The 94704-nt window shown below is 30.7% G+C and carries 67 protein-coding genes, 1 pseudogene and 1 CRISPR repeat array; of the genes and pseudogenes, 13 read left to right on the top strand and 55 right to left on the bottom strand.

All coding sequences use genetic code 11. The features are described 5' to 3' along the window. Positions 1–17 precede the first annotated feature (17 nt). Positions 18–2314: direct repeats of the CRISPR family, unit length 37 nt; unit sequence GTTTCAATCTCCAATGGAGCTTAATGTCTTTAGAAAT. A gap of 165 nt (positions 2315–2479) precedes the next feature. The 13 genes from cas2 to Ctaglu_RS01815 form a co-directional block, all read right to left on the bottom strand. Next, positions 2480–2752 carry a CRISPR-associated endonuclease Cas2 gene (gene cas2 / locus Ctaglu_RS01875; protein ID WP_124997500.1) on the bottom strand — a complete coding sequence of 91 codons (273 nt, stop codon included), beginning with the start codon at positions 2750–2752 and terminating at the stop codon, positions 2480–2482. A 17-nt stretch (positions 2753–2769) separates the two neighbouring features. Next, on the bottom strand, positions 2770–3801 hold the full coding sequence (gene cas1, locus Ctaglu_RS01870) for a CRISPR-associated endonuclease Cas1 (RefSeq protein ID WP_124997498.1): 1032 nt from the start codon (positions 3799–3801) through the stop codon (positions 2770–2772). A gap of 5 nt (positions 3802–3806) precedes the next feature. After that, a complete protein-coding gene (gene cas4, locus Ctaglu_RS01865; protein WP_124997495.1) occupies positions 3807–4427 on the bottom strand; it encodes a CRISPR-associated protein Cas4 in 621 nt (206 codons plus the stop codon). Beyond that, a complete protein-coding gene (gene cas6, locus Ctaglu_RS01860; protein WP_124997493.1) occupies positions 4406–5167 on the bottom strand; it encodes a CRISPR-associated endoribonuclease Cas6 in 762 nt (253 codons plus the stop codon). Before cas6 ends, cas4 begins: the two co-directional genes overlap by 22 nt. Positions 5168–5271: 104 nt before the next feature. Then, complete coding sequence (gene cas3, locus Ctaglu_RS01855; protein ID WP_124997491.1) at positions 5272–7623, bottom strand: type I-D CRISPR-associated helicase Cas3'; 2352 nt, start codon at positions 7621–7623, stop codon at positions 5272–5274. Then, the gene (cas5d, locus tag Ctaglu_RS01850; RefSeq protein ID WP_124997489.1) at positions 7620–8279 is read right to left on the bottom strand and encodes a type I-D CRISPR-associated protein Cas5/Csc1; all 660 of its coding nucleotides are present in this window, start codon (positions 8277–8279) and stop codon (positions 7620–7622) included. The genes cas3 and cas5d overlap by 4 nt, the downstream gene beginning before the upstream one ends. A gap of 2 nt (positions 8280–8281) precedes the next feature. Beyond that, positions 8282–9256 carry a type I-D CRISPR-associated protein Cas7/Csc2 gene (cas7d, locus tag Ctaglu_RS01845; RefSeq protein WP_207669437.1) on the bottom strand — a complete coding sequence of 325 codons (975 nt, stop codon included), beginning with the start codon at positions 9254–9256 and terminating at the stop codon, positions 8282–8284. Between the two features lie 2 nt (positions 9257–9258). Continuing rightward, positions 9259–12306 (bottom strand): type I-D CRISPR-associated protein Cas10d/Csc3, encoded by a 3048-nt coding sequence (gene cas10d / locus Ctaglu_RS01840; RefSeq protein WP_124997487.1) that lies wholly within the window; start codon positions 12304–12306, stop codon positions 9259–9261. A gap of 140 nt (positions 12307–12446) precedes the next feature. Continuing rightward, complete coding sequence (locus Ctaglu_RS01835) at positions 12447–13436, bottom strand: helix-turn-helix transcriptional regulator (protein WP_185732565.1); 990 nt, start codon at positions 13434–13436, stop codon at positions 12447–12449. A gap of 337 nt (positions 13437–13773) precedes the next feature. Next, entirely contained in the window at positions 13774–14607 is an 834-nt protein-coding gene (locus tag Ctaglu_RS01830; protein WP_124997483.1) for an Rpn family recombination-promoting nuclease/putative transposase, read from the bottom strand. Positions 14608–15673: 1066 nt separating this feature from the next. Further along, positions 15674–16513: an Rpn family recombination-promoting nuclease/putative transposase gene (locus Ctaglu_RS01825; protein WP_124997481.1), complete on the bottom strand. Its 840-nt coding sequence runs from the start codon at positions 16511–16513 to the stop codon at positions 15674–15676. 173 nt (positions 16514–16686) lie between these two features. After that, entirely contained in the window at positions 16687–18396 is a 1710-nt protein-coding gene (locus Ctaglu_RS01820; RefSeq protein WP_124997479.1) for a helicase-associated domain-containing protein, read from the bottom strand. 73 nt (positions 18397–18469) lie between these two features. Then, positions 18470–20137, bottom strand: coding sequence for a DNA repair helicase XPB (locus Ctaglu_RS01815; protein ID WP_124997477.1), 1668 nt, complete (start codon positions 20135–20137; stop codon positions 18470–18472). A gap of 701 nt (positions 20138–20838) precedes the next feature. On the opposite strand from Ctaglu_RS01815, the gene Ctaglu_RS01810 reads away from it, so the two are divergent. Next, on the top strand, positions 20839–23340 hold the full coding sequence (locus tag Ctaglu_RS01810) for a M4 family metallopeptidase (protein WP_124997475.1): 2502 nt from the start codon (positions 20839–20841) through the stop codon (positions 23338–23340). Between the two features lie 124 nt (positions 23341–23464). Here Ctaglu_RS01810 and Ctaglu_RS01805 read toward each other — a convergent pair whose 3' ends face one another. The 7 genes and pseudogenes from Ctaglu_RS01805 to Ctaglu_RS01780 all read right to left on the bottom strand — a co-directional run bounded on the left by Ctaglu_RS01805 (position 23465) and on the right by Ctaglu_RS01780 (position 35552). Further along, on the bottom strand, positions 23465–23737 hold the full coding sequence (locus Ctaglu_RS01805; RefSeq protein ID WP_124997473.1) for a hypothetical protein: 273 nt from the start codon (positions 23735–23737) through the stop codon (positions 23465–23467). A 73-nt stretch (positions 23738–23810) separates the two neighbouring features. After that, positions 23811–23879 (bottom strand): annotated as a pseudogene (locus tag Ctaglu_RS26130) (hypothetical protein); the annotation flags it as partial. A 46-nt stretch (positions 23880–23925) separates the two neighbouring features. Continuing rightward, on the bottom strand, positions 23926–24876 hold the full coding sequence (locus Ctaglu_RS01800; RefSeq protein ID WP_267901250.1) for a DEAD/DEAH box helicase: 951 nt from the start codon (positions 24874–24876) through the stop codon (positions 23926–23928). 304 nt (positions 24877–25180) lie between these two features. After that, positions 25181–25633 (bottom strand): DUF1670 domain-containing protein, encoded by a 453-nt coding sequence (locus tag Ctaglu_RS01795; protein WP_124997471.1) that lies wholly within the window; start codon positions 25631–25633, stop codon positions 25181–25183. Positions 25634–25923: 290 nt separating this feature from the next. Next, a complete protein-coding gene (locus Ctaglu_RS01790) occupies positions 25924–26829 on the bottom strand; it encodes a hypothetical protein (protein ID WP_124997469.1) in 906 nt (301 codons plus the stop codon). Positions 26830–26844: 15 nt separating this feature from the next. Next, on the bottom strand, positions 26845–27333 hold the full coding sequence (locus tag Ctaglu_RS01785; RefSeq protein WP_124997467.1) for an SPOCS domain-containing protein: 489 nt from the start codon (positions 27331–27333) through the stop codon (positions 26845–26847). A gap of 140 nt (positions 27334–27473) precedes the next feature. Beyond that, positions 27474–35552: a DUF11 domain-containing protein gene (locus Ctaglu_RS01780; protein ID WP_124997465.1), complete on the bottom strand. Its 8079-nt coding sequence runs from the start codon at positions 35550–35552 to the stop codon at positions 27474–27476. Positions 35553–35744: 192 nt separating this feature from the next. On the opposite strand from Ctaglu_RS01780, the gene Ctaglu_RS01775 reads away from it, so the two are divergent. Next, entirely contained in the window at positions 35745–39155 is a 3411-nt protein-coding gene (locus tag Ctaglu_RS01775) for an isopeptide-forming domain-containing fimbrial protein (protein ID WP_124997462.1), read from the top strand. 205 nt (positions 39156–39360) lie between these two features. Here the strand turns inward: Ctaglu_RS01775 and Ctaglu_RS01770 are convergent, their stop codons facing one another. The 8 genes from Ctaglu_RS01770 to Ctaglu_RS01735 form a co-directional block, all read right to left on the bottom strand. After that, on the bottom strand, positions 39361–39858 hold the full coding sequence (locus Ctaglu_RS01770) for an MFS transporter (RefSeq protein WP_207669436.1): 498 nt from the start codon (positions 39856–39858) through the stop codon (positions 39361–39363). A gap of 224 nt (positions 39859–40082) precedes the next feature. After that, on the bottom strand, positions 40083–41288 hold the full coding sequence (locus Ctaglu_RS01765; RefSeq protein ID WP_124997458.1) for an IS701 family transposase: 1206 nt from the start codon (positions 41286–41288) through the stop codon (positions 40083–40085). A 217-nt stretch (positions 41289–41505) separates the two neighbouring features. Beyond that, the gene (locus tag Ctaglu_RS01760; RefSeq protein ID WP_124997456.1) at positions 41506–42969 is read right to left on the bottom strand and encodes an extracellular solute-binding protein; all 1464 of its coding nucleotides are present in this window, start codon (positions 42967–42969) and stop codon (positions 41506–41508) included. Positions 42970–43017: 48 nt separating this feature from the next. Next, positions 43018–43899 carry a carbohydrate ABC transporter permease gene (locus Ctaglu_RS01755; protein ID WP_124997454.1) on the bottom strand — a complete coding sequence of 294 codons (882 nt, stop codon included), beginning with the start codon at positions 43897–43899 and terminating at the stop codon, positions 43018–43020. Positions 43900–43909: 10 nt separating this feature from the next. Then, complete coding sequence (locus tag Ctaglu_RS01750; RefSeq protein ID WP_226100503.1) at positions 43910–44839, bottom strand: ABC transporter permease; 930 nt, start codon at positions 44837–44839, stop codon at positions 43910–43912. A 188-nt stretch (positions 44840–45027) separates the two neighbouring features. After that, positions 45028–45471 carry a tellurite resistance TerB family protein gene (locus Ctaglu_RS01745; RefSeq protein WP_124997453.1) on the bottom strand — a complete coding sequence of 148 codons (444 nt, stop codon included), beginning with the start codon at positions 45469–45471 and terminating at the stop codon, positions 45028–45030. Between the two features lie 171 nt (positions 45472–45642). After that, positions 45643–47085, bottom strand: coding sequence for a flavocytochrome c (locus Ctaglu_RS01740; RefSeq protein ID WP_124997451.1), 1443 nt, complete (start codon positions 47083–47085; stop codon positions 45643–45645). A 106-nt stretch (positions 47086–47191) separates the two neighbouring features. Further along, complete coding sequence (locus Ctaglu_RS01735) at positions 47192–47791, bottom strand: sugar O-acetyltransferase (protein WP_124997449.1); 600 nt, start codon at positions 47789–47791, stop codon at positions 47192–47194. Between the two features lie 255 nt (positions 47792–48046). Between Ctaglu_RS01735 and Ctaglu_RS01730 the strand changes: the two genes are divergently transcribed. From Ctaglu_RS01730 to Ctaglu_RS01710, 5 genes are all read left to right on the top strand, one after another. After that, entirely contained in the window at positions 48047–49243 is a 1197-nt protein-coding gene (locus tag Ctaglu_RS01730; protein WP_124997447.1) for a DNRLRE domain-containing protein, read from the top strand. Positions 49244–49455: 212 nt separating this feature from the next. Then, positions 49456–50283, top strand: coding sequence for a DNRLRE domain-containing protein (locus Ctaglu_RS01725; protein WP_124997445.1), 828 nt, complete (start codon positions 49456–49458; stop codon positions 50281–50283). A gap of 329 nt (positions 50284–50612) precedes the next feature. After that, positions 50613–52001 (top strand): NDP-hexose 2,3-dehydratase family protein, encoded by a 1389-nt coding sequence (locus Ctaglu_RS01720; RefSeq protein ID WP_124997443.1) that lies wholly within the window; start codon positions 50613–50615, stop codon positions 51999–52001. A 1-nt stretch (position 52002) separates the two neighbouring features. Continuing rightward, entirely contained in the window at positions 52003–53043 is a 1041-nt protein-coding gene (locus Ctaglu_RS01715) for a Gfo/Idh/MocA family protein (RefSeq protein WP_233439654.1), read from the top strand. Further along, the gene (locus Ctaglu_RS01710; RefSeq protein WP_124997441.1) at positions 53040–54146 is read left to right on the top strand and encodes a DegT/DnrJ/EryC1/StrS family aminotransferase; all 1107 of its coding nucleotides are present in this window, start codon (positions 53040–53042) and stop codon (positions 54144–54146) included. The genes Ctaglu_RS01715 and Ctaglu_RS01710 overlap by 4 nt, the downstream gene beginning before the upstream one ends. Positions 54147–54349: 203 nt before the next feature. Here the strand turns inward: Ctaglu_RS01710 and Ctaglu_RS01705 are convergent, their stop codons facing one another. From Ctaglu_RS01705 to Ctaglu_RS01680, 6 genes are all read right to left on the bottom strand, one after another. After that, positions 54350–55963: a glycosyltransferase gene (locus tag Ctaglu_RS01705; RefSeq protein WP_124997439.1), complete on the bottom strand. Its 1614-nt coding sequence runs from the start codon at positions 55961–55963 to the stop codon at positions 54350–54352. A 234-nt stretch (positions 55964–56197) separates the two neighbouring features. After that, positions 56198–56893 carry an acetyltransferase gene (locus Ctaglu_RS01700; RefSeq protein WP_124997437.1) on the bottom strand — a complete coding sequence of 232 codons (696 nt, stop codon included), beginning with the start codon at positions 56891–56893 and terminating at the stop codon, positions 56198–56200. Between the two features lie 76 nt (positions 56894–56969). After that, entirely contained in the window at positions 56970–59687 is a 2718-nt protein-coding gene (locus Ctaglu_RS01695) for a glycosyltransferase (RefSeq protein ID WP_124997435.1), read from the bottom strand. A gap of 142 nt (positions 59688–59829) precedes the next feature. After that, positions 59830–60936, bottom strand: coding sequence for a glycosyltransferase (locus tag Ctaglu_RS01690; RefSeq protein WP_124997433.1), 1107 nt, complete (start codon positions 60934–60936; stop codon positions 59830–59832). 251 nt (positions 60937–61187) lie between these two features. Then, positions 61188–61943 carry a sugar phosphate nucleotidyltransferase gene (locus Ctaglu_RS01685; protein WP_124997431.1) on the bottom strand — a complete coding sequence of 252 codons (756 nt, stop codon included), beginning with the start codon at positions 61941–61943 and terminating at the stop codon, positions 61188–61190. Between the two features lie 213 nt (positions 61944–62156). Then, the gene (locus Ctaglu_RS01680) at positions 62157–63749 is read right to left on the bottom strand and encodes a hypothetical protein (protein ID WP_124997429.1); all 1593 of its coding nucleotides are present in this window, start codon (positions 63747–63749) and stop codon (positions 62157–62159) included. Positions 63750–63922: 173 nt separating this feature from the next. On the opposite strand from Ctaglu_RS01680, the gene Ctaglu_RS01675 reads away from it, so the two are divergent. Continuing rightward, entirely contained in the window at positions 63923–64708 is a 786-nt protein-coding gene (locus Ctaglu_RS01675) for a hypothetical protein (protein WP_124997427.1), read from the top strand. Between the two features lie 112 nt (positions 64709–64820). Here the strand turns inward: Ctaglu_RS01675 and Ctaglu_RS01670 are convergent, their stop codons facing one another. Next, positions 64821–65756 carry a glycosyltransferase family 2 protein gene (locus Ctaglu_RS01670; protein ID WP_185732564.1) on the bottom strand — a complete coding sequence of 312 codons (936 nt, stop codon included), beginning with the start codon at positions 65754–65756 and terminating at the stop codon, positions 64821–64823. A gap of 176 nt (positions 65757–65932) precedes the next feature. Between Ctaglu_RS01670 and Ctaglu_RS01665 the strand changes: the two genes are divergently transcribed. Next, entirely contained in the window at positions 65933–66691 is a 759-nt protein-coding gene (locus Ctaglu_RS01665) for a glycosyltransferase family 2 protein (RefSeq protein WP_124997423.1), read from the top strand. An 87-nt stretch (positions 66692–66778) separates the two neighbouring features. Here the strand turns inward: Ctaglu_RS01665 and Ctaglu_RS01660 are convergent, their stop codons facing one another. From Ctaglu_RS01660 to Ctaglu_RS24975, 3 genes are all read right to left on the bottom strand, one after another. Beyond that, on the bottom strand, positions 66779–67036 hold the full coding sequence (locus Ctaglu_RS01660; RefSeq protein WP_124997421.1) for a putative Se/S carrier protein: 258 nt from the start codon (positions 67034–67036) through the stop codon (positions 66779–66781). A gap of 213 nt (positions 67037–67249) precedes the next feature. Continuing rightward, positions 67250–68395 carry an aminotransferase class V-fold PLP-dependent enzyme gene (locus tag Ctaglu_RS01655; protein WP_124997419.1) on the bottom strand — a complete coding sequence of 382 codons (1146 nt, stop codon included), beginning with the start codon at positions 68393–68395 and terminating at the stop codon, positions 67250–67252. Between the two features lie 193 nt (positions 68396–68588). After that, entirely contained in the window at positions 68589–68741 is a 153-nt protein-coding gene (locus tag Ctaglu_RS24975) for a hypothetical protein (RefSeq protein ID WP_207669435.1), read from the bottom strand. Between the two features lie 285 nt (positions 68742–69026). On the opposite strand from Ctaglu_RS24975, the gene Ctaglu_RS01650 reads away from it, so the two are divergent. Beyond that, positions 69027–69266 carry a hypothetical protein gene (locus tag Ctaglu_RS01650; RefSeq protein ID WP_124997417.1) on the top strand — a complete coding sequence of 80 codons (240 nt, stop codon included), beginning with the start codon at positions 69027–69029 and terminating at the stop codon, positions 69264–69266. A 31-nt stretch (positions 69267–69297) separates the two neighbouring features. Here Ctaglu_RS01650 and Ctaglu_RS01645 read toward each other — a convergent pair whose 3' ends face one another. The 7 genes from Ctaglu_RS01645 to Ctaglu_RS01615 all read right to left on the bottom strand — a co-directional run bounded on the left by Ctaglu_RS01645 (position 69298) and on the right by Ctaglu_RS01615 (position 78902). Next, positions 69298–69711 carry a hypothetical protein gene (locus Ctaglu_RS01645; RefSeq protein ID WP_124997415.1) on the bottom strand — a complete coding sequence of 138 codons (414 nt, stop codon included), beginning with the start codon at positions 69709–69711 and terminating at the stop codon, positions 69298–69300. Positions 69712–69906: 195 nt separating this feature from the next. Beyond that, positions 69907–72897 carry a DEAD/DEAH box helicase gene (locus Ctaglu_RS01640; protein WP_124997413.1) on the bottom strand — a complete coding sequence of 997 codons (2991 nt, stop codon included), beginning with the start codon at positions 72895–72897 and terminating at the stop codon, positions 69907–69909. Positions 72898–73121: 224 nt separating this feature from the next. Further along, positions 73122–74396 carry a nickel-dependent lactate racemase gene (gene larA / locus Ctaglu_RS01635; RefSeq protein ID WP_124997411.1) on the bottom strand — a complete coding sequence of 425 codons (1275 nt, stop codon included), beginning with the start codon at positions 74394–74396 and terminating at the stop codon, positions 73122–73124. Between the two features lie 81 nt (positions 74397–74477). Next, complete coding sequence (locus Ctaglu_RS01630) at positions 74478–75875, bottom strand: FAD-binding oxidoreductase (RefSeq protein ID WP_124997409.1); 1398 nt, start codon at positions 75873–75875, stop codon at positions 74478–74480. A 94-nt stretch (positions 75876–75969) separates the two neighbouring features. Continuing rightward, positions 75970–77178: an electron transfer flavoprotein subunit alpha gene (locus tag Ctaglu_RS01625; RefSeq protein WP_124997407.1), complete on the bottom strand. Its 1209-nt coding sequence runs from the start codon at positions 77176–77178 to the stop codon at positions 75970–75972. Between the two features lie 17 nt (positions 77179–77195). Continuing rightward, the gene (locus Ctaglu_RS01620) at positions 77196–77984 is read right to left on the bottom strand and encodes an electron transfer flavoprotein subunit beta/FixA family protein (RefSeq protein ID WP_124997405.1); all 789 of its coding nucleotides are present in this window, start codon (positions 77982–77984) and stop codon (positions 77196–77198) included. A gap of 219 nt (positions 77985–78203) precedes the next feature. Beyond that, complete coding sequence (locus Ctaglu_RS01615) at positions 78204–78902, bottom strand: FadR/GntR family transcriptional regulator (RefSeq protein WP_124997403.1); 699 nt, start codon at positions 78900–78902, stop codon at positions 78204–78206. A 447-nt stretch (positions 78903–79349) separates the two neighbouring features. On the opposite strand from Ctaglu_RS01615, the gene Ctaglu_RS01610 reads away from it, so the two are divergent. Beyond that, on the top strand, positions 79350–80288 hold the full coding sequence (locus Ctaglu_RS01610; RefSeq protein WP_124997401.1) for a resuscitation-promoting factor: 939 nt from the start codon (positions 79350–79352) through the stop codon (positions 80286–80288). Positions 80289–80371: 83 nt separating this feature from the next. On the opposite strand, the gene Ctaglu_RS01605 is transcribed toward Ctaglu_RS01610, so the two are convergent. Next, positions 80372–81403, bottom strand: a complete 1032-nt coding sequence (locus tag Ctaglu_RS01605; protein WP_124997399.1) for a hypothetical protein — start codon at positions 81401–81403, stop codon at positions 80372–80374. 170 nt (positions 81404–81573) lie between these two features. Beyond that, on the bottom strand, positions 81574–83061 hold the full coding sequence (locus Ctaglu_RS01600; protein ID WP_124997397.1) for an MBOAT family O-acyltransferase: 1488 nt from the start codon (positions 83059–83061) through the stop codon (positions 81574–81576). 584 nt (positions 83062–83645) lie between these two features. On the opposite strand from Ctaglu_RS01600, the gene Ctaglu_RS01595 reads away from it, so the two are divergent. Together Ctaglu_RS01595 and Ctaglu_RS01590 are read left to right on the top strand one after the other, a co-directional pair. Further along, positions 83646–84656, top strand: a complete 1011-nt coding sequence (locus Ctaglu_RS01595) for a 2-hydroxyacyl-CoA dehydratase family protein (protein ID WP_124997395.1) — start codon at positions 83646–83648, stop codon at positions 84654–84656. Further along, positions 84644–85402, top strand: a complete 759-nt coding sequence (locus Ctaglu_RS01590; RefSeq protein ID WP_124997393.1) for an acyl-CoA dehydratase activase — start codon at positions 84644–84646, stop codon at positions 85400–85402. The genes Ctaglu_RS01595 and Ctaglu_RS01590 overlap by 13 nt, the downstream gene beginning before the upstream one ends. A 96-nt stretch (positions 85403–85498) precedes the next feature. On the opposite strand, the gene Ctaglu_RS01585 is transcribed toward Ctaglu_RS01590, so the two are convergent. The 8 genes from Ctaglu_RS01585 to Ctaglu_RS01550 form a co-directional block, all read right to left on the bottom strand. Then, positions 85499–86530 (bottom strand): PTS sugar transporter subunit IIC, encoded by a 1032-nt coding sequence (locus Ctaglu_RS01585; protein WP_124997391.1) that lies wholly within the window; start codon positions 86528–86530, stop codon positions 85499–85501. 132 nt (positions 86531–86662) lie between these two features. Continuing rightward, positions 86663–87379, bottom strand: a complete 717-nt coding sequence (locus Ctaglu_RS01580; RefSeq protein WP_267901249.1) for a response regulator — start codon at positions 87377–87379, stop codon at positions 86663–86665. Between the two features lie 119 nt (positions 87380–87498). Next, entirely contained in the window at positions 87499–88788 is a 1290-nt protein-coding gene (locus Ctaglu_RS01575; protein ID WP_207669434.1) for an ATP-binding protein, read from the bottom strand. Between the two features lie 201 nt (positions 88789–88989). Beyond that, positions 88990–89772 carry a MerR family transcriptional regulator gene (locus Ctaglu_RS01570; protein ID WP_124997389.1) on the bottom strand — a complete coding sequence of 261 codons (783 nt, stop codon included), beginning with the start codon at positions 89770–89772 and terminating at the stop codon, positions 88990–88992. 165 nt (positions 89773–89937) lie between these two features. Next, the gene (locus tag Ctaglu_RS01565) at positions 89938–91845 is read right to left on the bottom strand and encodes an FtsX-like permease family protein (RefSeq protein WP_124997387.1); all 1908 of its coding nucleotides are present in this window, start codon (positions 91843–91845) and stop codon (positions 89938–89940) included. Beyond that, complete coding sequence (locus Ctaglu_RS01560; protein ID WP_124997385.1) at positions 91832–92590, bottom strand: ABC transporter ATP-binding protein; 759 nt, start codon at positions 92588–92590, stop codon at positions 91832–91834. The genes Ctaglu_RS01565 and Ctaglu_RS01560 overlap by 14 nt, the downstream gene beginning before the upstream one ends. Before the next feature lie 190 nt (positions 92591–92780). Continuing rightward, complete coding sequence (locus Ctaglu_RS01555; protein ID WP_124997383.1) at positions 92781–93755, bottom strand: sensor histidine kinase; 975 nt, start codon at positions 93753–93755, stop codon at positions 92781–92783. 1 nt (position 93756) lies between these two features. Continuing rightward, positions 93757–94443, bottom strand: a complete 687-nt coding sequence (locus Ctaglu_RS01550) for a response regulator transcription factor (protein ID WP_124997381.1) — start codon at positions 94441–94443, stop codon at positions 93757–93759. Positions 94444–94704 lie beyond the last annotated feature (261 nt).

Genomic DNA, 94704 nt, shown 5'->3' with positions numbered 1-94704 from the left:
TCCCATGCTAATAATAAGTTTCAATCTCCAATGGAGCTTAATGTCTTTAGAAATATAATAAGTTAAAGCTCCAAAACATATAATTTCAGCTGTTTCAATCTCCAATGGAGCTTAATGTCTTTAGAAATCCATCTTGGAGTAATTGCATAGCCATTCTCTCAGCCTGGTTTCAATCTCCAATGGAGCTTAATGTCTTTAGAAATCCATACTTTTTCGGCCTCCCATCTAATCCACCTATGTTTCAATCTCCAATGGAGCTTAATGTCTTTAGAAATGGATCCTGTATAATTAAATCGTAGTGCTTAGTTTCTGTTTCAATCTCCAATGGAGCTTAATGTCTTTAGAAATTTTAGTTCTTCTAAATTATCTGGGATACCTGTATAAGTTTCAATCTCCAATGGAGCTTAATGTCTTTAGAAATAAATCTAACTGAAATTTAACCGCATATTTCAGTTGTGTTTCAATCTCCAATGGAGCTTAATGTCTTTAGAAATTATACTCAACTGCTGGCAAGCCATCATATGCCGGATGTTTCAATCTCCAATGGAGCTTAATGTCTTTAGAAATCAATGATAATCAAGGGAGCTTCAATAATCCAAGACAGAAGTTTCAATCTCCAATGGAGCTTAATGTCTTTAGAAATTAAAACCTGCTAACTTTTTGATTGAAGGTGCCAAGTTTCAATCTCCAATGGAGCTTAATGTCTTTAGAAATAGATTAATTACAGAATATGAGAATACCAGGTCTTGTTTCAATCTCCAATGGAGCTTAATGTCTTTAGAAATCTTTTCTTCGTCTAAATCTAAAGCGTATTCATTTGTTTCAATCTCCAATGGAGCTTAATGTCTTTAGAAATTTAGGTACACCAAATGGGCTTTCTACTCCTAATGGTGTTTCAATCTCCAATGGAGCTTAATGTCTTTAGAAATGCTTCACTATAATCATTTGTAGTTAAACTTATATTCCGTTTCAATCTCCAATGGAGCTTAATGTCTTTAGAAATTTTTGTCATGGATAGGTTTCCAAAAGAACCACGGTAGGTTTCAATCTCCAATGGAGCTTAATGTCTTTAGAAATACACTCAATACCTTGTTTGTATTGTCTACACTTATGTTTCAATCTCCAATGGAGCTTAATGTCTTTAGAAATAGCATCACAAGTATCAATAACCTTTAACATAAAAGTTTCAATCTCCAATGGAGCTTAATGTCTTTAGAAATTAAAGTTATGTTAAGTAAATAAAAATGGAAATTAAGTTTCAATCTCCAATGGAGCTTAATGTCTTTAGAAATAGGAAATATGTCCTTATAAACTATCTCAGTAGAAGGTTTCAATCTCCAATGGAGCTTAATGTCTTTAGAAATATTGACTTAGCCTTAGCACGTACTATGGCGTTCTATAGTTTCAATCTCCAATGGAGCTTAATGTCTTTAGAAATATTCGCAAGAATGCTTAGAATGCCTCTGGCAACAGTGTTTCAATCTCCAATGGAGCTTAATGTCTTTAGAAATAATTGCTCTGTCTTATTTATTATCCGCATGATACTTTGTTTCAATCTCCAATGGAGCTTAATGTCTTTAGAAATAAAATTTTATAAGTGTAAGAAATGTAAAATTGTATCGTTTCAATCTCCAATGGAGCTTAATGTCTTTAGAAATATGCAAAAAGATATTAAAACGCGTGGGCGTTCTTATAAGTTTCAATCTCCAATGGAGCTTAATGTCTTTAGAAATCTACAATGCAGTTAAAGTGGTGTATGCAAAACCCATGTTTCAATCTCCAATGGAGCTTAATGTCTTTAGAAATTATGTAGATTTAAAAGATAGCTCCGAAATAGACGGGTTTCAATCTCCAATGGAGCTTAATGTCTTTAGAAATACTCTGTATTTACTTTATATAGTTTAAATTCTAATGTTTCAATCTCCAATGGAGCTTAATGTCTTTAGAAATATAAGAAAAAAGAGTAGCGAATAGCTGCTCTTTTAAGTTTCAATCTCCAATGGAGCTTAATGTCTTTAGAAATATTTCTTTAAAAGTAATAATAAATAATAATATGTTTTGTTTCAATCTCCAATGGAGCTTAATGTCTTTAGAAATAGAGATTTAGCAGCTGAAACTGATATTCCTTACGAGTTTCAATCTCCAATGGAGCTTAATGTCTTTAGAAATCATACAAAAATATAAGGTTGGAATTGTATTTTCAGGTTTCAATCTCCAATGGAGCTTAATGTCTTTAGAAATCAGTTATTTCTACTTCCTAAAATCACTAAGTTCCACGTTTCAATCTCCAATGGAGCTTAATGTCTTTAGAAATCGCTCGCGTTTTACCCCTTGAAACCACTGGTTTCAGACCCCATTATTCGCAAAGTATCATTTTTTCATAAAAACATAGAACAAATATTATAGTAAATCCCGCCAAAATGTCTATTTACAAGCATCGCCAGGGTCCCGTGTTTTTCGTTACACATAAGCTTGCGATTTAATAAATCATGTTTTTAACATCAATTGGTGCAAATATGCCTTTTCTTATAATTTTAGATTCACAAGATGAGCATATAGGGTACACCATAATACTGTCACCTAGCTCTATCTTAATTTTTTTAATTTTATATTCAAGTTCAACATATTTTTTACCATCTAAATCACATTCAAAAACGCTATATTGGTTTCTAGCACCATAATTTTTCAACATTTTATGAAGTCTAGTTCTTTTTTTATCATTAACTATATCATAACTAACTAAATATATCATACCACATTCCCTTCCTTTTATCTAATTAAAAATGGTACATATTCAATCTCTTCCATCAACGCCTTACTGAATAATCTTGCTTGCATATGAAAGCATTGCTGATATGTAGTTTTATATTTAAATAAAGGATGATATATTTCATCATATTTTTTTCCTTCATATGCTTCAAGAAATTTTTTAATAGCTTTTTTACTCATTTTCACTTCGCCCAAAACCGTTTCGAAATCATCCTCTTTAAGTATTTTATTATTAACTATGCTAAGCACTAACCTATCCACGAACAAAGATCTAAATTCCTCCATTAGATCAAGCGCTAGTGACGGTCTTCCATATCTCAATCTATGGAGATATCCTATATTTGGGTCAAGACCTACACTTGATACTGCTGAAGAAATTTCATTTGCAAGCAATACATATCCAAAACTTAACATAGCATTTATAGGATCTTTAGGTGGTCTTTTATTACGGGTTTCAAAAGTGAAATCGCCCTTTATCATTTCCGAAAAAACAGAAAAATATACTGCTGCTGCTCTGCCTTCTATCCCCCTTATAGAATCTACATTATCTTGGTCTTCAAGACGTTTTTCAAGTCTATTCAGTTCATCTATAGCTCCCCTAAAAGCTTCACTTTTTTCTTCACCACGATTACTTTTCATAAGTGTAGTTCTACTATTTTTAATTTTCCCAGATACAAATACTCTAGCGAACTTCACAGAACCATTGTCTATATCTATATGATTTTCATACTGCTTTAATCTCACGATAACATTTTTTGATACATCACCTTCCATTCGTGCTATAAATTTCCCCCACTCTGTTAAATAGCATAAGGTTATTTTATTTTCAGCAAATAGCCTTATAGTTGAAGCTGTAACCGTTACTTGTCCAAATATAACAACTTGCTTTATTTTAAATATAGGTACATCAATTAAAAGCTCTTTGGCCTTATATAGCTTTAATCTTTCATCCTCTTTTCTCAATGTAGTGTATTGCTGAGTTACATAAAGAGTACTCAATTCATCATCTCCTACTAATGTATTATCTATCAAATATTTTACTCCTCTCGTGAATTTTTCATAGCCTTAAGTATATTTCGCTCCTTTGGCAAACATATATTATTTATGCTACAATATTTACATCTATTGTCATCCACGCCCTCAGGTATCTTCATTGAATTATATAATCTTCTTATATCCTCAATGGTGTTAATAATTTCTTCTTTAAGTTTATCAGTTATCTTAAATTCCACTCTTTCCTTTGAACCAACATAATAAATATAGCCTTTAGTTACAGGTCTCTTAAGCTTTTCTTCTAATAGCATAGCTTGTAGTGCCATTTGATACTTATCGTTTTTCCACAGGACCTTTTTACCCTTCTTATATTCAACTGGATAGATTTCATCACCATTCTCTTCTACTGTATCAACCTTAAGCACCACACCATACATATCCGAAATAAGCTTAGCACTTTTATATATAACCTTGCCGCGTCTTTCTTCTTCACCAAATTCATCCACATTTTCATGAACTTGATCACCAAGTATGGTATGCACATTACTTTCAAATTCATTTTGAATATATTCATAATAACAACGCCTCGGACAATAAAGATACGTATTAACAGCACTAGCTTCTATATAAAAAGAATCTTTATCTATTTCTTCGACACTATACATTGCCCCATCCCCATTCCTGTTTTATAACCTATACCTACATATGATGCCAAAGCAAACAGTTTTTCTAGACTTTTCTGAACTTCTTCATCTGGAAATTTCAAATTTAAATTAACCTTTCCTTTAAAGCCTGTTATATCAAATTTCTTATATTTTGCTACTTCAGTATTAATGTTAAGCCCTTCTACTACAACGTATTTTTCAAGTTGCTCAATAATCTCATCATTCAAAAGTTCCCCATTAAAAATCTCATTATAGCTCTTATTTAAGCTTTTAAATATCCGCTTAGGGCTTGGAAGTGGTGAGTTTACTGGATTTATTCTAAAAGCTGTTGGACTTATAAAGTTCATTGTTCCTCTCTTAACTCTACCTTGTTCTAAAACTTCTTCATCTATAATCTTAAAGTGTACTTCCTCTATTAAAAGCTCTGCCTCTCCATAATTAACACTTTTATTTTTCCTAATAAATTCAAACAATCCCTTATGAATTTCATCAGTAAATAAAGCTATATTGACTTTTAATAAAGAATTTTTACTAAAATATTTATCATTAGAATTTCCCACGCAAAATACAGGTGATATAGAAAAGGATTGCTTGCTTGGCTGCTCATGATATTGTGTTGAAATTTCCTCATTATATTCCTTTAATATCTTGAAAAATATACCGTGCCATATTCTAGCTGTATCAATTGTATTTTCTATTTTTTCCGTATTTCTAAAACATATAGTATAATAATTTAACATTTTACCCTCCAATTAGGCACATGAAAATAAATAACAAGTCAAATATACTATCCTAGCTACTTATTTATTTTAATGTGCTTTATATTAATCATACTGAACTACCATTACCATATAAAAGAATCTTCTTTTACAGCATTATTCCTAATTTTTACAACCTCACTATCCACAATGATACTATTAGTCCCTGTTATTACTAAATATTCCTTCTCACTTTCCGAAAACTGAACATTTAATTTCTGAAGAAATATAGGCTGATTTTTTATTATTTTTCTGATTTTGTACTCTTCCTTTGACTCCTGTGATATCGTGTATATTGGTATATAACTTTCTTTGAATGCTTTGGTTATTTTTTCTGGAAAAACTACTCTTTCTCTTCCTATCGTTGTATATTCATATCCAATTAAAATGAGACTATTTATAGCTTCAACTTTACTTGTATATTTTTCCTCAAAATCACTTTGTTCACCATAAAATCCATATTCCCAAGTGATTTCTATGGCATTTTCTCTAATTCCATTAACTATTATAAAAACGTCTATATTATCTACTCCATTTATTTCTTGTTCATAATCACTAAGTTTTATTTTGGCTGCTTTCTCAAAGGTTCCCTTACTTTCATACCATTCAATATCATAATATCGCATCAAATGAAATATATCATATACAAATATTCGATGTTCCTGCCCAAATTTATAATACTTATCAAAAACTAGAGCAGGCTTACAGATATCAGACCCTCTAAAATTAAGTAAAGACTTTGTTTTAGTTATTTCTGAATTTATATAATGAATCATATCTTTTTCCGCACCTAATTTTAAAACTTTTATATCTTCTTCTGAAAAATCATCAAGCATTGAGTCATCTATAAATTCTTCATCTTCTTCATCTGGACAATAATTTTTATAAAAATCAATAAATAGCTTATTATCGATGTTTTCTACTACTTCTTTTTTTTCACTTGACTTTTCATATTCATTTATAAATATACATTGCTTTTGATACTTGTTTATTTTTGCTGACAAGCTTTTAAAACTTGCCTTGCTCTTTGGTGCAAATACTGATATCACCATATTAAATATATTTTCTACAATATGTTTGCTCTGCTGTGCCATCTTTCTATATATTTCCTTCATTGGAAAACACAATTCCAATATACCATTACTCTCTATGTATTTTTTCATTATATTTCGCTCTGGCATAGCTTCTTTTATAAGTTTTTTAAGTTCTAATCTTGATATCTCTCCATTTCCTTCTTTAAAAGCTTCATATATAGCATCAGTAACACATAATACAACCTTACTTCTCTCATTTTGATTTTTTTTACCAAGTATTCTTCCTGCTCTACCTAGTCTCTGTAGTGCTTGATCACAGGTACTCGCCTCTGTTATTACTTCATCGATATTTTGTCCTTCCTTATTTTCTTTTTTAAAATTGTACCCTATATCAACTGTTGGTGTTGCCAATATAAGATGTTTTTCTACAGCTTTTTTCCTCTCTTTTGACTTTATAGCCCCCGTAATAACCCCTATATTATCCTTGTTAATCCCACTGTTAATAAGCTGTTCCTTTATCTTATTAACTATATATATTGACTGACTTATAACCACAACATCATCCTTAAATGTATTGTCTTTATATAGTTCACTAACAATTTCCTCTAAACTCTGGTTCGTAACATATAAATCTAGTTCTGAAAGAGTTTTTAATTTTTCATAATCTTCACTTTCTAAATTTTCATTTTCATTAGATATTATTTTATATTCGATACCTCCACGTTTTAAATATTGCTCTACCAACTCATCTGGAGTAGCCGTTAATATGCACATTTTCCTTCCATATTTAAAATAATTAAATTCCTTAGATAAAAGCATAAAAAATAAGAAATTAGCTAACTGCTTAGAATTGTAATAATGAAACTCATCAATAATTATATAATTAAATTTTCTAATTATAATATCCATTAAGTTACCCTTATCTGATTTCCCATAGAGTGAATAAAAACAATAATAAAAAATATCCGGATTGACCACTACTATTATAGGTCTTTTACCATCATACTCTATATCTTCTATATAAAGCTCCTCTCTAAATTGTAGTGGATTACTAAGTACTTCATATAGGGTGGCTCCCTTTCTATGGCCCTCACGCAACTTTTCTATGACAGCCGCATCAATCTTTACAACTATATGTGGTAAATTGTTTTTTGTAACAAATTCTTTTATATCCTCTGAATGTTGTCTTAAAAGTTCATTGGTAGGTGCTATGAACAATGTATCTACATCTGGATTTTCCTTTATATATAACAAAGATGCTATAGTTTTTCCAGCACCTGTTGGATAAGTATTGAATACAACTGAATTACTCATGAGCTCATCAAGTGTTCTTTTTTGATGGTATAAATAAGGAGATGAGGGAGCTTTTTTCAAAGACTCCCCTTTTACAGTATAATGCTTCATATATTACCTCCAAGTTTTACATTACAAGGGTAAAATATTTCACCCGCATTTGTTTTTATCTGATACATTTTACCTTCCCCCCTCAAATTTTTGAGGAGAGAAACAGGATGCATGTTTATAAGGTCAAACCCTTTAACGTTAAAATCTTCACTTAAATCCACCGAATTAACCAATCCATAGCACTGTTTATCACTGCTATCAATAGCAAATTCGCATTTTTCATAACTAACCTTAACTTTACCAAGAAATTTTCCAAGGCGAATATAACTAATTTTTTTAAGCGCGTCATTAGAAAATATCAAACCCTCAGCCTTATTACCTACAGATAAAGCTTTTATTTTCCCAACTTGAGGATAATTAGACAAAGCTCTTTCCATCTTGTGATAATATTGATCCGATAAAGCATTAAATGTAAATATACTGTATTTAGGTTCTTTTATATAAGCTGGTGTAATATACAATCCGCTATTATTGACTAATTTGAAGTCTTCTTCATAACTGATATAGTTTTGATTATATTTAGACCTACACCACCCCATAGCATAAGTAAGCGCATAGTTACCAATAAAGGGCTTAGTTGAGAATAACGTATCTATTTCCTGACTTGAAAAAAACACTTCTTCCATAAATTCTAGGGTGTATTTATAAATTTCCATTACTATTCACCATACTGCTTTGATTGTTCTTTAAATAAATCTGCTGCTTTTTCCTCTCCATCCTCTTGGTAAACACTTTTTATGTATTCTAGTAAAGTGCTTAGTTCTACCTCATTAAGCTCTGTAACATTACCAAATACACCTTTTTTCAAGTCTTCAAATGATTGTTTTGCATATTCCTTAACTTTGCTTGTTTCAAGAGGAAACTCTATTTCCGAAGCTACAGCTAACTTATCATACACACTTTGAGTTAATTCAAGGTTTGAAAAAAGCTCACAATCTGAAAAAGCTACCTTTAATATTGTATTATTCATCTTACCTATTCTACTAGAAATAGCACCATATCTCTTACTTCTAAGTACATTAGATAAACCATATATAAATTCAATAAAAGTTACATCTTTAAAAGTTATCATATCCATAAATACTGTTCCTGGCTTAATATATTCATCCTCATTTATTGATGATGAAGCATTACCTTTTTCATCCCTCATAGTTCCATTATCATAAAGAGCATTAAAAGTTTTAACACCAGTTACCATATTGAAAGGTAGTATAGAATAAGCATTATCATATATCATTCTTGATTTTTGTGCACCACCATCTCCTACTGCATATCCATTAGTTTTGCAATCTAAACATTTTCCACAAGGAGTATTCTTATTTAACGCACATAAACTCTTATCCTTAGTAGTAAATAACAAATCATTAAGCCTTAAATACTCTCTACCTGTCCTTCTTTCCACTGCACATTGCTTTCTTTTACTTATAATTGCTCTAAAATCCTTTACCTTATTTTCCATTCCCAGTGAAACTCTTTCCTTATTTAAGCCTTCTCCAGAACCTTCTGTCCTAAAAATACACTCCGATTGAGCTTCTCTTAATACAGCTATTGTAATATATTTTCCCTCTGGAAAATGTGTATATTTCTCCATGAAATTATTTTCTTTGCCCTTAATTATATCTTCTCTTTTCATAATTATTCTTCACTCCCATTTTTATTTGATTTAGTCATTGCTAGTCTATAGTAATAGCTATAGGTAGATAATATTCTTTTCTTTTCATTTTCAAGGTTATATATCTTACCACCTAGTTCCTCACCTAGAATTTTATTCATAAATAAATCTACATACTTTTCTATTTCTTCATTCCTTTTATTTTTATATTTCTTATAAGAAGAGTCAATTCTTTCAAAATATTTTTGGATTTCTCTTTTACAAAAGGCTGTTATATCTTCTTCACTTGCATCTGTATCTATGTTCTTGTTCGATCTACATAATATATCAATAATTATATTAAGAGGTTTGTTTATAGAATTATCCTTTATATCCCCTCCAGTTGTATTTCCCCTTATATGATTTTCATTAGCAAATAGGGCTAAATCTTTAATATTTGACACTAATTTTTCACCATCCTCCACATAACTTAAAATTCCATCTACAAATTTATCAATATCTTTTATCTTAGAATTAAGATTATATTTTTTTTGACTTTTCTTTTGTAAACTCTGTAGCTTTTTATATATACAATATATAAAGCTTATTCGCCCCTTCGCCACAGCTTTTAATGAATCATAAACTATATCCGATTTCTCTCCCAAGGTCTTAGCCATTGTGAATAAATTTATAAATAATTTTATTGTACCTAGGCACTCATACTTAGTCCAACTTTTTTCAAATATATTCTTAAAAGGTACTGGAACATCTCCCACATATATTTCTTCCATTTCACTTTGATTTAATATGGGTACTGGAAATTCACTTATAACTATTTTGGAATCAAAATATATATTGAAAGTTAATGCATAAAGCAAGGTTGAAATCCATTTTGAGGTTTCATTATCGCTTTTAACTAAATGTATAGGCAAAATGAAATAATTTGTTAACGTTTCTGTATAATTTGGTATAGCTATTCCATTTACCTTTGCTTCTGTAAAAAGTGGTTCTATTTCATCTGCATTTTCAGTAGCTCCTGCTAGAAATGTACTATATTCATTAAAATAAATTGAACCTATATCCTTGCTTCTAAATTCATTAATACTCTCTCTAAATGCCTTAATATATGCCTTAGTATTAAATCCCCTAGGAAATATGCTTAAATACCTTCGACTTACTTCCATATTTGATTTATAAGTAACTTTATGAAGTAGGTACTCTATGTTGCATATAGAGCAGATATTCCTTTTAGGCTCTCTAGCACCCGCATTTATTTTATTAGAAAAGTTCTGTATTTTTAGCTTGTATGGCACATTAACTGCCATCCAATTGCTTGTTTGATACTCACTGCTACATAAACAGCATTTGCTACTTTTTTTCTCCGCATAGCTCTTTAATGCATTTTCTTTTTTAAATACAATATTATTATCAAAAGACATTATTATATTTTTACCAATATAATCTTTTAAATCAGTCCACATAACATCTTCTTCTTTATTTTCTTGATTTAAAAGCTTATCTTCCAGATATTTTATTATCCTGTTTGTTAATTCTTCGTCACGCCCTTTATATTCAGCATATATCACCTGACCTAAAACATAAGGTCTTATATATAAGCCTTCAAACACATCTAGATAATCTCTATCTGCTTCTGAAATATTAAAAAACTCGTATAACTCAGCCCAACTTAGTAAGGGGCTACTGCAAACATGTTCCTTTAAAAAATTATAAAATGATCTTATAAATTCTGAGAATCTGAGCTTGTCCTCATTGGTTTCTATAAAATACTCTTCCGTAACCTTTCTATCTAAAATATCTTTCCCTATTTTTTGTTCCTTTAGGTCGCACTCCTTTTCTTTTAAAGCCTTATTGAATTTACTTAAAATCTTCTTATCCGTTGTAGCCTCAATATCTACTTTTAGTTTTGCAACAAGATCCTCAAGCTCTTCTAATTTTTCACCTGAATATAGCTCTGTATAATTCTCAACGAGCGCCTTAATAATCTTATTTTTCTTATCAACATCTGGAAGCTTTGATTTCTCACACCTATTTTTAATTTCATAAATTATATCTTCTATCGATGCAATTCCTAAACATTTTTCATCAACCTTTATACCTGATTGAGCATTTTTTATATATACTTTAAAATCACTGAAAATTTTACTTTTAATAGACTTAACACAGTTAAAAGCTAGAATATCTTTGTCTTTTTCACCGAAAACGATTTCTTTATCCGGAGCTAAATAAAGAACTCCCTCTTTATAATAAGCAACATCAACAAATCCTTTTTCTTGCAAAAATTTAACCACAGTATTGTGACATATATTGGTAAGTATTCCTCTGTCTTCACTTATAATATGAGTGATTAGTTTATATTGTTTACCCTTGTATTTTGTTGCATTATTAACATTGTTTAAAAATTGTCTTTTTTTCTCTTTTTCCTCCATAGTCTTAGATAAATCTAATACATCCAAAGCTCTAATTATAGATTTTAAAATTTTAATTTTTTCATCTCCAAGTTTGTATCTTTCTGGATTACAAATTAGATTTTCAGCAAAAGAACTAAGATGTGCTGAATGCTCACCTATTATAGCTCGAATGTCCTCGATATATTCCATATATTGGGGTAAGAAATCTTCAATATTTAATGCCTCACATTCTTTTAATATATTGGCATACTCTCCCTTATTATTTTGCTCTGAAATAATTCTTAAATATGACTTTTCACTGTGCTCTTCTAATTTATTAAGATCATGTATTGTTACAGCAACAATTAATACTCTTAATTCTAATTCATTTATTGGCAAAATACTTTTAATACTATCTAGAATCCCTATCATATCAAGAACATGACTGTACAATGTTTGATTTTTTTTCATTCCATATTGAACTATTTTTTTATACTTGCTTAATTTCTTGTTTACTATTTTTTCATAATATTCATTAAAGATACCTGTCTCTTTCAATGAAGCTAATCTTAATTTAAAGAACTCTTTCAATTTACTACTAATACTCTCACCCTCTTTCTTTAATTTGTCACAAAGCTTTATATATATACTAGAATATTTTACACACTTTTCATTTTTAACCATATTAACATTTATTTTCTATATTTGCTTCGTTAATTACATTATACTCCTACTTAATTATAAATTGCAATATAAAAAATAAAAGTTATAAAGAACCATCACGACAGTATGTCTGTCGCTATGCTTTTTATAACTTTTAAATTTCAATCATATAACCTCATTGCCTTATTTAATTCATCTTTTATTTCATCCTTTAACCACATTGGTTTAATAACCTTAGCTTCACTTCCAAAGCTTAAAATCCACTTTTTAAATTCTATTTGTGAGGATGTTGTCCCTTTAAATATAATAGTACCTTCCTTATACTCAACTATCTCTTGATTCTCGCAGCATTTTCTTTCCCTAACATTATGAACTGCCCTACCAGAAAATAAAATCTCAAAATCAAAGGGTTCTTTCGAATTTTCAACTTCCCAAGTATATTTATAATATTCTTTTAAATCAAATTCATCTGGAATACTATAATATCCATCCTCTAGTGAACATTCTGTCATCCTATCTATTCTAAGCATTAAAACTTTATCTACTTTATGACAATAAGCATTAATGTAATAGGTTTCCTTTGCTAAACAAAAACCATAAACATCTATTACCCTATAATCATGATTCTTCTTAGCCTTATACTTAATTCTAATACTACGTCTTTTAGTAAACGCTTCAAGTAATAACATAAATATTTCATAGCTACTATAACTATAATCACTTATAATTTCGTATCTTCTTTTAACCACAAGATTTTCCTTTATACTATCTAATAAATCCTTATCTCTTGGTGATACTAACTGTTCTATCTTTTCAAGCACCTCATTTATAAGCTTTAAATCTCTACCAAATGCACTAAAAGATATTAGAGAAATATAAATCATATTTATTTTTTCCTTTGGTAAATAAAAAGGTAAATATCCATCATCTGTATTTAAATAATATTTCGCTCCATCTCTCCTTATAGGCAAATCACTTTCTTCTATGTCTTTTACATATCTTTCACAAGTTCTTTGATTTTTTCCAACTAGCTCTGCCATTTCTTTTGTTGAGATCTTTGTTCCTTTTAATAATTCGTATATAATATAAGTCATTGCATTTCTTTTTTCTGTTTTACTAGATATATTTTTATTGTTCATCTTTACTAACATATTCCCCCCAGTACAGTTTTTAAATCTGCATCGTTTTCTCATATATATTTTTTTTCTTCTCGTGTTTTTATATATTTAACTGTCACACAAATTATAATTTAGAAATCAAACTTTAATATCCATGATACTCGTTCCATCACTTTATAACAACCCACCGCATGTTCTCTACTAACCATTACTTCATCATAAATTCTATTGCCAATCTCCTGTAAACTTTTTTGCTTCTTCTAAAGTAATTTTTCCTTTTACATTGTGAATCTCTACTATAATCATACAAAATACATTTTCTAAATCACAAGAAAAAAAACCCCCAATAGGGGCTTATACTAATATTTTTTTAAATTTTCTCTACTTCTTCTATTGATAATCCAGTACTTTCTACGATTATATCAATAGGTATCCCGTTTTGCAAAAGATTTTTAGCTATTCCTATTTTTGCTTTTATTTCTCCCTTTTCTTCTGCAGTTCGTATTTCTTCTATTCTGTTCATTCTAACTTTTTTTTCACTTTCATAAACTTCTTTTTCTTCTTTGCTCATATACATTATATCTAATTGTTCTACCGCTTTTTTTACTGCATCATCTACAGCTAATTCTTGTGGGATATTATCCTTATCAATTTGATAAGCTCTATTTAGAAACGCCGTCCATCTATCAATAGCTGTTTTTATTTCTTTGTAGTCCTTTTTAAATTTATTAAGTTCTATAAAGTGTAACTCAAATAAATCTGAAAACTGCTTTTTACTATTTTGAATATATGGTTTTACAGTATTATGATAGTCTGCTTCGCCTTCTAATTGCCCAAGGTTGAAATCAAGGATATGAATTCCTATAGTTTTCTTTAATTCTGCATACTCTTCTCCACTCTCAATTTGATCTGAAAATACTTTTGCCCAGTAATAAAAAGCTCTTTTATCATAAGATCCTTGTTCTGCTATTTGCATCTCTATATCATACCATTTACCATTTTCATCTACTGCTTTTATATCTAGTATAGACATTTTTCCTTTTAAATAATTTGCTATATTATAAGGATTTTTAAATTTTACATTAACTATTTGTTGGTCTTCAGATAATACTGAATTAATGAAAGCTATTAGTATATCTTTATTTTCTTCTGAGCCAAATAACTTCTTAAAAACAAGATCTATTTTCGGATTCAATCTACACATGCAATCACTCCCTTTAACTAATATAATTATACCACAACTATATTATAAGCTTCATCATGCATTTGTTTTTTAAGTGGAATTCACACCCTAGAATTCATCGCCTTGCCACAATCTTCGTTTCAATCTCCAATGGAGCTTAATGTCTTTAGGAATGATTGATATGTCACATCTTCATAATAATGGGTGCGACAAAAAGTCAAACAGCTCAAAGTATCATCAGAGCTGAAGCATGATTTTTCCTTTATAGATGACGATTTCATTTATGATTTATTTCCTGAATACAATTGTTATAATAAATATAAATTTGGAATCATATACACTACATCCATATTACCCTTTTGCTTGTACTCATTTAACACACAAATCTCTTCTAACATTTTTATCACTTCTTGTGGCAGTAAATTCTGCAATAACGAGTTTTCAGTGCCTATTTATATGAAAAAGTCAGAAAGCTACTATTTCTTTAGGGTAGTAGCTGAACGGCTTAATGCTTATCCTTGATTCTGAATATATTTCTCTATTGTTTCTTTTGACCTTCCTTGTTATATTTTTAGCCAATTAGTCAAATCATTATTAAATTCGTTTGATAGCATATCTAAAACATATTCTTGACTCTCTGACCATAATTTAGATGAATCCATTCTCAATAAATCATACGTATGTGCAGTCATAAATTTAACTAAAGCTTCTTCTAAATAAGGCCAGATTATACCCCTTTAAGATTAGTATTGTTTTTTAGGCAATAAAAAAGAACCGATTAAATTACACCGGTTCTTTTAAGTGTTTATATTAAATCTATACTTAATTAAAGGGGGACTCTAATTAAAGTTTAATTACTTGCTATGTACTTATAATAACTATTCTCTGTGTCATTATAATGGCAAAAACAAAAATTAATTGTAAATTACATTATTTATGATTCAATTATTTTATATCTAAATGAACTAGCTACTTTAAAATCCCAGGAATGCTAAATCATCTTCCACAATATATATTTTGTATTTCATATTTGTTTCTCCCTAATTTAGATTTTTAATGATTAAGAGCATGCTTTTCAATTACTACCTTAGCAAAAAAATGGCACCAACTTATCAATGAATATTTTTTCCAAATAAGTATAAAGTAAGCTAGATATTATTTCATCGCTTAATACATCTAATAGATTTCTAGCTATTTCTACCTTTTGATTTTCTAATACAGTCCTAATTTCTTCCTTATAATTCATTCTAGCTTTTCTCTCATATTCATAAACTTCTCGTTCTTCTTTGCTCATATACATTATATCTAATTGTTCTACTGCCTTTTTTACAGCCTTGTCTTCTGCTAGTTCTTTTGGTATATGTTCTTTATCAAATTGATGAGCTTTGCTTAAAAAAGCCGTCCATCTATCCATAGCTGTCTTTATCTCATTATAATCTTTTTTGAACTTATTAAGTTCTATAAAGTGCAATTCAAATAAGTCGGAAAACTGATTTTTACTTTTTTCAATATACGGTTTTATAGTACTATGATAGTCTTCTTCGCATTCTAACTGCTCAAGGTTGAAATCAAGAATATGAATTCCTATAGTTTTCTTTGGTTCTGCATATTGTTCTCCACTCTCAATTTGTTCTGAAAATGCTTTCGACCAATCATAAAAAGCTCTCTTATCGTAAGCGCCCTGTTCTGCTATCTGCATCTCTATATCGTACCATTTGCCATCTTCATCTACTGCTTTTATATCTAGTATAGACATTTTTCCTTTAAAGTAACTTGATATATTATAAGGATTTCTTAACTCAACATTAACTATCTGTTGGTCTTCAGATAATACTGAATTAATAAAAGCTATTAGTATATCTTTATTTTCTTCTGAGCCAAATAGCTTTTTAAAAACAAGATCTATTTTCTGATTCAACCTACACATATAATCACTCCTCTTTATATTTAAAATACTATAAATACCATCTATTTAGTTAAACTAGATTACTTATTAATTATACCCCAACCATATAAAATCTTATTTATATGTTTATTAACATATTACCAAAATATTGTTATATTTCTTCTTTCATATCCACTTTCTCTATTACAAAATATTTATTCAGATAATATACAAAAATGTGCTTTTTTCTCTATTTCTCTTTTAACCTTATTTGCATGTCGTTCATCAATTTCAAATGCATGTGGAAGCTGATTTTCTATGTACTTATTTACTCCCTTATAACTCCTTAACTCTTCAAGAAGATATTTATCCTCAGTTTCTACTATAGTTACTGTTCTAATCTTTATCTTACTGCTATCTTGTTTCCACTTTTCCAGGGTAATTAATACATTACCTGGTATATTGTTTTTTGAATTTTCCAAAAGGTACTCAATTATCCACTCAATGGAAATATAACTATCAAGCGCTCTTATCATGGATTTAAAATTCAATTCATATATATTCATTAGATCTTCGCATTTTTTCTCTGCAAATCTATCCAGCTTAAGACAATAGCTTTCTTTTTTACTACCCTGTGGAACCATTATTTCAAAATTAGGCTGAATAATCATTCCTGCATCTTGAAGGACTATATTATTTTTGTATTCACTATTTACGCCTAGTACATGCGCTCCAAGTGCTGTTAGTTTAAAATTTTTTACCGCAATATATGAAACATCATAATCGTTATTTCTTGTTTTAACTATTAAATCTACTATTCCAATAGTAGATAGATATTCAATGAGAACAACGTCTAAGAATCTTTCAGATACTTCCCAGCTATCAATATCATAATAATATCTATGATATTCATCATATTTTGTTATTGCTCCTACTGCTTTTACTAAAAAATTTCTATTTGTTTTTTTAATTAGCCCAGCAAGTTGCTTCATGTCAATCCACTCATCTATAGGGGCTTTCTTAATATAATTTAAAATTGTTTTTCTGCATCGTTCCAGATTCTCTGTTTCTTCACTCATTAGCTTCATTTCATTTATTCTTGCTAATTCATCTACCTCACAATTTAAATATATATCTAATAAATATTTGCATTTCCCCAGCATATTTAACTCTAGAAAATCTTCTGTATCTTCAGTTAGTATAAGGCTTTTATTCTCAACTTGTACTATTTCTCCAATCATTAGCAAATAAAATATACCATACAGTCTAGTGGATTTTTCTATTGACTTTATTTCATCCATTCTAGAAATTTCTTTGTTTTTTAAAGCTTCATTCATTTTTACCAAAGCTGTTTTATTAGGTAATCCTAATGAGTCTGTTACTTTTAAGTTACTAGAATTAATAAGCTTTATTATAGACAAAAAATCTTTTTCAAAATCCTCTCTTATTGAAATATATTTAATATTTTCATCATCTACATAATTTTCTATATTTATTGGGGCAGCTTCAAACTTTATTTCTATTTCTTTTAACTGAGCTTTTAATAGCTTAAATACATTAATGGGAATACTACCATTAATAAAAAATAGATTTGCTTTTGAATTCTCTGATAATATATGTCTTCTATAATTTCTATTCCTAGAACCTTCCTGTGAGTTCGCATGGTGCTTTTCATATATACTATCTATTTCATCTGTGTCCAGTAAACCTTCTCCTCTGATAAATGCTTCCATTAGTTCTTTGTCTAAGTCACTTAGATTTTTCCATATTTTTAATATTTGAATTTCATCAGTGATTATTTTCTCTATAGCATTTACCATATCAGCTTTTCTTTTAGGTAGTGGTCTTATATCTGAAACTTTTAAATAAGCAGTTAAGTCGTATATGGTTAACTGCTCTATTTGATTTCTAATTATTATATTCATGATTTACCGCCTTTCCTTACGCATCACCTTAGGTGCTGGAATATTGTTAATTTACTTTTAATCACTAAAAAAATTATCTATTTTCAATAATATATCTATATCCTTGCTCTGTTAAAAAAAGCTGCCTTTTACTTGCAAATTCTTGTTCGCGACTATCCGCTGTAACTACAGAATAGAAATATGCCTTGTTATCTCCACCTTTAGGCCTTAATATCCTTCCCAGTCTTTGAGCTTCTTCCTGCCTTGAGCCAAAGGTACCAGATACTTGAACAGCCACATTAGCATCAGGTAAATCAATAGCATAATTTGCAACCTTTGAAACTACAAGAATTTTAACCTCTCCATTTTTAAATTTATGGTACAACTCTTCCCTATCCACGTTCTTTGTTTTTCCGGTTATAAGAGGAAGATTAAACTCCTTCGCTATTATGTTAAGCTGCTGTACATACTGACCAATTATAAGTATGCTATCATTTTTATGCACATTTATAAGATCCTTTAATACATCTATTTTACTATAGTTTTCTGAAGCTATCCTAAATTTCTTTGCACTTTCCCCTACAGCATATTCCATTTTAAGATTTTCTGGCATCGCCACTCTGATTTCTCTACATTCAGCTGTTGCTATCCACCCTTGCTTTTCTAGCACTTTCCAAGGCACATCATACTTTTTAGGTCCTATTAACGTAAATACATCATCTTCTTTTTTATCTTCCCGAACAAGAGTCGCAGTTAATCCCAGTCTTCTAGTTGCTTGAATATCTGCTACTGCTCTAAAAATTGGCGCTGGCAATGTATGGACTTCGTCATATATAATAAATCCCCATTTTTTATCATTAAACAATTTCATATGGGCAAACTCTGATACGGAACTTTTTCTATAGGTAAGTATTTGATAGGTAGTTATAGTTATAGGCTTTATTTCCTTTATTTCACCGCTATATTCTCCTATATCTTTCTCTTTTATATTCATTTTATCAATTATTTCAGACTTCCATTGTCTTAATGCTGTTATATTTGTAGTTAAAATTAAAGTTTCTGTATTAATTTTATCCATTGTGGCCATGGCTGTTATTGTTTTACCAGCACCACAAGGAAGAACAATTACTCCACTTCCACCCTTAGCCGTTCCATTAGCATAAAATATATCTGCTGCTTCTTTCTGATAATCTCTTATTGTAAGCGAGCCCCCCTGTAGCGTCTTTTTTCTAAGTGTGGTTTCGAACTTTGCACCTTCAATGTAACCTGCTAAATCTTCTACTGGGTAACCAAGTTTAATTAAAAACTGCTTTATTGAACCTCTCATTAGAGAATTTATAATCACTTTGCTCTCATCTATTTTTTCCAATATATATTTATCCATAGACTTATAATTTAAAATTTCAGTCATTATGTACTTATCATCACATATTAATATTAGCCTATTATCTTCTTTTATTAACTTTATTTTTCCATATTTCTCTATATTATGTTCTATATCCTTTATTACATTCTGCGGCACTTCATATTTACTGTAGTTTTCTAAGATTTCTAATATTTTTTGTGAAGACATACCACTAGAAGCTGCATTCCATAAGGAAAGTGGTGAGATTTTATATGTATGTATATATTCTGGACTTTTTTCAAGTTCTGCAAATCTTGATATTTGATCTCTTACTTCCTCATATAAATCATTATTTACTTCTAAAAGTAAAGTTTTATCACTCTGAATTATTATTGGATTATTAATATTATAACTCATAAATTCCCTCCTTAGGATTGCTAACAGGTGGCTAGTGCCTTCCATTAGGTGGCAAGTTGCATCTTATTATATTATACTATTTTATTGAGAGAAATCAATTTTGCTTAAGTCCAAGCCTTTCATTCATATATTTCATAGTAAAAACTATTAATATAATCATAGCCATTCCAAGTACCATATATGATTACCCATAGTAGAAAAATTGACTAATTACTTTATGGAGTTGCCCTACTAGGATTTATAAAACATTGCTTAAAAAAAAGTAACAAATATTTAACAAAAGTGTTGAATTGTATTTCTATATATGTTAATATTTAACATATATAGAAGATTTATTATAAACAACCTTCGATAAAGATCCATAAAAAAACAGCACCTTGCTGAGCTTTTTGTAACCTCACATAAGCAGTGTTATTTACTTCAACTCAATTCATAATCCAAAACACACCAGGTAAATCAGAATCCCTAATTATCCTACTTAATTTATTATAATTGTTTTGAGAATCAATTAAGAGCTTGCTTTTAGTCTGCATAGATTTTATTTGTGCAACTAAATTTGTATAACTATAGTTTCAAATATACGGCCATCCATATGTTCAAAAAAAAATGAAAGGGAGTATGCCTATGGTAATATAGTACATTAGTTCTTACATCAATGACAGAATCAAAACCTAAATTAAAATTAAAAGGAGGATTATTAATTGAAAAAGACAGTTGCTTTTTTATTGGTATTTGTGTTTACATTTGGCATAACGGCTCAAGGAGCTACTTATCCTGGCGTGAAAAAGGATGATAGAATTGATAAAAAGAATAAGCAGATAAGCATTTTAGATACATTCACAAAAAATTCGGGAAAATCAAAAAAAGAATTAAAAATCATCTGGAACGAAAAGAAGGGAATTCCTACATTTGTTACTGGTAATTTGTCAGAAAAGCCCGTTCAGAATGAAACTGATGCATTAAATTTCTTAAATGATAATAAGGCTCTATTTAATTTAGAGTATGGCAACTTTGAAATTGAAAGGGTTGATTCAGATAAATTAGGAACAAAACATTACAGATATAAATTATTTGTAGACGGTATCCCTGTATATGGAACAGAATTAATAGTTCATACAGATAATAACGGCAATGTGTATTCAATTAATGGGCAGGCTGATCAAAGTATCCCAACTGATATATGGAATAACAAAATAAAGATTTCAGCTAGCAAAGCTATTAAAGTTGCAGAAGCTTATTTACACTTAGAATCAGATAAACTTGATTATACAACTAATAAAGTTGATGCTACAACTAATGAAGTTGTAAAAGATAATTTAGCCGTGAAGTCAAATAAGGTCATCTACAACTCTGAACCAATATCAGTACCTTATTTATATAATTATAAAGGACAGTGGCAAGCAGTACAATTAGTTACTTTACAATTTATGGGATCTAAGCCAGGCAACTGGAAAATATTTGTTAATGCAGAAACCGGAAATGTAATTGATTCCTTTAATGCTATTGATAATTCCGCTGCAACCGGAACCGGTGTGGGTGTAAATGGGCAGACAAGAAATTTAAACCTAGATTATACTAACAACAAATATAGTTTAACTGATTTAACAAAGGGCGCAAGTATATATACTTATAGCATGAATAATAGCACTAATGATGCAAATCTTCCTGGAACACTTGCTACAGATACAGATAACAATTTTGACTCAGCTGTTCAGGGTGCTGCAGTAGATGCTCACTATAATATTGGTTTAGTTTATGATTTCTATAAAAATAACTTCAATAGAAATAGCTTTGATAATGCGGGTGCAACAATAAAGTCTTCAGTACATTATGGTTCAAATTACAATAATGCTTATTGGAATGGTGTTCAAATGGTATATGGAGATGGGGATGGTAGTAGATTTAAGGCTTTATCAGCAGCTCTTGATGTTGTAGGGCATGAATTTACTCATGCAGTAACTGAAAAGACAGCTAATTTAGAATATAGAAGCCAATCTGGCGCATTAAATGAATCTGTGTCTGATGTATTTGGGTATTTAATTGAAGGAGATGTATCGGATTGGCAAATGGGCGAAGATTGCTTTACTCCAAATACACCTGGAGATGCATTAAGAGATTTAAAGACCCCTACATTATACGGCCAACCAGATAATATGAGTGCTTATGTTACTAAGCCTGAAACACAAGCTGGTGATTGGGGTGGAGTTCATACAAATAGTGGTATTCCTAATAAAGCATTTTATCTTTTAGCTAGTACAATAAATGACAATTCCAAAACATCAAAAATCTATTATCGTGCATTATCAACCTATTTAACTGCTACATCACAGTTTGACGATGCTAGAACCGCATTATTACAAGCAGCAACAGATTTATATGGAGCAAACGGGGCTGAATATACTGCAATTGCAAATGCTTTTACACAGGTTGGAATTGGTGGAACAGTTGTTGGCAATGACACATATGAACCAAATAATTCTACTGCTACTGCATACGGCCCAATAACAAGTGACACAGTTTACAATTCTTATATTTATTCATCAACAGATACTGATTATTACTATTTTAATACAACAGCACCAGGAGCAATAGCAGTTAGTTTAACTAACATACCAAAGGATTATGACGTTTATCTACTTGATTCAAGTGGAACAACTGTTGCTAAATCAGAAACTGGAGGCACCTCTAATGAGAGTATCGCATATTCATCACCCGCTGCTGGTAAATACTATGTTAAAGTAATTGGTTACAGTGGCGCTTACAGTACATCTGCCCCATATACTCTTAAGGCTAACTATCCAACTGGCACTAGTGCTAACCAATGGTACTATGAAACAAAGACAGTTGAGTCACCTCACAACTATGCAAACAAGTATAACAATACCTACACCTATACAAAGGCAGGAGCGCAAAAGGTTTCTGTACATTTCTCAAGACTTGAAACCGAAGCTGGATATGACTTTGTAAATATCAAAGATAAAAACAATAATGTTATATCAAAATATGATGGAACAAAGAGTGGATTCTGGGCACAAGTTGATGGTGATACAATTAATGTTAATTTAGTAACTGATGCCAGTGTCACTGCCTATGGTTATACAATAGATCAAGTTGGATATTATTCAGATAAGCAATTATCCCTTGATAAACCAGCTAATATAATGAAGGAACTTTTAGAACCAATGAGTATTACTAATAAATAAATAGATTTAAAGCCGCTATCTGAATTTATGATAGCGGCTTTTAAAATAACAGAGAATGATTAATTCATCTCTGCTCTTTTTCACCTAGTATATATGTTTGTATATCTTGTTTATTTGAAATGATTTACAATAAGCTTTTCTTAATCTCCAATAAATAGTTTTTTCTTATAACAACTGCACCCTCTCCTCTGATAAAGGCTTCCATTAGTTCTTTGTCTAAATCACTTAGATTTTTCCATATTTTTAATATTTGAATTTCATCAGTGATTATTTTCTCTATAGCATCTACCATATCAGCTTTTCTTTTAGGTAGTGGTCTTATATCCGAAACTTTTAAATAATCAGTTAAGTTGTATATGGTTAACTGCTCTATTTGATTTCTAATTATTATATTCATGATTTACCGCCTTTTCTTACTCATCACCTTAGGTGCTGGAATATTGTTAAATTACTTTTAATCACTAAAAAAATTATCTATTTTCAATAATATATCTATATCCTTGCTCTGTTAAAAAAAGCTGCCTTTTACTTGCAAATTCTTGTTCGCGACTATCCGCTGTAACTACAGAATAGAAATATGCCTTGTTATCCCCACCTTTTAGGCCTTAATATTCTTCCCAGTCTTTGAGCTTCTTCCTGCCTTGAACCAAAGGTACCAGATACTTGAACCGCCACATTAGCATCTGGTAAATCAATAGCATAATTTGCAACCTTTGAAACTACAAGAATTTTAACCTCTCCATTTTTAAATTTATGGTACAACTCTTCCCTATCCACGTTCTTTGTTTTTCCGGTTATAAGAGGAAGATTAAGCTCTTTCGCTATTATGTTAAGCTGCTTTACATACTGACCAATTATAAGTATGCTATCATTTTTATGCATATTTATAAGATCCTTTAATACATCTATTTTACTATAATTTTCTGAAGCTATCCTAAATTTCTTTGCACTTTCCCCTACAGCATATTCCATTTTAAGATTTTCTGGCATCGCCACTCTGATTTCAGCTGTTGCTATCCACCCTTGCTTTTCTAACACCTTCCAAGGCACATCATACTTTTTAGGTCCTATTAATGTAAATACATCATCTTCTTTTTTATCTTCCCGAACAAGGGTCGCAGTTAAGCCTAGTCTTCTAGTTGCCTGAATATCTGCTACTGCTCTAAAAATTGGCGCTGGCAATGTATGGACTTCATCATATATAATAAAACCCCATTTTTTATCATTAAACAATTTCATATGGGCAAACTCTGATACGGAACTTTTCCTATAGGTAAGTATTTGATAGGTAGTTATGGTTATAGGCTTTATTTCCTTTATTTCACCGCTATATTCTCCTATATCTTCCTCTTTTATATTCATTTTATCAATTATTTCAGACTTCCATTGTCTTAACGCTGTTATATTGGTAGTTAAAATTAAAGTTTCTGTATTAATTTTATCCATTGTGGCCATGGCTGTTATTGTTTTACCAGCACCACAAGGAAGAACAATTACTCCACTTCCACCCTTAGCCGTTCCATTAGCATAAAATATATCTGCTACTTCTTTCTGATAATCTCTTATTGTAAGATCCTGACCCTGCAGCGTCTTTTCTCTAAGCGTGGTATCAAACTTCGCACCCTCAATGTACCCAGCTAAATCTTCTACTGGGTAACCAAGTTTAATTAAAAACTGCTTTATTGAACCTCACATTAAAGAATTTATAATTATTTTGCGCTCATCTATTTTTTCTAATATGTATTTATCATCGCTACACCCGATTTTTTTTCTTCTCCATATTCTAGATACCTATGGAATCTTTCAAGCAGTTTATTTTTGCCTTCTCTATGAAAATAAGCTATTCTAACAAATTTTTTTCGTAATTTTCGATACTTGCTTCTGTATAAACTGTTTGTATCATTATTTCTGAGTATCTATAACCTTTTATAAGCAGTTCTATAATTTTTTCTTTATGAGTTATCCCCGGTCCAATGTCCTCTATTTGAGCCCTGGTCGGAACAACTATATCTTTTTCTAGCTTTTCTTCACCATTAAAATACATTGTTAAATTTACTGGAACAAGCTTACAATCTATTATTCTTTTACCTGCCAGTTCACCAAATGCAACCACTTTCTTGACTATCTGTCCGTTATCCCTAGCTCCGCTTTGTTGCTCTTCTTTAAACTGCGCTACCCGCTTAACTAAAGCCTTTGCTTCTATGGGACTTAACCCATACTCTTCGAGTAATTCATTCATTAACCCTTGGTAGGGATTCTTTACTTTCATTCTTTCTACTGCCATTATTCCCATCAAGTAACCCTCCAATTCATTAGCTTTTCACTAATTTCATTATATCTTACCAGGGGTCACATGACCTAATAGTATTATACTATTTTATTGAAAGAAATCAATTTTGCTTAAGTCCAAGCCTTCCGTTAATATAATCATAGCTATTCCAAGCACCATATGAGTTGTAAAAATGTTTTCATGATCCTTTAATCCCCCCCATCAGAGGAAATGCAATGGCTACTGACAAATTGCAAGCTAAACTTTGAAAGGATAAAACCGTCATAGATTGTAATTTAAAATTTCCTTTAGATTTAAATCAAGGATATTAGTAGGGTGGAATCTACCTTAAAGCATCTACTTTTTAAAGGTGTAATTACGGTGCTTTCTATAGTTATATGAACATCTGGCTTATTAGAATAACAAATCCCCTTTGGTAGAACTAAAGAGCTTGAAAATCCACTAATAAACTTTTTACAACAAATTCGAGAAAACTTTCTATCAATATAGTGTATATTATATTCCACAACCCCTATAATCAAAATTTTGTACCCTGTTAAGTAGACGCCTTCTTCTGAAATCCCATTAGGTGTAGCTAAAATTTTTGTTTTCATTGTTTTTACTTTAGTAGAAATGTTAATTATATTTTTATTGTGAATGCAGGGATTACACATTTTAAATTCATTGGAAATATTAATTTGTTTGAAGAGTCTATTTTCAACAGTTGTTAAGGTTACATTTGTTTTTATTGTAACTCTTATTGGGGGTTTTTCTAAATTATAGATATAATCATAAGTTATATTAGCATGATTTTTAATTGTCATGCATATTGTATGTTGTAAAACCAACACCTTAAATGTTATAAGGCATGTAGAAAATGATTCTAAAGTACCTACATAAAATCCACAGTTTGGATCTAGTTTCTTATTCCTAATCCTGTTCACTTCTACAGAACTACATATAAATTTTTCTCCACTAGGAACTAGGTCTTTTAAAAAAACATTGTTAACACTATACATGCTTTTGTTTATTATAAAAATGCTATAAGTAAGAATATCGAATATGCAGGCAGTGGGTTTATCAACTTTCTTTACTGCCACAACCGATTTTTCCATTATTACTGTTTTAACAATATTACTGAAGATAGTATTACATATTATAGGTCCCGAGGGTGATACCCTATAGTGAAAATCCACTCTACTTTGATTAATTACTTCCATATATTAATTCCACCGTTAAGAATTTTCTGAATATTGCATAAAAATGGAAGCATTAAAAAACAACATATTGTCGCTAAGGAGAATGGCTGTAACATCTTCAATCATATATTTCAATTTAAGTATTCCATCTTCACGTGTACCTTCAGGTACTATTATGAACACTGAGAAGGGCGCCTCTTCATCAACATCAAATAAATAGTCAGGTATATAGGGAATATAAAAGTAAACCGTAAATGTTACAGTTCCCATAATTAAAAGTTTTTTGCTAGATAGATGCTGCCCCTCTAGTGAGGTTCCTTTTATTGTATCTACTACTTTGCAATCACTTATATTGATACAAGCAATGGAATCACAGATAATAAATGCCTTACCATTATTTGTAGGAACACAAATACTTTTTTCCACGTTAAAATCAGTAAAAAATTGTGCTTTTTTACTATAATCCAATTCACTATAATTCAATAGTTTAATGGGCTCTAAAAATATATTATCTTTGCTAATCATCTTGATAAAACCTCCTCTTTAAAGTGATTTTAAAATAGTATCTCATATTATTTTATTCTATAGGTTTATAATTGTTCTAGTGATTAATGAATAAAATGGTTAGCATTGAATATAACAATGCTAGCCATAATGATTTTATATTATTTTATTACTTGTACTTTATAAACTACTGTTATTATCTCACCAGGTTTCATTGTATTAAGAGGGAATCCTGCTGCAGGATTGTAGGTTGGCTGTGCTGTTCCATTTATGGTTACTGAACCAAGTACAAATACTGCATTTGCAGGTGTGGGATCAAGGAAAATAACATTAGTAGCATCTACATTACCTATATTTGTAATAACAATGGTATAAGTGAGATATTCACCTATTGTAGCATAGGCCTTATCAACTGCTTTAGTTACGCTTAAATTACCAACAGCAATACTAGTGGTAGTGGTGTTTGAGAATATGGTTTTACTATAAGGAGGTTCTTTAGGATCTACAACATACTTAAAGGTTAAAGTGGCTTGGTTGGTGACTTTACCTGTTGCAGGCACTGAGGTTACAGTTGCAGTAAATACAACAGTTACCACATTACCAATTCCAATATCACCTAGACTAAAGCCCACAGTTGGGTCAAAATTAATTTCTGGCACCTTGTTTACAACTACGGAACCAGGATTAAATATTGCACCTATAGAAGGTGTATCATAGAACATTACATTGCTGGCAATATCATTACCAGAATTAAGAATACTAATTGTAAAGGTCAAAACATCACCTATGGTAGCCACTGATTTATCTGCTAATTTGCTTGCTGTAAGTTGACCTAAAACCACATTGGTAGTTACAGTATTGGAAAAATTAGTTTTTGTTATTATAGAACCACTAGGATCAATCTTGTAGCTAAACTCCGCTTGTGAAGTGTTTTGAATCTGTGGTGGCACTGGTAGCAAATTAATCTTTACGTCAAATTGAACTATTACTACTTGATTTGGTCCTAAATCATTTAGTGGAATTCCCTTTGTGGGATCAAGTAAAGGACTCACCACACCATTAATCCTTACAGTTCCTCCTATAAATGATATTTCCTTTTGTAGATTATCTGTAAATATTACATTAGATGAAGTAACATTACCAGTATTGGTTATTATATTAGTATAGGTTAAATCGTCTAATACATTAGCATATAATTTATTTACTGATTTAACTATAGATACATTTCCTACTTTTATTTCTGTAGAAACAGTATTAGAGGTAGCACTCACTTGATAATTAGGTCCTGCTGGGTCAATTTTATAAACACCGTTAGCAAAAGCATAATTTGTAACTATAGGTGGTACTGGAAGCAATGTTACTTTTGCATTGAAACTAATTGTGGCTGTATTTCCTGATAAGAGGTCAGGTAATGTGAAACCTACTATAGGGTCAAAAGTTGGCTGAGGAATATCATTAACAATTACTGAACCTGCGTTAAAAGATGCTCCATTGGAAAGTGTGTCAATAAAGAATAGTTCCTTTACACCAGTATTCCCAGTATTAGTAACAACCACAGCATAGTTTAAGTTATCTCCTATGGTAGCATATGCTTTGTCAACTGTTTTTGTTGCTAGTAAACTGCCAAATCTAATATAGGTTAAGACTGTATTGGAGGTTGTAGACTTAGTATAATCTTGACCATTTGGATCTATTTTGTAGTTGAAGGTTACCACGGCATTATTTAATACTGTAACCTGTGTAGGAACTTTTGTTACCGTTGCACTAAAGGATACTATTAAATTGTCTAAAGTATGAATTGTTCCTAAGCTGAAACCTATATTAGGATTATAGTCGGGATAGCTTTGACCATTTATAGTTACAGAACCAAGGTTAAAGGTTATATCTGATTGTAAACTATCTATAAATACTGCATTTAAAGCATCTACATTTCCAGTATTAGCTATAGCAACAGTGTAGGATAGTATATCATTTAATGTGGCATAGGCCTTATCTACAGATTTAGTAAGCGTCAATTGCCCTAAATTTATCTGAGTTGTTACAGTATTACTATTGGTTTCATTAATAATATCTGGTCCAGATGGATTTATTCTATAAGTGAAGGTCACATTTGCAGTATTTGCAATTAAAGACGGTGTCTCCACTGAAGTCACAATAGCTCTAAATTTTATTTCTACAGAATCACCAGCATTTATGGTACCTAAAGTAAAACTTGCAAATGGATCTAAACCTGGCTGGATAACTCCATTTATTGTAACAGAGTTTGGTACAAAGGTTAAACCAGTAGGAATAACATCTCTGAAGTTCACAGAAGTTGCAGGCACATTTCCAGAATTTGTTACAATAACAGTATAAGTCAAGGTATCATTTATAGTTGCATAAACCAAACTTACCTCTTTAGTAACGGTGAGTTTACCTAAATTGATTTGGGTTGAAACGGTATTACTTTTGGCTGATGCATTTATTATTGGATTATTTGGATTAACAAAGTAGCTATAATTTGCAGTTGCAACGTTATAAATAATCGAGTTAGGTGGTACAGCTTTTACTGTTACAGTGAAGGAAATAGTAGTTACTATTGTTGGTGGAATATCTGGTAAATTAAATCCAGTATTAGGATTCAAAGTCGGACTACTTACACCATTTATAACCACAGACCCGCTATTAAATAACGCTTCTGCTTGAATAATATCTTGGAAGAATATATTTGAAGTTGTTACACTTCCCACATTTTGAATACTAATATTATACGTCAATATATCCTGTAAGGTAGCATAAGCTTTATCAACGGTTTTAGTAAGAACAAGCTTTCCTAAATTAATGAAGGTGGTTACACTATTAGAGTTTGTAGTAATAGTTACTGTTGGGTCTGTTGGAGTAAGCTTATAACTAAAGGTTACTTCAGCCGTGTTAATAGCCTTCCCACTTACAGGTAATGAATCTACATGAATAGCAAAACTAATTGTGGTTACTGCAGTAGGAATTAAATCAGGCAATGCGAACCCAATATTTGGATCAAAACTAGTTTGTATTACTCCATTTACCGATACTGATCCAGCTATAAATGAGGTACTTCCAAGAACTAAATCTTTGAAGCTCATATTTGTGTCATTAACAGAACCTGTATTCTTTACATTTACTGTATAATTTATAGTGTCGCCAACAGTAGCGTAAATTTTATCTACAGATTTTGTGACAGTAATTTCACCAGCAGCGATATAGGTTATAACAGTATTTGTAGTTATAGCTACAGGGATAAATGGTTGCTGTGGATCAATCTTGTATTCATAATTGATATTGGCAAAGTTAGTTACAATATTATTTATTGGTCTAGTTAGTACCTTAGCAGTAAAGGAAACAGTATTAGTTCCAAGAGCCGCTAAATCGGGTAATGAAAATCCTAGATTTGGATCAGCTAGTGGAGTAGGAGTTCCATTAATAATTACTGAACCTATATTAAAGAAAATATTACTGTTTAACACATCTTCAAACAACATACTTACAGCAGGTGTATTGCCTTCATTTTTAATAATAAAGGAATAAGCTAGGTTATCTCCAATTTTAGCAGTAGCTTTATCTACTGCCTTTGTTGCAGAAACAATAGTATCATTAACAGTAACTGAAGTCTGATTAGAGGTTATAGTTTTTGTTGTTACTGGACCTAATGGATCAACATAATAGGAGAATGTTACAGTACCTGTATTTAAGAGTTTCCCACTAAGGGGTATAGAGTTTACTGTAACCGTAAATTCTATAGTTGTGAATTGGCCAACACCTATATCACTTAATAAAAAACCTGAATCAGGGTTAAGTGTAGGTTGATTAATTCCATTTACATATACAGAGCCTCCATTAAAGGATGAATCAGCTTGAATAAGATCAATAAAGGATATATTTCGTAATATTGTGTTTCCTGTATTGGTTATTAAGAAACTATATTTTACAATGTCTGTTCTTCTTGCAAAATTTCTGTCAGCAGCTTTAGTAATGGTTAAATTTCCTAGGTTAATATAGGTGTTTACAGTATTACTGTTTATATTACCCATGATTGGTGTTCCTAATGGGTCTATACTATACTGATAAGCTAGAGAAGAATAGTTTGTTACGAATCCATCAGGTGGTACATTACTTACGGTAACCTTAAATTCCACAGAAATTGATTGAGCAGGAATTATTGTTCCTAGTGTGAAACCTGTAACCGGATTTAAATTTGCCTGAGTCTGCCCATTAATCTTTACAGATCCTGTCTGGAAAGTAATACTTGGAAAGATTAAATCTGTAAAGAGTGTATTTGTCAAATTAACATTTCCATTATTTACTATAACTGAAGTATAGGTTAGGATATCACCTACAGTGGCATATAATTTATCAACAGATTTGGTATTTGTAACAGAAACGTTATTTATTGTTGTGGTTACAGTATTACTTGTAATAGTTCCTGCAAATTCTGTTCCACTTGGATTAATCTTATAATTGTAGGCTAGTGTACCACTATTAATTATAGTGTTAGGAGTTGGAACACTTACTACAGTAGCTTTAAAGGTTATAACTCTGCTTCCGCTGGTCGGTATATCAACTATGCTAAACCCAATATTAGGATTAAGGCCAGGTTGCGCAACATTATCTATTACTACTGAGTTTGCATTAAAGGTAGCAGCTACAGGAATAATATCTTTAAATATAACATTATATAGATCCACAGTACCTGTATTAGTAGCTTTCAGAGTATAGGTTAGCACATCGCCTATAGTGCCATAAGCCCTATCAACCTCTTTCGTTAAAGTAGTTGTAGCTATATTAATTACAGTAGTTACATTATTACTAGTTATTGTCTTATTTATTGCTGGAGCAGATGGATTAAACAGATATTCAAACGATACAGAACCATTATTTATAATTGAATTAGGTGATGGCACAAAATTAACTCTTGCGTTAAAGCTTAAAGAAATCACTTGACCTGCAATTAAAGAACCTAAAGGGAATCCAAGCCCTGGATCATAGGTTGGTTTCGACATTCCATTAATTACAACAGAACCCGTCATAAAACTGGCACCCACAGGAATAGTATCAAACAAGCTTGCATTTATAGCTGTCACATTACCTATATTTGATACATTAAAGGAATAGTTTAATATATCACCTATGGTAGCATAGGCTTTGTTTACAGACTTAGTTACGCTTAAATTGCCATCAACTATTATTGTTTTAACTTCATTTGAATTCTTAGTGTCTGTTATTACTTCAGTACTTGAATTTAACTGATAGGTGTATATCATTGTTGCTGTATTTGGTATAAAACCTGCAGGAGGAACTGCATTTACGCTGACGCCAAAGGATATTCTAAAAGTATCTCCTGGATTTAAATCACCAACAATAAAACCAGTTCTAACGTCATAACCCGGATAGTTAATTCCGTTTATAAAAACTGTCTCTGGATAGAATTTTAAATAAAAGGATAGTTCGTCTCCAAATTTAACATTTCTTAAGGCTACATTCCCCGTGTTTACAATAAAGGTGGAGTAAGTCATGAAATCTCCCACCACTGCATAAGCTTTGTTTACTGTTTTTGTAAAGGTAAAGCTCATAATGTTTATTACGGTTTGTACAGAATTGCTGGTGGCTGTAGTAGTGATACTACTACCATTTGGGTCTGGTAAATAAGAATAAATAAGCTCAGAATAATTAATGATAATATTAGGGGTAGGCACGTTAATAACTCTTGCTTGGTAGGTTACAACAACGGTGTTATTAGGACAAATTGTTCCTACACTAAAACCAGTATTTGGATTTAAACCAGTTTGGATAACTCCATTTATAGCAACTGTATTGGGAATAAAAGTGCTTCCATTTTGTATTGTAGATAGAAAAATAGTATTAGTAGCATCTATATTTCCTGCATTAGTTAATTCTACTGAGTAATAGAGGATATCACCTACGGTGGCATAAGGTTTATCCACTGTTTCTGAAATGTTTATTTGAACGAAATTGCTAATTGTAATTACTTTATTAGAATCTTTTTCCGAAGTTATCTCCGGTGATCCTGGTTGAACTTGATACTTAAAGGGTATTTGAGCAATATTTTCTATAACTTTATTTGGATTTATAGCATTTACTAGCATATCATACTCGATATCATCTGATTGCATTGGGAGGATTGAATCTATTACAAAGCCCGTGAACGGATTTAGTGCAGGCTTTGGAATACCATTTATCTTAACTGTGCCAGTTACAAAGGTTTGACCATATACAGGAGGTTCAACTACTTCTACATTTGTAGCTGGTATATTTCCTATATTGGTTAAATTTAAGTTGTAGCTAACAGTATCGCCTATATTGGGATAATCATTACTATTGCATCTTTTACCAACAATATCTATAAATTGAATTTGAATTGGCAATATATTACTTAATATAGTTTTTGTTATAAGAAAATCATTAGCATAATTACCAAAATCAAAAGTAACTTTAGTTTCATTATTAACTACTGTTGATGGAGGTAAGGATATAATATCTACTGAAAACATTATATTTATAGAACCATTAACAGGCATATCAGGAAGTGTGAATCCACTGCTAGGATCTAAGGTTGGATTTAAAATTCCATCTATAGATACTGTGCCTATAACAAAAGAGCAGTATTTGCTGACAACGTCTTGAAATATAACTTTTGATGCAAGAACAGTACCAATATTTTTTATATCTACAGTATAATTTATTCTTCCTCCCACTAAAGAAGTTTGAGAAGAAGCAGTTTTTATTACAGACAGTAGGGCTGTATTTGCATTTATAGTTATAATTTTTGAGGTTCCATAATTTGTTGTGGAAGGTGAACCAGAGCCAGAGACAAATGAATATTGATAGTCTATAAACCCATTTATAGTTTTACTTAGTGGTAGTGAATTTACTCTTACTGAAAAAAGAACATTTGCAACTCCAGTTGGTTCAATAGTGCCTAGATTAACACCAAGTGTTACATTAGCTCCAGGAATTTCTACTCCATTCACTGTGAGTGAGTTTGGAATATAAGAGCAACTAGGGTCTAATATTGTTGAAAAAATGAAGTTATCTGCAGCAATCTTACCACTATTTTTAATCTTAGCTGAATATACTAGTTGCTCTCCAACTAAAACTTTATTGGAGGTATGGTCATCGGGATCAAAAACATTAAAATCAACGGTAATATCAGGAGCTACTGCATTAACAGATGTGCCCGCCTCAAGAATCATAACACCATCAATAGTTCCACTTTCCGATAATTGAATTGCTAACTGATTCTGATTTGTAACTAATGAATTACTAAAGTTTATATTTGTTAAATCCCACTTATTTCTTGCTCCTGTTACTTGGGTTGGAACAAATCCATCATGATTTACAGTACCATTCGTACCACTAATATTTATGAGTCCCACATTGGGATCTAGTGGATTACAGACATTAATTTGTCCTGGAAAAAAGCTATTATAAGGATTATTTGGAGCAGTTCCCGGATTAGGATTTGGTACGCCAACAAGATTTCCCTCTATTGTTAAATTGGCGAAGGATGGACCTATTTTCAAAATTTCTACTCCATTAAGTGGCTGTCCATTAGCACAAGCAAAAATTATATTACCCTTGAGGTCACTTTCATCGCTAGAAGTGCTAAATCCTGTAATGGTTGTTTGAAGGGGAGTACTGTTAGTAGCAGGTCCTATACCAGATAAAAAAAGTATTTTCTTAGGATTAAAAACATCATTTCGGTAAATGACCGTTAATGTCCAACCGGCCCTAGTAGAGGATAAACCTGTAGCTGGAATACTAGTTGGAACAGCTGAAACAGTATAGATTCCACCTAAAGAAGTTTTAATTATATTTGTTACATCTGTACTTCTAAATCTATCTATATTACCCGATGCATCTGTAAAGCTATCTGTGTTTTGTGGAGAAATCTGATTTACCCCCAGTGGAGTAATAAAGGTTATAGGGTTATCTTGTATACTTCTCAAATCTAAAGAGCCTGGAACATCAGATTTTACAGTAGAATACCATATTAATTCTGCATAAAGTATGGTGCTATTTTCAAGTATACTTATATTCGAAGAACTACCTGCAGAAGCCCAATTTCTTGTAGTGGTACCAGCAACAGTTATCATATCTGAGGTATTATCATCTATAGTTGATGAGTCACCGCAAATTACTAAGCTATTACCAGTAGCATTTATAATGGCCTTATCAATGGCTGAGAAACGGTTGATTAGTGACAATTTGGTTAGCCTCCTCTATTATCATTGCAATAAAATCATGATAAATAATATTGAATAGTTTCTATTTACTCAATACTATTTTATGAAGACTTGTTTAAATAGTTACATGAAAGAAAAATCTTGAACAGTAACTAACATCTCAGAATATATTATATGTAAGCTAAGAGTATTATACAATTAAGGAGAGATATTATGACTTCAGACATTTTAAATGTTTCTATAGATAAAACAGAAAATGTTCCACTTATTTTAGGTGGGACAACCAATTTTATAATAAGTATTAAGAATCTCAGCTCAAGTATAAAATTATATAATTTAAGTATATTTATAACTACACCAGATGGAATGACTGTAAGTACTGCCACCCAAAGCATAACATCCTCAGTAAAAAATTCTGACGGTGGTTATTCTTATTCCTGGATAAATTTAAAGGACTTAGCTCCTTTAGAGATTAGTTATTCTTTTAATGTTACTGTAAAGGCAGGCACAAAATTTAAAAGTGGAACAACCATTCCCTTTGGATATATTTTCAATGGATTTACTGTAACTTGTCAGGTAGACACAATGCCTAGGGGAAATTACGATATTGGAAATCAGAGGATTACTAATGGAGTTATCATGAGTTTTAAGGCCGTAAGATTTTCATGCTCAATTGGGACTTCTGGGAAAGTATTAAAAGGAGCAGGAACTACAGTCTTATTAAATGACTATTCTAAAGTTTATACAGCAAATAACACTTTCGTTAATAACACTATTAGTTCGTCTCTTGTAAATATAAATATACTTATTCCAGATGGAATAAGATATATAGGTAATATATCTAGTTCTGGCACAGATGCTAATCTTTTAAAAAATCCCACTATTAGTACAGTTCTTATTAATGACAAATTATATACTCAAATTTATTTTGGTGCAATAGCATTGTCAGTAGGTAGTAATACTTCAGTGAGCTTTAATTATGCAGCATGGAATAAATATAATAATAATACCGGAAATCTAATTTATCATGGTACTGCCTTTAAGCTTATTGTCAATATGGCTTCATCAGAAGATATTGTAGAGAATAGTGTAACTTTTTATGCAATGGATCTAATTATTACTACAACAGTTAATAAAGTTACCACCGATGTACTTCAAAGTATTCAATATAGTTATGTATACTCTGTATGTCAATATTATGATATTCAAAATATTTCTGTTAAATATATACTACCAGATGGAATTAGCTTTGTTTCAAGTTCTGTAACTCCTACATCTGTAATTGATAATCCAACCCTAAAAGGTTATGAATTAATTTATAATTTTCCATTGGCTATGAGAAACTCTCAAAATACTGTGACCATAAATGCTAAAGTGGATAGTTATTATAGATATAAGTTGATTGGTTCTATCCCATTACCAGTGGTAGCTTTTGATAGCTTTGTGTCTATTGCAAGTATTTCTGGAACATTGATTCAACTTTTAATTATAGTTACAGATAGTGCCTCTGCAAGCTCTAGTATTGGCCTTGGGAAAATAACAAAAACTTTTTTAAAAGGATACTATGAAAATGGCACTGCAAAAACTTTTAATGCTCTGGCTCCCGGTGATTTTGCAGAATATAAATTAACTTACGATGCCAGCACCTTATCTGCAATTCAAAAACAAGTCTATTTAGATGATTTTTTCCCGCTTTCTGCGGACCCTATTGATGGACTTATATATACCTATACTGGATATAAACCTTATGGACTTTCCCCACAATTAATTGAGCCCCATGGGGTGGACTTTAATTACGGAGATATTCCTGGAAAATCTTTGAGTACAATTACTTTTAAAGTTCCAATATTCATACTTGGGTCATCAAGTCAAAATAATAATTTATTTAAGCTTAGTGGAAGTAATACAGATGGATTTGGCTATAGCGCAAGAACACAAGTTTTGATAAATATAGGGATTCCAAATATACAACTTACAAAATCTATCACCGGAATAAATTCATCTGGGGTAAAGGCTGGAGAGATTTATTCATACACTGTTAAGATAACAAATACTAATACTTTAGGAACAGAAACTGACGCCTTTAATTTTCAGCTAAGCGACAGCTTATCTGAGTGGTTTACCGTTAATCAAAGTTCTATTAATGTTACTGGAACAGGGAGCTATAGAAATCCCTATATTGATGAAAAAGGAATACAATTAAATATAGATAAATTGGCTCCTGGACAAATCTTAACATTAAATTATAGTGTAACTATAAATAATACTCTTGCACCAGGCCTTACTATCCTAACTACAGCAGCAAATACCAATCCCTATTCTCAGCTAGATAATCCATTGAGCTATCAATATACCAATCAGAATAAAAGTGCTTCAGTTACAATATATTCTCCCAATATTATCTTAACAAAATCAAATAATTCCTCTCTATTTAAGGTTAATTCTACTATTACCTATACTATTACAGTGACCATTCCACAAGGAACTGTAGTTTATGATGCTTACGTAAAAGATATCTTGCCAAGCGGTGGGCAGATTTATACAGGACCCGCCTACAGAAATGGTATAGTGATAACACCCACTGTATCAGGAAATTCAGTGACCTTTCCTAGCGAAGGATTTATAGATGCACTAAAAGATGCAAAAACATTAACCTATATTTTAAATTGTAAAATCACAAATTCTAATAAATCCATTGGAGTTACAACCTCAGTGCAGACAAACAATTATCAAGTTCTATATAAACAAAAGTTAAGTGGATCTTACCTTACCATAAGTAAAAATCTTTCTGTGACAATAAATCACCCTAATATAGTTCTAAATTTAAGTGCCAAGGATCTTACTACCTCTATAATATATAACCAAAGTGGACCAATAAATACTAATTCCATTATTCAATTTACTTTAGTATTTTCTAATAATAGCTCTATTGCTTTAGTGAATGGTAAAGTTGATATACCGTTAAGCAGCAATTTTCCCTTTACTTCTATTAATACCACACTGCTATGCACAGCAAGCTATGATAGTGTGAATAAAAAAATAGTTATGTTAATACCAAGTTTAGATAAGGGTGTTTCAGGACTAATTTCTTTTACAGTAGCTCCATTATCCAATCTTAAATCAGGCATTGCCATAACAACTCAGGCAGCGGCGGTGCAATATTATAATGATATTTCTACAAAACTATATAGCGGTGAGAAGAGCAATGCAATTGCCCTTAGTTTATCTCCTGGAGTATCCCTTTTACCGATGTCTTATAATAAGATAGACGATTCAACCTCTTTTCAGGTAACCAAACCAGGATATATAGCAACAATAATAAATGTTTTTCAAAATACTGGTGGAGGATATGATGATTATACTTTAGAAATTAAGCCAGTAGCCCTTCCCTATACACTTAGCATAAACAATACTAAAATTGCAGATATTCTAGCTAACACTGCTTATTCTGCTGACTTAGAAATACTGAAAAATGTGGCCCCAGAAACTATTAAAACAATAACAATTACTGCAACTATACCAATAAAATCACAACTGGGAACACGGTACGACTTTGTTATAACTACCCGTTCTAAAACTTCTCCTTTTCCTCAAAAAACTGTGTTAAATATTGACCCTATTTAAAAAGATGCCATCCACGTGGCAAGTGGCATCTTATTATTACAAGAAATCAATTTACTCATATTTGATGATGCATATTAAACTATCACCTGCTGTGCTGCAATAGTATATTCAAAAATCCCCTACACCAAAAAATGATGCTGGGGATTTATACTTTGAATAAGAACTTGCTTAAAATCAAATGAAGTAGGTAAATTGTTCTTCCTTATCAACATTCATTTCCTTCCTGTACATTTTGTTTAAGCCCTAGCCTCGCCTTCATATACTTCATAGTAAACACAGTTAATATGATCATAGCTACTCCCATTAGCGGAAAGGCTATGGCTACTGACAAATTACAAGCTAAACTTTGGAAGGAAAGCACCGTTGCTCTTTTGTCAGAGGGTATGTGTTTATTCAAATATTTAGTGGTAACCGGCCTATATATCCCCCTTGCAACCTGTTGAAATAATATTGCAAAAACGCCAAACCACACTTTTACTGCACCCATAAGTACAAAGGATATTATCATTAAAAGAGCCATAAAAGTTAAGGTTTTAGGTTTAGTTTTATCCATAATCCAGTGACTTCGCTTTGAAGCAAAGGCTGCAGTTATATTAAATAGGAAAAATATTATCCCAAAATATCTTACAGGTATCTTCACTGCCTCCATGTATGGTTGGTAGTAAAAAAACGCTGTTCTATAAAAAATAAAAAAAACCCGCAAAGAATCACTTAGAAGTGACTCCGCAAGGCTTAACTTATAGCTATACGTGTAGGATAACTTTCCCCTGTGCCGCTAGGTGTACATAGGCACACTCACCATTTGAAACATTTTACCATATTAGGTTCAGTTTGCATAGTCTTGCAATAAATTTATTATTTATATTTGTACTATAAATGAGCGAATTTACTAACATATTATTCCATTTAAAATCAATGTCAACTATCCTAAGCTATCTTTAATGTTTTAAAGATAGCTTCAAGAGGAGTTCCTAATTCGGCTTGTTTAAAAATCCAAGACACTCGTTCCTTCTGAGATTGGTTCCTTGCGCTTTTAATTCCAACGTTGAAATTCAACGTACCATTACTTACCTCTAATTCACAGTATACGTAAGTAATCATTAGTAACAAGAAGTATCTATTAATACTACGATTACTTCTTACTTGATAATGATTTAAACCAAGATGTTTTTTAGTTTCTCTGAAGAAGGTTTCAATTGGCCATCTATGTTTATAGTGATTTAGAAGTTCTTCAGTTGTAATAATTGTATCTAGACTTATGAATGCTCTTAAACAACCAGGCTTGAAAAGAGCTTCCTTAGGCCAACAAAGGGCTATCAAAGAATCCTTGGCGTCATTAAGTTTGCCCCTATATGTGTAGACATAATATTCATTATTGCCGACTTTGACTAGGTCAACATCATCCTTAGTTAATATCTCGCACATATGGTTAAGCTTAATTCCAAGTTTTTCACGACCTTTTGGATATATTACTCTATTTGTTCTTAGGCCACCAATATAGGCGTAGCCTGACTCTTTGGAAACAGCAAACAATTTTTTATTACTATACCAACTATCACATAAAACATAACCTTTACTTACTGGTTGGGGTAAGGATTTTATAAACTGAATTGCCATTTGGATTTTACTCATATTTTCTTTGTTGTATATCGCCATAGTATATGGCAGCACAAGAGTATCGCACAATAACATAACTGTAACTAATTGATGACCATAAACTGTTTTACCTTTTAAATGAGAATGGTGGAATCCACATTTTTCAGTAGGTTTCTTTGCCTTTGACGAGGGCACAGTCTTCTCTGAAATAGTGTCATCTATTACAATATAAATAGGACTTCCAGTTGTTTTAGACATCTCCCATATTCTCATAAGCACACGTTTTTTTAGAGCTTTTTCAACGAAGTCTTCGTCCCATGGACTCTCCGATAAAAACTTTCCAATATTAGTCCTATGCCTAACCGGCATAAAATCTGAAACGTCAGTTACTTTTCCACAGTAGCCTTTTGTCACCATAGAATTTATAAATAATATCAGATGATGAATTTGAGGCGTTGTGAGATAAAGAGTTATTTTTAATTCAATTAAAAATTTGTATATTGCCGATGATTTTGTTACAATTGAGTTGTTAAACATTTATGTTTTCTCCTTAGTTATGTTTTGTGTAGTGACTTAATTATAACAGGAGAATGCATATATGTTTTTCTTTTTTTGTTTTATGGGAATTAATGGAGACGTTTTCGCTCATTTATAGTTTGTATAACTATAGTTTCAAATACACAGCCAGCCATATGTTCGAATAAAAATGATGGGGAGTATACCTATGCTAATATAGTACATTAGTCGACTACAATTACTTTAATACTTCATTTGCATGTTTAGTTATATCTTCTCCACCATTTTCATACCACTGCGTTACAAACTTATCAAAATCACTTATAGGACGTTTTCCTGTAATTATATCTGCTGAATATTCTTTATATAAGTTATTTATAGAATCCCATTTAACAGAAAGTTCTTCTGGGATTATAAAATTAATATCTTCAGTATAAAGCTTATTAACATCTTCTAGTGACTTAGTTCCTGCAGCTCCAAGTAGCGGTTTTGCAAGTTCTTTTCCTAGTGAAATTTTTGAAGGCTCCCAAAATTTCGCATACCATTCTTGTGATTTTTCAGTTAACTGGATTTTATTATCTTTAATTACATAATGCTCACCTTCAAAACCTAAACGATCTATCATTTGACCTTTTTCACTAGCTAAAAAATCTAGAATTTTAAAGGAAATATCTTTATTTTTAGATGTAGAAGAAATAGCTATACCTCTATTTTCTTTAGAAACATCTATAGGTAAATATCCTTGAGCTTTTCCCTTTGCCGGTGGTAAAACTGTAAGTCCTGTAGCATTTCCATTAGCCTTTTTGATTTTACCCTCATAAATATCTATAACTTTTCCTGCTGTTCCAGCTATTATAGCAGCTTGATTTTCATAAAAAGCCTTTTCCTTTGTGTCCCATTTTTTAGTTAAGAATTCTGGATCTAGTATTCCTTCTTTATAAAGTTTATTATAAAAAGTTAACTTTTCTTTTTCATTGTTAGAAACTTTATTAAAAATATATTTACCATTTTTATCTTTAATCCAAGTGGATTTATTTCCAAAAGCTTGGTCAAATATTTCATCAATCTCTAAAGTATTCCCAGCAGCTGTTAATGCATAGGCTGGCGATCCTTTCCCACCTAAATTAGAATCTTTTAATTGTTTTAAAAATGCATAATAATTATCTATAGTAGGATCTTCCATGAGCTTTTTAGATGTACTTAATTTATTGAACCAATCACTTCTCATTACTGGCACCTTTGATGCAAGAGGTTTAATCCATAATAAGTAAGGATAGTTTGCGAGTCTCTTTTTATTTTGTTGTTCTAAATTAGCTTTTATATACTTAGATTTTTTTATATATGGTGTTAAGTCCTCCAGTAATCCTTGCTGAGATATCTGTTGGTCTCCTCCTTGGAAGTATATGATATCAGGAATATCTTTACCAAGTAACTTTAAGTTTAATTTTTCAGCGTAGTTACCTGAAGGCATTTCTTCAAGTTTAATCTGAACTTTTGTTCCCTCCTGCGCTAAGCCTTTTTCTATAAGTCCTATATATTTTTGAGCTATAGGATCTTTGGGACTTACATCTTTCATCACCATTCTCACCACTATTGGCTCAATCAAGTTATTTTTACCCACCTCATCATCGGTTTTTGGTTTGCATGATACTAAACTCAGCGTACTTATAATTACAAGCATCAAAGCTATTGACTTTTTCATAATATCACCCCTAAGATTATTTTTTAAAAATACTATTTATTAAAACAGCTACTCCTTAACTCCTCCTTCCATTGTTCCCTTGGTGTAATTTTTAAGTATAAATGGATATATTAAAAGTATAGGAACTATTGCAATCATTATAGTTCCTGCTTGTAATGCCTTATAACTTAGCTGAGATGCCTTATCAAAAGATAGTAGACTATTGGCCCCCAGCATTGATGTGGTATCATTTAACACCACAAACTGCCGAAGCACTAATTGCAATGGCCATTTAGCCGAATCATTTAAGTATATTGATGCTCTAAAATATTCATTCCAGTGAAAAACCCCATAAAACAAACCTATAGTTGCAATGGAAGACTTCGAAAGCGGAATTAATATTTTAAATAGAACAGTTAAATGTCCTGCACCATCTACCCTTGCTGCATCAATAAGTGCTTCTGGCACCTCTTCAAAAAATCTCATAAGTATAATTAAATAATATACATTTAGTGCCTTATATAAAATTACTGAAGAGTAAGTATCTAAAAGTCCTATGCTTTTAATTAGTAGATATTCTGGAATTAATCCTGGTTCAAATACCATAACAATTATTAAAATCACCATAAAGAATTTTTTCCCCACAAGACCTGGCCTTGTAAGTGCATAAGCTGCCATTATTGTTAAAGCTAAATTTAACGCAGTGCCTATTACAGTTATAAATACTGAGTTAAAAAGACTTTTCATAATCTGAGGATTAGAAAATAAAACTCTATAATTATCAAAAGAAAATCCCTTAGGAATAATGGTAAGCCCTGTAACTTCTTTTACGCGAGCAGGATCTGTTAATGATAGTGCTAGTAAATTCACAATTGGTATAAGCATAGTTAAAGTAACAATAAACAGTAATATATAAAAGATGAAGCGACCTAAATTTTTTTTATTTTTCATATCATTCACCCTACCATAACCCTTTCCCAGATATTTTTTTAGCCAAAAAGTGTGTGGTAAAGATCAACATAATTCCAATTACACCTTTAAATAAACTTGCAGCTGTAGCGAAAGCATACTGACCATTTATTAATCCTATCCTATAAACATAGGTATCAAGTATATCAATTACACTTATAACCGAATCATTCATAAAATTAAAAACTTGATCAAAGCCTGCATTCATAAAAAATCCTAAATTTAAAATAAATACTGTAACTATTGTTGTTGTAAGTTCTGGTATTGTAATATGTATCATCTCGTCAAACCTAGATGCACCATCTATTCTTGCAGATTCATATAAGGCAGGACTTATCCTCATTATAGCAGCTAAATATATTATTGAATCCCATCCCGCACTTCTCCACATTTCTGAAAAAACCAGGACCCATCTTATATATCCTTTGCTTGTCATAAAATCAATAGAGGGTACATTAAATATGTTCAAGATATTATTTACTCCCCCATTTGTTTGCGATAATAACTTAATCCATATACCTGTAATTACCACCCAAGAAAGAAAGTGTGGTAAATATACTACTGATTGTACATATTTTCTAAACTTTATTGATTTTACTTCACTTATAAGTAAAGAGAAAATTATTGGTATTGGAAAGAAAAATACTATTTTCATAGTGCTTATTATTATAGTATTTTTAAGAACATGAAAAAAACTAGCAGAACTGAATAGTGTTTTAAAATGCTTTAAGCCTACAAAAACATTATCTCCTATGATTCTATAATCTTGAAATGCCAGGGACATACCCGCTAAAGGTATTAAATGAAATATTATAAAATATATAAGTGGTAGTAAAAGCATTAGATATAGTACTCTATCTTCTTTTATTTTTTTCCACTTTGCTTTTAATTTATGTTTATCCTTTATTTTCGCCTTCTCCAATTGATTCCTCCCCTACTCTTTACACTTCTACTTTACTTTGTCGTTAAGCCTCTAATTTAGCATATCTATCCATATTTTATCATTGACCTCAATATATTACCAACCTTTTTTATAAACATCCCTTAATTTAACAAAAAAACCTATAGAACATTTTATTGTCCTATAGGTTTGCATTTATGTACCTATTATTAAAGTTTAAAATCTGCTGGATTCACACCAAGGTTTGAGCACATTTCTCTAACCAAAGCAATTTCATCTTTGTCAAAAGTTCCATCTGCAGCGCCTATTGAGCAACATACTGCTACTAATGTTTTTGCTGCATCCGGTTTACTTTTCATTTTAGTAATTGCCTTCATGGCTTCTGCCTTTCCAACATTATAATCAAATGCAAACATATCTGCATAATGATTAAATCTGGTTAATACATCATTTAATTTAAAAACTTTTAATGACTCATTAAGATTAATGTACCCTACCATCTTTTGTTTTTCGTCTGAGCTTATATCTCCATCAGCACTTGCAATAAGTGCACAACCTGCTGCTATCGCTTCCATAAAATCTTTGTTTGCAAATTGCTTAATTCCTGCTTGTGTTTTATCCTTCTGCTCTCTTAACCAATCACCAATTCCCATAATTAACACTCCTTAAACTTTTTTATATTAATAAATTTTACTCAATCTTTATTTTACAAGTGTCTTGAATATAATTCACCTACACTTCTTATATTCTCCATTTATTAGAATTCTCCTGTAAATTTCAAAGATTTAATAAATTCTTCACAAATATAATTTTGTTAATTTTTTTTAACTTAACTTTTTAGCTGCATTTTTACCTGCTATTCTTCCAAATACAAGACATTCTGTTATTGCACAACTTCCTAGGCGACTAGCACCATGAATCCCACCAGTAATCTCGCCAGCTGCATATAATCCCTCTAGAACTTTACCCTCTAAATCTATTACCTGTCCCAATACATTTATCCTTATACCTCCCATAGTATAATGTACTTTTGGCCATAAGCGGATTCCATAAAAAGGTGTTTGCATTATTGGCTTCGCATTGTCAATTATGGGTTTGCCAAAACATTTATCCCTTCCTTCTTCAAAACTCTTATTAAAAACGTTAAGAGATTCTTCAAGATTTTCATATGAAACATTATAAAAAACTGCAAACTCTTTAATTGTATTGAATTTTTTTACAACACCTTTTTTAAGACATTTCTCTATGCTCCAGCCAGATTCACTAACTGCCTTTGAATCTGCAATCCCTACACAGGGATGACCTACTGAAAGAATTTTATCTGAAAGTGTTTTACGATCTGCAAGTTCGTTTATAAAACGTCCACCTGTAACAGGATCAACAATAATGCCATATTGAAATAATATATACTCCGAAAATTCTGGTCCATGCCCATAACCTTTTTCATCAGGCGAGGCCCATGGTCCAAGCTGAACATGAGACAATTGCACAGGAGTGGCACCTATCCTCAGTGCTTCCTTAAGTGCCTGTGCAGTTGCAAAGGGCTTATTTGTAGTATCAATTTTTTCTGTAAGCCGTGGATCTTGTGCCATTCTAAATTCAATATCACTAGAAAAACCACCTGCTGCAAGAATTACCCCTTTTTCTGCTTTTATATATATATCCCGTCCACTATCAGGGTTTTTATAATCATAGTTTTCTCTAACAATAACACCACATACTCTTCCCTCTGAGTCTTGAATAAAACTTTTAAAGTACATCTGTAGTCTAACCGACGTGCCTAACTCTTCTACTTTTTCTTTTAATTTTTTAATGATAGTTGCACCAGAAATGTTTTTGGCAGTATAACAACGTGGCACGCAGTGCCCTCCGAACTGATCAACCCTATCAAGATATTCAACACCTAAATATTCCTGTGACCATTCAAAAGCATCATTTGCATTATCCACCACAACTCGTACAAGTTCAGGGTAATTGATTAAATCACCAGCATTGAGCATATCTGCATACATCATGTCTTTAGAATCATTTATATTGAATTTTTTTTGAAGCTTAGTTTCAGAAGCAGCAATTCCTCCATCACTTATAATTGAATTACCACCAATTGCCTTCATTTTTTCAAGAATAATAACAGATGTGCCAGCATTACGAGCTTCTATAGCTGCAGTTAACCCAGCAAACCCACTTCCTATTACAACGATATCAGTTACTTCATCCCAACTGTTTGATTTATCAGGAAAAGATAGAGTGTTTTTATTTTTGTTCATAATTTTAAAAATCTCCTTTATTTGTAACCCTTAGTTATTAATAAAATTGAGTATAATCTTTTAAACAGATTATACTCAACTTTATTGTTAACACCATATATCTAAATTAATCATTAAATTTCAATTTTTTAAAATAGTATTTCTTATCTTCCTCTGTAACTTCTCCTATTACTTTACAAGGATTACCAACAGCTATAGAATTAGGCGGAATATCTTTAGTTACAACACTACCAGAACCAATAACTACATTATCACCAATTGTAACTCCTGGATTCACTATAACACCGCCACCTAACCAAACATTATTCCCTATATTAATTGGAAAGGCATATTCAAGTCCTGCATTTCGTGGTTCAAAATGAATAGGATGGCCTGCTGTAAAAAGGCTTACGTTTGGTGCAAACATAACATTATCACCAATTGTAACCTTAGCACAATCTAAAATAGTGCAATTGTAATTGCTATAAAAATTTTCTCCGATAGAAATATTATACCCATAATCACATCGAAATGGCGGTTCTATATAAAAATCATTTCGGACTACACCTAGTAATTTTTTTAGAATTTCATTTCGCTTATTCCCTTCGCTTGGGCGTAGGGTGTTATAGTCAAATATCATTTCTTTTGCAGCTTGGCGTTCAGATGATAATTCTTCTCCAGATGCTTTATATGGCTTTCCACTTATCATTTTTTCTTTTTCTGTCATAAACTAATACCTTCCTCTCTATATTATAAATTACCCTCCACATTATATAATGACTCCTTGTGATTTTATAAAATTTTCAATTAACTTTAATAATAGTATACCATCAAATTAGATATTGGAAACGCTGAAAGAACTGAGACTTTTTTAAAATTAGCATTTATGGACAACATTTCTACTTATACCTCATATAATATATCGATAACAAGCACAAAAGATATTAAATAATTAATTTATTTTTAAAAAGGAGATTTTGTTATGGCTACAACAAATATTATTTATGATAATAGAGATGCTTTTATTTCTGCAGCTGTAGGTTCTACTACCTTAAATTTCGGTAAAGATTCTGCTTTATTTACTGGTAAGGTTGGCACAGCTGCTCATAAAGCTTTGCTTTATTTTGACCTTTCAACAATACCAGCAAATGCTACAATTACTTCTGCTAAATTATATCTTTATGTATTTAGAAATGATAATACTGCTGATGCAACTGCTGATATTAAACAGCTTACTAGTAATTTCTATGAATATAAAGTAACAAACGCTAATGCACCAACTTCATCCGTTCTAGTCTCAGGAGATACTACCCAAAAAACTATTGCAACTACAGACGTTGGAACAGTTATTTCTTTTGACAATTTAACCAAAACCGTTGCAGCTTGGTATGCTGACGAAAGCACAAATCATGGCTTTGAAATTTCCGGTCCAAGTGCTGATAATTCCACTATCGGTTTTTGGAGTAGAGAATATAGTGAAACTGAACTATGTCCAAACCTCGAAATTGAATATACTGTAACTGCTGATATACCTGGTATTGAAACCATAGTAATCCCACAACAAATTCAACCACTCCAATCAGGTGCTGAAACAACTATATATGGTATATCAAATGATATCTTCTTCAATTATTTAGTTGACAATGATGAAGCAGACTTTGTGTATGTAACAGTTAAAGCTTGTGATACTAGAACTGGAACTTTTGAAAATATAGGTAGTGAAATATCCGTTGCTTCTGGTACAAAAAGCGCCGTTGAAGTATCACCAATTAAAAAATATGTAAAATTATCAGTTAGAGGAACTGGCTTTGGTACAACTAACACAATAAATGCAACTGCTGTTTATAAGACTTTTGCTAATATGGTACCCTCCAGAGTAAATAGTGGAGCAGTTCCTTCAACTGGTGTTACAATGATATTAACAATGACTAAATTATTGAGTGGAACAACTGCAGCTACTGGTGCATTTGCTATTACTAGCTCAGGAACAGCTCCTACTGTAACTGCTGCTACAGTTTCAGGGACAACTGTAACACTCACATTAAGTGCAGCTATAAAAACTGGTGAAACAATATCTCTCACCTATACAGCAACAGGAACCAATGATCTAACAGGTTTAAATGGTGAAGTAAATAACTTTGCTAAACAAACAATAACAAATAGCAGCTCACAACCATAGTTAAACCAAATGTTTAACTAACTATTGTTCTCTCTTTTAATGATTTAAAACTCAGTGAAAGCAATAAGCTTTCACTGAGATTTTATAATGTATTACATATAATAAATATTAAAATCATATTAAATATAACAACCCTATTTTATAAAATTCATATTTTTGTTTTTTCACAAAATACTCTAGCATAATTAAAACATAAAACTAGGAGGACAGGTATGAGTACTGAAGTAATATTAATTGCAGCTGCAGATACCTGCATTTGTAAATATTATAACAATTGTAATTTTGGGCATTCTGAAGAGCTCTTTATAGGCAATTTTTCTAATAATTGTTGTCTATATAGATCTCTATTAAGGTTTGACCTATCTTCTCTTTCAAAAAACATGATTATTTCTAGGGCTATTTTAAAGTTATTTTTATATGAAAAAAATTATTGTGGCACTCAAAAAATCATTGCTTATCCTCTAAAAAATAGTTTTAATGAAGATTCCGTGGATTGGAATACAGAATTAAAAACTCAGCCTATCTCAACCTCTGAATATATAATGGATACTCAAATAAATAATTATATTGAAATTGATATGACTACTTTTGTTTTTTCATGGTATAAAAATATTTTTCCTAACTACGGTATTGAGTTATTAGCTACTGAAGATTCGCCATCACTTATTAGATTTAGAAGCAGAGAATATTTTAATTTGTCACAATGTCCCCAATTAGTAATAACATACGATAATATTAGTTCTCATGTAATAGATCTTCCAAGTGTTAGGGCTAGCGAAATTGGAACCCCTTCTTTTTTTGTAAATACCAATTTTCAGTCAGGTATAACTTTTTATATTACTAATAATGATAAATATTTCATAGTAGCTCAATTACAGATAAGTAATGATGGATTTATTTGGTTTAATGAAGGCGCCTCTTTAATTGTTGATGGTGGCTATGGTGAATCTCTTACAACTCATGCTATAAGTGAAAAGGTGCGTGTAGTTTTAAAAGGAGTTGGGATTATTGAAGCTGCATCTGTATATGCTACTGTTTAAATCATCTTTGAAAAAAATATATTATGAACGAAATAAAAATACTTATATTATCCTAACAACAGGATAATATAGGTATTTTTCATTATAAAATAATAGGTATAGTCTATACATTCTCTAGCCAAATAAAACCATTGTGAGTTCTTTGCTAAAAAACAATTTACCTTATTTGCAATTCATAGGTGTTCATATTAAATGTAAAACAATTGTAATTTTATTAACAATAATCACTAAATCAAATTTGTTTCATATGATATTACTACAAGTATACATACATATTACATTTTAGTGTGTAATTGTACCTTTTAATCTTATTGAGGAAGTGATTACTTGTGAGCAGTATATTTTATGATTTAATGATTTCATGGTTAACTAAGGAAGGTCTCCATTCAACTAAATCCTTGATAAAATGGATAGATGAAGAAAATTCTAGCCTTGAAGTTAAAATAAAAAGAATATATTTAGATGAAAGTAAATTTTGGTTTTATGATAAAGGTTATGGTAAAATAATTAACAAAAACAAAAGCTTTTTTTCAATATCTGGAATTCAGCAATATCAGAACGGTTCTCTGTTTATAGAGCAACCCATTATCATACAACAAGAAATAGGCTTTCTAGGTATTATTTGCAAACAAATTAATGGAGTGTTACATTTTTTAATGCAAGCTAAAATCGAACCAGGGAATATCAATAAAGTACAGTTGTCACCAACTATACAAGCAACAAAGAGTAATTTCATGCAAAAACATGGTGGTGAGAAACCTGCTTTTCTTGAATATTTTATAAAAGCAACACCACATCAAACACTTGTAGATCAATTACAATCTGAACAGTCTTCTCGATTTTTAAAAAAAAGAAATCGAAATGTTATTTTAATTGTGGATGCACCTATTATTGAACCACTTACTCATAGATGGATGACGCTAGGACAAATTAAACAATTTATGCGTCAGGATAATATAGTAAATATGGATACACGTACCGTTCTTTCTTGCATTCCTTTTTCACTAATGGATACGGATAACAACGAACTAAAAGAAATCGAAAACAAATGTAAGGATATAACTCTTTTACGTTCACTTACTGGCGTTGCCAATCAGCATATATTAACTGAAATATTTCACACTTTTAATAATCATAAGATGTTTAGCGACATAGAAACCATGTTAACAGATCTTTACAGTTTAAAACATTGGCATATGGAAGATAAAGCATTTGTCTGTGACAAACCATTTCCTTTCCATGTGATTTTCTGTGACATATGCATACAAGGACGTGAAGTTAGCAACTGGACACAACCACTTTTCGAGGCAACAGGCATTTCCACTTTTGGTTTAATATACTGTGTTGAAGATGGAATTAAGAAATTTTTGGTAAATGCAAAGTCGGAAATTGGTTGCTTTGATGGAGTAGAATTAGGCGCCACTATACAAGATGAAGGTATTGATGAAAGAGGTAAAGATGAGATTTCCATCTTGTTTTATAAAAAACTTTTTGCAAAGGAAGGTATTGCAGTTGATATATTGCTTTCTGAAGAGGGCGGACGCTTTTATCATGAACAAAACCGAAATGTAATTATAGAAATTCAAAAAAGTGAAATTTCATTGGATTTACCACATGGATATTTTTGGTGTGATTATAAAACACTTAATACACTTGTACAAATAAATAATTGCTTAAATATACAATTGCGAAATCTACTTTCATTGCTGGAGGTTTAAAATGAATAAATTAAGAATAGGTATATTAGGACCATCAGATATTGCTCTTCGTAGGTTTTTACCAGCACTAAAATCAAGTAGATGCTTTGTGTATGAAGGTGTGGCAATTGCAAAACCTCATGAACGAAATCAATTTTTTGATGACCAAGACTTAAGCATGGTGCTCAAAAAATCACAAGCAAGGGCAGAGAATTTCAGAAGAGAATTTGAAGGTAGAATTTTTAATAGTTATCAAGACCTGCTATCTTCAGATAACATTGAAGCGGTATATATTCCCTTGCCCCCAGCTTTACATTATGTTTGGGCTAAAAAAGCTTTGGAGTATGGAAAGCATGTATTGTTGGAAAAACCTTTTACAACGAATTTAGAAGATACAAAGAAGTTGCTTAGAATAGCAGATCAAAAACAATTAGCCCTACATGAAAACTACGCATTTTGTTATCATACGCAGATAAATAAAATTTTTGAATTGATTGATAATAGAGAAATCGGAGAAATTAGGCAAATTAGAGTTGCTTTTGGATTCCCCTATAGAGGCGCTACAGATTTTAGATATGACAAAAATCTCGGTGGAGGAGCTTTACTCGATTGCGGTGGTTATCCTATAAAATTGTCTACATTGCTTCTAGGTAAAACAACACGAATAATGACAGCTACTTTAAATATGGCAAAAGAACAAAATATAGATGTATTTGGAAGTGCAACTTTAGAAAATGATGCGCATATTACCGCTCAAGTTTCATTTGGGATGGATAATTCATATAAATGTGAAATGGAAATATGGGGAAGTGAGGGTTGCATTTATGCTCCAAGAATTTTTACTACACCTGCAAACTTTAAACCTACAGTATTACTGAAAAAGCAAGAAGATAGAGTATTTAAGATTGATATGAATGACCAATTTTTAGGATCTATTAATCATTTCTATGATTGTATAGTAGACAATGTTGTACGCATAGAATCATACGGTAAAATAGAAATGCAAGGTAGGCAAATTGATGATATTTTTAAAATAGCTAGAAATAGGGGGGTGAATATATGAATTTAAAATCAATACCAGTTGTTAAGCCATCAATGCCACCTTATCAAGAGTATATTAGTGAGATAAAAGATATGTGGGATACTAGATGGCTAACTCATACCGGACCAAAACACCAAGCTTTAGAGAAGCGATTAGGTGAATATCTACAAGTAGCTAATATTGCATTATTTGCCAATGGACATCTCGCACTTGAACTTGCTATTCAAGCACTAGATTTGTCTGGCGAAATAATAACTACACCCTTTACCTTCGCTTCTACTACTCAGGCTATTGTGCATAATAGATTAACTCCTGTATTTTGTGATATAAATGAAGATGACTATACAATTGATGTGAGCAAAATTGAGGCACTTATAACTGAAAAAACCTCAGCGATAATGCCTGTTCATGTTTATGGTAATATTTGTGATGTTTATGCAATTGATGCAATAGCAAAAAAATATAATCTAAAGGTTATATATGATGCTGCACATGCCTTTGGTATAAAGCTAAACGGTACTGCAATTGGAAATTTTGGGGACATGTCAATGTTTAGTTTTCATGCTACGAAGGTTTTTCATACAGTTGAAGGTGGTGGCTTGACATACAGTGATTCAAAGTACTCTTCTATATTTGCAAAACTCCGTCAGTTTGGAATGGATGGTCAAGAATTCGTACCTATCATTGGAACCAATGCTAAAATGACTGAAATGCATGCGGCTATGGGGCTTTGCAATATTAATCATATTAATGAGGAAATTGCAAAACGGAATTTAGTAATGAATAGATATCGCGAATTGCTGTCTTACGTGAAAGGCTTGAAGTTATGCGATTCGCAAAAGAATGTCACTCAAAATTATAGTTACTTTCCAGTGCTATTTGATAAAAAAGAATTTGGTAAGAATAGGGATGAGATTGCTGATTTGCTCCAACAGAATAATATATTTGCACGAAAATATTTTTACCCAATCACTAGTGACTTTGAAGCATATAATGGAATGTTTGAAATTCAAAAAACACCTGTTGCAAAAAGAATATCTGATAATATATTAACATTACCATTATATGCCGATTTAGATTTAGAAGATGTTAATATGATTTGTAATATTATTCTAAAAGGATAAACTATGTAGTATTCTATAGTTGAAAATTAGCTATTATGGCATGAATAATATAATTTTAGCTGGTTGAAATCTACACGTCTTTCCCCAATGATACTAACCACGTACTAAATTCAGTCAATTAATTACAGCTAAAACTTCTAATGTCGAAGTGCGCTAATAATTCAAATGCAACCAACAGCGCCTTCAACATTGAGTTTATATTATTAACCTCCCAATAATATAGTTATAAATTTAGTATAACATTTTATATATTCATCCCTAAGTTTCATTATCTCTTCATTATCTTTTAAGCTATGGTTATAGAGATTACTAAACATAATTAAATCTCCAGCATACTCCTTATACCAAGCCATAAGGCTTTCTAAAAGTTCTTTTCTATTTTTAATAAATACTTTATTTTCATAGGAAGAAATAATCATATTGAAAAAATCAATTGAAGCCCAACAAACTAAAATCTTATCATAGGAATTCTGAGAGTTATGAATTCTAAAATTGCTTAATTGTTCAGAAATATAAATCATGTTTCCTCTTCTTAATAAATTCAACCATAAAGCTATATCACTTAAACAATATATTTTATATTCATCATAATCAATGATGGTATTGTAAGTGTCATAAAAATCCACCACATTTCTCCTAAACATGGCAGTCGTTTCTTCACCAATATAGTTAATCATAGAAAAAAGGATCTTTCTTCCCGCCTCTTCTCCAGTTAAACGAGTATCATTAGAATATTGACATAGGGTTCTAAAACTATCGCTGAAATATTCACCATTTTCATTAATCATTCTTCTGTAGCTTGTTATAAGAGAGAGTGTATCGTCATAAAGGAAGTAATTAATCATCCTATCTATTTTATTTGAGTTGTAAAGGTCATCATGTAACAAATAGCTTATATACTCTCCTGATGATGCTTCAAAGCACTTTTGTTTATTAATCTTCCCTCTAAACCCACATGGTTCGCCATTATTAATATACTTAATTTTATTACTCTTAAGCATATATTTCTCTACTAACTCTTTTACATAACTCGTCGTACTGTCATCACATATAATAATTTCAATATTTCTATAACTTTGATTCAATGCAGAATCAAGAGCTTGTTTAAGATAGCAAGTTTGATTGTAAGTAGGTATCAATATACTAACTAATGGTAATATGTCTTTGGAATAATTGTCTAAAAATTTATTTCTATATTCTTCAAATCCATTTGTATTTACATATCCACAATCATGAATACACCATGCAACTTGCTGTTTGGGAACAACTACCTTAAATCCTTTGCGTATGAATTCAACACTTTGTGAAATATCATAAAAATGCCATCCATCAAATATGTCTTCTCTCCAAGGTAAATCATATTGTGTTATCATTATCAGTCCATCTATTCCTTTTAATTCAGTATACAAGTCTTTACCTTCATCAAATTTAAGTAATTCCATAGCTCCGCTATGACTGCTATAAACTTTTCCTACTCTACAATTATCTTCCCACCAAATTCCTGATACTGGAATAATTTTTGCACCTATCATACCTATAAGACCTATTTTTACATCTCTTTTGAACACATTTAATATATCAAAAATGAAATTTGTATTTTGTATATAAACATCCTGATGAAGGTAAACTTTATATTTAGAATCATTTTTCAACATAGCCAAATTATAAGCCGAGGTCATGCTTTTAGCATCTCTTATTGCTATTATTTCAATTTCCATACATTCAGGCACTTGAAGTTTTTTAATATATGATAAGCATTTCTGATATAAATCTTCATCATTTACGCAGGTAATAAACACCATCTTATTTTCTTTCATTTTACTTACCTTCCTCTCGTATAAATTTACTACCCTTAAATGAATATCACTAATCTTTTCTGCATATTCTTAGGACGAAAAATGTTATCCCATTTATTGTATGCAATAAGTTAAAAAGTGTACCTGCATAATTTTCAGTATGGAATAAGTCTGCCGCAATGCTAATATTAAAAATGAAAGACCCTCTGCATTAAAGCAGAAGGCCTTTCTTATAATCTACAATTAATCCTGAGCTTAGTTTATATCTGGAAGATTTATTTGTAATTCTAATACACCCTTTTGCTCAGAGTGAAATTTAATTGGTTTTGCAGGTATTCCCACCGCTGTACAATAATCTGGTATATCTTTCGTTACAACTGAACCAGCACCAATAATTGAATTTGTTCCTATACTTTTTCCTTGAATAATATTAGTACCTGTTCCAACTTCAACCATAGAATTAATATATACGTTACCCGATATATTTACACTTGGATTAATAGTACAATAATCAAGAATAATAGCATCATGGCCCAATGTACAATCTAGATTTATAATTACATGATTTCCAATTCTGATGTTAACAGTTGCAATTGTTCCTGCACATATAATGGTGCCCTCACCAATTTGTACTACATTAGAAATATTGACACTCGGATCAATAAGTGTAGCAAATTGTATATTTTTATTCTTACTAAGTCTTTCAATCCAACTTCTTTTCCCTATACTACTCCCAACAGCACAAACTGTATAAATTGGGTACCCAATACCATCAAACCAGCTCTCATCTCCAAGGACAGGATACTTATTAATAATTTTTTCTTTTAACTCAGGAGTGTTGTCAATAAATCCCATTATATTCCATTCTTTTTTCACCTTATTAATATTTTCAATCAACCATGCAACTTCACGTCCAAAGCCACCTGCTCCACATATAACGATGTTCTTCATTATTACACCAACTTTCATACTATAGAATTTTTATCTTGTATCTTAATTCCAGACTTCGGGAGAACTAATAACACCTTCAAAAATGTAGAAATGACTTTTCTATTTCATCTTTTAATATCTTAATCCTTGGAGCAATTTGGTATTCATAACCAAACAAGTAAAGCAACTTTTCCTGACAATTATCACCTATGTCTTTTATCAGCTTTGGATTTTTATAGTAATATTCTATAATTTCGCTTGCTTTTTTAGCATCATAGGGTATAATAACAATCTCTTTACCATTTACTATTCTGTCACCATTTAAATTTAATGAATCAGTACAAAATATTGCTGTTTTTCTAAGTCCCGCCTCCACACAAGAGCCTGTAGGAAATCCGTCAAAATTACCATAACTTAACTTTCCATGCATATTAGGCGAAAGAATAATATCTTTGTCTTTAAAAAAAGAATCAAAATTATCTATATTAAGTTTTCCGTAAAATGTTATGTGATTTTTTATATTTGATATATCAATATCATTTTCATCAAATCCACCCACCACATGAAAATGTATATTTACATACATACCGCAAAGAACTTTTGCTATGTCAATAAATACATCATATCCCTTGTGTTCGCCTTTTTTTCTGTACTTCTGTGCAACAAAGCATATATCAAAATTTTCCTTTTCGAATCCATACCTTATTTTGTTATATGATTTTGCTTTATTATATTCCATAAGAGGCATAACTCCACCAAAAATAAATTCAATTTTTTCAAGTGAACAAAATTTATTATTTATTAAATAATCATATGTAACCTGTTGGGTTACGATAACTTTTTTAAAGTAAGGAGATTCCATAAGTCTCTTAAGCCTTATGTCAGATTCAGAATTATTTAATGCAAAACCTCCGCCTGGATAAAGTGTAAAAACAAATGGGATATAATAATGCTCCATAATAGGCAATGCATTATATGCATTTGTTGGAAAAACAAAGTACATAAGCTTACATCCTATGGGCCTCCAGTAATCATACCTACACACTTTTCCTGAAAATCCAGGATAACTACGCTTATATTGAATAATCACCTCATCCACATTTAAATGTAGAAATTGCTCAATTGTTTGACCCGTTATCATTATTTTTGTATTCTCTATTTCTTCAAGATAGCTTGTAAACTCTTGATAACGAAATCCACTCATATCACAGGGAAAAATATCATCTATTATTACAAGATCAAGATTTTCAGAAAAATCACCATTGTTTTCTACAATGCAATTATTACGTTGTTTTGTATACTCTTTGTCATATATAAATTCCATATATCTGTTATATTCATCGATGTTCTTAATTATATCTTTCAACTGCTGCATACCACTCAAACTAGTCCATATACCACCAGAATGCTTTCTACAGATGGTCATTACATCAGGTATATAGCCAATATCTCCAAAGGTAGCACAAAACATATTAAGCATCCAATCACCTATGAACACTTCAAACAGCGAGTCAGGTAAAAGATCAATTATACGTCCATCGAAAAATGCACAACCTTGATTTCCAATAATGTTTACTTTTAAAACATCCTCAATATTATATACTCGTCTATTCAGATTACAATGAATTACTGATTCTTCAAAAAACCCCGTATTTTGCCAAAACACATAAGCCTGATTAAATGACATACAACATTCAGGATTATTTTTTAAAAAATCGATGTGATTTTTTACTCTACTTGGATTTATCCAATAATCATCTCCCTCACAGAATGAAACATAATCAAAGCCTTTAGTCATATTCACAAGTGAATGAAATGTTTTTACTACACCTTTATTTAGATCATTTCTTACACTTCTAATATTAAAATCTTTTAGCTTATTTCCATTTCGCTTAAGGTAATTACATATTTTATCATATGTACTATCTGTTGAACAATCATCAACTATAAAAACATTTTTGTTGAATTTTCCTTTTTGAAAAAAAATTCCATCAAGACATTTTTCAATATATTTTTCATGATTATATGTTAAAACCCCAATAGCTACGTTAGGAATTTTGGTATCAATGATTCCCTCATCTATTTCTTTGTTCATGTACAATAATTTCTTATATAAATAACTAAATTTTTTCTCCATTACTCTTGCTTTATCTAGATTTGTCTGAGTTCTTTCTGCTTTAAGCAGTATCGCAAAGCTATCACATTCAAATATTGGTATTAGCTCCGCTTTATATTTTTGATACACGACATTAACACTGTCCCAATTAATAACATCAAATACAACAACGCCAAAATCACTGACCATCGGAACATACTTTTCTGCATCCATAACCACATACTTTGTGTCATGGTTTCCATCTATATGAAGCATATTTATTACAGTTCTCTTTGACATCAGATCTTCCCAAGCACTTTCTGATGTCTTATTAATAATTTCACAATTTGAAGATAAACCCATAGCTTCTTTTTTTGCTAAAACCTCTTTATATATCATATTAAAATCAAGCTTATCAATAAACTCATTTATAGCAATGCGTTTTTCTTCTTCAACATCATACTCCCTTGCACACATATTATTGTATGGATCTATTCCAATGGCAACCCCTTTATTTTGCTTAATGATATATGCCAAAGGTAGCAGACATTTCCCTTTGTAAACACCAATTTCAACAAATGTTTTCATATCTTGATATTTAATAAGATATGCCATAAGAAATGTTTTATAAAAAGGACTCCCTCCTCCAAAATCCGAATCTATCTGTGAATAAATATCATAGTAATCCCAGAAAAATTCCTTATCTTCTTTAGGAATCATAATAAATTAAACCTCCTTCTTTCTCCTACCCTTAATTATCCTATCTTCATATTCGTAAGAAGAAAAATGTTCTCGCATTTATTATATTCAATCAATTTAAAAGTGTACCTCCATATAATCAAAAATATTAAATAGTTAAATTTTATAATTGGGTAAACTTAGTATTAATATTATTTATTAATATTAGCCCATCACCTTTTAGATGTTTTTTTATAAATATTGGAATTTTAAAGGATTCATTTAAATCTACTTCTATACTTGAAAAAATCATATAATCAAAAAATCTATCTTCATAAGCTAATTCACAATTATCAATGTTTCCAATAATAACCTTTGCAAAGGTTTTCGCTATTTCTCCAGCATTTTTATTTGATTCTATACCATATACATTAGCATTTTTAAAAATATTTTTTATTTCTAGTAAATTTGCACCACAGCCACAACCAATTTCTAATACGTTAAATTCTTCTGTCTTAGGTCTATTAATTAATTTAATTATTTCATAATTTATAGATTTACAATTTTCCCAACTAAATCCCCACTTTTTTTCAAACTTTTTTTGATTTATTTTTAGAATTTTAGAATACTCATATGGATTTTCACCAAAGGTAACATTACCATAATGATGTATAAAGGTATCCCTGCAAAGCATTAATCTATATTTAGCTTTTCTTATTCTTAAAGAATAATCGTCATCCTCAAAATTTCCTGGAGTAAATTCTTCATCAAGTAGCCCAATTTTTTCTATCACTTCTCTTTTAATAGCTATACAAAACCCAATTAACTTTAACCGTTCCTCCCATTTATTTTCATCAGAGATATTATATTTTTCTGCAAAACATATCATTTCTTCTAGGGTATTATATTCTACACTTATTTGCTGATAATAAGGACACCTATTAGCAACTGCTCCAACTGCACCTATATCTTCGAAGCTATATAAGCACTTATTTAAATTCATAAGCCAATTTGGAGTAACCACCACATCGTTATTTAAAAGTAGAATATTATCTCCATCAGCAATATTTATTCCTTGATTACACCCTTTTGGAAAACCAACATTTTCTTCATTAAGTATTGTTTTTATGTCTCGCTGATTATTTAGCCAATCAACGGTTCCATCAGTAGAATGGTTATCTACTACAATAATTTCATAATTATTTTTATCCGTATATTTTCTTATGCTTTCAATACAAAGTTTTATATATTTAAGTTTATTGTAAGTTAAAACTACTATACTTGTAATCATACTGTTCCTCCAACCTAAAGATTATTCTTAATGGATGTATTATATAAAAAGTCATAGATTGCAATCACTCCTTAGCTTTCTGTTAATATTAGTTAAATCATCTTAGATGCTACAAAAGCTATTTATATTTTATCTTTGTTATATTATGTGTCCCCTACCTATAGAAGTAAGGGACTTTGATTTTGAAATGTCATTAATTTTTTTAATTTACAGTTAATCTTGATTTTTCACAAACAAAAATTATATTTATATTATTTATCCTCTACCTTGAAATCTCTACTCAATATATAATCTAAATCTATATCTTTAGCTAATATATTAGCATTCATCAAAGAACTAAATGTCCCAGCATCTGTCCACCAACCCTTCATAATATCGTAGGTAAGAGAACCCTCTTTTATATACCAATTATTCACATCTGTGATTTCAAGTTCTCCTCTGTTAGATGGTTTTAATTCTTTAATAACATCAAACACTCTATTGTCATACATATATATCCCAGTAACACAGTAATTGCCTTTAGGATTCTTAGGTTTTTCCTCTATTGAAATTATTCTACCGTTCTCAATTTCTGCTATCCCATATCTTTCAGGATCTGCTACTTTTTTTAACAATACTTCTGCACCTTCCCACCTTTTTTCAAAGTTTTTTGCATATTCGTATATATCATCTTCAAATATATTGTCTCCAAGTAGAACGATGCAACTATCTTTTCCTACAAACTCCTCACATAATCCCAATGCTTCTGCTATTCCTCCTGGTTGGTCTTGAATCCTAAAGGTATATTTAACTCCATATTCATATCCACTACCTAATAAATTTACTATAGCGCCCATATGCTCTTTTCCTGAAATAATCATAATATCAGTAATATCTGCTTGTTTCATTTTAGCAATTAAATAATATATCATTGGATATTTTCCCACAGGAAGTAAGTGCTTATTTGTTGCTTTTACTAAAGAAGAAAGTCTTGAGCCCGTTCCCCCTGCTAGAATTATACCTTTCATAAATACCACGCCTCTTTATACAAAATTTTGTAATTAAACCTATAACTATATATCAATTCCTATTTATACATAGTTTTAAAGTTCAATATATTATATTAATCTTCTACCTGCTTTTGTTACATAAATAAAAAAGATTACTACATTAATTTAATGCAGTAATCTTTAATAAATGTTTAAACTTATTCATATATCATAATATTTCTAGTTAGATTGCTATCTATTATTAAATATTCGTTTTAAGAAGGATTCATTAATTTTTGAGTTAGATATAGTTAATTTTGAGTTTAAATCATCCAACTTACTTTTTAAAACTTCAACTTCTTCAATAAAGGAGAAAATTTTACTTTCATTTTCCATATTAACCCTATCTTGCTGGGAGTTTTTCTCTTGTAATTTTATAATTTGCTTTTCTTTTTCCTCAACATGCTCTTTAAAAATTAATACTTCTTTTTCTTGCTCCATACTAGCCTTTTCTAATTCATTAATTTTCTTTTCTTTACTTATTAAACTCTCTTGAAGATAGTCTATATTTTCATTTAATAAATTTTTATCCTCTTGAAATTTTATACATTGTGTATTTATATCTTTCAATTTATTTTCATATATTTGAATTCTAATAGCATATTCTTGTATACTATTATTAAATAGAGTAATTAACTCATCTTTCTGTCTCAATTGTTTTTCATATATAAGCATTTTATTATAAGCAACATTTAAATAAGATTTAGCCTCTAATAAACATTGGTCACATTCTTTATAAATTTCATCTTTATTAGCCGTACCACTATCTAAAGTATTATACTCATTTGGAATTATTAAAACTTCCACCTCATCATCATCCATTACATACATTTCATTAATAATTAAATTCCTTATAGTTCTAGTTAAATTAGACTTATATATTGATTTTATAACATCCAATGAAGCTAATAATTCAATGTAATATGGGAAGCTAAAGGTTTTCCCCTTGTCTTTTGTGAAACAGTTATAAATTTCAGTATTATTTATCCATGAACAATATAAATGACCTTCTATGGCAAAAAAAGAACAAGATTTTATATCCGAGCCCTCAAATAATCTATTGTGACCTTCTCTAATGGCTCCATTCTGTGAATAAATTAAGACATTTTTATCCTTTTCCTTTTTTATATATAAAGAATGTATAGTATTGTTAATTGACAATAGTGAATAATCTATAAATGGATTATCACTTTCATCTATTATATGAAAATCTGACCAGCTATCTAATTCAGTATTTAAAATCTTATATCCAAGTTTATAGTCCTTTTGTAATCTTTCATACATAATTAACAGCTTGTTATTGTCATCTTCAACAATAGTGAAAGAATGATTATATTTATCACTGCTTTTATCTATTATTTTAGGTGATGCTAGATTAAAGTTTTCATCTACTACTTGATTAAATAATGTTCTAATTTTAGTTCTTTTATTTAGTACATTATAAAATAAATAAATTTCATTTTTATTAAATATAGCCTTAAAAGAGATGTCATATATTTCAGTAGTCTTTTTAAGAATAACTATATCCTCACTCCATTTATTACCCTTTAAAATTCGGAGCTTTATGTTTCCCTTTAAATCTTCATATAAGAAATATATATCATCATTAGGAAGCAATAACACAGAAAAATTTCCGCTGCTTTCTTTTTCTAGCTCATTATAATTAGATTCTTTATCTTCTTTTAATATTCTATATAAAATTCCCTTGTTTTTATCATATGTAAAATTCCATGTAGTATAGTCTGATTGTTTTAAAACATAAAAAGTCTTTTCAGGCAAAAACATTAGTTTATCCCTTCTTTTAAATTATTCTTTATATAAAATATGCTAACCATATTACTAATTATAACTTTAATTTTTTTTCATAAATTAGCACACATTCTATGCCACTTCATATTATGGTAGTGTAGATATAAGATTAGAAATATTTATATTTGTTTAAAGGGGAGGTAAGTATTGTGAAAGAATGTACTACAAAAAAAGAAATTAAGGACATAATGCTAGAAATGGAAAGTCTATCAGAAAAACAGATAGCAACTACATTAACTGAAGAGACTCTTAAAGAGCTTATGGAATCAAATGGATTCAATGCTACTAAGGCTGGATTTAAAGCTATTCCTACATGTACTCCTGACTGTTCAGACTGTGTAAAGACAATAGATTTTTGCTGTAAAACATCCATTTCAAAAGGTTTTACTGTAAATGTTAACAATACTCTTACAACGGTGCAATATAACAGTGGCTTGTTCTGTTTTACAGATCCTTGTCCTTGTAATGTTGTCTGCTCACCTGGAGCAGGCTGCCCTGATTTTTGCATAGCATTATATCCTTTAAGGGTAGTTGGATGCATTCAATATAGAGCCTTTACAGGCAATGCTGTAGGTGAACAATGTACTGGTGGCCTTTGCACAGAAACTCTTAATGGTCCTATATGCTGTGAAGGATCACTATGTATAAATAATATTGTAAGTTATCAACAATGTCCACCAACAATAAGTGAAACACAACCTAGATTTATACCTGCTAGTAGTCTTGTTGCTACTATAAATGCTTCTCAAGAGCAATGTGAAGATTGTTCTACAGTAGCTGGTAATTCTTGTGACAATACTGTTGTAAAATTCATTGGTTCCTTTAGACTACCAGACGTATATCCTACTCCTTCTTGCCCTAACACACCATGTCCAACACCAGTTTGCCCAACAATATGTCCACCATCACCAAGCTGTTCTCCATGCTGCAGATAATTAAGATTATATTTAAGGATATCCTCACAAATGTGAGGATATCCTTCTTTAAGTGATATTCTTAAATCATCACCTGTGGTGCTGTAATATTATAGGCTTCCATGATTAAATATTAAAATAAAATATTAAATTTTTCAAAGAAATACTCATCATCATATACTCGTTCTATTGCGTATTTATTTCTCTGACTTACTATTAAACCTGAATTTCTATCTATCTCACCTGCTGCATTAAAAAAATAATAATCCCTTCTCGCTACATCAATAACCTTTTTAAGTCTCTCCATTTTAAAATGTGAGCAAGCAAGACATATAGTATTATAGGTAACATTTGCAACAGTTACTTTATATGGGTGACTTTTTCTGAAAAGATGTTCTACTATTACATCAGGATTGATAACCATTCTATATCCATAGAGCCATGCTTTAAGGCATATCTCTTCATCCTCCCTACCCCATACCTGAAAAAGATGATCAAATCCACCTATTTTATCAAATGCCTCTCTGGTTATTCCAAGTGCTGCACCACCCGCTAGTGGAATCTCATCTCCCTCCTTTGGTTTTTTCGAAAACCAAGTAATTTTAAATTCATCATTCCACGTCTGTCCATAACCTGCTAATGATATATTGGTAATATCTGCAATACATGGTGCCACGAGTGAAGCTTTAGCCTTTTCTAAAGTATAAATTAAATTATCTGCCCACATATCAGGCACTTTTACATGGGCATCAAAGAAAAATAAGTATTTTCCTTTAGCAACTTTTGCCCCCATATTTCTGGCTGCTGCAGCTCCTATATTATTAGTCATAATTAAAACAATATCTCTATATTTTTCTTCATTTATATAAGATTTTAGAAATTCTGTACTTCCATCTGTTGAACCATCATCTACTACTATAATTTCACACTTAAGATGATTTTTAGACTCCAGTAATGAATCTATTGTCCATTTTATATTGTTAACCTCATTTTTACAGGGAATAATTATTGAAATATCTACGTTACTTTCATCATCAATTTCATATAATTCATTAATATAATCTATCAAAATTAATACCCCTCCCACAATTTATCCATTTAATATTTATTATATTTATGTATATGGAATAATGTACTTATTTTTTATTTCTGTAATTAGATACACAAATAATTAACAATAATTGTATATAGGAATAATCTATACTAACCCGTTAATTTTTTTTGATTTAATTGTGGAGGTAAATTATGATCGAAGAATTCAATAGAGAAAAGATATTAATTGCACAGTTTAGAGAAAAACTAAAACAAGATTCTAAGCCTGGGGTATCTATAATCGCATGTACCAACAAGCCTAATTATATCCATAATATTTTTATAAACTATGAAAGGTCTAATTACCCTGAAAAAGAGTTACTATTAATTATAAATAATAATAAAATTAGTTTAAATGAATGTAAGCTTAAAGCTACAAAGTTTAATCATGTTAAAATATTTCAATTAGATGAAACTTGTACCCTTGGTGAATGTTTGAATTTCGGAGTTGAAAAATCAAAATATGATTACATTTCTAAAATGGATGATGATGATTATTATGGCTCTGACTATTTAGAAGATACTATGAATGTATTTAAATATACTGATGCCGATATAACAGGCAAGTTAACTTACTTTGTATATTTTGAGGATAAGAATACTTTAGGGATTATGTGCAGAAATTGGGAGTATAGATATGTTTTCGCAGTCGCTGGTGGCACTATTACAGCTAAGAAGGAAGTTTTTAATAGTGTTAAATTTCAAAATATAACTTTTGGAGAAGACAAATTATTCCTTGAAAATTGTCATGAATCAGGATTTAAAATTTTTTCTAGTGATAAATACAACTATGTTCTAATGAGACATAAAAATTTAGAAGAACATACTTGGAAAATACACTCTGAAGATTTTATTAAACACGTTAATATAGTTTCAGTTATACCTGATTTTGCATCTATTATATCAGTATAAGAAAACAGTGAATGGGATAGTTTTAGGTCTTAAAACAAAGACAACTTAAAGGGCATATTGCTAAGCCCTTTAAGTTTATAAAATATACTAAACTGGTACATAACTAATGCTATTATTTTCATTTACTATTCTATAAATTCCTTTAACAATTATTTTATTATTTTTTATTTCCTGTACTACAATAGCTGTATCACTTTCATTAAATCTAATAGCTTTAGCACATCCTCTTGAAATATTACTGGGGGCTGATATTAAATCAATTTCACACCCCTTACGGAGCAGATTTTTATATAATAATGTTGAATGATTATTAGAAACTAAAACTACAAGGTACTTAAATTTCATGAGCTTCAACTCCTATTTACTACAAATAAGAAAAGTATTTCACTTAGAATTTCAATAAATATTAAATTGTCCATTTATTGAATACCTCTTCCTTCTATCATTATATTCACATGTTGGTGAAAGGTTTTTATATTTCAAAAATAACCCCTATGAGAGGCAAAAATATGTACTTAAATTTTCTAATTTATAAATGTACATAAAAAAAAGCCTCTTTTAAAGAGACTTTTTTTCACCTATATCTTTTAAAGCTTCAATAAGTTTTTCGATATCTTCTAAATTATTAAAATACCCTGGACTTATTCTAACTGTGCCTTTGCGATTCGTACCAATTATTTCATGTATTAAAGGTGCGCAGTGAAACCCTGTTCTCACCGCTATCCCTTTCTTATTTAATAACTCTCCTACTTCCGAGCTATCTATATTGTCAAGATTTAAAGAAACTACTGCTCCTCTATTTTTATAATCAGTTCCTCCATAAATTTTAACATAAGGCAATTTACTTAATTCTTTTACTAAATATTCTACGAGCATTATTTCATGTTTTCTTATATTTTCTATTCCTATTTTTCTAATAAACCTTATCCCCGCGCATAGTCCTGCTATTCCTGGCGTATTTAAGGTTCCACTTTCGAATCTATCAGGTAAAAAGTCAGGTTGCTTCATAGAAAAGGACTCACTTCCCGTTCCCCCTTGCTTAAACGAATACACTTCTAATCCTTCTCTTATATATAACCCTCCTGTTCCTTGGGGACCATATAATCCTTTATGTCCTGGAAAAGCTAATAAATCAATATTATCTTGTGATACATCTATAGATATAACTCCCGCACTCTGCGAAGCGTCAACCATGAAAATTATTCCTGATTTTTTGGCAAGTTCACCTATTGCTCTTATATCTTGAACCGTTCCTAGTACATTGGAAGTATGGTTTACTATTATTACTTTGGTATTTCTACGGATCTCATTTTTAAGATTATTAATATTCAAATATCCATTTTCATCTACAGGAAGAAGCGTAAATGTTATTCCTTTCTCACTTAGATAATTTAATGGTCTCAGAACTGAGTTGTGCTCAATTACTGTGCTAATAACATGATCCCCTGGCTTTAATATTCCTTTTATTCCTATATTCAGGGATTCAGTAGCATTACTTGTAAAAACAATGTTAAACATATTAGGAATGTTGAAAAGTTCACTAAGCTCTTGTCTTGTATCCATAATTTTAGCTGAAGCCTCAATTGCCATATCATGAGAACTTCTGCCAGGATTTGCAGCATAATTCTCCATGCACCTTAATACTTGGTCATAAACTTCCACGGGCTTTGGAAAACTAGTGGCAGCATTATCAAAATATATCATAAAATCCTCCTATTTTGCATATAGCGTTTTATTATTATATAACATAAATATTTTCATATATATAATAATATGCTAAATAAAAAAAATAGTGCCACCCACTTGGCAAGTGGCAAAAGGGTGGCATACGATAAGTTTGCTACCCTTTTTAATAGTCCCTATTCTTTAGCATAAAAGACACCCTTTCAAGTGTCTTTTATAGTATTATTAAATTTAAAGTTAGTTCATAATTTGTTCCCAGTGGTTTAATGGCTTGTCTACCTAAATCTATTACAACGGTCACACCTATTGCGCCTATTGCAACGGTTATGCCTATTACAACCGTTAATATTATCAAACCGATCATCATCTTCATCATCATCATCATTAAAGCTATTGCAAAAGCTTTGATTAGAACAACCAGGACACCAATCGTTATTATTAAATCTATCATCGCGCCTATTATTACGTTTGCTCCTATTTTGTTATAATATATATTATGAGGGCTTGTCTAAATACGTGCATAATAATTATTTAATTGGGAACACTTTCTCTCTGCTACAACCTTTTTATACTTTAATCTCCTAACTGAGTGACACATACACCTAACTTGTTTTCAAGCTAGTTTTATTACATTATCATCATATGTTCTTATTTGAAGATTATAAAAAAAATCAATACTGGAAGTTGCGGAGATCATGATGATGAGCCATTGCTGCAAAAACGTGAGGATATCAATTTGGAGAGAAATGCTTATGGGCAAGCTTATTCTCATGTAACCTTAAAAATGAAAAATGATACTGTAAATATTCTTGAAAATATATTTGCCACCCAAAATAATAAGGGTGGCAAAAGGGTGGCATATAGACCAAATCAAAGGATTGGTTACTTGTAAAACCTAGTTATTTCAAAGTTAGTCTGCAATTTTACTCCACTTGCGTTATAAGTTTCTTCATAATATCTCTTAATTTAACTTCATAAAGATCTTCCGGCGCTATAATTATAATTAATTTTATAGCATTATCTGATTTATCCCATTTATAAGATTTAATATCCATAATCGCACCCTCTGGAACGTATTCTTCAATATCCATTGCAATTTCTTCTGCCAGAGACAGGTATTCCTCAAATAAATCATCTTCTGTTAATTCATTTAAATCAACTTCTTCTTCCATTAAGTCATTTAAGGTATTTATATCTACACTTAAATTAAAAGCTAATATATCCTCTCTTTTTGACCCTTTGCTCATGTCTTTAAGCACTTTAAATTCTGTATTTTTCTCAATTATATTTTTTATATCCTCGCTAACTACGATTTTATTATTAAATTCTACGTACATTTTTTATTCCTCCATTCGCGCCACCCACATGGCAAGTGGCATCTTATTATATTATACTAACTAGCGCTACAGCTTACAACATATATTGTTTAAATGCATACGTATCAGTGTTTTTATTGAAAATACACGAAGCTTATATTTATAAAGTTTGTGTTTAATTTTTGAGGAAAGTCAATTAATGACTACAGCACTTCATTAAAATCTAAAAAGATCCACCAATTCTTCCTTTGTAAGCTTCCCTAGAACATCACTACTAGTAAGTTCCCCTGTAATTACACTGTCTATTAAATCCTTTTTATTTTCTTGAAGTAGAATGATTTTTTCTTCTATGGTTCCCTTAGCAACTAATTTAATTACTTCTACCACATTTCTTTGGCCAATCCTATGGGCCCTATCAGTTGCTTGATCCTCTACTGCTGGATTCCACCAAGGGTCAAAATGAATAACCAGATTTGCGGAGGCTAAGTTCAGGCCTGTTCCTCCTGCTTTTAGTGAGATTAAAAATACTAATGTATCACTACTGTTATTAAATTCATCTACCAATTTAATTCTATCCTTGGGTTTTGTTTTTCCATCTAAATAAAGGTATGGAATTCCTTTTCTCTTTAAATTCTCTCCTATATTTTTAAGTGCAGAGGTAAATTGAGAAAATAGTAGTACCTTCCCCTGTGAATCTATATGTTTTTCAATAAGTTCTGTTGCGACTTTTAGTTTCCCACTTCCACCTTTGTATTCATCTATTACAAGTGATGGGTCTAAGCAAATTTGTCTTAGCCTAGTTAAATAAGAAAAAACCTCTATCCTGCCATCACTGTTATTTTTCATTTTTTCCCTGACTGCTTTAATATAAGATTTATATACAGCCTTTTGAGCTGTTGTCATCTCAACTATAAATTTCTTTTCTATTTTATCTGGCAATTCTTTCATTACTTCACCCTTTGTTCTTCTTAAGAGAAAAGGCTTAATTAACAATTTAAGTTCTTCTAAATCCCCTTGTCTTCCTATGACAAATTTCGATTCAAAAATTTCTTTGGAATATAAATAATCCGGCATTATAAAATCAAATATAGACCAGAGTTCTGTTAAATTATTTTCCATAGGAGTGCCTGTTAAAGCAAACCTAACCTTGGCTTTAACTTCTTTAATGATTCTTGTGTTTTGGGCTAGATGGTTTTTTATATTTTGAGCTTCATCTATAATACAAGCATCAAAAATAATATCTTCATATTGCTCTATGTCCATTCTTAAAGTTCCATAGGTTGTCAATATTACATCATAATCTAGTAAATTATGAATTAATTTATGTCTTTCACTTTTTTCTCCATGTACAATGCCAACCTTTAAACTAGGCGCAAATTTTTCTAGCTCTGCCTTCCAATTATAAACAAGAGATGTGGGACTAATTATAATAGATTTCTTGTTTTCTTCCGATAAAAGGAAAGCTATGGTTTGAATAGTTTTACCAAGTCCCATTTCATCCGCGAGTATTCCTCCAAAACCTAAGGTACTTAAGCTTTTAAGCCATTTAAAACCATTAATTTGGTATTCTCTAAGTGTAGCTTTTAGATTCTCTGGCACCCTTATATCCAAGTTATTTATGTCTGATAAAATATTTTCTATATTCTCTAACAGCTCAATACCTTTAATAAATTGAAGGTTCTTGTTTTTTATTTTTTCATTTAAATATAATGCCTTATTTTTTTCTATTTGTATTAAACCCTCTTTTATGTTTTCCTTTTTATTTAATACTATTACTAAATCAAGAAAATACTTAACTCCTGCATCTTCAAAGTCTAAAAAATTATTATTCACAGTTTTGTAAAATCTATTCTTTTGCTTAAAAGATGCAATCACACTATTTAATTCCCTATTTTCAATGTCATGAATAGCATAAGAAAAATCATAGCAGCCTTCCATTTCCTTAATTTCGGCTTTAATAAATCTTGAATCCAATATTCTTCTTTGCTTAAGCCCTTTTCCAAAGGTAACATTTCCTAGGCAATGTAGATTATTTTCACTTTTACTTAAGATATCAAATAATTCTTCATCTCCACCTATAAAAAGTAACTTATCATTTCTTTTTATAAATCTATATTTCTCTAGTTCCATAAGAATTTTGCCTTCTTTTTTAAAGTCACGCAAAATTTTATCCGCAGGATTATTTCCCTTTAATATGTTGATTTTCTCATTGCCATAAATCACACTTATATCGCAATAAATACTGTTTTCCATTTCATATATGTGAAATTCAGGTTTTATGAAATTTGCTGCAAAGGTTTTTACCTCTTCATTAATATTAATATCACTTGAAATACTACCTAAGAAGGAAATAAGTTTGTTATAATTTTCTATATCCCTTCGGTATATGATTTCACCATTTCTTTTTAATTTTTCGCATAGAATCATATACTTTGCAATTTGATTTGCTGATGGTAGATAAAGCTTCCAATTAAATAAATATACATTATTCTTATCATTTAAAGACACTGGAAACTGCTTATGGGTTGTTAAAACAAAATATTCCTTTCTTATCTTTAATGTAAAGGTTAATGGTAAATCACTATTTAAGATTGGAGCTTCAAACTCAAAGCTGTCATAATTAAACTTGACTTTTTTATCACTAACACCTTCTAAAAAAGCTCTTAAATCTTCAGGGTCAAGCACTGTTTTCTCCTTGCCTATTGCATGTTGCACTTCATAATAAGTAGGACCTTTTGAAACCCTGCGAGCTAATTTTATAGTGCTATGAGTTCTATTATTACTAATAGTACCTTGCTTATTGTGGTTGTTTTCTTTGTGCTTTTCATTTGTTTCTACTTTTGGGGTTATTCCATTATTTTGATTTTTCTCAGAATTGTTTTTTGTAGCCCTGCTAAAAAAGCTATAGGCTGTAGCCGTTAAATGGCTACACATAAATAAATAGCCCGTAGTAGAACTTTCTTTGAAATCTTCACAAGAACATTTTACTCCATCTAATTTTTTCTTTAATATGTCTATTGCTATATGAGTGTTTAATTCACTGGTCTTAGTACTGTTTCTCACACATCCATAAATATGATATATATTGTCAATTTTTTTCCCTTTGATCCTAGTAACGAGTCCACTATTAAAAAACTTCTCGCCCTCACTTCTCATTAAAATAGAAGATGATTTAAATACTATATTCTCTAATTCTATTAACTTCAAAAATTCACCTCCACATTAATGTTTGGTATCCATGAAAAATCTACTGCAATACTTCTCTGATAAAAATATTGGAAATTTATGTACTGAACTTTTACAAATCATAATAATTATAACACTTTTAAGAAAAGTTGAGATAAAGAAAGTGAGATAACAAAGAGAAAACTTCAGTAGGAGTATAAATCTCCCACTGAAGTTTTCTCTTTGTTATATAGAATGGCACTTTTTTATTTTACAACAACCGAAACTCCATCTGGTATTACTGTTATTTTTGCATTTTTTCCTTTTATCTCAAAAGCCATTTGGAGTGCTTCTTCAAATGTAGCTGCATGCTTCATATGCATTTTCACTATCATTTCAGGGTCGCACATATCTGTAACAAGAATCACAGTATGCGTGTCAAGTATACGGGCAAGAATTTGAAATTCCCATTGATCTGGCACCGTATCATTTCTTCCTACTTTAAGCACCCTATCAAGGACGGCCCTTGGGCCACTTGCATTTGCTATATTGTCATAGAAGGACTGTCCACCATGTCCATCATTACAAGCAGACACCATGATTATAACTCCACCCTCTCTGCAAGTTGCCTCGGCTGCTGTCATACCTTTTACAGATTGATATATATTTTGATCAAGAGGATATCCTCCATTAGTGGATACCACAATATCTGCTTTAACAGCTTTCACAGATGCAAGTTCCATTACAAATTTACATCCATCAATGTGGGCAAGCTCACTATCTCCCGCAAATGCATTTATAACCTTCTTATTACTATCAATAACAACATTTAATATGAAGGCCAGTTTTGCTTGCTTTGCAGCATAAATCATATCCCTATGAATTGGATTATTTACAATAACTCCGGACCGTGCATATTCACTTGCTATAAATTCTGAGCAATGATTTGCCATAACTGTCTTTGCTGATGCCACTCCGGGAAGAACACTCTTACGTCCTCCGGAAAATCCTGCAAAGAAGTGTGGCTCTATAAAGCCTTCTGAAATTAAAAGTTCTGCTTCCATTGCTATTTTATTTAGCCATAGTTCGCCACCAGAAGGAAGCGTTCCAACGCGAACAACGCTGTTATAATCCTCTGATACATGATTTATTATAACCTCATTCTCTACAATTTCAGCTCCAAACTTATCGATCATTTCCTGCCTTGTGGTAGGTCTGTGAAAACCAGTAGCAATTAATATTGTTATTTTAATTTTAGGGTTTGCACTTCTGATTCTGGAAAGAAGTATCGGCATTGTTACTTTACTTGGTACAGGTCTTGTGTGATCACTAGTTATTAATACTAAATTTTTCACAGATTTAACTAAGTCTTCTAGTTTTGCACTTCCAATAGGATTATCAAGTGCCTTACTTACAATTTCCTGCTGAGTTTGTTCAACTTTGTATGCATGAGCTTTTGATTCTAATATTGCTACCAAATTATTGTCTGGTATTTCAATTTCTAAAAACTGTTTTGAATATGGTATTTTAATTTTAGTCATTTATATTCCCCCTACATTGTAAAAAAATTTGCTCTGTAGTACGTAATTAATCCTAAGTAGAGGTATCACTACCAGCCTTTTTTATTGACAAACTTTTCCTGGATTTAATATGTTTTTAGGATCAAATGCGAATTTTATATTTTTCATAAGATTTACATATACAGGTCCAAGTTGTTCTAGCATATATTCTTTCTTAGCAAAACCAATTCCATGTTCTCCAGATACTAGGCCCTCTAATTCTCTTGATTTTTTATACATTGCTTCAAATACTTCAGCAATCTTCTTTTCCCATTCACTATCTGAGAGCTCATCCTTTAATACATACACATGTAAATTACCATCACCTGCATGTCCAAAGCTTCTTATTCTTATATTAAATTGCTTTTGAAGTTCATTAGTATACTTAATAAACTCAGCAACCTTATTTCTTGGAACAACAACATCACATTCATCCATATCAGTTGTTGTTGCTTTAACAGCTTCAAGAAATGCTCCCCTTGCAGACCAAACAGCTTCTTTTCTTTCATCTGTATCCGTTATAAATACATCAAGAGCACCTTCCTCAAGACAAATATTAGCTACCTTCTCATAAGCTTTTTCTATATCTTCTATGCTATTACCATCAAAAGTTAATAAAAGGTATGCATCTGAGGAATTATCAGGGAATTTTTTCCCGAGGAACTCTTCAGCAGCTATAATAACTTCTCTTTGCATAAATTCTATAGCAGTTGGCGCAGACTTTGATTTAACTATCTTTGGAACTGTGCCTATTGCCATATCTAAATTTGGGAAAGGTACTAAAAGTGATACCGCTTTTTTAGGTAGTGGTATAAGCTTTAGTATAGCTTTTGTAACTATTCCTAGTGTTCCTTCAGACCCACAAATTAAGTCTTTTATACTATAGCCAGTAGAATTTTTAACTACTTTCCCTCCCACATTAAGTATTTCTCCGCTTGGGAGAACTACTTCAAGTCCTCTTATATAATCTCTAGTAACTCCGTACTTAACAGCTCTCATTCCACCTGCATTTGTACTTATGTTACCAGCAATAGTAGCGGACTTTTCACCTGGATCTGGTGGATAAAATAAATCAAACTCTTCAACATATTTACTTATCTCCATTAAAAGTACCCCAGGTTCAAGCGTTAATGTTAAGTTTTCCTCATCAATTTCAAGTATTTTATTCATTCGGGACATATTTATCATAATCCCACCGAAAATTGGAACTGATGCTCCAACAAGTCCTGTTCCTGAGCCTCTTGCTACAACAGGAATCATGTTTTCATATGCATATTTCATAATCTTTGATACTTCATCTGTAGTCAGAACTTCAACTAATACCTCTGGCATTTTGCTTATTCCACCCAGTTCATCGTGGCTGAAATCATCATTTATTGCATCACCTATAAACACTCTATCTTTATCTAATATTGAAACTAAAAACTCTATATCCTTAGCATCAAGTTTTTTATAATCCATAAAAGTTACCTCCTCGGTTCATATGATAGTGTTAACTCTAACTTACTTATTACCTTTAAATCCAGTATAAATTATTACCTATGCAGCCATAATATTAAAGCAAACAATGCTCTACTCCTGAGTTTTTAATATTTTCGATCAATTGAGGAACTATTTCATATATATCTCCCACTATGCCATAATGAGCTACATTGAATATAGAAGCATTTGCGTCCTTATTTACTGCAAATATACGTTCTGAACTATTCATCCCAGCTGTAAACTGAACCGCTCCAGAAATTCCAAGAGCTATTATTAACTTTGGTTTAACTGTTCTACCTGAAAGACCAATTTGCTTTTTAGCATCAATAAAGCCAGCTTCAATTGTAGGTCTTGTCCCAGCTATTTGAGCATGTAGAAGATCTGCCAGTTCCTCAATCATAACCATATCCTTTTCAGACTTTAAAGCTCTACCAACTGCAACAATTACCTCTGCATCTGAAATATTTTCTTCGGCTTCTTTTTTTGTGACTTTTAGCACTTCAATATTAGACGCAAGTTTTGCTTTATCTATTTCACATATTGTAATTTTACCTTTTGCATCACATTGTTTTTTAGGGGCATCCATAACCTTATATCTTACTGTTGACATCTGAGGCCTAGTATTCGGGCATAAAATTTGAGCCATAATATTACCACCAAAAGCAGGTCTTATCTGCACAAGGTCTGTATTTTCTTTCATTTTAAGCATTGTACAGTCAGCTGTGAGTCCTGTTCTAAACCTTGCAGCTACTCTAGGGGCAAGAGATCTACCAATAGTTGTAGCTCCAACTAGCAATGAGGATGGCTTTACCTTATTTACAAAGTCTTCAAAAGCAGCAGTATAAGGTTCTATCCTAAAATCCTTAAGTTCTTCGTAGTCGTATACAAAAACCTCATCAACACCATAATAAAGTAATTCTTTAGCTTTTTCCCTTATATTATGACCAATAAATACACAATATACTGGGAAATTTACAACGCAAGCAAGCTCTCTAGCTTTTCCAATAAGTTCCATTGTTACAGGGTGTATAACGCCTTCTACATGATCCACATATACTCCTATACCCCTCCATAAACTCTTGTCAACTTGAGCGACCTCTGTTTCAATAAATTCCATTACTCCCGTAGGACCTTTTTTAACGCAAACCTTACACATTTTACACCCTGCATTAATTTCAATTTTTCCGTCAACATATTCAATAGCACCAAAAGGGCAAACCTTTATTAATTCTTGAACATTTGATTCATTTAGTTTCTCTCCGTTACAAATTAACTTACTCATGAAAATTCCGCCCTTCTTTATACAAATTTTAACTCTTTAAGTTTTGCAGCTATTTTAAGGCTAAGCTCTTCAGCACTGCCTGTCCATGTTTCTCTATCATTATTTATAGATGGTGGAAATATTTTTTCAACCTGAGTTGGCGAGCCATTAAGTCCATATTTCTTTTCATCTTTATCTTCAAAGTCATTTAGTGTTATCATTTTTATTTCTCTATCTTTTGTAACTATTTTTTTCTTATAAGATGGAAGTCTTGGTTGAAATATATCTTTATCTACAGTTAAAAGGCAAGGATATTGAATTTCAGCTACTTCAATAGTATTTGCCATATCCATTTCTACAACAACTGATTTTTCTTTTAATTCTATTATCTTTAAAACATTTGCAATATGTGGAATACCTAAGTATTCCGCCATTTCTGGCCCTACTTGAGCAGTATCTCCGTCTGTAGTCTGCTTTCCACATAATATAAGATCAAATTTCCCCATTTGTCTTACGCCTTGCGAAATTGTATAAGATGTAGCAAGAACATCTGCTCCTGCAAACTTTCTATCAGATATTAATGCTCCCTCATCTGCGCCCATCATGTATGCCTCTCGAATTACATCCTTTGCTTGTGGTGGTCCCATAGTTATAACTTTAATTATTCCACCCTTTTGTTCCTTAATTTTAAGTGCTGTTTCTAATGCATATAAATCAAAGGGATTCATTTTTGAATCTACCCCATCCCTTTTTAAAACACCTGTAACTGGATCTACTTCAACTTTTGAAGTTCCTGGAACTTGTTTGATACAAACTAAAATTTCCATATATTTTCCTCCAATCATTCTTATAGAAAATTCAAAATCTCATTTTTGGTAGTATGGTCTGACCACCTTTAAATTATAATAACACACTATTTAAAATATTTCTATAATAGTTAAATAGTTAACGGTAAGATTTATTTTATGCAAAAAACATAAAAAAATAAGAGTAACATTTAATATTACTCTCATTTTTGGTTTTGCATAAAACCATATATTTCAAAATTAGTTTTCTTTTTTCATATACTTATTTGCAAAATCTAAATGTTCTCGCATTGCCTTTCGAGCACCTGCTGAACTATGTTTTTCCATAGATAAATATATCTCATTATGTTGATTAAAAAGTATTTCCTTATTCTCCTTATGAGCTAATATTAATTTTCTTGCATCCACAATAAAGTGATCTACAAGGGTTGAAACTGTTTTAAGAATATTAAATATTAAAACATTTCCTGAGCATTCTGAAATCTTATAATGAAATTGTTTGTCAATTTCAGCATTAATATTTTCATCCCCACAATTCATGAATTTTTCAGTAATCTCCTTTAGCTGACTTAGTTGTTCACAGGTTATCCTCTTGGAAGCCAGACCTGCAGCCTCCACCTCCATGATTTTCCTAAGTTCCCAGATTGCTTCTGGATCACTTCCCTCTAACATAAACATAATTGATAGTGGCTCAAATAAATTATCTTGAAAACTTGTTTTTATGTAATTACCTTCTCCTTGTCTACACTCGATAAGTCCAATGACTTCTAATGCTCTAAGCGCCTCCCTAATAGAAGCCCTACTTACCATTAATTGCTGCACTAAATTTCTCTCTGAAGGAAGTTTGTCTCCCTTTTTAAGGATACCTTTATCGATCATATCTTTTATTTGAGCTATTACCTGTTCGTAAACTTTTGTATTCTTTATAGGACTAAACATGTTGTGCCTCCCTTATAATATTCAAAATCCATACATTATATACACTATACCATAATATTTACAGTTTAATAGCTTGTTAAATAAAAGACAAATATTTGGTGCCACCCGTGGCAAATCGCATGTTTAAATAAATAAATAAATTTATATACTGCTTCCTAAATTGTACCATACTTTTTTAGTGCATCATAAAATTTCTACTTAAAATGCCTTAATTACTGAGTTTCTATAAATATATTTAATTTAGCTGAAAAAAAAATAATAATTCCCATGCACTTACAACTGTGCTATACTACTATTACGATAAATAATCATACATATAATGGTATAGACATACATAAATCCCCTATCTCATGCATCTTTTCAGATTACTCTTAAGCATCAAATATAAAAAAAGTTGCACTTTTAGACTTACCACATAGATAATTATACCCAAATTTATAATAGGAGATGATTGTTATAGTTAAATTCATAAAATATAAACGAGGAAATATTGTAATTAATTTTATACTGGTGACAATAATTTCAACCTTAACTATTTTCATGTGCTTCATAAAAGAGGATAGTACGGTAGTTGTAGATGGTAAACAACTTGAACCAGTAACTTACCAAAAAACATTTAGCAGCACTTTAGCTAGCAATGCTATTACGCCTGTAGATCTTAAAGTCTTTGTAGATAATAGGGAGCTTAATATAAAATCTACTGAAAAAAATATTGACCAAATGCTAAAAGCACAAAGGATAGCTTTTGGTGCTACGGATAAGATTTCGCCATCATTAGAAACCCAGATATCAAGCGATATGAAAATTATAATAACAAGGTTTAAAACGGTAACAGAAACCAAAAAAAAGCCTATTGATTTTAAAACAGTTATTAAAGCTGATAATAATACACTAACATCTCAAAGCAAGGTTTCACAAGTAGGAAAACCAGGCGAAAAAAGTGTTACTTCAAATGTAACTTATGAGAACGGGAAAGAAATTGCTAGAGAACTTATTAAAGAAACGGTAATTAAAGCGCCACAGAGTAAAATTATAGTTCAAGGCACTTTAAAAGCCATAACCTTCTCAAGAGGAGGCTCTTCAACCAATGCAGGAAAAATTATTAATGTAAAGGCCACTGCTTATTCTGCAGCTGATGGAATAAACAGCGCTTATACCTCTTCTGGAAAAAAAGCTGTTCGAAATCCAAACGGTTATAGCACCATAGCTGTAGACCCTAGAATCATTCCTATGGGAACAAAGCTATATGTTGAAGGTTACGGCTATGCTGTAGCGGCTGATACAGGTTCTGGTATAAAAGGAAATTTTATAGATGTATTTTTCAATACAAATGCAGAAGTTTCTAATTGGGGTGTTAAATACATAAAAGTACAATTACTAAATTAGTTTATAGAACATAATAAGAACTGCCACAGATAATATCTCTGTGGCAGTTCTTTGCATTTAAACCATAAAAGTTTATCCGTTAACTACTTTGTAATTGGATGATTTTTCAAATACAGTAGATAATCCTCATTCCATTGTTCATAGCTTTTATCATTTCTGTGGTCCGTTAAATCATACTTTGCCTTCAATAATTCACCTAAATAATTTGTAACTTTATTAGATCCCCAAATATTTAAATGACCATTATTAAACATATCAGACTTAAAATCAAATCCAATTTCTTTATACTTATTGTTATAATTAATGAACTCAATATTATTTTCTTTACATATTTGTTCTATTTTATTAAACATTTCCCCTGGATTTTGAGTCCAATTTTTCATACCCGTTGTACTTGTTTCATCGTATGGCATATTAGTAAATATAAGCTTAAATCCCTGCTCTTTAGATAAATTAATCATTTTGTATAAATACTCTTCTGATTTGGGTGGAAGTTGTCCTCCCCCCTTGGTAGAAACATTAGCTTTATTTTCTTTACCATACTTTTCTTCTCCAGCACTAAAGCCTTTTTCATAATAATTATCTAAATTTTTAAATTGAATATCCAATTTAGATACTTCTTTCCATCTGTTGTGATACCTTATAAATGGAATAAAATAATTTGCTCTTTCATCTTTAGGCGTAGTGGCTAAAATTGCTTCAGTTTTGTTTTTAGACAATTTCATGTTATCAAGCACATAACTAATGTACCCTTCTTCTCCATATTCCTCGGTTAAGCCTAAATAATATAAATCTACTACAACAATAGGTTTCTCCTGTTTTTTTAATATTTCTTTTAATAGATAATATGTAACATCAATAGGTTCCCCAGCTGTTGCATAATTAAAACTAGTTACTCCATAATCTTTCCATAATAAATTCGGACTAATAGCTGAGTGCATATGACTAGATCCTAATAATACTACATCATATTTATCCCCTGTATTCGCATATAACCCTTGATACAAATTATTACGATAGCCTGTTTTTAATATGAATACCCAATTTAAACCTAATAAAATAAACATTAATATAATAGTAAAAACACTTATTTTTAAAATTCTTTTTTTACTCACTGGAGCGCCTCCTATAGTTACAACCATAATCCTAAAATGTCATTAAATCATCTCCTGCGGAGCTGCAATTAATGACTTCAGAAGGAAATTTAGATTCCCGCTGAAGTTTTTTTTGTTGTAGTATCTGACCCCCACTCATAGAAATGGGATACCTTCCTTCTGAAATGTCATTAAAATTGAAAATATATAAATTTTTGAACATCAAATGTTGGACCATACATTCCAAATACCAATATTGATGTTATAGTAACTAGATACAAACTCCATTTGAATATTAGATTTTGCTTTGCTAATTCTAATCGCAAGCTTTTACATGACTGAATAGCATTTATAGCTAAAACAATAACTATGCCAATTACTGATATTAAAAAATCTTTTTCATCTAAGCCTAACTTAAATATAGAACCATCAGTAAACACCCAAGGGTTAAAGGTCATCATATTTTTAATTGTTATTTTAGCATAGGTAAATGAGCCTGATCTAAAAAATATCCATGCAAAATCAACAAGTATAAATGTAGTTAAAGCCTGAAAAACCTTATATGCCAAAACATCGGTTTTAATCTTAAATATACTTATTAGTTTTTCTTTTACTGGTTTAAATAAGTCTCCTAATACTTGGTATATTCCATGTAATCCTCCCCAAATAACAAAATTTATTGCTGCGCCATGCCACAATCCACTGGCTATAAATACAACCATGATATTGAAATAATTTCTTAGTTTACTACATCTGTTTCCTCCTAATGGAAAATACAAATAGTCCTTAAACCACCCACTTAAAGTAATATGCCAACGTCTCCAAAACTCTTTTATAGATTTCGAAAAGTAAGGATTTTCAAAATTTTTGGATAGTCTAAAACCCATAACTTCTGCTGAGCCCCTTGCTATATCAGAATAGGATGAAAAATCACAATATATTTGAAAAGCAAAAAAAACAGTAGCAATTATAATTTCAAAACCTTTATAATTCTTTGGATTATCATATACTGTATTAACTAATAGTGCTAACCTATCTGCAATTAAAACTTTTTGAACAAATCCCCACAGCATTAGTAATAAACCATTTTTTACTCTATCATAATCAAAATAATGTTTTTCATTAAATTGATATAATAAATCCTTGGATTTTTCTATAGGTCCCGCTACTAATTGTGGAAAAAAAGATACAAATAAAGCATATTTCCCTAAATTTTTTACTGGTTTAATATCTCCCCTATAAACATCCATAGTATAGCTTAAAGCTTGGAATGTGTAAAAGGAAATACCTGCTGGCAACAAAAAATCAAAGGTTGGTATTGTTAGCAAAATATGAAATTTTAATAGCACAGTATTTAAACTTGAAAGAAAGAAATTTAAATATTTAAATGTGAACAAAATTCCTAAATTACTAGCAAAACTTGCAAAAACAATGATTTTCTTTAGTCTAGTAGCCCTATGTACATTTTTAATTATATTTACTTTTCCTATTAATAATCCACTTATATATGTAATTATAGTTGATATACCAAGTAATATTGCATATTTGGGATTCCAACACATATAGAAATAGTAACTAGTTATTAGTAGCCATACCCATCTAAACTTGTGAGGTATTAAAAAATATAGAATTGTAACTAGTGGAAAAAATATCAAAAACCCAATGGAATTAAATAACAAATTAACACCCCTTTTATACACCTTTATACATTTTGTGCGTTTGCGATTCTACTTTTTTACATATTTTTGAATATTTTTAAACGATTTTAAATATTTAATTAAAAAAATACTATTAATTAATTTATACTATATCACAGGTTAAAGCAACGAAACGTGAAGTTTTTGCAATATTAAATAAAACTTTACATTTTATTAACAAAATTTTAATATTTATAGTATGCAAATTGAAGCTTCTCTATTATATTTAATAATAAATAATATAATTTATCTTATCTTATCATACTTCATTAATGTGGCAACAACATGTCAATTTAAATATCGCAATGTATAAAGCAGACTTGCCACGTGGGTGCCACCTTCTATTTGACATACTGCTCAGCATATAGTAAACTTTATAAGTATAAAACTTAAATAAGACAGTTCTAAACCATCCTGTCTATAAACAAAACTAGGACGTAACTACTGTTTTTAGGTAGTTTTTTGTTTAAGGGCGGTTTACGCCCTTTTTTATTTGCTTAATTTTGCATAGAAAAAATAGATGACACTCGCTGTCCACCATCAATTACCAACTAGGAGGATTTATAATGAAAAAAATAGGCTTAACAACTACCGTACCAGTAGAGGTTCTTATTGCAGCAGGCTATACCCCAGTAGATTTAAATAATGTTTTTATAACCTCTAAGGACTATTTGAAATATATAGATATTGCAGAAAGAGATGGATTTCCTAAAAGCCTCTGCACTTGGACAAAGGGAATTTATGGTGCGTGCCTCGAAAACAACATCACAGAAATAGTTGGAGTTGTGGAGGGTGATTGTTCTAATACAAAAGCTCTTATTGACGTACTTGAGTTAAAAGGAATTAAAGTTTTTCCCTTTTCCTTTCCACATAGTCATAAAACAGAGGATGTAAAACGTGAAATAAATGAATTTATGAGCACCTTTAATGTAACAATTGACGAGGTTGAAGTGGTTAGAAAAAGACTAAATGAAATTAGATGTTTAGCTAAAGAAATTGATGAATTGACCTATATTCATAATAAAGCCACAGGATTTGAAAACCATCTACACCAGGTGTGCACAAGCGATTTTAATGGAGATATAGATGTATTTGAAGCTGACCTTAAAAAAGTTATTTGTGATATGAAAAATAGAAAACAAGTAAATAAAAAACTGCGACTTGGATATATAGGGGTTCCTCCTATGACTGCAGATATATATGAATTTGTAGAGAAGTTTGATGCCAATTTTGTGTACAATGAGGTTCAAAGAGAATTTGCTTTTCCAAGAGCAGATAGTGCATTAGATATATTTCAGCAATATTACGACTACACTTATCCTTATGATACAAACTTTAGGATTAAAGAATTACAAAAGCAAATCCATGAAAGAAAATTAGATGGTATAATTCATTACACTCAAGCCTTTTGCTATAGAGCCGTAGAACATATTGTATTAAAAGAAAAATTGGATATTCCCATATTAAATATCGAAGGTGATAAGTTAAATGTCTTAGATGCAAGAACAAAACTTAGGTTAGAAGCTTTTCTTGATATGCTACTAGATTTAAAGGAGGGTAAAAAATGCGAGTGTTAGGTATAGACCTTGGAAGTCGCGAGGTTAAAATTGTCTTAATGGAAGACAATAAAATAATACAGAAGATGAAAGTAAGTACCATGAACTTTTACAAAAATTACTGCGACTTTGATGGTAAGATTATTGTTAATTTAGAAAAGCTTCATATTGGGCAAATTGATAAGGCGGTGTCTACAGGCTATGGAAAAAACAACACAGATTTATTGCTGTTCACCCCAATAAATGAGCTAAAAGCACATGTATATGGAGGTTTCTATCAAACTGGATTAAAGGATTTTATACTTCTAGATGTAGGTGGCCAAGATGTTAAGGTTGTAAAAGTGGAAAAAGGCCTCATTACAGACCTCGAGCTTAACGAAAAATGTGCTGCATCCTGTGGTAGGTATCTAGAGAATATGGCAAATGTACTTGAAATATCCCTCCAGGACATGAGTGTGCATCATGAAAATCCTGTGGAACTTAATTCAACCTGTGCTGTGTTTTCTGAGTCAGAATTAATTGGAAAAATAGCTGAAGGTGTGAGTATAGAGTGCTTGTGTTCTAGTGTTAATTACTCTCTATACAAAAGGCTTAAACCACTTTTAAGTAAATTTAAAGGTAAAAAATTAATTTTAACTGGCGGTGTTGCTAGTAATTCTGCAATAAAGAGATATTTAAAAGATGATTATGAAGAGATAGTATCTATTGAGGAGCCACAATTTAATGGAGCCATTGGTTGCTGTTATTATGGAAGTAAATTTTTATAGCACTGGCTGCTTGTTTATTATAAAAATCCCACTGTATCCTTTGATATCAGTGGGATTTTATTATTTACTTATTCAACTTGACCTGTAGATTGCATATTATGCTGCAATTGTTTCTTCTTCAACCATTTTATTCCTTTTATTTCTAAGATGAAGAGTTATAGTAGAACCAACAAGTCCACCAATAATTCCACCACATATAGCAAATAATACAGCAAAAATAACTGATTTAGGTTCATTGAAACCAAATGGTGCAAGTAATCCCGGAATAGGTGATGCTGTACCTGGTGCATTATTTATTATTTTAAAATAAGCAGCACTTAACCCAGCGAGTCCTCCACCTATAAAGTTTGAACAATATATAGGAAGTGCGTTTGCAGTTACTATATCAGCTTGCGTTAGTGGTTCAAGCATCACAGCTACTACATTGCTTCTATCACCAAGTTTAAGCCTTTTGAACATTATACCATTTGTAAAAGATCCACCAACACAGGCGATGGATGCTATACCCATTGCAAGACCTTGTAATCCAAGCATTGCTGTTAGTGCCATCGAACTTAAAGGTGATGTACATATCATTTTCATAATTCCGCCTAATAAGAAACCCATTATATAAGGAGATTGCACTGCAGCAACTGCAATCATACCTCCAATACTAAGTAATGTTGAATTTACTATTGGATCTACCCCAAAAGCAATTCCTCTTGCAAGCGGTGCAATCAAAAGAGCACCAACTATTATATCTAATCCTTTTGGAAGTTTTTTCTCTAAAATAGGTCCGATAAATGAAATTATATATCCAGCTACAAATCCTGGCAGAATACCATATCCCAATACCGCAGCACCAGCCGTTACTGCATATACAGGATTTAATCCCATATTTAAACCAACTAGTATTACAGCAGCAACACCGCCCATGTTTCCAGACGCAGCACCCACTTCACCTAAAAATTTAATGTGTAATAAATTTCCGCTTATGTATTTATGTATTGCTTCAACTAAAAATGTTGCTACAGCAGCATTTGCAAGTCCAGACATAGCCTTTTGACCTTTAGGCATTTTTAAACTAAAAAGTGAAAACAGGAATAATGTGAAAAGTAATAATCCAATACCTTTAATTAATATAAACATATCTTCCTCCTTTGTACTTTAAAATAATTACAATGAATTTTCAATATTGCGATTTGTCATACAATTATTATAATTGCAAAGTTTCAAAAAACTTCGCAGGACTTCAAAATGCAATAAAAAAAATTTTAATAATTATTTTTCGCAGTAGGAAATAAGTCCATCAACAAATTTTTTTATGGTTACTTTCCCTCTATCAGAGCTCTTTTTTCTAATATAGTCCATTTCCTTTTTTACTTGTTCAAAATTAAAAAGTCCAGTTGAGTATTCTACAAAAACATCGTTCATATAATCTTCTATTCCTAAACTGGCAATATTGCTCATAGCCGTGGAAATGGTTCTTCTAATCCTTTGCTCCATAGATTTAGGATTATCAGTAAATTTGTTACATAATTCTTTTAATGTATAGTTGTCCATGTATTCATTATTTTTCATTAAAAATACAGTAATATCAATTAAATCTTTACTGCCCACTTCACCTATTATTCCTATTCTAAGCATTATATTTTTTATTGTTTGTATTTCATCTTCTGATCTTAAACAATTACTATCTAGAATGCTAGTATCTTTATTAAAAAGTTTCTGAATCTGATTTAAAGTTCGGTTGGTTTCTAAATTTTCAGATACTTTTTTTATAATAGTTTCAATCTCAATTGCATTTATTGGTTTTTGTATATAAAATTCTATTCCATTTTTATAGGCTTTTTCAATCATATTTTTAGCTGATACCTGAGAAATCATTATAAATTGCATTTCAGGACGCGTAGGTTTTACATTCTTAACTATGGATAATCCATCAACGCCAGGGATGAAAAGATCCACTAAAACTATATCTGGATTCAGACACTGAATCTCCTCTAGGCCTTCTCAACCTTTAAGAGAATATCCTAGAACGGTACCCAAATCTCTATCACATATTATCTTTTCTAAAATCTTAACAATATTAATATCATCTTCGATTATAAATATATTCATTCTGAGTCCTCCAGTTCTGATTTATTAATAGTTATGTAAAAAGTAGTTCCAGAATTTTCTATAGATTTCACTTTAATAGTACCCTTCAAACCCTCTTCAACAATATTTTTAACAATACTTAATCCAAGCCCACGGTTTATTTCACCTGTACTATAATTGATTTTAGTTGAGAATCCTGGTGAGAATATGTACATTAAATCGCATTCTTTTATTCCGGAGCCTGTATCACTTATCACAAAAATAAATTTTTCCTCTATTGACTTTTCTACAAATGAAATACAAACATTATGAGTTGTAGTGCTTAGTGCATCTAGTGAATTCATAATTAAATTTCTAAAAATAGACATAAGATAATAATGTTTAGTTGTATAAAAATTTTTATTTATTTTAAAAACTAAAGCTACATTAAGTTCTCTAAATTTCACTTCATTTTTCATGCTATCTTCTAATATATTAATAATATCCTTAAAATACATACCTTTGTCCTTAGTCTTATCTTCTGTTATTTCTTCAATACCCCTTACAACAAGTCCGTATTCTTTCTTTATTTCGTGAACATCTTTAGCAATATTTAAAGACCGCTTAGCCCATGTGTCTGGCTCTTCTTCTATAGATATTTTTTCAAATAATTCATAAGCGTTACTCATAATTTTTTCTATGCCACTCATGTTTTTTTTCATCCAATACATTTCTGTTTTTAAATCAGAAGTTAATAGTAGAAGTTTTTTATATCTTTTTTCATGTTCCTCTTTTAGAAGAAGTAACTTATAAAACTTTAGACTATTTAAGATTATTAAACTTATAATAGAACGTATAACTGCAACATAAAATAATGTGGTAACTGCATTTAATTTTAGCATAGTAAAGTTCTCAAAGTTTCTTATTATTATTTCTACAAAATTTCCTAGGTAATCACTTAATATCAATGTTATTAATAATCTTTTTAAATCAATTGTGGTTATTGTTTTATTAAAGATTTTAAAAAATATACTATAAAAAGCATAAAAGAATATCTCTGGAAAATAAGCTAATAAAATTTCAATAAAACTCCCATTTTCAATAAAATAAATACCTACTCTTAAAAGATAAACAGAAATAGCACACATAACCCCTGTTTTTATAGTATCTAGTTCATTAAAAAAGTATAGAAATACAGGAAATACTATTATTGCCACTGAAACTCTAAAATCAGATATAAGCAAATTCATATTTATTTGTGAAGTAATTGCAATAATTATAGATATTACAATCATTCTTTTTAATTTGTTATTCTTTATAATCACCATATTTATTTATCCCCGCAACAAAATTTAAAATATAATAATGAAATCCGTTATAGAATTTAAGGATTTGCAGTTTAATAGTACCATTTTAATATAAATGTTACAATTTTATTTGTTATTTTGTTGTGTTTTTGTAGTAATGTAATAATAGAATCTTAAATGGGACAGTTAATAATTTATAAAAATTATTAACTGTCCCTCCTCTTACTTGCCACTTGCAACGTTTGTGGCACCATCACAATAATACTTCATTGCCTCATTTAAGAACTTAGCTAAACCTTCTTTATGCTTATCAATATTAGCTGTAAATCGTTTATCATTAACGTATAAATCTGCAAGGCCTCTAAATATTTCTATAGTACAATTATAGAAACTATTTGTAATTTCCTGTCTTAGCTCAGCTACTGCATTTTGAACTTCTTTGTCCGCTATTCCCTTATGCATATTAGCTACAATTTTACTGTAGATTTTTTCATTTGTTATATTTATTTTATCCCAATCCGCTTTTGTGTATTTCGAGGTTTTTTTAGCGCTTTCCTTGTAGGCCTCAGAGTCACCATATTTTTGCTTTGCCTCCTCTGCGTATTTTTCTTTAGCTACTTCTATCTCAGTCATATCAAAGCCTTCAAACATTTCCTTATTATTCATATCTTTTCCTCCTTCAATGGAATCTATAGTTTTATCTACAGATTTTATTATCTTACTTAGTCTCTTCTTTTTTTCTATCAGTAGTTCTCTGTGAGCTCTTAATGCATGTTTTCTATCAAAGTCTGGATTATCTAAAATTTCTTTTATTTCTTCCAAATTGAAATCCAGTTCTTTAAAAAACAAAACTTGCTGTAACCTTTCAAGGTCAGCATCAGTGTAAAGTCTGTATCCCGCCGCTGTTACAGAATCCGGCTTTAAGATACCAATTTGATCATAATGATGAAGAGTACGTATGCTTACCCCAACCATATCAGCTACTTCTTTTATTTTATAAGGCATAAAATCAACTCCACTATTCTTAATTAGTAATCACCTTCCAAGCTTCTCATGATTTTTTATGATACATGCACTAAAGTGTCAAACTAGAAATGCATTTACTATTATCCTCCTACAAATTTATAATAAACTATAACGCTACGTTAGAGTCAAGATGAATTTTTAATATTAAATAACTTCTTTGAATACAGCTTTTTTATATTTTGAATTCACCATAATATAACCAATACTCTGAATCATTAGAAATGCTGCAGAACACTCCAGTGCAACTGTAAAATATGATTCACCTGAATTGTTACTTGTATATCCTATGCCTATAAAGAGCAATATTAGCGCTACTAAGAATGGAACAAACATCAATATAAAATTCTGTGTGGATATAATCCTCGAAAGCTCTTTTTTTGAAAGGCCAAGCTTTACTATTCCTTTGAACTTAACACATTCTTTTTCAAGTTCTGTAATAAGTCTAAAATAAATCATACTTGAAGCTGCAATAACAAAAATTAGACTTATAGAAAAGCCTACATAAAGCATAAGATTTTTAGAGTTTTTTTCAGTTTCTAAAAGTTCATTGGCACTAAAAAAGCCAAACTTATATTCTTTCTCCATTATTATCTTTGATTGCAATTCCTTTGTAATATTACCTTCTTCTTTCCAGCTATTTGTATTATACCCGTAAATTTTCACAACATTATAAGTTTCTTTTCTATCTAATTCCCTTAATATTTCATCATTAAATATGGTGATTGTGTCAAAAAAGCCTGATGGTGTTATATTTTGTTTACTTATGCCTACTACACTGGGCGTAACCCCTTCTTTTTCTAAACTTCTTTTTATCTGATTGCTTATGTAATTAGGTGGCATAATTTTTGGTGAACCACTCACTATATAAACCTCATTCTTTTTAAGTGAAATTGATTTACCATAAGTACCCTTTAAAGCTAAATTATATTCACTCTCAGACATTATGACATTTCTATTATCTTCACCTTTATACTTTACTTTATATTTATATTCTTCATACCCACTTTTTTTGCTTAAAGCATCCTGAAGCAGTTTTACATGCTCCTTTTCATGATTATTGTTGCTTTGTGATACATAAGTATAGTTAAGTGGAAAATTAGCCTTTGTATTTTTTTCTACATCTATATTTTGAGCATAAAGCATAACAATTGTATAAAATGCTACTGTAAATAAAATTGTAATAAGATACATCATTTTTACATTTTCACGAAGTTTTGATTTAATATCAGCTATTATAATCATATTGGTTCTTCTATGATACATTTTTCTTTTTTTCATACTTCCTATTATTAAAATTGATATTTGTACATATAAAATATATATTGCAACTAGGAGAACTCCAAACATCAACCAAGTACCCATTCCAGTATCCATAAAAGCCTTCAATGCATCAACTTTACTATAAAATAGAAAGATAAAAATACAAGATAAAATTATTAATACTCCAATTATCATAAATAAAAGTGAGAATACCATCTCCTTTTCATCTGTTTTATCTGATTTCAACATTTTTATAACCTTTTCTTTGCCAATAAAAATTGGAGAAATAAGTGATATTATTAAAAATAATATAAAGAACATACCAAAAGTCAAAAGTATGGCTTTAATTGGAACATACATTGCAAAACCTTCAACAACCATTATTTTTTTTGCAAGCATTAAAAAAAGTGGTGAAAACACAAGTCCAAATATAATTGCCGTTATTATTGCTGCAACACCGATGAGCATATTTTCTTTAAATATCATTTTATTAAGTTGCTTCTTGGATGCACCCATTATTGTGAAAAGTCCTAAAGTTTTTTTCCGAGATTTCATAAAAGCTCTTACAGAATAAGAGATAAACATAAATGAAAAAACATATACAAGCGTAGCTCCAGCCGCCATAGCCATGGATAATGCAGAGCCATTTTGGATAATGCTTAAATCAGGATGAAACATTGAAACTGAAAAAGAAAAGAATATAAAAACCGAAAACATACTGCTTAAAAAGTATGCAAAATATGTCCACTTATCCCTTACCACATTATTTAAAGCAAGTTTATTTAAGGTCATTTCTTTCCCCTCCCAAAAAGCTTAGCATATCAATAATTTTTCCATAAAATTCACTTTTATTATGTCCGCAATGAATTTCGTTATATAATTTCCCATCTTTAATAAAAATTACTCTACTACAAAAACTGGCCACATAAGCATCATGGGTAACCATTAAAATTGTGGTATGAAGACTTTTATTTATTGATGCAAAAAGATCCATTACGTCTTTTACAGCTTTTGAATCTAGGTTACCTGTGGGTTCATCTGCAAGAAGTAAAGAAGGTTCATGAATTATTGCTCTAGCAATTGCCACTCTCTGAGCTTGACCACCAGAGATTTCAAAGGTGCGCTTCTTAAGTAGATCTTCAATACTGAGTAGCTCTGTTGCACTTTTCAATCGCTTATTCATAGCTTTTTCTGGAATGCTATCAAGAGTAAGAGGCAAAATTATATTTTCCTCTACAGTCAAGGTGTTTACCAAATTAAAATCTTGGAAAACAAAACCAAGTTCCTGCCTTCTAAATTTCGCAAGCTTATCATTATTTAATTCATGAGGTTCCTTACCATTTACTATAATTTGACCACCAGTAGGGCTGTCAATTGTAGATACACAATTAAGCAAAGTAGTCTTTCCACTACCTGAAGGTCCCATTATAGCAACAAATTCACCCTCTTCCAAGTCAAAACTCACACCATTTAAAGCTGTATAGTTTACTTTGCCACAATATATTTTTTCAAGCTGTTTTACTTCTAATATACTCATAATAAATCCTCCTTAAATTTTTTTAAGTTATTATTTGCTAGTCACTATTAAGCAATATGATATTTTTTTCATATCATGAACAAGCCTTTTGTTCCTCTTATTACATTAATAATACCTCAATGTTCTAATCCCAACAATTTATTAACATCTCACTTTCATTACATTTTTGTAATAAAAAAAGCCCCAAATATCAAGGCTTAAGGTGCATATAAAATGTTGTTTGTTCTCCAGGTTGTGACTCCACATAAATTTTATGTTGCAGCAAATCCATTATTTTTTTTACAATATATAATCCTACTCCAGTTGATTCACCAAAAGTACGACCATTGTCACCAGTAAAAAACAAATCAAAAACTCTGTTAATATCGCTTTTTTTTATACCTACACCTTCATTTCTAATTTTAAGAATAATCATATCATTTTCCATATATGAGCTTATATTAACAATTTTATTTTTTGCACTGTATTTTATAGCATTGTTTACTATTTGATAAATGGCACATTTTATCCACTTTTTATCTGTATTTATAGTTACCTCAGTAGGTATTGATACTTTTGGAAACACAGATTTGATAATAAAAAATTCTTTCAGCTCATTTACTACCTCTAAAACGGTTTGTTTAAGATTTATATTTTCGATTTTCATGTCTTTTGCAAAATCATCCATCCTAATAAAAGTTAGTATTTGTAAGAGATTATAATCAAGTCTTTGAGTTTGCAATATCACCTTTTGAAAATCTGTATTATCCATATTATTCTCAGCAATCAGATTTATAACGGAAATAGGGGTTTTCATCTGGTGTACCCATTGATTTAGCATTATTTTATACTCTTTTTGATCATTTTTCAAACTATTTATTTCACTGTTGAATATTTTCATATATTCCTGCAGATTCTTTGAAAAAGCTTTTTCTAATTCTGAATGAGGATTTTGAGTTAACATATCTTCAATGTGTTTTGGTTTTTCTGAAAGCTTTCTATAAAACTGTTTATTTGAAATATACCTGTATATTAAAAAACAGAAAAGCAAAAATGAGCTTAAGAATATAAAATAACCCATATTTTGCTCAAAACCCTCTAATTCCTTATAAAAAAATACTAACGCTATAAAACTAACCATATAAAGTATTACGAATCCCATAATATCCTTTAAAAATAATTTCATATTATACCTCAATTAGACGATAGCCTAGTCCACGTACTGCTTCAATTTCTACTTTGGCATGGATTTCTTCAAATTTTTTACGAAGTCTAGCAACGTTCACATTTAGTGTATTCTCTTCAACAAAGCTTTCATCATCCCAAAGCTTTGCAAGTAATTTTTCACGACTTAAAACCTTTGGAGAGTTTTCTATCAAAACTGCTGCAAGGGTTCCTTCCTTCTTTGTAAGCATTACTTTTTTATCATCATTCTCAAGAATAAGACTTTCAAAATAGAGTATTAAACTTCCCTTTATCAGTGTTCGTTCTTGTTGCTCTTTTGCATAATCTCCATATACCCTTCGTAAATTTGCATTTATTTTTGCTAGAACAATGTCAAATGAGAATGGCTTTGTAATATAATCATCAGCACCATTTTCCATAGCATATACCTGATCTATATCACCAAGTCTTGCTGAAATAAATATAATTGGGCATTTTGATATTTGTCTTAATTTTCTGCACCAGTAGAATCCATCGTATTTTGGCAAATTAACATCCATTAATACGAGATGAGGATGAAATTTTATAAATTCCTCAGTAACATTATCAAAATCAGTGCATACTAAACATTCAATACCATATTTCTCTATATGATTTGCCAACAATTCAGAAATTGAACTATCATCTTCAATTAATAATACTTTATACATATAATTTATCTCCTTTCAACACAAGTTAATATTAATCATACTATTTTTTTTGCTATTAATCATCTCATTACCAATAATAAGTCTACTCTATCTGTTTTTGGCAAGCTAAAAACCATGCATTGCGGAACTTAATTTTTCCAGCACCCTATTTCCATTATTGGGTATTCATGGTTGAGTGTGTTAAGCGGTAGCTTGGGCCACTAAAAACTAATAAATAGATCGGAAGAGCGTCGTGTAGGGACAGAGTGTAGATCTCGGTGG

Origin of the sequence: Clostridium tagluense (assembly GCF_003865095.1) — a bacterium.
GTDB classification, from domain to species: domain Bacteria; phylum Bacillota; class Clostridia; order Clostridiales; family Clostridiaceae; genus Clostridium_AD; species Clostridium_AD tagluense.
This window is presented reverse-complemented; position numbering and strand designations above follow the sequence as displayed.

Bases quoted from the DNA above. Each gene is read 5' to 3' on its own strand.
- Ctaglu_RS01595 (WP_124997395.1), top strand. From the start codon at position 83,646: ATGAAAAAAATAGGCTTAACAACTACCGTACCAGTAGAGGTTCTTATT.
- Ctaglu_RS01695 (WP_124997435.1), bottom strand. From the start codon at position 59,687: ATGATTCCTAAAGAAGATAAGGAATTTTTCTGGGATTACTATGATATT.
- cas10d (WP_124997487.1), bottom strand. From the start codon at position 12,306: ATGGTTAAAAATGAAAAGTGTGTAAAATATTCTAGTATATATATAAAG.
- Ctaglu_RS24975 (WP_207669435.1), bottom strand. From the start codon at position 68,741: ATGATGATCGGTTTGATAATATTAACGGTTGTAATAGGCATAACCGTT.
- Ctaglu_RS01655 (WP_124997419.1), bottom strand. From the start codon at position 68,395: ATGATATATTTTGATAATGCTGCCACTAGTTTTCCAAAGCCCGTGGAA.
- Ctaglu_RS01665 (WP_124997423.1), top strand. From the start codon at position 65,933: ATGATCGAAGAATTCAATAGAGAAAAGATATTAATTGCACAGTTTAGA.
- cas5d (WP_124997489.1), bottom strand. From the start codon at position 8,279: ATGGAAATTTATAAATACACCCTAGAATTTATGGAAGAAGTGTTTTTT.
- Ctaglu_RS01550 (WP_124997381.1), bottom strand. From the start codon at position 94,443: ATGTATAAAGTATTATTAATTGAAGATGATAGTTCAATTTCTGAATTG.
- cas4 (WP_124997495.1), bottom strand. From the start codon at position 4,427: ATGTATAGTGTCGAAGAAATAGATAAAGATTCTTTTTATATAGAAGCT.
- Ctaglu_RS01710 (WP_124997441.1), top strand. From the start codon at position 53,040: ATGAATTTAAAATCAATACCAGTTGTTAAGCCATCAATGCCACCTTAT.
- Ctaglu_RS01765 (WP_124997458.1), bottom strand. From the start codon at position 41,288: ATGTTTAACAACTCAATTGTAACAAAATCATCGGCAATATACAAATTT.
- Ctaglu_RS01680 (WP_124997429.1), bottom strand. From the start codon at position 63,749: ATGTTTTTGCCTGAAAAGACTTTTTATGTTTTAAAACAATCAGACTAT.
- Ctaglu_RS01805 (WP_124997473.1), bottom strand. From the start codon at position 23,737: ATGAATATAATAATTAGAAATCAAATAGAGCAGTTAACCATATACAAC.
- Ctaglu_RS01565 (WP_124997387.1), bottom strand. From the start codon at position 91,845: ATGACCTTAAATAAACTTGCTTTAAATAATGTGGTAAGGGATAAGTGG.
- Ctaglu_RS01690 (WP_124997433.1), bottom strand. From the start codon at position 60,936: ATGATTACAAGTATAGTAGTTTTAACTTACAATAAACTTAAATATATA.
- Ctaglu_RS01745 (WP_124997453.1), bottom strand. From the start codon at position 45,471: ATGGGAATTGGTGATTGGTTAAGAGAGCAGAAGGATAAAACACAAGCA.
- Ctaglu_RS01575 (WP_207669434.1), bottom strand. From the start codon at position 88,788: ATGGTGATTATAAAGAATAACAAATTAAAAAGAATGATTGTAATATCT.
- Ctaglu_RS01700 (WP_124997437.1), bottom strand. From the start codon at position 56,893: ATGAAGAACATCGTTATATGTGGAGCAGGTGGCTTTGGACGTGAAGTT.
- Ctaglu_RS01795 (WP_124997471.1), bottom strand. From the start codon at position 25,633: ATGGGAATAATGGCAGTAGAAAGAATGAAAGTAAAGAATCCCTACCAA.
- Ctaglu_RS01755 (WP_124997454.1), bottom strand. From the start codon at position 43,899: ATGAAAAATAAAAAAAATTTAGGTCGCTTCATCTTTTATATATTACTG.
- cas7d (WP_207669437.1), bottom strand. From the start codon at position 9,256: ATGAAAAGAGAAGATATAATTAAGGGCAAAGAAAATAATTTCATGGAG.
- Ctaglu_RS01820 (WP_124997479.1), bottom strand. From the start codon at position 18,396: ATGAATATAATAATTAGAAATCAAATAGAGCAGTTAACCATATACGAC.
- Ctaglu_RS01815 (WP_124997477.1), bottom strand. From the start codon at position 20,137: ATGAGTTATAATATTAATAATCCAATAATAATTCAGAGTGATAAAACT.
- Ctaglu_RS01620 (WP_124997405.1), bottom strand. From the start codon at position 77,984: ATGGAAATTTTAGTTTGTATCAAACAAGTTCCAGGAACTTCAAAAGTT.
- Ctaglu_RS01625 (WP_124997407.1), bottom strand. From the start codon at position 77,178: ATGAGTAAGTTAATTTGTAACGGAGAGAAACTAAATGAATCAAATGTT.
- Ctaglu_RS01630 (WP_124997409.1), bottom strand. From the start codon at position 75,875: ATGGATTATAAAAAACTTGATGCTAAGGATATAGAGTTTTTAGTTTCA.
- Ctaglu_RS01725 (WP_124997445.1), top strand. From the start codon at position 49,456: ATGAGTACTGAAGTAATATTAATTGCAGCTGCAGATACCTGCATTTGT.
- Ctaglu_RS01715 (WP_233439654.1), top strand. From the start codon at position 52,003: ATGAATAAATTAAGAATAGGTATATTAGGACCATCAGATATTGCTCTT.
- Ctaglu_RS01740 (WP_124997451.1), bottom strand. From the start codon at position 47,085: ATGAACAAAAATAAAAACACTCTATCTTTTCCTGATAAATCAAACAGT.
- Ctaglu_RS01555 (WP_124997383.1), bottom strand. From the start codon at position 93,755: ATGAAATTATTTTTAAAGGATATTATGGGATTCGTAATACTTTATATG.
- Ctaglu_RS01645 (WP_124997415.1), bottom strand. From the start codon at position 69,711: ATGTACGTAGAATTTAATAATAAAATCGTAGTTAGCGAGGATATAAAA.
- cas6 (WP_124997493.1), bottom strand. From the start codon at position 5,167: ATGTTAAATTATTATACTATATGTTTTAGAAATACGGAAAAAATAGAA.
- Ctaglu_RS01560 (WP_124997385.1), bottom strand. From the start codon at position 92,590: ATGAGTATATTAGAAGTAAAACAGCTTGAAAAAATATATTGTGGCAAA.
- cas3 (WP_124997491.1), bottom strand. From the start codon at position 7,623: ATGAAGCATTATACTGTAAAAGGGGAGTCTTTGAAAAAAGCTCCCTCA.
- Ctaglu_RS01830 (WP_124997483.1), bottom strand. From the start codon at position 14,607: ATGTGTAGATTGAATCCGAAAATAGATCTTGTTTTTAAGAAGTTATTT.
- Ctaglu_RS01735 (WP_124997449.1), bottom strand. From the start codon at position 47,791: ATGACAGAAAAAGAAAAAATGATAAGTGGAAAGCCATATAAAGCATCT.
- Ctaglu_RS01785 (WP_124997467.1), bottom strand. From the start codon at position 27,333: ATGATTAGCAAAGATAATATATTTTTAGAGCCCATTAAACTATTGAAT.
- Ctaglu_RS01835 (WP_185732565.1), bottom strand. From the start codon at position 13,436: ATGTTAGTAAAGATGAACAATAAAAATATATCTAGTAAAACAGAAAAA.
- Ctaglu_RS01610 (WP_124997401.1), top strand. From the start codon at position 79,350: ATGATTGTTATAGTTAAATTCATAAAATATAAACGAGGAAATATTGTA.
- Ctaglu_RS01685 (WP_124997431.1), bottom strand. From the start codon at position 61,943: ATGAAAGGTATAATTCTAGCAGGGGGAACGGGCTCAAGACTTTCTTCT.
- Ctaglu_RS01570 (WP_124997389.1), bottom strand. From the start codon at position 89,772: ATGCCTTATAAAATAAAAGAAGTAGCTGATATGGTTGGGGTAAGCATA.
- cas2 (WP_124997500.1), bottom strand. From the start codon at position 2,752: ATGATATATTTAGTTAGTTATGATATAGTTAATGATAAAAAAAGAACT.
- Ctaglu_RS01705 (WP_124997439.1), bottom strand. From the start codon at position 55,963: ATGAAAGAAAATAAGATGGTGTTTATTACCTGCGTAAATGATGAAGAT.
- Ctaglu_RS01760 (WP_124997456.1), bottom strand. From the start codon at position 42,969: ATGAAAAAGTCAATAGCTTTGATGCTTGTAATTATAAGTACGCTGAGT.
- Ctaglu_RS01615 (WP_124997403.1), bottom strand. From the start codon at position 78,902: ATGTTTAGTCCTATAAAGAATACAAAAGTTTACGAACAGGTAATAGCT.
- Ctaglu_RS01585 (WP_124997391.1), bottom strand. From the start codon at position 86,530: ATGTTTATATTAATTAAAGGTATTGGATTATTACTTTTCACATTATTC.
- Ctaglu_RS01825 (WP_124997481.1), bottom strand. From the start codon at position 16,513: ATGTGTAGGTTGAATCAGAAAATAGATCTTGTTTTTAAAAAGCTATTT.
- Ctaglu_RS01660 (WP_124997421.1), bottom strand. From the start codon at position 67,036: ATGAAATTTAAGTACCTTGTAGTTTTAGTTTCTAATAATCATTCAACA.
- larA (WP_124997411.1), bottom strand. From the start codon at position 74,396: ATGACTAAAATTAAAATACCATATTCAAAACAGTTTTTAGAAATTGAA.
- Ctaglu_RS01775 (WP_124997462.1), top strand. From the start codon at position 35,745: ATGACTTCAGACATTTTAAATGTTTCTATAGATAAAACAGAAAATGTT.
- Ctaglu_RS01590 (WP_124997393.1), top strand. From the start codon at position 84,644: ATGCGAGTGTTAGGTATAGACCTTGGAAGTCGCGAGGTTAAAATTGTC.
- Ctaglu_RS01730 (WP_124997447.1), top strand. From the start codon at position 48,047: ATGGCTACAACAAATATTATTTATGATAATAGAGATGCTTTTATTTCT.
- Ctaglu_RS01790 (WP_124997469.1), bottom strand. From the start codon at position 26,829: ATGGAAGTAATTAATCAAAGTAGAGTGGATTTTCACTATAGGGTATCA.